The organism is Serratia sp. NA_112.1 (genome assembly GCF_052691715.1).
Window position 1 is genome coordinate 280965 of sequence record NZ_JBQZFO010000003.1, and the last position, 114043, is coordinate 395007.

Here is a 114043-nt window from a genome sequence, read left to right on the forward strand (position 1 = left end):
AGACAGTCTTTGGTGAGCGTCAGGCTAATTGTTACGGTACTGGGTTTATTGGTGCCATCCCACCAAATACACAACCCAATTAGACCCAGGCCGCAAATATGGTAGTTCCATACCAGATTGACGGTATCGGTATAGGTGCCGGAACGGACGTTGGCCCCGGCGGTGGTCTTGATATACAGCGGAAAGTTGACGTTTGGGGAGATAAGGATCAGCGTCAGCAGGTTCAACGAACTGTAATCGATGGTTTGCCCGACGCTATAGGGATATTGGTAATTCGCATCGGGGTAAATCAGGTAGGGAATGGTATCGCCGGAACCGTCGGTATTTGCCAGCGCCATATTGTGTGTGGTGGAGTTTATTTTTACCGTCACGGTATTTTGCGTCAGCAATGACAGGCCAAGACCGCTGCAGTTGAGTCCGGCAGTGCCCTGTGCGCTGAGCGAGCCATTATAAACCGCAAAAGTACTGCTGCCTGGCAAGGTGACGCTGCCGTTGGTGGTAACGCAGTCGGCCAGCGCTTGTTGGCCGATGAGCAGCAGCGCCAGTAATAACGCTTTGGATCCACTAATCATATTTTTCTCCATCATGAATTACTGGCAGACAATGGGGCCGATGCTTTGGATCCCCTGGGTTTTGGTCAGGCCAAATTGCGCCTGGCAGGGGGCGCTGCCGTCGGCCGGAATGACGCTCAGACGGTTTTGCCGTTGCACCGGGTCCACATAGACCATGCCATCCCAGCCGACATAGCTTTGCTGCTTGCTACCGATAACTGCGACTTCGCTGCCGTTGGCCAGCGGTTTCCCCTGCGCATCCACCAATTTGACGTCGGCGGCGGAGATCTGCTGGACGGGAAAATCGACCAGGAAACCGCTGTGATCGCGAATTGCCACGGTTTTTTCCACGCTGGGAACCGCCACGTCTGCCGGCAGATTGAGCGGATCGATTTGGAATTTGGCGTGGTAATAGGAGGTGACGGTCGGCACCAGCAGATAGCCTTTGGCGTTGGTCACGCCGATTAACTGATTTTCATAGCGCACCGGAATGTCCGGGTAGCCGTCGGTAGAGATCAGAGCAAAGGCATCGTTGATGGTGTTGGTGGCGTACAGATCGCCTTGCATCGCCACCAGCGAACCACTCACTTCGCCCCAACGGGTGTAATCATCGTTGTTGCCATACATCCCGCCGCGGGCTTCGAGCAGGTGGGTGCGCCAGGTGATATCGGCCTGGGTATAGCTTTCGCTGCTTTGCCCGTCGGCATAGGCCAGGTTCCAGCCCAAACCGCCGTCGGTCGGTGCGGCGCGGCTGTAGCTGACGCGCTGGCTCCAGCGGTTTTCATTGTCACGTGAGGCGCTGACGCTGGCGGTACCCCAACTGTCAAAAGGGATAGACAGTTGCAGTTGGGCGCTGTAGCCGCTGCTGCCGATTTCACGGTTTACTGACGCATACAGGCTGGTATTGCGCCACAGTGAAATGCTGTAAGAGAAGTTAACCAGTCGAGTGCGCAGGCCAATGGCATCGCGTACATCGAAATAGCCGGCACCGATGCTACCAAATCGGTTCAGACCAATACTGCCGGTCAGTTGATCGGTACGGCGGCTCAGGCGATAGTCGCTTTTATACACCGAAATATCGCCAAAGCCCGCACTGCGCAGAATGCGCTGGGCATTCAGGCTGTAATAGCGATTGCTGTAGGTGTAACCGATGCTGCTCTGATCGCCATGGTTGGTGCTGTATTGATAGACCGGCTGCGTGTCGGGTTGAGGGATGGGTTGACCCGTCAGCGGATCGTAGTCGTTGCGTTGTTGCGAAGGTTGATAATCGTTAAAAGCATTGTCGCCGGCCTGACTGTAGCTGTAAGAAGCATTGAATACGCCCCACTGGCCAACACGAATATTGGCACCTGCGCCGCCTACTGCCAACTCTGCGGCTCCTTCGGCTCGGCCTTCCAGGGTTAACCAGTCAGTGACACCGTAACGCCCACTGCCACTGGCCACCCACTGCCCATAATCGGCTGAATTAATACCATAGTTTCGCCGTAATGCCCCACTGGAAAGGCTGAAATCGCTCATGCCGGCCTGCAACAGATTACTGGCAACATAAAACGGCACCACGGTGCTGACCTGGCGGCCCAACGCGTCGGTAGTCACCACCGTGGCCTGTCCGGCGCCGTTAATGTAGGGCACGGTATTGAGTGTGAAAGGGCCGGGGTTAACGCTGGTGCTGCTGTTTTTATAGCTGTTGATATACAGATCGACGCTGCTGGGCAGCGCCGCCTGGCCGGAAAACTGCGGTAGCGGATAGGTGATAAGATCCGGGCGCGAGGCAAAGTTACGTGCCAACTGGACGCCACCGATGCGCACCGAGCTGCCCCAGGTCAGGGCGCCGGTGGCGAGATCGCCGGCGGTATAGCTGAGCAGGCGTTCATCATCGTTATAGCGCCACTGGCTGTCGTAGCGGATATAGCGGTTGCCCGGGTCACTGTTGTTGGCACCGTTGTTAAAGCTGCCGCGGAAAATACCGGTGTTGGACACCACCCCAAAGCCGTCGAACAGCCGCTGCTCACTCCAGGCAGAAAGATAGCCTGGCTGGCCGTTGGCGCTGCTTTGGCTGGCATAAATATCATAATTGAACAGCAGACCGAGGCTGCTTTGTGCCGGCAGACGATCCAGCGGGTTTTGAGCGTTGAATTTCTGATTGGGTAACCAGTCGTTGGGGACGTTGATCATCAACTGCTGGGTGTCGCCGCTGTAGGTGACGTCAACTTTTTCCAATTGGTCGACCGCAATTTCTTTCGCCTGTTTATCCACCACCGGCAGGCCGGCATCGAGCAATTGCTGCGGCGTAAGGTAATAGTGGCCGCCTCGGTAGTTGACCGGTACCACTTTTCCGGTCTGGCGACCATTAACCACCGGCTCCAGATACAAGGTGGTATCCGGCATGCTGATGGCGCTAGGTGGGGGCGGTAAATCATCGGCGCAGGCGTACGGTGACCACGGCGTGGCCACTGCGCAGAGTACGGCGAAGGCTAACGGTTTGAGCCCGAACCCGTTACGCCTGGGTGACGGTATCCTGGTTTGCACCTGACACTCAGTAAGCAGGCAGGGCTATTGGCTGTTTATTGTCGTTGACCGTGGCTCGCAGTTGACCGCTGCTGAAGCTGCCAGAGGCCGGTACGGCAAAACGCATCTGCGAACCGGGCAACACGTAACCCATCAGGCCGACATTGAGAGTTTTCCCCTGCATCGATACTTTGGATATGCGCGCGTGTACCGTGCCTTGGTTACGTACCTCCAGCCAGCGCTGGCTGCTTTGCTGCAACAGCCGATAGCTGAGTTGCGGTTGGCTGGCGGTGGCATAATCGCGCGGCTTCTCTGAATCCTGCTTGGTCCAGACACCCTTGCCGCTGACAAACAGCGGTACCGAATAGCGCATCTGGAATTTCAATCCCATTTGTGCGCCATCTGGTGCGGATGGGTTACCTGGATCTTTCACCGGGACTTCATCAATCAGAATACGGTAGGCATGTTCCTGGCCGGCAGGCGGCGGGGTTTGCTTAACCAGCCGAATCAATTGGCGTTTGCCTGGGGCAATAGAGGCAACGGGCGGGCTGGCGATCACTTCGCTCTGGTTGCTGTAATCATCTTTGCCGGCGGTTTGTTTCCAGCCGAGTACGCGAACTTGCATGTAGACGGGTTTAGTGTCGCGGTTTTCCAGCCACAGCGCCGTTGCGGGCTGTTGATCTTCAATTACCGGGTCAATGGGCCAAATCAGAATCGAGGCGGCGGCAAGCGCCTGTTGTTGGCCTACAATCAGCAGCGCTGCCGTCAATGGCAGTCGGAAGGGTATACGCATGGCTAAATCCTTATTTTAAAATGCTAATAAGTGACCGTCAGTAAGACCGTATCGCTGTAAGTGCCACTGCTGGGCAGGGTACTGGTCGAGAACAAACGGGCATAAACTTTTATTTCCTGGGTGCTACCGGTCGCAGCAACAATCTCAGAGCTGCCGCCGTTGGTACCATCACCCCAAATGGTGGAATAGTTACTGTCCTGATAGAGTTGATACATCAGGGTTTCTGGGGTCAGGGTGTTTTTTAATTTGCGTCCGGCTGAGATGGAGCCGGTAACGTTGTTGCCGATACCAAGCGCCAGCGTGACGCTCAGACCAGGATTACAGCGAAATAGCACGGAACCGGCCCCGTAGCTGGAAACAATGCTGATGTTGCTGGCTAACGAAGAGACCTGACCAAAACTGAGGTTGCCGAAAGTGGTGACGTCGCTGCTGCTGTTACCCAGGATGCAGCCTTTAACCACCGTCGCATTGACGGTCATTGCCTGGGTCTTTTGCTGATCGTTGACGCCGGTGTCGCCCATGACTGGCGGCGTTATCATCCAGAGCAGCAAACCAGCGCTTAAAATACGCATAGCCATTACCAATTGATGGTGACCTGCACGGTATCGGTGTAGCTGCCGATCGGCGGAGTGGATTGCACCGGGATCATGCCGTACACCGGTAACCAGTTATCCTGACCGTTGGCGGTTTGCGACACCCCGGTCAGGTTATCCCAGATGATGCTGTGCGAACTGTTGGTATACAGGTTGTAGTTCACTTGCTGGCCAGCGGCACTTTTCAGATAGCGGGCAGCGGTGTTGCCGCTTTGGCCACCGTTAAGCAGGACATTGTAGCTGGTGCCGTTATTGCATTTGACGCGAATGGCCCCGGCGTTTTGCTGGCCAGCCACGCTGACACTGGTCGTGAGGAAATAGACCGTACCGAAGTCCAGTGAGCCAAAGCTGACATTGCCGCCCGAACTGCTGCCGGCTTCGCATGCCTTCAACAAGGTGGCGCTGACGCCAATAGTGGCGGTTTTGCTATCGGCATTTACCGCCAGGCTTAACGCCAGCAATCCACAGCCCAAAACAACCTGCCGCACTGTTACCAAGTTACCGTCATGGTCACCGTATCGTTGTAGGTATCAGGGTCGGGCGTGGTGGCCGCTGCCGGGACACGTCCGTAGACAATCAATGGAACCGCTGCGCCGGTGCCAGTGCCGGTCAGGGCGTTGGCACCGCTGGCCCAGGCGGTAGAGCGGGCCTGATCCTGGTAGAGGTTGTACTTGATCAAGGCACCCGCCGTACTGGCCATTTGGCGCTGGTTACCGGCACCTACATGCAAACCGTCGTTTAATGCCACGGTGTAGGCGGTACCTGTGGTACAGGTCAGTGACAGGGTACCTGCACCGCCGGAACCGGTTGCGCTGGCGTCGATAATGTTGGACAGGGAAGAATAGGTACCGAAGCTAATGGCGCCAAAGTCGTTGGCGCTCCCCGCACTGTTCCCGCCACCGACCACGCAACCGGCGCCGATGGTTAAGGTTACCCCGAGGTTACCCTGAATAGTGCCCGCTGCGTTGGCTGCGCCACTTGCGCACAGCAAGGTGGCTGCCGAGGTCAATGCCATCAGTATTTTTTTCATGTCTTTTTCCTTGCCGTGTTAAAGATGAGCCCCAAAAGACGCCATCCAGAAAAGGATAAACGCATTAATTTATTTACAGTTTAATTAATAGAATAAGAATTCGGAATTGTCTTGGTGAAAGGCTGAAAAATTTCTTTATTTTGAAAGGTGTCGTTATCTTCTCAATGGAAATGACGAGAATACCCTGAGGGGAAAATGATTAGAATAATAATATTCTCCTGTCGGAATATTATTAGCGGTATTAACTGGCCGGGATGTTCCGGCCAGTGACAGGAGATTACTGATGGAAATCCAACGCGCCGTCACGAACCAATTCGCGCGGCAGGTTGTTTTTGATCCGGTTACCGATGCGTTTGGCGATGCCCAGCGGTTGTTGCTGGTAAGTGACAATACATTCATCGGTTTGCGGTGGCGGCTCCGGGTACAAATCCCGGCCGTGGAACCACTCTTGCGCCAGCGTGGCATCCAGTTCAAAACGCTGTTTGCCATCGGCGACTGCCAGTGCGATAACCGCCTCGTGCTGCCAGCGGTAGCCTTTGGTGAAACGCTCGGCCAGTTTCAGCCCGATACGGGAGAAGCGAATTTTATTAGCCAGCGCTTCCAGTTCGGCAGGGAACAGCCAGATTTCTTTATCACGAGCCCACAGACGGCTGGTTTCATCCCAGGCCAGGCCGGAAGCCGCTGCGGCCTGAGTTATCTCAGCCGAGTCCTTGCCGGATAGCGGGGTGAACGGGAATTTGCCCAGCTTATAGTTCGGTTTCGCCAGTGGGGTGACGGAATGGTGCTTGCGCAAGCGTGCCACGAAGAAGCCTTCGCTGTCGTAGATTTGCGGGAACACGTGCAAAAAGCCTTCGGCCGTTAACGCCTGTTTAGCGCCGGGGAACAGGTCACCCAGCGGTTCAATGCTGACCGCATCGCCGTAGGTTGCCAGCAGTTCGTTGACGATTTGCTGGTTTTCCTGTGCATTGAGCGTGCAGGTGGAGTAGACCAATACGCCGCCTGGAGCCAGAGCATGGAAGGCACTGTCGATCAGTTCACGCTGGGTGTCGGCGATGGCGGTAACGCTTGTCGGCGACCAGTTGCTCATGGCGTCCGGATCTTTACGTACCACGCCTTCACCGGAGCAGGGGGCATCGAGCAAAATGGCGTCGAAGCTTTCCGGCAACGCCGCACCGAATACCCGGCCGTCAAAGTGGGTCAGGGCCACATTCTTCACGCCGCAGCGGCTGATGTTGGCGTGCAACACCTTGACCCGACTGGCGGAGTATTCATTGGCGACAATCCCTCCCCGGTTGTTCATCAATGCCGCAATCTGGGTGGTTTTGGAACCCGGTGCTGCGGCAACGTCCAGCACCCGGCGTGGCGCGTCGCCGCCGGCGAACAGCGCACTGACCGGCAGCATTGAACTGGCTTCCTGAATATAAAACAGGCCGCTCAGGTGTTCCGCCGCGCTGCCCAGCCGCAGCTCTTCGTCCTTGCGTTCGATCCAAAAGCCTTCCGCACACCAGGGAATGGGCTCCAGCTGCCAGTCATAGTCCTGCACCAGCGTTTGAAAATCGGCAACGCTGATCTTCAGGGTATTAACCCGCAGGCTGCGGCGCAGTGGGCGTTGGCAGGCGGCAATGAAATCGTCCATCGACAGATTGGCGGGCATGATGGCGCGCGTCGCTTCGAGAAAGGCGGGCGGTAAAAAAACGCAGGTAGGTTTGGCCACGGGGTGAGCTCTCTGGCAGCAATCAAAATAAGGGCGAGAGTTTACCACAAAGCTGGAAACAGTAGGGGCCAAGCATTGCGGGCCCCTCAGATTGCTGACATAGACCTTTACGGTTAAAAGCTTTGACCGGGGGGGAATAAAACAAAGGATGATGTCTTCTGATTTTTCCCAAACATCCGAAAACCACGTTTTTCGGGTGTTTGTCATCAACAGCAGGGGCCCGGCATTGCCGGGCCCCTTAGAGAGTGAGGAATTTACTCTTTAGGGATGGCGGTACCCCATTCACGCCAGTCTTTGGGCTCTTCCGCATTCAGCATAAAGTGCTTGTGTGGCGTCGCTTTCGGTGCCAACGGAATACTCGGTGGAGTGGCAAAAGCAATGCCACCGCGAATAAACTGCTGGAAGGTTCCGCTCTTGATTACCCCACCGGTCAGACCGAACTGCAGGTTGTAGCCGGAGGCCAGCCAGAACACGCTGTTGTTACGCACCAGATATTGGTACTTCTTGCTGATGCGCAGCGCGACGTGGATACGATCGGACATGGCACCCAGATAGAAGCCTGTCACGATGCCCACTTCGACTCCACGGAACAGAACCGGAGTCCCAATTTGCAACGAGCCGGTTTCGGCTGCGTCGAGGATCACGCTCAGGCCGTCCTGGTAGCGCGAGTCGGTAATCGTAGCCTCTTGCAGTTCAAAGCTGCGCAGCTCGCGCCCACGGCCTGGCTCCACGTTAATGTAGGGCTGCAACAGGGTGTCGAGATTGCTGACCCCAGCGGCAGAAATCTCCGGCGATACTATGGAGAACCGGCTGCCAAAACGGGCGAAGGTCTGCACGTATTCTGGATACAGCACTGCCTTGACCAGGACTTCATTACGCTCTGGTGCCAATTTTAGCGAATCTACCTGGCCGATATCGATGCCGAGGTAACGCAGTGGCATGCCTGGCGACAGCTTGCTGGCGTCATAGGTCTTCAGGATAATCTGGCTGCCCACAGCGCGGGCGGCGGTTTCTGTGGCGTACAGCAGGCGTTTGGCACCTTTGCTCAGCGTAACGCCTTGCAGATTATCGAAACTGATAGCCCCTTTCAGCGCACGGTTGAGTGGTGAAGCCTGCACGGTCAGACCGCTACCGTTCAGTTGTACCTTGGCACCGCCTTCGGCCCAGAAGATGCTTTCACTGGTCAGCAGCTTGCGGTATTCCGGGCTGATATAAACATCAACTTCAAATTCGTTGGCCTTTGGACGCACGTTAACAATCTCGCCCACCTGGAATTTACGGTACAGCACTACCGATCCGGCCTGTACGTCCGGCAGGCTGACGGCGGTCAGCGTCAGGGTTGGCGCAGGGCTGTTGCCGATGATACCGGCCTCGGCCTTTTCACTATTGCCATACAGCGGATACTGCCCGACAGGCTCGCCCTTGCTGCCGGGGATGATACGCACGCCGCCGTCCAGCCATTCTTGTGCGCTGGCCCCCAGCACTTCCATGCCGTCCAGGCCCAGTTTGACGTCGACGCGGCTGTTGACCACGAACTTGCTGTCTTTGTGCAGCAGGCGGCGATATTGGGCGTCGACGGCAGCCGTAAATACCACGCCGTTGTCCGTCAGGGCGCGACTCATCACCTGACCGACCTTAACGCCATGCACCACCAGTGGTTGGCCAACGTCGATTCCGTAGCTTTGCGGTGCGTTCAGCGTTACGGTCAGCACGCCCGGTTGTTGCAGCAGGGTTTCACTGCTGTCCAGCACGTTGAAATGCTGTTGCGGTTCGCCCTCGCCCGGTACCAGTTCCAGCGTATTGCCGGTCAGCAACTGGCTGAATTTGGCGTCGTTAAGGCTCAGGCGTGGGCTGCGCATTACAATCCTCGTGCCGCTGCGCATTAAATCCACCACCGACGGGTCGATGGTCAGTTCACCGGTGACCTTACTGTCCTGTTGCAGGGTCAGCTTGGTCAGGGTACCCACCTGTAATCCCTGATAAATCAGCGGTGTGCGGTTTTCACTCAGGTTATTGCCGCTCGGCAGGTCCAGAGTAATGTTCACGCCGCGCTGGCTGTGTGCAAGATCCGGATACAGGGTATAGCTTTGGTCAGCCTTGGCCTGCTGGCCGTCAGGCGGTGAGTCAAAGGCAATGGCGCCGTTGACCAGAGCGGCCAGGCTTTCCATCTGCACCGAGGCACCCCCCAGGCTGAAATCACCCTTGAAGCCCGAGACGTTCCAAAAACGGCTGCTGCCCTTCACCAGATTGGCAAAGCGGCGGTCAATCAGTACGTCGATAGTGACGCCTTTATTGCCTTCGGCGATGGTGTAGTCATACACCTTGCCAACGGGGATCTTGCGGTAATACACCAGCGAACCGGTGTTGAGCGAGCCGAGATCGTCAGCGTGCAGATGAATCATCAGTTCACCGGTGTTCAGCCGATACTTGGGTTGGGTATCGAGTGCGGTGAAGTGGGTCTTCGGCTGCCCGCTGCCCGGCATCATGCCGATATAGTTGCCGCCCACCAGCGCATCCAGGCCAGACACGCCTGCCAGCGAGGCCTTGGGCGTGACCAGCCAAAACTGGGTGCCGTCGCGCAGGGAGTCTTCCAGGTCGCTCTTGATGCTGACTTCGACCACAATGCTGCGTAGGTCTTTGCTCAGGCTGATGCTCTGTACGGTGCCCACTTCCACCCCTTGATAACGTACCGGGGTACGCCCGGCGACAATGCCCGCCGCGGACTGGAAATCAATGGTCACCGTGGTACCGCGTTCCTGGAGATTGTTATAAACCAGCCACCCCGCGATCAGCAGGGCGATAAACGGCAGTAACCAGAATGGCGAAATACGGCGCTTGTTTTTGACCCGCGCTTCAGTCGGTGTATTCGGCGTTTCCTGTTGCATGTGCATCCCAAATCAATCGGCTATCCAGCCACTCTACGGCAAGAATAGTTAAAATAACCGCAGACCCAAAATAAAAGGCTGCCGGCCCCATAGTAAAAGATAACAATTGGTCGCGATTCACCAGCGACATCATTAACGAAATAACAAACAGATCGAGCATTGACCAACGGCCGATCCAGGTGACCAGGCGCAGCAGGCGAATACGCGTTCTTAGGCTGTGCGAGGTCTTGAAATGAATACTCAGCAGCAAGGTGATCAGCACAATGACCTTGGTAAAGGGCACCAGTACGCTGGCAATGAACACGATGGCGGCGATCGGCACATTGCCGGAAGTTGCCAACGAAACCACTCCGGAGAAGATGGTGTCTTCCATTCGTGCGCCATTGGCATAAATGATGGAGATCGGCATCAGGTTGGCGGGGATCAGTAAAATCATCGCCGCAATCAGTGCCGCCCAGGTTTTTTGCAGACTATAGGGCTGCCGGTGACACATCGGAATATGGCAGCGCGGACAACGCCCACGTTGGTTTGGATAGCCGGTGAAATGGCAGGACAGACAGATATGCAGTGCCGTTGGCAGGCCTTTCGGTTGTTCCTGCGGATAATAGCGTTCCCATAGCTGCTCCAGGTTGACGTGGATCAGCGTCAGGATGCTGAGCAGGGTGAGCACTAGGTAAGCGATCAGCGCACTGCCGGCCTGGATATCGGCATATTCTTTCACTTTGATGGTCGCCACCGCCATGCCGATCAGGTAAATATCGAGCATCACCCACTCTTTCAAGCGATCGAGCATTAGCAGCACCGGGCGCAGGTTCATGCCCAGTGCGTGGCCGAAACGCAGATACAGCAGCGACAACGCCAGCGTCAGTGGGGCGCCAATAGTGCAAAACGCTACCATGCTAGCGGTGAGAGGATCCCCCTGGTGGCTCATCTGCCAGATGCCTTCGAGCAGGCTGGCGTCAATGCGCACCCCCAGCAGGCGGATGCTGATCAGCGGCTGGCTGAAAGCGAAGGGCATCAACAGCAGCATAGTGACCGCAATGGCGGTCAGCCGGGTCATCGACCAGTCACGGCCACTGACCACCTTGGCATCGCAGCGCGGGCAGTAGGCCGCCTGTTTGTTGCTTAGTGGCGGTAACACAAACAGCAGGTCGCATTCGCAACAGCGCTGATGGCGTGCTTTGGATAGCGGGCCGGTGATCGCGTGTATTTTCATCATGACAAAAAACTGCCCCAGAGCTCGCCGTATCAGTTAGCGTAGCTGAAAAATAAATCTGTCCGTGCCTTATAGGGCCAAGCACCGGGCGGCAAAACAGGGTTTCTGAGCGGCAAACATACCTTGCCCGGTAGGGTTTTGTGAAGCAACAGATGATTAACCTTGTGGCTATACGCATTTAATGCTTATTTTATAGGGCTTAAGACTTGGGCTAGTGGCCTTCTTCACTGTATTAATGGTTAACACATGACAAAAGAACAATTCTACGCGGAATTAAAACGTGATTTGGGCGCTCTGCTCGACGGGGAAACCCACTTTATCGCCGCGTTGTCCAACGCCAGTGCGCTGATCAACGAGCGCCTTGACGACGTTAACTGGGTCGGCTTTTACCTGATGGACAGCGCTCAACTGGTGCTGGGGCCATTCCAGGGGAAAATAGCCTGTGTGCGTATTCCGGTTGGCAAAGGTGTGTGTGGCAGCGCAGTGGCGGAAAATCGCGTGCAGCGCGTTGGCGATGTTCATGAATTCCCTGGTCATATCGCCTGTGACGCAGCCAGTAATGCAGAAATTGTGCTGCCGCTCAACGTTTGCGGTCAGATTATCGGCGTTCTCGATATCGACAGCACAGTTTATCAACGTTTCGACGAACAGGACGAAAGGGGCCTGGAATCAGTGGTGGCGGGGCTTTGCGCGCAGTTGGAACAGTGTGATAGTGCGAAATATGTCACTGTAACGGCAAGTTGATCTACGGTTAACGTGGCATTTACCGATGGCGTCATTATAATGACGCCTGTTCATGCCTGCGCTGGTTGGCAAACCCGTTGTAATCAGGAAATTTCATGGAAAATCAACCTAAGTTGAACTCTAGTAAAGAAGTCATTGCTTTTCTTGCCGAGCGTTTTCCGCTCTGCTTTAGCGCCGAGGGCGAAGCTCGCCCGTTGAAAATCGGTATTTTTCAGGATCTGGTCGAGCGTGTTCAGGGGGAAGAAAACCTAAGCAAAACGCAATTGCGTTCTGCACTGCGCCTGTACACCTCAAGCTGGCGTTACCTGTATGGCGTCAAAGTTGGCGCTCAGCGCGTTGATTTGGACGGCAACCCGTGCGGTGAGCTGGAACAGCAGCATGTCGATCATGCCCGTCAACAGCTTGAAGAAGCAAAAGCGCGAGTTCAGGCACAGCGTACCGAGCAAAACGCCAAAAAACGTGAAGCTGCCGGTGAATCAGCCGCTGCGGAACCTCGTCGTCCACGTCCAGCTGGTAAAAAACCTGCTGCGCGTCGCGAAGGCGGAGCCGCTCCGGAGAACCGCAAGCCGCGCCCACAAACTCGCCCACAGCCCGCTCGCCAACCTCGTGTAGTCAAAGAGGAAAGCCAGCAGCGTCGTGTGCCAGTCACGGATATCTCTAAACTGCAAATTGGCCAGGAAATCAAAGTCAGAGCAGGCCAGAGTGCGATGGATGCAACCGTGCTTGAAATCGCCAAAGATGGCGTACGTGTGCAGCTCTCTTCCGGTCTGGCGATGATTGTGCGCGCAGAACACTTGCAGTTCTGATACGGAGGCCAACCAAGGCATGAACAAATTTGTCAGATTAACAGCAGTCGCGGGTCTGTTGTGGGCGGGTGTCAGTTACGGAGCGGAACCAGCCAACATCCGCATCGATCAACTGCCTCAGCTGCAGCAGGAGCCGCAACATGCAACGGTGAGTGAGCGCGTAACTTCGCGCTTCACTCGCTCTCATTACCGTCAGTTTACCCTCGACGCTGACTTTTCAGGCAAGATCTTCGATCGTTACCTGAATATGCTGGACTACAGCCATAACGTGTTGCTGGCCTCCGACGTGGCGCAATTCGCCAGCAAGCGTAATCAACTGGGCGAAGAACTGAAAAGCGGTAAGCTGGATACGCCATACGCGCTGTACAATCTGGCGCAGAAACGCCGTTTTGAGCGTTACACCTATGCATTGTCGCTGCTGGAAAAGCCAATGAGCTTCACCGGCAACGACACTATTGATCTCGACCGCAGCAAAGCGCCGTGGCCGAAAGACAAGGCCGAACTGGACAGCCTGTGGAATGCGAAAGTCAAATATGACGAGCTGAACCTCAAACTGACCGGCAAGACCGACAAGGAAATTCGTGAAACGCTGGCCAAGCGCTATCAGTTTGCCATCAAGCGCCTGACGCAAAGCAACAGCGAAGACGTTTTCCAACTGGCGATGAATGCCTTTGCGCATGAAATCGACCCGCATACCAACTATCTCTCCCCACGTAATACCGAACAGTTCAACACCGAGATGAGCCTGTCCCTTGAAGGTATCGGTGCGGTGTTGCAGATGGATGACGATTACACCCTGATCAACTCTATGGTACCGGGTGGCCCGGCGGCGAAGAGCAAGGCGATCACCGTGGGTGACCGTATTGTCGGCGTTGGCCAGTCGGGCAAACCTATGGTCGATGTGATCGGCTGGCGTCTGGACGACGTGGTTTCCCTGATTAAAGGGCCGAAGGGCAGCAAGGTACGCCTGGAGATCCTGCCGGCCGGCAAGGGTACCAAAACCCGAGTGGTCACCTTGACCCGTGAGCGTATCCGTCTGGAAGACCGCGCGGTGAAAATGACCATCAAGACCGTCGGTAAAGAGAAAGTCGCGGTGATGGATATCCCGGGCTTTTACGTGGGCCTGACCGATGATGTGAAAGTTCAGTTGCAGAAGATGGCCAAGCAGAACGTCAAGAGCCTGATCATCGACCTGCGCACCAACGGCGGCGGCGCACTGACCGAAGCGGTATCGCTGTCCGGTCTGTTCATTCCGAGCGGCCCGGTAGTCCAGGTGCGTGACAATAACGGTAAAGTGCGTGAAGACGCGGACACCGACGGCGTGACCTATTATAAGGGGCCGCTGGTGGTACTGGTTGACCGTTTCAGCGCCTCGGCTTCCGAGATCTTTGCCGCGGCAATGCAGGATTACGGTCGCGCGCTGATTGTCGGTGAACCGACCTTCGGTAAAGGTACCGTGCAACAGTATCGCTCGCTGAACCGCATTTACGATCAGATGCTGCGTCCGGAATGGCCGGCATTAGGTTCGGTGCAATACACCATTCAGAAGTTCTACCGCGTTAACGGCGGCAGTACCCAACGTAAGGGTGTTACCCCGGATATCCTGATGCCAAGCGGCGTCGATCCGGCGGAAACCGGTGAAGCGTTTGAAGATAACGCCATGCCGTGGGACAGCATCAATGCGGCGACCTACACCAAAACCGGTGATATGAAGCCGTTTGAGCCTGAACTGCTGAAGGATCATGAGCAGCGTATCGCCAAGGATCCTGAGTTCCAGTACATCGCGCAGGATATCGCTCATTACAAGGCGCTGAAGGACAAACGTAACATCGTCTCACTCAACCTGGCTCAGCGCGAGAAAGAGAACCACGATGATGACGCTACCCGTCTGCAACGTGTTAATGATCGCCTGCAGCGTGCCGGTAAAAAGCCGCTGAAGGCCCTGGAAGACTTGCCGAAGGATTACCAGGAACCTGACCCATATCTGGACGAAACAGTGCATATCGCACTGGATCTGGCGCACCTTGATCAGGCGCAGCCGGCGGCAGCGAAATAACGCAGCCGAGTACCAGTAAATGAAAAGCGCACCTTCGGGTGCGTTTTTTTCGATAAACATATGGATTTTGTTTTATTTTTATTTTGTATGTCCATGATTTACCCATACTCACTGTTTCGTGCCTCAAAGTAATGGGGTTATGAATTTCTACGACGCGCTCTTTGGCATAATGTCCGTCACAGTAAACGCATTTTAACTAGAGAAGATGCTGCTACGCTGATGCTTGTCTATCAATTGATTTCTTCTGACGAACTTGCCATCAACTAGCGTAGTTGTCTTATCTTTTATTCTCCGAAGCCGCAAGTTGATATGCCCTTCGGTATAACGGGTCTTTTTCATGGCTGATGTGCCTCTCTGTGAGATGAAAGAAAGACCGGATACTTCAGTTTAGACTGGCACGGTTTTCAGGGCGGAGATCAAACCGACAGATAACCTTTTTATTGAATCATTTAATGGTCGCCTGCGGGATGAATGTCTCAATATTTATTGGTTTCTTTCGCGGGAAGATTCGCAGGAAAAAGCTCGACAGTTGGCGAAGCGAATACAACCATGGAAGGTCTAATTTATCGCTAAACAACATGACTCCGGCAGGATTTATCAGGATCCTGAATAAAGACGAAGATCTCTAGTTTTGGCTTGCTCTGAATTTGGACCAAGGTCACTCTCTGGTTGGATTTTTTTTTCTGATTCTGTGTTATGGTAGCGTCGGCTTAACAATGGAATTTTACCTAAGAAAAATTCAACTTATGCGGATGTGATATATGGACGTAAAGCATATTGCAAGAGGTATTGCTGATGGTATCTCCTCAATACCACATGGAATGTATCTCGGTGTAGTGAAGACATGGGAAGGGAGCGGATTGTCAGGTGACAAACTGAAATACAGAAACTAGGTTGAAACGGAAAGATTCCTTCGTTTGATTAAGTCACTCGGTAGTAATGAAGAACCTCTAAGAAAACTTATTACAATCGTGATGACTGATTTTTATAAGAAACTTTCCGATGAAGGACGAAGCAGCGTTAATAATAAATTGCTATATGGCGGGGGGCGTTTGGTCGGACGTACTGGTGGCCAATTCACTGTTGCCTATATGGCCGGTAACATGATTTTGCGAAAGGCAACGTCAACGCTGGTTTACAAAAATTTCGTTCGTTTCGGTGCTTCAGTAGCACTCAATATGGTTATGCTCCAGGGACTGATTGAAGAGGCTGGACGAGCGTCAAGAAGAATGAAATCAAAATATCCAATGTTATATTACAAGGTTGAAAGCCAACGCTTAGATATGGTCTATTTTTTAGTTGAAAATTATTTAGAGCCGTATATCAAATATATTAATAGCACCCCAGCGCAATGCAAGAGAATTGACAATGAGCTCAATAAAATCGTCATTGGAAAAAATTGGTAAGATTTTAGGTAAGGGGGTATTGCATGCTATGTCGGCAATCATTACGGGTGTGGCATCCATCCTAGCCTTCTTGTGCCTCATTATCCCAGATAGCGGATGGATGAAAGTTGCAGGTTTTGTAGCTTCTCTGGTATTGGGGTATTTACTGACACTCGGACTGGCCTATATACGAGGTGAGCGCTGAGTTAAGCAAAAGACCCGCATCACAAACTAATGCATCCACCGCAAATTGTGTTTCGTGAAGTGACGCCTCTTCCCGTTTCTGTATGAATACCTATCATATAGGAAAACCTGTGACGGGGTTTTAATTGTCGGTGTGGTTAATTGATAGATGCTGGGATAAATAAATGCATGTATTTCAATAAACTAGTAACCATTTAACGACATCTTTATATGCGTTTTTTGTTAAGGCCGCTGAAAGCGCATCGAGGCGTCAAACATCTTGTGAGACATTGATGAGCGAGCTAACTCCCCCGATGCGCGTTACTGTTTTTTCTTTTCTCGCAGCCGTTCTGGCTGATGACGGCGCTGATTTGGTGTGCCCACATCGGCTTTGACCGCACCTTGGGCTACGGATTGAAATATACCCAAGGTTTTGCCTATACCCACCTTGGGCGTTTGAACAACAAACACCGCTGATTTGCCGCAGAAAAACCACCGCATTACGCAACAATCGTTTACAATTTGAAAAGCCATGCTGGAACGCCGATTTTGTAAAGTTTCGTATTTTTAGTAGGTTAATGGCGTGCAACTCTTGAAACTGTGACGAATGCCCATACCATCTAGGGTAACCGAGGCAGCATTTTGTTAACATTTATGAGGAAGTAAACATTTTATGATGCGTATAGCTCTGTTCCTGCTCACCAACCTGGCGGTGATGTTGGTTTTCGGGCTGGTGCTCAGCCTGACAGGAATCCAATCCAGTAGCGTTCAGGGCCTGATGATCATGGCCGGTCTGTTTGGTTTCGGCGGCTCGTTTGTCTCACTGCTGATGTCCAAATGGATGGCGTTGCGCTCCGTCGGCGGGGAAGTGATTGAACAACCGCGTAACGAGACCGAAAACTGGCTGCTGGAAACGGTACGGCGTCAGTCGCAGCAGGCAGGCATTGCCATGCCGCAGGTGGCTATTTATCACGCACCAGACATCAACGCCTTCGCCACCGGTGCGCGCCGTAATGCGTCACTGGTTGCCGTCAGCACCGGCCTGCTGCAAAGCATGAGCCGTGATGAAGCAGAAGCGGTTATTGCCCACGAAATCAGCCACGTTGCCAATGGCGATATGGTCACCATGACGCTGATTCAGGGTATCGTGAACACCTTCGTGATCTTCATCTCTCGTCTGATCGCACAGGCCGCCGCCGGCTTCCTGGGCAACCGTGACGGCGAAGGGGAAGGCAACGGCAACCCGATGATCTATTTCGGCGTGTCGATGGTTCTGGAGCTGGTATTCGGCATCCTGGCCAGCATTATCACCATGTGGTTCTCACGTCATCGTGAGTTCTATGCCGACGCAGGCTCCGCCAAACTGGTGGGCCGCGAGAAGATGATCGCCGCACTGCAACGGCTTAAAACCAGCTATGAGCCACAGGAAGCGGGCAATATGATGGCGTTCTGCATCAACGGCAAGTCCAAGTCGTTCAGCGAACTGTTCATGTCGCACCCGCCGCTCGATAAACGTATCGAAGCACTGCGTTCAGGTCAGTATCTGAAGTAACTTTCAGAAAGTAAAAAACCCCGGCTCGCCGGGGTTTCAGACTGATGACAAACCTCATTCCAGCCCAGATCGAGTAGAGGCCGATAAATAAAAATCAGGAAAATCAATTTATTGATTTTCGGCTGCTCACCACAAAGCAGGAAAAACCACGCTTTTTCCTGCTTTGTCAGCAACTTAAAACCCCGGCTCGCCGGGGTTTTTTTATGTTCGTTATTTGGCTTGCTGACTGCTTGGCTCCGCTTGTGAGCGCGGCTGGGTAATGCGCAGGCTGCTGACCGCCGCCGCCAATGTGGCAAAAGTTCCGGCCAGGATCAACGAGGCATGAGTGCCGGAGGTGGGGAACAGGTTGAACATTAACGCCACCAGCGCGGCTCCCGAGGTCTGTCCCAACAGCCGGGCGGTGCCCAGCATGCCGCTGGCACCCCCACTGCGGTTGCGTGGGGCGGCGGAAATAATGGTGTGGTTATTCGGTGACTGAAACAACCCAAAACCGGCACCGCATAGCACCATGCGCCAGATGATATCCAGGTCTGAAGGGTTTTGCGGCAGCAGCGCCAACAAGAACAAACCCAGAGCAAACACCGCGAGACCGATACAGCCTAACAACCCAGCATGAATGCGCTCAACCAGACGTCCTGCAAGCGGTGCCATGACGATAATCGCCAAAGGCCAGGGTGTCAGCAGCAACCCGGTGGCGACCTCGTCGCGGCCCAGCGTGCTTTGCAGGAAGAACGGCAACGAGACCATCGCCAGCATCTGGGCGGCGAAGGAACAAATCGAAGTACCCATCGACAGCGCGAAAATCGGAATGCGCAGCAAGTCCACCGGGAGCAGTGGGAATTGCTGACGCAGCTGGCGGCGAACAAAGAAGAAGCCAATCACCAGCAGCGCGGCGATTTCGCTGAATATCAGCGCCAGGCTTTGGCCCTGGGCAAAGCCGCTGATGGCGGTGATCAGCAACCCGAAGGTCAGGGCGTTCATCACCGCACTGGCCGGATCAAAACGCTGATTCGTGCTTTTTTGGCTGTTGCCGGGCAGGTACTTCATCCCCAGCAACAACGCGACGATACCAATCGGCAGGTTAATCGCGAACAGCCATTGCCAGGAGGCCAGCGACAGGATAGCCGCCGCTACCGTCGGCCCGGCTGCTGAGGAAAAGGCGACAATCAGTGAATTGATACCCATACCGCGGCCGAGAAACCGCTGTGGATAGATAATGCGTATTAACGCGGTGTTGACACTCATGATAGCGGCGGCGCCAAAGCCTTGCAGCACACGAGCAATGGTCAGCGTCGTCAGCGAGTCGGACAGGGCGCAGAACAGCGAGGTAATGCTGAATACCAACAGACCGGCCTGATAGATGCGACGATAACCGATCAGGTCACCGAGCGAGGCCAGCGACAGTAGCGAAATGGTGATCGCCAACTGGTAGGCGTTAACCACCCAGATGGAGCTGGCCGGGCTGGCATTCAGATCGCGCGCGATGGTCGGCAGTGCCACGTTGGCAATCGCGCCATCGAGCACCGAGACGGTGATGCCCAGGGCAATGGCGAGAATAGCCCCATAGCGTTGTGGGACGGGCAGGCCGTCAGTACAAGAACGCATGTTGATCTCGAAGGTATTAATTCGGGGGAGTATTACCATGCTAATCATATTAGTCTGCGATTGCATCCACAGATTCCCGCTCAATTGTAATAACCGATGAGAGTTGAGCGCTCAATTCTTTCCTTCTCAGGCATTTATCCCCAGGGCAGATTGCGTGCTTTCCACGGTACCGCATATACTGAAACTCGTGTTCAAATTTCTTAAAACAGAAAATGCCGGGTAGGATATTGATATTGACTATGGTTAACGCAGACTCAGATAAACAACCGGATGCGGTTTCATCCGTGCTGAAGGTATTTGGTATCTTGCAGGCGCTGGGCGAAGAACGTGAGATTGGCATAACCGAGCTTTCCCAGCGGGTGATGATGTCCAAGAGCACCGTCTACCGTTTTCTGCAGACCATGAAGTCATTGGGCTATGTTTCGCAGGAGGGGGAGTCGGAAAAATACGCGCTCACGCTCAAGCTGTTTGAACTGGGAGCCAAGTCGCTACAAAGTGTCGATCTGATCCGCAGCGCCGATATCCAGATGCGCGAACTGTCGAACCACACCCGTGAAGCTATTCACCTCGGGGCGCTGGATGAGGACAGTATTGTCTATATCCATAAAATCGACGCCATGTATAACCTGCGTATGTATTCACGTATTGGTCGTCGCAACCCGCTGCACAGCACGGCGATCGGTAAAGTGCTGTTGGCCTGGCGTGACCGGGCTGAAGTGGCGCAAATCCTGTCAAAAATTGAGTTTACCTGCAGCACCCCGAACACCCTGACCGATGCCGCGGCCTTGATGTCACAGCTGGATCAGGTGCGTGAGCAGGGGGTGGGTGAAGACATCGAAGAACAGGAAGAAGGGTTGCGCTGCATTGCGGTGCCGGTGTTTGACCGTTTTGGTGTAGTCACCGCCGGCTTGAGCATCTCGTTCCCGTCCATTCGTTACTCGGAAGAGGCCAAAGCCGATTACGTCAAACGGCTGCATATCGCCGCCCGCAACATTTCCGAGCAAATGGGCTACCACGACTACCCATTCTAATTCCGCCGGTTGCCATCAAGGCGTCCCATTCACTGGCAACGCTTTTTTTATTTTAGATTTAGCGGTTTTCAGACGTAAAAAAACCGGGACCTGCTTCAGCCCCGGTTTTTTAATTTCGATGAAATTTACTGGTGAGCCAGTTCCACTTCGTCTTCGCTGTCCATAATGGACTTGTCAGTCTGTTTCATCAGTTGGCTGGTGACGGTACCGGCGGTCATGGAACCGCTAACGTTCAGCGCGGTACGGCCCATGTCGATCAGTGGTTCAACCGAAATCAGTAGAGCGACCAGCGTGACCGGCAGGCCCAGTGCAGGCAGCACAATCAGCGCGGCGAAGGTTGCGCCGCCACCCACACCGGCAACACCGGCGGAGCTGATGGTGACGATACCCACCAGCGTGGCGATCCACAGCGGATCAAGCGGGTTGATACCGACGGTAGGGGCAACCATCACCGCCAGCATGGCCGGGTAGAGACCGGCACAACCGTTCTGGCCGATAGTCGCGCCGAACGACGCCGAGAAACTGGCAATCGATTCAGGTATACCCAGGCGACGGGTTTGTGCTTCCACATTCAGCGGAATGCTGGCGGCGCTGGAGCGGCTGGTGAAGGCAAAGGTGATCACCGGCCAGACTTTGCGGAAAAACTTTGCCGGGTTAACGCCGGTGAAGGCCAGCAGCACCGCATGCACGCCAAACATGATGGTCAGACCGAGGTAAGAGGCCACCACGAAGCTGCCGAGTTTGACGATGTCGTGGATGTTGGAACCGGCCACCACTTTGGTCATTAACGCCAGGACGCCGTACGGGGTCAGTTTCATGACCAGACGCACCAGCTTCATGACCCAGGCTTGCAGGGTGTCGATAGCGACCAGTACGCGTTGGCCTTTCTCTTTATCGTCTTTCAGCAACTGCAGCGAAGCCACACCCAGGAAGGCGGCGAAGATCACCACGCTAATGATCGAGGTTGGGCTGGCACCGGTCAGATCGGCAAACGGATTTTTCGGCACGAACGACAGCACCAGTTGCGGTACGGTCAGGTCGGCTACTTTACCGACGTAGTTGCTCTGAATAGCCGCCATGCGCGCGCTTTCCTGCGTGCCCTGCACCAGGCCTTCTGCGGTCAAACCGAACAGGTTGGTGACCAGCACGCCCACCAGTGCGGCGATCAGCGTGGTGAACAGCAGGGTGCCAATCGTCAGGAAGCTGATTTTTCCCAATGAAGAGGCGTTATGCAGCTTGGCGACCGCGCTCAAAATTGAGGCGAACACCAATGGCATAACAATCATTTGTAGCAGTTGCACATAGCCGTTGCCGACAATGTTGAACCAACTGATGGATTCTTTCAGTACCGGGTTATCGGAACCGTAAACCAGTTGCAGTGCCAGACCGAACACCACGCCCATTACCAGGCCGACCAATACCTTTTTCGCCAGGCTCCATTGCTTATGGCGGGTTTGCGCCAACAGCAAAAGGAGGGCGACAAAAATCACCACGTTAATAACCAGCGGAAGATTCATCCCCAATGTCTCCAATTATTTTTTCTTATATAAAAATGGCTATGCACCAAGGCGTAGCGATACTAAATATCGTAACAGTTTGCGTAACGGCTCACTTATATCCAAATGGAATTTGATATAACTTTGTGGGTGAATTTGTTTGATTAATAATCTTTTCGGATATTAAATGGCCGTTTTTTTGTGATCACAGTCTGATATTTTTTATTTGTTCGAAATAGGACTGCACAGGAATGGTGCAACCGCCTTGCCAGTAGACAGCGAAAGCGACCAGACACAGGCACAGAGCGCGCTCGAGTTGGTTGCCTTTCTGAGAATTTAGCAGCGGCAGGCGAAAACGCCAGCGGCAAGGCCAAAGCAAGGGCACGCCGGCGGGGGTGAGCATATCTGCCAACAGGTGACTGAAGTAACCGATAATCATCGCATGCAGCACATCCGGCGGGATCGGCCAACTGCGTGGGACGTCAAGCTGGAACAGTGCCATGCCACCGGCGATCGCCAGCAGGCTATGAGTAAAACCGCGATGGCCGAAGGCACGAGAGATTGGAATGGCGATCCAGCGCAGACGCTGGCCTAACACCGATTTTGGGTGATCGATATCGGGCAGCAACGAAGTCAGCAGAGCAGCGGGGATAATATGCCACCAGTCGCCGGTAGCAAGCGATGGTGTCACCTCGGCCTTTTTGGCGAAAATCGCGCAAGCGACAGAGAAAATAAGATGTCCTTCCGCGGTCATACTGCCGTTCCAGCTGATAAACTGTTAATTTATCCAGTATATGGGAAAATTTCCAGTAGTGGAAGCAGTTACCCTGTAACCAATTGTTTATTTTATGACACAATGCGCTATTTTGAAATTAAGCGCTGATGGGGCTTGAAGGGGATAGTCATGGCACCGGGATCAGACCGATGCCGCGAAAATTACGCTAGGTGATCCGGTGTCAGCTGTTCCAGCGTTTCGAGCTTATGGTCGGCCAATGCCCAGCGCGGATCGTCGCGATATTCGTGCGCCGGGATAACAATCGAACGCATTCTGGCGGCCTTGGTGGCAATCATGCCGTTGAATGAGTCTTCCAGAGTGATGCAGCGCAGTGGATCACTGCCGAGGCGCTCGGCGGCGATCAGATACACTTCGGGGTGCGGCTTGCTATATGGCAGATACTCGGCGGAAACCAATTGGTCAAAGTAGCCTTCAAGGCCAAACATCTGCAGCACCTGCTGTTGCATGTGCAACGGCGAAGCGGAAGCCAGGCCGATATTCAGATCCAGACTGCGGCACAGTTCCAGCGCCTGCTGCACGCCTGGCAACAGCGGTTGTTTTTCACGTACCAGTTCTATGGCGCGTTCGATGATCCGCGCTGAAACTTCCTCTTGCGAAACCCCTTGCCACGGCATGGCTTGGTACCACATTTTCACCACCAGATCGATGCGCAGACCCAGGGTATCCGGTAGCTTGTGGCGGTCGGACAAATCCAGCCCCAGTGCGCCAAAGATATCCAGTTCCGCCTGTAGCCACAGGGGTTCTGAATCGATCAATAAACCATCCATATCAAAAATAGCGGTTTCAATGCGTTGCGAATAGGTCATTAACGGTTAACTCCTTGCCGGCGCCGATGAATGTGGCAAACACTTTATCATCGCTGACGGCGAGACTAAAACTTTTGCCTACCGGGCTGACCCCGGCCAAAGCGCAGGATACGCCACACTTCCCGCAGCTTTAACCACCAGCGCTGATGTTGGCGCTCGGTGACCTGCTGTAGCATGCGCGCATAGTCCAGCACCAATCCTGGCGTCCAGGTCATGCTTTCGCCACGGCTGCGCAGCACCGCCAGCATCCACAGGTTGGGATCGAGCACCAGCAACAGAAAACGTCGCCACAGATGCTTATCGCCCAGTACGCCTTCCAGCGCGCTGTCGAGTGCCCGAATCACTGTGGTGGAACAGTTGCGACGGGTCAGATTGTAGGTGGTGTCCTGCCGATAGCGTTGCCAAAAAGCGCGCAGCGCCGTCGGGTTATAGCGATGAAACTGGATTTTTTTATCCGGTGGGCACCAGGCCGCCACCTCTTGCTGCAGGCTCGGCAGAAAACGCCCGTCGACGTTGTTTTGCTCGCCGGAATGTAGCAACTGGCGGAAATCCTGTGCGGAGTGGCTGATATTGTTAAGCGGATAGTGGCTAATATACAGATCCGGATCGAGTGCCACGGCAGCATGCCCGGTGGAGATGTTACCGTCGCCGTCTACTGCGGCTATGTAGCGGTCGACGATGTAACGTCGGCGAGCGTCTTTTGCCGAACCTATTGGCGTCCAGACGTACAGGTTGAGTGGGCTGGAGTCATGCGCCCATTGTAGTCCCGACTGATCCTGATTTTGATTCAGAGAAAAGCTTTCCAGCCGGCGTGCAATGCGCAGCAGCGCCCAACCGGAAAGCAGGATCATTACGCCGAGGCAAAAGGGCACCGTCATGCGGTGTGGTGCCGGCCAGCCGAAAAAGATCATCAATGAAAGCAGAATTTCACCGCTGCCAGCGAGCGCTACCGGCTTCCAGCGGCTGTGCTGGATCACCGTGGAGGAGGCGATACGTACCGCGCCGTCAAGTAACAGCGCACTGCCAAATACCAACGTGGCGACAATGTTACCGTCTGCAGGTACGTCAAAAATCGTAAAGGCCATAAAGATAAAGCCCAGGCCTTTCAGCAGCACCGGTCGGCTGGCGGAAGAACCTATCACCAACGCGGCGGAAATCGCCACCAGCCCCTCCAGCGCCAATATGACTGCCAAGGCATCTAACGCCAGCACCGAACGACCATCCTGCAGAATGTCGAACAGCATCAGCATGCCCACGCAGATCCACAACCAGCCGAACAGCATCAGCAGGCGGCGCTGCCCGTGCAGCGCCTGTGTGCCCAACAATAAGATAATCAGCCGGATCATGGTGGCCCCTGTCTAAACGGATTGATTTAACTATATAACTATTTAATGGTAACGCGCGGATGTCGTTAAGCTGTTGATTTCGGATAATCCCGGCTACGCTTGTAGCACAATAACGGTGAAGAAAACGGTGGGCGAGTTTCAGTAACTACAGGTAGACTTAGTCAATTACGGTTACGTCGCTTACAAGGGGAACACATGACGTATCAACAGGCTGGGCGCATCGCCATTATCAAACGTATTCTTGGCTGGGTGGTTTTTATCCCGGCGTTGCTTTCAACGCTGATCTCAATGTTGATGTTTGTTTATCAGCACAGCGAAAAGACTAAAGGCATCAATGCGGTAATGCTGGATTTTGTCCACGTGATGGTCGATATGGTGCGCTTCAATACGCCGTTCCTGAATATCTTCTGGTATAACTCGCCGGTCCCGGACGTCGAAAAAAGCCTGTTCAGTGGCGCTAATTTCATGTTTATCGTGATTTATATTCTGATTTTTGTCGGGCTGGCGCTGCAGGCTTCAGGTGCGCGCATGTCACGCCAGGTGAAATTTATTCGCGAGGGCCTGGAAGACCAGATGATCCTCGAGCAGGCCAAGGGCGGCGAGGGGCACACCCGTGCGCAGTTGGAAGAACGTATTACCCTGCCGCACCACACCATTTTTCTGCAATACTTCCCGCTGTACATTTTACCGGTGGTGATTGCGGTGATCGCCTGGTTTGTTATCAAGCTGCTCGGCCAACTGGCCAGCGTGGCTTAAGGTGAGATAAAGTTGAGGCGCTGGGTTCAGCGCCTTGATTTTTATCGCGGCTAGGAATGCAGCAGTGTTTCCACCGCACGCTGGGCCTTGACCAGATGCTGGCCACCAAACAGATTGCTGCGGTTGAGCAGGTAATACAGCTGATACAACGGCTGACGTTCGATAAATCCATTCTCCAAAGGCCAGATGCTTTGGTAACCGTCATAAATCTGCGGCGGCAGCTCCGGATACAGTGGCAGCATCGCCAAATCGCACTCTCTGTCGCCCCAATAGCAGGCTGGATCAAACAGCAAGGGGCCGTTGGCAGTTAAAGCGCAGTTGGCAGGCCATAAATCGCCATGCAACAGTGAAGGCTGCGGCTGATGGTGCTGCAGGCGGAGATACACCGCGTCAACAATCTCATCAATATCCCCGAAGGTCATGCCTTTCTCTGCCGCCATTTGCAACTGCCAGCCAATACGCTGCTCGGCAAAAAACTCTGACCAGCGGCGCTGCCAGGCATTGGGTTGCGGAGTGGTAGACAAATCGTTGTCGAAGTCGAGACCGAACTGCGGCTGTTCGCTCCATTTGTGCAGATGAGCCAGTTGTTGGCCAAGACAGTAGGCGCCGTGGGCATCAAAGGGTTTCAGGGGTTGATACTCCAGCAGCAGGAAACTGTAGTCGCGATCGCTGCCGACGCCGTATACCTGCGGGACCCGCACCGTTTTACTGCGTGCAAGTAACTCCAACTGGTCGGCCTCGGCGGTAAAGATGGGCAACAGTTCCCGGGCATCGCATTTGACAAACACCAGGTGGTCACCGTAACTCACACACCATGCCGGGTGAATATCGCCCCCTGGCAGTTCGGTTTTTGCGCGGATTTCTGCGCTGCCAAGATGTTCACTTAACAGACGGCTAACGGCTTGCCACATGGTACACCCCCTCTGTGTTGCCTGCGAATTCATTAGGTTAGCGTCTTTAGCCTGAAGAAAACACGACCTGGCGCACAGCTGGCACCAACAACAGGCGATTTTCTCGCCACTCGCGTTTGCTCAAAGTATATACGCTATTGATTAATTTAAGTACGGCGCATGTTGCAACTTGCCGGCGTGAGAGCGATGTTTATCAGGCTGATTGCACATGTCGCGACAGTAGAATCTTAAGATGGCCTTTACTATCAATGAGATGAGAAATTAATGGAGCAAAACCAGCAGTGGCAGAGCGGTGAATACCGGATTAACAGTGATAAGAGTGAATTAAATATCGCCTTTATCCACGCTTTTTTGACCACCTCGACCTGGGCGAGTGGCATTTCGCTGGCGACGGTGCAGTTGTCCATCGACAACAGCCTGTGTTTTGGTTTGTATCATCAGCAACAACAGATTGGCTTTGCCCGTCTGGTTACGGATTACGCCACTTTCGGTTAGCTGTGCGATGTGTTTGTCTCTCCGGATTATCAGGGGCAGGGGTTAGCGCGTTGGTTGATGGATTGCACGTTGAAACACCCTGTGCTGCAACGGCTGCGACGAATTATGCTGGTCAGGTACTGCGCCGTGGCTGTACCAGAAAGCGGGTTATGAAGCGGTGAATCGTGAGGATTTTGTCTGGCAGATTGTCCGGCCGGATATTTACCAGCAGGAGTAACATCAGGCGGCGGTGCGATTGGGCACCGCCGCCTGTTTCAAGGTTTGACGTTGATTAAGCTTTCTTCGTGACGTTGTAACGGTCTGAACTTGCTGTAGAGCAGAGCGACCACAAACAGAATCGCCTGAACGATCACAATGCAGGGGCCGGTGGCCCCGTCAATGTGAAAACTGATCAAGGTGCCGAGCACGCAGGAGAACACCGAAACTACCGTGGCGACCATCAACATGCGATCGAAGCTGCGGCACAGCATAAAGGCAATAATCCCAGGTGCGATTAACATCGCAATCACCAGAATCACCCCCACCGCCTGCAGCGAAGCGACAATGGTCAGCGCCAGCAGGCACAGTAACCCGTAGTGCAACAGCTTCACCGGCAGGCCAATCACCCTGGCATGGTTGGGATCGAAACAGTAAAGCATCAGATCCTTGCGTTTGAGCAACACCACCAACAGGGTAATACCGGCCATCAGCAGCGTCTGTTTCAGTTCGACATCGGTAATACCCAGCATGTTGCCGAACAGAATGTGGCTCAGATGCTGATCGGTATCGACGCGTGAAAACAACACCAGCCCAAAGGCGAACATGCCAGAGAACACGATGCCCATCACCGTATCCTCTTTCACCCGGCTGTTTTCTTTCAGGTAACCGGTGGCGACTGCGCAGAAAATACCGGAGAAAAACGCACCGATCACCACCGGGATGCCGAGCACAAATGCCAGCACGATGCCGGGCAGCACCGCATGCGAAATGGCATCGCCCATCAGTGACCAGCCCTTGAGCACCAGATAACAGGACAGCACCGCACAGACTACGCCGGTGACGATAGCGGCCAGGATCGCCCGCTGCATAAACGGATAGGCGAACGGCTCGCTGAGCAGTTGATACAAGGTTTCCATCAGTGGCCTCCGGTCTGTTCACGCGCTACGCGGTGTTTGGATGCCAGCAGGCCGTGCTTGGGGGCAAAGAAAAAGGCGGCCAGGAACACCAGCGTCTGCAGGGTCACGATCACCCCACCGGTCGCGCCGTCGAGGAAGAAGCTCAGGTAAGCCCCGAAGCCGCTGGTCAATGCGCCGATCACGATGGCGATGATCACCAGCCGACTGAAACGGTCGGTCAGCAGATAGGCAGTGGCGCCTGGCGTGATGACCATGGCTATCACCAAAATCGCGCCGACGGTTTGTAATGCCGCCACGGTGCAGGCGCTGAGCAGGGTGAAGAACAGGATCTTCAGCCGCAGCGGCGACAGGCCAATCGACACCGCGTGGTTTTCGTCAAAGAACACCGCCAGCAGATCTTTCCACACCAGACACAGGATCAGCAGCGATACGCCGATGATAATCTCGACCTGCAACACGTCTTCATCGGCAATTCCGAGAATATTGCCGAAGATAATCGACTGCACATTTACCGAGGTGGGGTTGAGCGAAACGATCAGCAGGCCGACGGCGAAGAAGGTGGAAAAGATAAAGCCGATAATCGCGTCTTCACGCAGGCGAGTGATGTGGCGCACCAGCGTCATGGCCAGTGCGGCCAGCATGCCGGTAAAGAAGGCACCTGCGGCGTAGGGCAGGCCCAGCGCATAGGCACCCGCGACACCAGGCACCACCGAGTGCGACAGGGCATCACCCATCAGCGACCAGCCTTTCAGCATCAGGTAGGCCGACAGGAACGCGCAGGCGGCACCGACGATGGCGCTGACCCAGATGGCTTTGACCATATAGTTGTAACTGAAGGGTTGCAGCAGAAGTTCCAGCATCAGGGTTGTTTCTCCTTTGGCTGGCTTTGCGCCGGCGGGTCACTTTTGCTATGGCCGTAGAACACCGCCGGGCGCTCGTCATCGGTCAGCACCGTCAGGGTGCGCGGATCGTTGTCGTCGTGCAGGTCCGGGCCGGACAGGTTGATATGCCGCAGTACGCCGCCAAATGCCTGTTCCAGGTTGTTCTGGGTAAAGGTGGTTTCAGTCGGCCCTGCGGCCAGCACCGTACGATTAATCAGGATCACCCGATCGCAAAACTCCGGCACGCTTCCCAGGTTATGGGTGGAAACCAGGATTAGGTGGCCTTCATCGCGCAACGCGCGCAGCAGATCAATAATGGCATTCTCGGTTTTGACGTCGACGCCGGTAAAGGGCTCGTCCAGTAGCAGAACCGTCCCTTGTTGAGCCAGCGCCCGCGCCAGAAAGACGCGTTTTTTTTGCCCGCCGGAAAGTTCGCCGATCTGGCGGGTGCGCAGTTCGCTCAGGCCAACGCGCTCCAGCGCCTTATCGACCCGCAATCTGTCCTCCTTTGAAGGGATGCGCAGGAAGTTCATCTTGCCATAGCGGCCCATCATCACCACGTCTTCTACCAATACCGGGAAATTCCAGTCAACCTCTTCGGTTTGCGGGACGTAGGCAATCACGTTTTTCTTCAGCGCCTGCGCGACTGGTTGCTCGTTGAGTTGTACGCGGCCGCTGGTGGGCCGGACCAGCCCCATAATACTTTTGAACAGGGTCGATTTACCGCTGCCGTTGACGCCAACCAGCGCGCAAATGGCGCCGCCACTCAGGGTGAAACTGGCGTTGTGGATCGCGGTATGGCCGTTGTTGTAGGTCACGGTAACGTCGTCCACGCTCAATTCAGGGCGGACAAAAACCTCGGTGGTCATTGATCAAATCCTTTGGCAATGGTTTGTACGGTGGCATTGAGCAGGTCGATATAAGTCGGCACCGGGCCACCCTGAGCAGACAGTGAATCGACATAGAGTACGCCGCCGTATTTTGCGCCTGTCTCTTTGGCGACCTGTTTGGCAGGTTTGTCGGAAATGGTACTTTCGCTAAATACCACCGGGATGTGGTTGGCGCGCACGGCGTCAATCACCCGGCGAACCTGCTGCGGCGAGCCTTGCTCATCGGCGTTGATTGGCCACAGATACACTTCTTTCAACTGATAGTCTTTCGCCAAATAGCTGAAGGCACCTTCACTGGTCACTAACCAACGCTGAGCTGCAGGGATGCGTGCCAGGCGTTCGCGCAGCGGTGCGTCCAACGCGGCAATTTTGGCGGCATAGGTTTTGGCATTGCGGTTATAGGTTTCGGCATTGCCCGGGTCGTGTTGTACCAGTGCCTTACGGATGTTTTCGATATACACCAGTGCGTTGCTGGCGGACATCCAGGCGTGCGGATTCGGGTTACCGTTATAGGGTCCTTCACGGATCGGCAGTGGGGTGATGCCTTCGGTGACTACCGCGGCAGGCACCTGTTTGATGTTCTCAAAAAAACGCTGGAACCAGCGTTCCAGATTCATACCGTTCCACAGGATCAGGTCGGCGTGCTGCGCCTTAACAATATCGCGCGGTGTTGGCTGATAATCATGGATTTCCGCGCCCGGTTTGGTGATTGACTCCACCACGGCGGCATCACCGGCCACATTCTGGGCGATATCCTGAATGATGGTAAAGGTGGTTACCACCCGCAGTTTTTTCTCTGCCAATGCGGCCTGGCTGGCGAGGCTGGCAGTCAATAACAGGCACAGCAGGGCGATAGGGCGGGAAAAGCCACTGGGTTTAGTCATGAATAGGCGGGGAAAAGCGCGTTGTTTCATAAACATGGTGACATCTCCTGTCTCAAATGAAAATGATTATCAATATCAATTGAGGCAAAGTCAAGCATCACCTGCCGGCTGATTGCCGGTTATTTACTCAATTGGAAAAATAATACCGCCCAGTGAGTTATAGCATTTTATGTATCAGTATGTAACCGCTTAATATAGCCATCGTAGGTGACAATATCGACATCAGGGACCTTACCCAACGCCACCTGCCCAAGTTTCTGTGCTAGTAGCTGCACATCCTGTTGATCCAGTGGGGTTATCAACGCAAAACTGTTGCTGCCCAGCTCATGCGGAATGCCATTTTCGTCTGCCACCGACGTGACAAATCCATGAAGGGTTAATTGTCCTGTCAGCTTGGCCAAATCAGCTAATCCTTCTTCCTGATAGCGAAAAGTCACCACAAAACACGTTGTTGCAGATTGACTCATAAATCACCTCTTGGTATACGAGTAGCTTGAGATTAGACCAAAAAAAGCGTACAGGCGTCCTTACAAGTTGTATATGCTACGCAACTCATTGAAAGGAGTGAGGGATTCTGTGAAAACAAAAATAGGTTGCCTGACGGCAATTTTGCTTTTGTCGGGTTGTGCCAAAGACCCGCAAACAGCAACCAATATTTCAGGCAGTGGCACATTACGTGGCGGTTGGTTAAAGACCCCTCCACAGGCTCCGGTTAACCGAACAGGGACACCGATAGCCTATAACGATTACATTCGTCAGGCCGCTAACAGCTATGGCGTTGACGAAACGCTGATTAAAGCGATTATTCAGGTGGAATCCGGGTTTAACCCGAATGCAGTCAGTACCTCGAACGCCGTGGGATTAATGCAGCTGAAACCTTCAACCGCCGGGCGTGACGCCTATCGTCTGAAAGGAAGAAGCGGGCAGCCAAGCTCGCGTGAGTTGAAGGATCCGGCGGTTAATATTGATCTGGGAACGGCCTATATCAATATTCTTCAAAGCCAGCAGCTAGCCGGGATCAACGATCCACAGACGTTACGTTACGCCACCATTGTGTCTTATGTGAATGGGGCGGGTGCCATGTTGCGGACCTTCTCATCAGACAAGCGCGTCGCGGTAAATCGTATCAATCAGATGAGCCCGGATGAGTTTTATCAGCATATCCAGAAAAAGCATCCGGCCCCGCAGGCGCCGCGCTATTTATGGAAGGTGACCACCGCCTACCAGGCAATGTCGCCCTAGTTCAAATTTCTTTGCTAAACCGGCCTCTTACTGGGGCCGGATTTTTTATTGGCGCGCGGTAAAATCGCGATGCACTTCTCATTTTTCGTTATTTCCCATCCTGTTACCTGAAAAACCGCACGAATAGTTAATTTTACATTAACCAGCAAATCTTTACGTTCATTCAATAAGTTACCGGTAACATTTTGGCGTTTGGCCACATTGTGGCCTTCAATAAATATACAAATAAGTAACAATTTATGTTTGAAACCCGCATCGACCGCAAGGTTGAGGTTAAATAGTTGTGATTATCTTTGGATGGAATGTGATATGTCGGACGATAAAACTAACAATTCACGGCGCGATTTCTTGCTGAAATCGATGACTTTAATCCCCGCAGCGGTGATTGGCGGCAGTGGCGTTAGTGCGCTGACAGCCTCAATACCGGCGGTCGCGGCAACAGACACCCCAAAAACAAGCGACTATCAGCCTACCTTCTTTACCCCGGAAGAGTGGGCCTTCGTCAAGGCGGCTGTGGCACGTCTGATCCCGGCCGACGATCGTGGTCCTGGGGCGCTGGAAGCTGGCGTGCCGGAATTTATCGATCGTCAGATGAATACCCCGTACGCGACCGGATCCATCTGGTATATGCAGGGGCCGTTTAACCCGGATGTTCCGAAGGAAATGGGTTATCAACTGCCGCTGGTGCCGAAACAGATCTACAACCTGGGTATCGCTGATGCCGATGCCTACAGCAAGAAAACCGCCGGTAAAGTTTTTGCCGACCTGGACGCCGCACAGCAGGACGCGTTGTTGCAGAAATTTGAGTCCGGCGACGCTGAGTTTTCGCAGTTGCCTGCCAAACTGTTCTTCTCCTACTTGTTGCAAAACACCCGCGAAGGTTTCTTTAGCGATCCAATCCATGGTGGCAATAAAGACATGGTCGGTTGGAAGCTGATTAATTTTCCTGGCGCGCGCGCCGACTTTATGGACTGGGTTGAACGAGGGGAACGTTATCCCTTACCCCCGGTATCAATTCGTGGGGAGAGAGGGTAACAATGGCAACGGTAATGAAAAAAGTAGACGCGGTGATCGTCGGCTTCGGTTGGGTGGGCGCCATTATGGCCAAAGAACTCACCGAGGCTGGCCTCAACGTGGTGGCGCTGGAACGCGGCCCGATGCGCGATACCTATCCGGACGGTTCCTACCCGCAGGTGATCGACGAACTGACCTATAACATTCGCCGCAAGCTGTTCCAGGATTTGTCAAAAAGCACCGTGACCATTCGTCACAATACCAGCCAGACGGCAGTGCCTTACCGTCAGTTAGCGGCGTTCCTGCCGGGTACCGGCGTGGGTGGCGCAGGCCTGCACTGGTCTGGCGTACATTTCCGCATCGATCCTATCGAGCTGCGCATGCGTAGCCACTACGAAGAACGTTATGGCAAAAACTTCATCCCGAAAGACATGACCATCCAGGACTTCGGTGTCACCTATGACGAGTTGGAGCCCTTCTTCGACAAAGCGGAGAAAGTGTTCGGCACCTCCGGCACCGCCTGGACCGTCAAGGGCCAAAAAATGGCACCGAAGGGCGGTAACCCCTTCGCGGCTGACCGTTCCGACAACTTCCCGTTGCCGGCGCAGAAGAATACTTTCTCTGCGCAAATGTTCGAGAAAGCGGCGCGAGACGTGGGCTATCACCCTTATAACCTGCCTTCTGCCAACACTTCGGATTCCTACACCAATCCGTATGGCGCGCAGATGGGGCCGTGCAACTTCTGTGGTTTCTGCAGTGGTTACGCCTGTTATATGTATTCCAAGGCTTCACCGAACGTCAATATTTTGCCGGCATTGCGCATGGAGAAACGCTTCGAACTGCGCACCAACGCCAATGTGTTGAAGGTGAACCTGACCGACGATAAATCTCGCGCAACCGGTGTCAATTATATCGACGCGCAAGGCCGTGAAGTCGAACAGCCGGCCGAGCTGGTGATCCTGGGTGCTTTCCAGTTCCACAACGTTCACCTGATGCTGCTGTCCGGTATCGGCAAACCTTACGATCCGGTGACCGGCGAAGGTGTGGTTGGGCGTAACTTCGCTTACCAAAACCTGACCACTATCAAGGCGTTTTTCGACAAGGACGTGTTTACCAACCCGTTCATCGGCGCTGGTGGTAATGGTGTGGGTGTGGACGACTTCAACGCCGACAACTTTGACCATGCCGAAGCAGGCTTCGTTGGCGGTTCGCCGTTCTGGGTCAACCAGGCGGGCACCAAACCGATCTCCGGCTTGCCAACCCCTCCGGGCACCCCGGCCTGGGGCAGTAAGTGGAAAGCGGCGGTGGCCGATGCCTATACCCATCATGTCTCGATGGATGCCCACGGTGCGCACCAGTCGTATCGCAGCAACTATCTGGATCTCGACCCTACCTACAAAAACGTGTTCGGCCAGCCTCTGCTGCGCATGACGTTCGACTGGCAGGAAAACGACATCAAGATGGCGCAATTTATGTACGACAAAATGGCCCCGATCGCCAAGGCCATGAACCCGAAACTGATTTCTGGCAGCCCGAAAAACGCCAACAGTCATTTCGATACCACCAGCTACCAAACCACTCATATGAACGGCGGTGCGGTGATGGGCGAAGATCCGAAGACCAGTGCGGTGAACCGCTATTTGCAAAGCTGGGACGTCCATAACGTGTTCTCGATCGGCGCGTCAGCTTTCCCGCAGGGTCTGGGTTACAACCCGACCGGCACCGTGGCCGCGTTGGCTTACTGGTCTGCACGCGCTATTCGCGAGCAGTATCTGAAAAACCCAGGCCCTTTGGTGCAGGCATAAGGACGGCGACTGATGAAAGCATTTGTTCCCGCACTGGTTCTCAGTGCACTGAGTTTCTCTGTCTGGGCGCAGGACGCCACGGTCAGCAGCGAGTTGATCAAGCGCGGTGAGTATCTGGCGCGTGCCGGTGACTGCGTGGCCTGCCACACCAACGGCAAAAGCGGTAAAGAGTTTGCCGGGGGGCTGGCGATGGAAACGCCGATCGGCACCATTTACTCCACCAATATCTCACCGGACAAGAAAACCGGCATCGGTGATTACAGCTTCGAAGACTTCGACAACGCGGTACGCAAGGGCGTCGCCAAAAACGGCAGCACCCTGTACCCGGCGATGCCGTATCCGTCGTTTGCGCTGGTGAAAGAGGATGACATGCGCGCCATGTATGCCTACTTCATGCACGGCGTACCGGCGGTGGAACAGGCCAACAAGGATTCCGATATCCCCTGGCCGCTGTCAATGCGCTGGCCGCTGAGTATCTGGCGCGGCATGTTTGCGCCATCACCGGCGGACTTTGTGGTGGACACCAAGGCCGATCCGGTGATTGAGCGGGGTCGTTATCTGGTGGAAGGGTTGGGCCACTGCGGTGCCTGCCATACGCCACGCAGCATTACCATGCAGGAAAAAGCGCTGAGCAATAATGACGGTGACAACTACCTGTCCGGCAGCAATGCGCCGATCGACGGTTGGGTGGCATCCAGCCTGCGTGGTGATAACAAGGATGGGCTGGGAACCTGGAGCGAGGCCGAACTGACCGAGTTCCTGAAAACCGGCCGTAACGATAAGTCCATCGTGTTTGGCGGTATGAGCGACGTGGTTGAGCATAGCCTGCAGTATCTCAGCGATGAGGATCTGACGGCAATTTCGCGTTACCTGAAAACGCTGCCGCCGAAAGACGGCAAGCAGCAGGCCACACCGGTAGAAGACAGCGTAGCCAAGGATCTGTGGCGCGGTGACGACAGCAAGCCCGGAGCGGCGTTGTACGTCGATAACTGTGCTGCCTGCCACCGTACCGATGGCGTGGGTTACAAACGTGCTTTCCCGGCGCTGAAGGGCAACCCGGTGGTGCAGACCGAAGATGCGACCTCGTTGATCCACATCGTGCTGACCGGTAACACCACGCCGGCGGTGAAAGGGGCGGTATCCAACATCACCATGCCACCGTTTGGCTGGCGGTTGAACGACCTGCAGGTAGCGGAAGTGGTTAACTTCATTCGCTCAAGCTGGGGTAACAGCGCCAAGCCGGTTAGCGCCTCAGACGTGGCCAGCGTACGTAAAGACCAGAAGGATATGGGCAGCGCCGCCGTACCGGAACATCCGGACGCCAACAAGTAAGTCATCCTCCAGGGCCTCATTCGAGGCCCTTTTTACGGTAGGCTGGGCCTGCCTTCTGACATTAACTCTATGTTTTATCAGCATTACAGATATCTGTAAGCCGTCAAAAACAACTCAAGTGTGGACAGTATGTGGACGCTAAACGGCGACTTTGCCCTGCAATGGGTTGAACGAAATAGCATCGTTCAGGAAGTCCGGCGAAAAGTGTGCATATGTCATTGTCTGAGTGATTTTGGCATGGCCCAAAATGCGTTGCAGAGTCACAATATTCCCTCCGTTCATCATGAAGTGCGTTGCGAACGTGTGACGCAAAACATGCGTCGCTTGTCCTTTCGGTAAATCTGGCTTTATCGTCCTAATCAGCGTGCGGAAAGCGTCATAACTTGCATCTGGGAATAGCTTGCCTGTTTTTCGAGTGAACAGGGCCTCTCTAACATCCTCAGAAACTGGCACAGAACGCCTTTTACCGGTTTTGGTATGTACAAAAGTCACTTTGCCGCCGATGACGTTTTCAACACGTAATTGGCTAGCCTCTCCCCATCGTGCGCCGGTGCTTAAACACAAGACTGCAATTTTGTAGTTATCACCTTCCGCGCTTGCAAGCAGGTGTTCGATCTCGGGTTGTAAAAGAAATCCCATAGACGTCGGGGCTTCCTTGAGTTTGTTTATCCCGCGCAATGGGTGAACGCCGTGGTACAAGCCTGCCTCAATCAGGAAGGTGAACATCCCCGATAGAACAACAAGATTACGGTTAAGCGTAGAAGCCTGGTCACCCTCGCTCAGTCTCAATACCCGATAGTTAGCAAGACGCCTTTTATCTATTTGGAACGCCGCAGGGTAGTCCATACTCCGGTTGATCTTGTTGAGTTTGTAACGATAAGACTGGCCATGGTCTATGGTCTTTCCGTGATACACCCACCAAAGCTCAATTAGCTCAGATAAAGACCGCTTATCTGTTGGCTTTGCTAGCCACCCCTTGTCGTGATAATTCACAAGCGTGTACTTCTCAAAAGCTTGTGCTTCGTGCTTCTTGTCAAATCTCCGGCGGATACGCTTTCCGTTGCGCCCGTTCGGCCTTATGTCCACTTCATATCGACCATCTTCGAGCTTCTTAATCGCCATCGCGAAGCCCTCCGAGGAAGATTTTACTTTCAGGAATACAGCAGGCTGTTACCTGAAAGTTTTGGGATAAATAAGCTAGGTGAATGTTTAACCAGTCTTTTGGTCGGAGTGCTGTGAGGTGATGTCTCCTTGCCCAAAGTGTGCGAGTGCCGGTGCTATTTGCCCGGATTCTGGTGCTATTTGGTTAGTAAAGAACCATAAAGCATATTTTTGAAACCGGTGGTGACTGAAAATTTTCATGGTGATATCAGTCGGAGGGGTAGACCGACCACTTTCATAGTAAGTAAGGGAGCTGTAAGGAACATCTGTAATTTCAGCAAATTGCTTCCTGTTGAGCCGTTCAGACTCTCTGACCAAAGCCAGCTTCTCGCCTATCGCACTTGACATGTTTTCAACATCCTCTAATATCTAGAACAAATAAAACATATTATTCATATCATCTAACCAACTGAGGGCCATTGAGGGCAACTACAGATAATTGGCTAGATCTAGATAAGAGGTTAGCAGATGAGCAAACAAATCGTAAGTTTGACGGACGCATTGCCCTATCAGGAATTTGCCAGAGTCATCGGCAAAAGCCCCGAAGCGGTAAAGGGCATGATTGATAAGAACAAGCTACCTGTTGTAGAAATGCGCACCCCTGAGGTGCCAACGGCGCGCGCTGAATACTGGGTTTATCTCCCCGCATGGAATGAGGGGATGAAATTGGCTTTCGAGAGTCGCCCGAAAGAAATCCGCGACGGTTGGTTGCAGTGGCTTGGACTCGGTGAACCTTCTTCACCAGTTCGTTAAGCGAGGTAATGACTATGCAACAGCCTATCTCTATTGCGCCGCTGCTCTGGAACCATCAGGCGGCACACTCACTTGATACTAGTATCACCCACGGCAAAGGGCGCCAGGGCATTATCATCCGCACCCGTCGCGCTGGCCGCTGGTTTCCTGCAGTCAATTCCATTTTACGCAGGGGGTTCAAATGACAGTTATGACTGTTGCAACCGTCCGTAGTCAGCCCGCCGGGTTGCGTGGTCTTATCGGTAAGCATCTTGCAGCGCCGCGCTGGCGTGACACCTGCAATTTCTATAACGACATGATGGAGCGTGAGCGCCTGACCATCTGTTTTCATGCGCAGCTTAAACAGCGTCACTCTGTGCTGAAACTGGAGGAAATGAGTGAGGGCGACTGCGAGCGCATTGTCTGCGCTATTGGTGAATTACGCAGTGCGTTTGCTAAGTATCGCAAACACGGTATTAGCAAGTCTGGTTATATTGGCCGTTTGACTATTGGCCAACGCCGCACGTTATTTCTTCATGCGGGATTGACCGAGGCCGAATTCAGCCAGCCATACTGGCGCATTGATGATGAATCATGCACGTGGCGAGAGGCGCTATTCAAGGCACTACGTGAATTATTCAACCTATTTGAGCACGCTCCAACAATATTAACGGCAGTTAAGCCAGAAAAGTATTTACATTAATTAATACCTGTTCTTTTTAAAGGCGCTTCATTGCGTCGGGCATTCTATTACCTGGAGGTTTATATGCACATGTATAAAACCGTTGGCCAAGCAATGCAAAACAAGGCCAGCAATGAGTCACGTGAGTGGATGCTGAATGCCGCGCGTAACGAGGCCAAGGTCGACTCGGCGACCAGCTTCTCGTCACACCTGGACCGCATGGCAACCTATGCGACAGTGAACCACCTTTCTAGCGTTGAGATTATCGAACTGCTCCGCGTTGAGTCAGAGAAGTTCAACCACGAGGCGCTTGCGCAAAATCATTCGGGGAAACCATGACGGGGCTCTCTGCTTTATTCGGCCTGCTTGCGTTTCTGGTAGGCCATTTTATTGCGGCTGATTTGAGTGACTCGGAATTTGCACGCAGACCAGAAAGCCAGAATTACGATTGAGGAAATAGCATGAAAATTAGAATCGATAAAGACTGGGTAATAACTAGCGATACATTTCAATTTATCCTTAACCGTAGAAAGACCGTTAAAACCGGTAAAGAAGTAGGCAAAGAGTGGCTTGATGCTATTGGTTATTACCCGACTATCCCGCAACTGGTTTCGGGCCTGATTAATCAGGGTATCCGCGATTCAGACGCAACCACTCTTGCCGAGCTGGCCACCGAGGTTGAGCGCATTGGCCTGCTGTGCCAAGCGGCATTTGGCTCGGAGGTGGGTAAATGAAAAAAGCTATTTTCCTTTTTGACTTGACTGGTTTTATGGCACAGCCGTGGCTAGAGGCTGGTTATGAGTGCTGGTGCTTTGACGGCCAGCCTGAGGATGGAGTAACTCGTGATGGACACCATGTGAAGGTCGGGATGTGGTTCAGTGCACCAGACAAGTTAGGGCAAGCAAAGGTCATTGCTGAAATGGTCGGTGATGGAGTGTCAGTAGTTTTTGGCTTTCCTGAATGCACCGACCTGACCGTTGCCGGTGCGCGACATTTCGAGTCCAAAAGAGCCGAAAACCCATTATTCCAGATTGAGGCGGCAGAGTTGGCCGACTTGGTGCGAATTGTTGGCTTGGTTACTGGCGCTGCCTGGGCATTCGAGAATCCGGTTGGTGTTTTGTCGAGCATGTATCGCAAGCCTGATTTTGCTTTCAACCCCTGCGACTACGCTGGGTATCTTCCAGAAAACGACTCACACCCGCTTTATCCAGATATTTACCCTGCACGTGACCGTTACAACAAAAAGACACATATCTGGTGTGGCGGGGGATTTGTGAAGCCGGAACCGCTCCGTGAGGAGCCGGAATTTAAGGCTAATCCGGGGTGGAAGTTCTGTGATGGAAAGTCCCCTCGGACAAAGAATATTCGCAGTGCAACGCCGAGAGGATTCGCTAGGGCTGTATTCATGGCAAACTACAGTCGGGTTTCCTCCGTTGGTTGAGTTCAAAAATGACCATAGTAGACAATCGGGGGAGGTAAGGGGGCGCACTGTTCCCACTCCGCCGCTAGCCTACCCTGGCAACACCGGCGAGCCCTTCGTCGGTGTTTACCCATGGAACGCGCCAAAACAAGCCATTGGCAAAGAGAAACCGCTTACCCGTGAGCAACATGCTCAGGGGCAAGCTGTTTTACGCAATATCCACTCTCTCCCGCACTTTCTTGGTGCGATTTTCCTCTCGCGTCATACCTATCTGCTGAAAGAGAAAGGGCTGAACGATGCCAATAAATGGCTAATGCTCCAGTTTCAGCGCCGCATCTGGCCGCGTATCGAAATCGTTAACGCTAAAAATGCTATGAATCTCAATGCGTCACCGTGCTTTATGGCGGAGGTTGACAACTATGCACGCCTGCCGGGTATGGATGATAAAGAGCTGCGGCGTTTTGCTGACCGCATTGCTGGGCAGTTAATGCAGAACTATGAGCGTTATTGCGAGGAGTTTATCGAAGCCAATGGTGGCGATAACACCGGGTTAATCAGCGACAGCGTGCAGGCTGATTTTTATGGCCAAGTTGGCAATATGGCCCGCGCGTTTAATGTTACCCCGATGCACTGGCGCAAATATCGCAAGGGTGCGCTTGATGTCCCGTCAGCGATTGCCAGCTTGTCGCGGTTGGTTAACTCCGAATGGTGGGAACGTCAGTTGAAAGCACTGCGCACGCGCTGGCGCGAGGCGTTGCTGATAGCTGCAGGTGAGGTCAACCGTAACAAATACCCATACGCCAGCAAGCAGGCTATCAGGGATGTGCAGGCGCGGCGACTAGCCAATATGGAATACCTGAAAGGGTGCGACTTGGAGAACGTCGAAACCGGTGAGCGCTTCGATCTGATTGATAAGGTCATGGCGAGCATTTCTAACCCTGAAATCCGACGCATGGAGCTGATGAGCACTATTGCGGGGATTGAAAAGTATGCCGCCAGCGAGAGGGATGTCGGCATGTTTATCACTCTTACCACGCCGTCCAAATACCACCCGACGCGCGTCGTCGGTAAGAAAGACAATTCCCAGGTTCAGTTTAACCACAATTGGGATGTAGAGGCATTTTCCCCTAAAGACGGTCAGCGCTACCTTGTCGGCATCTGGAGCAAAATGCGTACTGCGTTTAAAGACCGTGACCTGAATGTTTATGGTATGCGCGTTGTTGAGCCGCATCACGACGGTACGCCGCACTGGCACATGATGCTGTTTTGCGAACGTAAGCAGCGCCAGCAAGTTATCGACATCATGCGCCGGTATGCCATGAAAGAAGATGCCGACGAGCGTGGCGCAGCCAAAAACCGCTTTGACTGCAAGCACCTGAATAAGGGCGGCGCAGCGGGTTACATCGCTAAATACATTGCCAAGAATATCGACGGTTATGCGCTTGACGGTGAGATCGATCACGACACCGGTAAGCCCCTGCGGGATATGGCGGCCGCTGTAACCTCCTGGGCATCTACGTGGCGCATCCCTCAATTTAAATCTATTGGTGTTCCTACCATGGGTGCGTATCGCGAGTGCCGTGCAAGTTGCCTGCGCGGGATTAGCTTGGCTGACACCTTTGACGAGAGGGTCGAGGCGGTTCGGGCTGCTGCCGATGCCGGTGACTTTGCTGCATACATCGCCGGGCAGGGCGGGGCAAACGTGCCGCGTGACGTTCAAACCGTACGTGTAGCACGTAAGGTGGCCGATGAGCCGAATGCCTACGATGAAGAGGTGCAAAAGGTGGTCGGCATCTTCGCACCTCATCTTGGCCATGGCCACGTATTTGAAACCCGTACAACGGAATGGCGTATTGTCCGTAAAGCCGTTGACGTTGAGCCTTTGACTTTAAAAAGCGCCTCTGGCGCGCCTCGGAGTCCTGTCAATAACTGTGGGGAGCTTGGCCGAGAATCAGAGCCAGTTTTGACTGTTACGCCGCCTGAGTACGTCACAGCGGTGATGAATTTGATTGAGAGCGGGGATGTTGGCTGGGATGACCCAGACGTCGCTAAGGTGCTCAAGGACGCCGTAAGGGAGCAATCCCCAAAGGCCTGCGGCCAGCAGCGCATCAGAAACAGCAATAAATCACTAATTGACGCCCCATCAGCCCGCCTGACGTCGGCGGAGCGTGGCCGTATACCTAAAATCCGGCTTGAATTGGCGCGGGATGGTATCACCGCCGAAAATTGGGAACTTAAAGCCCTTACTCGCGGGGCAATGGTAAGTTTAAATGGTAAACAGTTTTCTTACCCACCACTCGATGAATGGTTGGGATTTAGTTAGAAACCGTAAAAGAGCACAAGGTTAATAACACCATGTATAGATTGAGGAACTGTCCAATATGAGTCTTCTTTGTCGGATTTTCCAACTATTACGTCAAAAGTGAATAAAAAATGATTTGATATTCATTAAATGTATAAGTGTTTTGGTTGAGTAAAGGTAATTTATTGTTATGATTCAGGCATTGGTTAGGTATTGAGATATTTCGCCATCAATTGGGTTTAACAACCCGAGGAAAGCTTAGAGCTTTCTACCTATTTTACCCCACGCAGCGCCCTGGATAGTCCATGGTGATATCGGCAAGCAGGTAGCACTGTAGCTTCCGGTGGCATGGCGTATGGGTATTCGAACCCTTTGGCGACCAAGGGTTCGTGGAGCAGGGAGCTAGTGCTGTTCAATCTCATCCTTATGAGGCGAACCCGTGATGTTTCAGTGAACTTTCGTTTACGCGTCATGGGGCATAAGGAAAAAATATCATGCGAAATGATAACGTAACCAACGAACAGCAGGCACAGAGCAAGTCGAACCGGAAGAAGTGGAAGACTTATGTTTGGGAGGCGATTAAATGGGGTATTCGACTGTTTAATTTCATCGCCAGGCTAGTTGAATACTTTGAAGGGGGCGGTGAGTAATGTGTCCTCCCCAGTTTCAATCACAGGTGGTTAAGTCTATGTTACACAAGGCTCTTCGTATTATCAGGCAATATCACGGCGAATCAATCGCAGACCTATCTGTAGCGCTTTGTATTCCAAAAGAAAAAATATCTCAACTTGAAAGTGGGGCTTTGTTGCCACCGGTTGATATCCTTGAGCGTTATTCTTCCCATTTTGACATACCAATTTCTTCTCTAATGTTTTTTTCGGAAACGTTAGGTACTCAGGGGCGCTTATCCAAACGTTTACGTTTGAATTTGGCAGGTAAGGTTCTGGATGTGTTGGCGTGGGTAAATAATCGAAATGAAAAAGCGCATTAAGTTAAAGATAGTAACAAAGAATAAAAGTTATCAAATTATTGACTCGCCACTTTATAAGCTTAAAAGTAAAAAAAAATTAGTCGATTTACTTGGTTTTTCTTTAGCGGAGTTAAATCTTCTTAAAAATGATGAGGAAAACTATTCTGTTTTTGATCAATTATCAAAAAAAGGAAAAACACGTAAAATACAAAAGCCTCTAGAAAAGTTAGATCGTGTTCATACGCGTTTAGCAAGTCTTTTAACTAGAATTTCCACTCCCAATTATTTACACTCCGGTAAAAAACAGCATTCAAATATTACGAATGCAAATGCACATGTTAATTCGTCAAACTTGTTGACAGCTGACGTAAGGTCATTTTTCCCGTCAACGACGAGGACGATGATATTTTCATTTTTCTATTCTGTAATGAAAATGTCCTCTGATGTTGCTGATCTATTGTCATATATTTGTAGTTGTCATGACTCCTTGCCAACAGGGAGTAGAATTAGTATGCCTTTGGCATTTTTTGCTAACTATCGAATGTTTAGTGAAATCGAAAGTCTTTGTAAAGCACTCGATGTTAAAATGACCGTTTACGTTGATGATTTAACTTTTTCAGGGAGTAAAGTGAATCGTCTTTTCGCCTCTACAGTAAAGAAAATAATCTCAAGACATGGTCATGTTATGCATCCTCAAAAAACTAAACTTTATGGGGAGCGTGATCCTAAATTAGTGACTGGTGTTATCGTAATCAGGGATAGGCTTAAAATTAGAAATGAGCAGCATAGATTGATGTCAGTTGAGTTTGAATACTGGAAATTAATAAAAGATATTCAACAAGCAAAAGATACATCATTTGCGAATAAGCTTATAGGAAGAATGCACTCCATGGGGGTGATCGATGAAAGATATAAAGCTAGAGTGCTGACTCTCCGCGCCAATACTCGTGTGTGAGTTCATTGTCTATTTTTCGCTAAAAATAGCATTGCTAACGTGCATGATTTTGCATGTGCGTTCGGTTATGTACTTTGTATCGGCACAGCAGTAATGGCCTGGTTTTATAACTTTCATGCAACTGCATTAAAACCGACCCATGAAGCGGGCTGGCGTGGTGGGGATAGCATTGCGCGGAGAGTGAATTTTTTTTCAAAAAATAATTGTTTTTTCGCGTCGTGGCGGCGTTGGATTTTTGAAATTAATCAGGGGTGGGGTAAGGGATTGCGCGTCGTGAGGGGCGCCTGAGAGCGTTACAGCGTGGTATAGAAAAGCCGCCTAAATTGTCTCTGCTCAGACTGGAGCTGACAGTTACCGCGGATAGAACACAATCTTATCCGACAGTCGGCTTTGAGCGAAGAGCGGACGTCACAAGTTTGCTTGGGTGCATACGTTTAAACAAACGGACAATTTTCTACTAAAAAATGCTAGTAAGCGTAGAAATAACACTGTTTTTAGTTAAACGTTGCGTATTTATATAGATGGGTAGTATTTTTGTAGAAAATCCTCACAAAAGATCAATGTTATGCAAATTTATGATAAAAATGGAATTAAACTAAACGCAGAATGCTCAGTAGATGAAGAGGATGGGGTTTATGGCCTAATCCTTGAGTCTTGGGGGCCAGCACACAGAAACAAAGACTACAATATTGCCCTAGATTGTATAATTGAGCGACTTACTGATTCCTGTGTAGATAATGTCGTTGTGTATCTGGCCTCATCGACAGCCAGAAAACATATTCCGGCCATAGTTGAAAGAAAAATCCATCCCGATGAATACTTCCCTCTAGTTGGTAATAAACCTAGCGATATTCGCCAAAAAATGTGTAGTTATCAGGCTCATTTCAGTAGTATAGGTAAAAAAAATGTTCCTTCGGGGAACAGGACCAAACGAATAATGATAAATGTTCCAGGAGTCAATAGTGGTACATTTTGGGAGCCTATAATATATGGAGAGTCATCAGATCTTTTTCAACCTACAGATGATGGGAGTGTTCTAAATACAAGGGTTAGCAGATTAATAAAAAGAACTTTAAGCGAACCCAAAGGATATAAAGTACCAGGGGCAGTAGAGCGACTTCAAAAGGTCTATGCTCGAGATCCTATGGTGAAAGCTTGGATCTTGCAGCAAAGTAAGGGCATTTGCGAAAATTGTGGTGAAAGTGCACCGTTTTATTTACATGATGGTAGCCCATACTTGGAAGTGCATCACGTGATACCTCTCTCGTTGGCCGGTGCTGATACCACAAGCAACTGTGTTGCACTTTGCCCCAATTGCCATAGGGCTTTTCACTACAGTCAAAATGCCAAAGAACTGATTGAGATGCTTTACATCAATATAAATAGATTGCAGAAGTGAGCAGTACTCTTTTATAACTGGCATGCAGGCGGCCACGCAGTAAGGTCATTATGTCCGCTATGAGCGAATAGCGGACATAATGACGGCTTTAATATATACCTCCTTGTTTGTTGTGCTGCATATGTTTCCAAATTTCTTCGAAAACATGTTTATTTACATAACCCATATAACCAATTGAAAATTTTTCAAATTCTGCTCGAAGAGACTCCTTGCCCTTTAAATAAACGTTGAGTAGATTCCGTGCATGCTTAAGATAATCACGCTTATCTTTTTGACTCATGTCATTCCACTTTTCGCCCATAATTTTAATAGCTTCAGTAATTAAGGCTTCTCTTCTATCCCTTAAAGATTTTCCTCTATGATTTCTTTGCATGGCTTCATGAAAGGCTCGATGAAACATATAATCAGAATTGTACGTGTAAAACTTTGATGAATCCAAAAGGTTAGCGGAAAGTGTCAAATCTCCTGTTGAGAATAAACTTTCATAGAATGTAAGTGCTGCTGTCTCAATGTCTCCAGCAGGAATTGTGTTTAAGGGTGCTATGCAAAAATAAACCGGTGTAAATTTTTTAATTGTGTGATTATTGTAAATAAAGTTGTACCCATGACAACTTCCAATGAATGTGATAAGTTGATTGCCCATTGAATTGTTTATTATTCTGAAATCATCTGCAAGCTCACTCCAGGAAATGGTACTTTTATCTGGCAGTTCCATTGACAGTGGATTACCATGAGCTTCAATATGAATGATCGGTTGAAATCCAATGTTTAATTCAGGGTTAAATAAATCCTTTATGTCTTGAAGTGTATCGCGAAATGATTTCGCACTTTGAGTCTTAATGAGGGAAATACCACTTCCAAATCCTTTGTCGCTTAGGTTTTCATGTAGGCGTTTAGCTGTTTGGTATTCATTTTCGGACAGGCAGTCGAGAATGATAAGCTTGTTAAAATTTATTTTTTTAAGAAATGTAGTATGCTGCATTTTCTTATTAGTCCTATTGATGCTTATGTAAGCTTTACACTAAATACCTGCAAAATATTTTCGATGCAGGTTAGTAATCTTTCATCGTTGGAATCTTAACACTTTTTGACAATTATTTAATTTAAATTTACAACGTCCGCTTCTGGCACAGAGCTGCCTGTCAGATTGGATTTGGCTCTGTGCCGTAGTAGCCTTAGCCGTGTCAAGTCGCGACTAATACACCTAAATTGGCGGCTGTAGGGTTACTCGTCGTCGTTGTCGAGGCTGTATTTTTTAAACCGGATGACCTCAATACCAAGCCAGTCATTAACCTCCTTGATGCGCTCCTGTAGCGGCGTCAGCTCGTTGCGCACAAAGACCTTGGCCGCTTTCTCTACGTCGCCAGTTGAGCCGACGTTTTCCGGCTTGCCCCCCATCAGTTGATAGGGGATACGGTGAGCGTCCATCAGGTCAGCCGCGCTGACTTTCTTGATGTTAAAGAAATCGTCTTTGGTGGCCACTTCACTGAGCGGTACGATTTTAATCCCGTCGGGTTTTCCGTTCGGCGCATAGAAAAACAGGTTCTTGAAATTCCCCAATCCCTTTGAGTGACTCATCGCCTCGCGCAGCGCATCGACGTCGGTGGTGCTCTGGGCTGCATCGGTCACATACATGATATAACCCGCGTGCGCGCCGTTCTGGTAATACTTGCGGCGGAACAGCGTGGCGGACTCGTTCAACCATGCCGAGTTAAGTGCGCTCAGGTATTCCGGCATCCCATAAAGCTCCTGGTTAATATCCGGCTCCAGCAGGTGAAAAACACTATCTGGGGCAAAGCTGTGCGGCTCGGTAAAGGATTGCACAAACCAATAAACACCACGCTCCACGCCGCGCCGGGTGTATTTGGCCGGGGAGGTGGCAAGCTTAATCAATTTGCCGCTGACGCTAAAACGCTGCTCTAAAAAAGCGTTCCCAAATACCAGATGGTCAAGCGCAAAGCGGCTAAAATCCTGCTGAGATAGCAGCGGGTGCGGGATGTAGGTGCTGGCCAAGATGTTGCGCTTCACGTAAATCGGAGAGCTGTGATGTACGGCGGCGCGAAAGGTTTTCGCCAGCCCGGAAAAACTGATTGGCGGCTCTATCCATTTGCCGTTACCGACGCACTCGGTGTAATCCAAAATGTCACGGCGATCCAATACCGCTGACGGCTCGCCAAAGGTGAACGCCTGCGTAGCCTGTGCTGGCTGCGCGGTGGTTGTGGTGGCCTTTTTGTTGCGGCGGTTGCGCTTACTCATCGGTTGAACTCCAGGATAGATTTAGACGGCTGACCATTGGCGGCGGTGAGCGGTTCGTTTAACAGGGCGTGCATGGTTGCCCACGCTACGTCAGCGTGGCTGGCTTCTTCACTGCGACTGGCGTCATAAGTGGCGCTGCGCCCGCTGGCTGTCATGGTTTTGCGGATGGCCATAAACGATTTTGTGATGTCGGTGTGGGCGATGTCGTATTCCAGACGTCCACTGCCAATCGTGTCTTTGGCTTTCAGTACCATGGCGGTCTTTACTTCGGGGCTGTAGCGAATTTCCCGCGCTGCCGGGTAGAAGGCGCGCACAAGCTGAAATACACCCTGTCCGATGCCGGTGGCGTCAATGCCGATATAGTCGACGCAGTATTTTTGGGTTAGTGCTTTGATGGCGTCGGCCTGGGCGGCAAAGTCCATGCCTTTCCACTGGTGGTGCTCCAGGATGCGGAATTTACCGCCCGCGACCATTGGCGGAGCCAGTACCACACACCCGGCGCTGTCGCCAGTGTGCGCAGGGTCATAGCCGACCCATACCGGGCGGTCACCGAAGGGGCGCGCCGCATAGGGGTTAACGTCCGTCCACTCTTCCAGGCTGTCCACCATGCAGCACTGCAACTCTTCGAACGGGAACACCGAGGCTTTATCGTCCACGAATTCGCACATAAACAGGTTGCGGAAATCATCGGCGCTGTTTTCCTGTTTCAGCATGTCCAGGTCGAAGAGGTTGCAGCCCCCGGCAAGTGCATCCTCAATGGTGACAATCTGCCGCCATTGGCCATCACCGCAACGCTTGCCCGCAGCGAGCGCGCTGTGACTGATATCGATCTCCACGCGTTCACTGGCATTTTTACGGCCTTTGTTGAACAGTTCGCCTGACCAGAATTGAAACGCGCCATGCCCCAGAGTGGAGGGGGTGGAGAAGTAGGTTGACCGCAGGTGTTTTTGTGAGGCCATGCCGGAGGCCACTTTGCGCAGCTTTTGGAAGTTCGGGATCCAAAATATTTCGTCGACCAGTAGGTCGCCGTTATGGCTCTGTGCGGTGTTGGAGTTAGTGCCAAGGAAAATCAGCTTTGCACCGTTATTACCCAGGATAATCGGATCACCGGCCAGCTCAACATCAACCAGGTGAGCAAACTGAATAATGTATTCACGGAACACATACGCCTGGGTTTTACTGGCCGAAAGGAATACCTGATTGTGACCGGTTTTCAGCGCGTGCAGTAGCGACTCGCGGGCAAAATAAAACGTCGCGCCAATCTGACGCGATTTCAGGATGTTGCGGATACGGTGCGCCAGCCCGGCTTTGTGCCAGCCGAGCTGATACTCGAATGAATCATCAAAAAATACCTGCTCCAGCTTGGCAATCGCCTCCTCGCTGAAATAGTTCTTTTTCGGCTTCTTACGCTCGCTTTTGTTGCGGTTGGCCACGTTGGGATTGAGGTCGACCTCGTTGCCGGTGGTCATGTAGCGATTAACCCGAGCTAACCGCTCAATCTGGCGGCCTAACAGGTCAATCTCTTTGTAGTCACTGCCTTCCTTCTTGCCTTTCAAAATAAGCTGAATAATCCGCGCTTCCAGGCTGGTTTCCACGCGGGAAATCGGCGCAATCGCGTCCCATTTTTCGCGCTGCTTCCAGCTCTGCACGGTGGGTGCCTTTTGGTTGAGCATTTCGGCAATCTGCTTGACGGAAAACCCTTGCCAGTAGAGCAGTGAGGCTTGTCGGCGTGGGTCGAGCAGGAGTGTGGTGTCGGTCTGAATGTGCATGCGGTGCCCTCTTGGTGGTGACGAGGGCAAGGCTACGCAACCGGCACCGGCGGCGCGCTAAGGTGCTGTTGTGTCAGGGGTAGTCCGTCGGCCATCGCTGGTCGCGTGGGTGTTTGACCGGGAAACTAGCCCCCGACATAACACTCCCAATCAGGACAAATGACCATGGCAAAAAAAGTATCAAAGTGGTTTCGCGTTGGCGTCGAGGGTGACACCTGCGATGGCCGTGTGATTGACGGCAATGATATCCAGCAAATGGGCGAGAGCTTTGACCCGCGTGTCTATGGCTGCCGCATCAATTTGGAACACATCAAAGGGCTATTCCCCAACGGCGATTTCAAGCGCCTGGGCGATGTGATCGCGCTGAAAGCCGAGAAAATCGCTGACGATTCCATCCTTAACGGCAAATGGGCGCTGTTCGCAAAGTTGACCCCTACCGACGACTTGGCTGCCATGGTGAAAGCGGGCCAGAAGGTTTACACCTCCATGGAGATCCGCCCGAACTTTGCCAATACCGGCAAGTGCTATCTCGTTGGCCTCGCGGTGACCGATGACCCGGCCAGCCTGGGCACGGAATACCTTGAATTCTGCTCTCGCGCTAAAACCAATCCCCTCGCGGGCCGCAAGTCCGAGCCAGGTGATTTGTTCTCAGTGGCCACGTTGGCCGAACTGGAGTTCGAAGAGGTGCCCGATACCTTGCTATCCAGTCTGAGCGAAAAGGTAAAAGCCATGTTCAGCCGCAAGCAGGAGAGCGATGACGCGCGTTTCAGCGATGTGCATGAGGCCGTCACGGCGGTGGTGGAGCAGGTACAGGCCAGCGGCGAAAGCACCGCGCAACGTTTTACCGAGCTGGAGCAGGAAATCGCCGGGCTGAAAAACGCAGCAAAAGAGAGCCAGCAGCAGTTTGCCGAGCTGAAAACCACGCTCGACAACACCGAGAGTTTTAGCCAGTCGCGCCGCCCGGCGGCCACTGGCGGCGAGGGTGAGGAGAGCCTGCTGACCAACTGCTAATCGTCTGGCCGGGGCGCTGTGCGCCCCCTGTTATCACCTTGTTTATTGACTAGGAAACCCTAATGAAAAAAGAGACCCGCTTTAAATTTAACGCCTATTTGCTGCAAGTGGCCAAGCTCAACGGCATCGACGTCGGTGACATCTCCAACAAGTTCAGCGTGGAGCCGTCGGTCACGCAAACCTTGATGAATACCGTGCAGGAGACCTCCGATTTCCTGACCCGCATCAACATGGTGCCGGTGGATGAGCTGAAAGGGGAGAAAGTGGGCGTAGGTGTCAATGGCTCCATTGCCAGCACCACCGATACCGACGGTGGCAAAGAGCGTCAGACCGCTGATTTCACCGCGCTGGAGTCAAAGGGGTACGAGTGTCAGCAAATGAACTTTGACTTCCACCTGCGCTATAAACAGCTTGACCTCTGGGCGCGCTATCAGGATTTCCAGTTGCGCATTCGCAACGCCATCGTGAAGCGTCAGGCGTTGGATTTCATCATGGCCGGGTTCAACGGCGTTAAGCGCGCGCCCACCTCTGACCGTATCAAATACCCCTTGCTGCAAGATATCGCCGTCGGCTGGCTGCAAAAGTACCGCGATGAAGCGCCAACCCGTGTGATGAACAACGTCACCGACGAGGAGGGGAAGGTGATTTCCAATGTCATCCGCATCGGTAAAGGGGGTGACTACGCCAACCTGGATGCGCTGGTGATGGACGCCACCAACAACCTGATTGCACCGTGGCATCAAGAGTCACCTGACTTGGTGGTCATCTGTGGCCGCAAGTTGCTGGCGGACAAGTATTTCCCGATTGTGAATCAGGAGCAGGCGAACACCGAGGCGATGGCCGCCGACGTGATTGTCAGCCAAAAGCGCATCGGTAACTTGCCAGCCGTGCGCGTGCCGTTCTTCCCGGCTAACGCCATCATGGTCACCAGCCTGGAAAACCTCTCTATCTACTTTATGGATGAGAGCCACCGCCGTCACATGGAAGAAAACGCCAAGCGTGACCGCGTGGAAAACTACGAGTCGATGAACATCGATTATGTGGTTGAGGATTACGCCTTCGGTTGCCTGATTGAAAATATCGAGTTGCTGGCTCAGAAAACCGAAACCAACCCGGATACGGTTAAAGCGTTGGCGGGGGAGTTGGTGAAGGAAATGACGGTGATCACACAGCCCGTAGCAACCGGCGAACAACCCGCAGACGATAAGGCGTAAACCATGACGAGTCCCGCACAGCGTCACATGATGCGGGTCTCGGCCATGGAGGCTGCGCAGCGGGTGGATGATCCGCTGCGCCATGCCAACGCCTACGAGCAAATGCTCGTTAAGCTGGCCGCAGACCGCGCAAAGTTAAAACAAATCTACTCCGTCGAGAGGAAAGCCGAGCACAAGCGGGCCATGCTGCCTGCTTATGCACCGTGGGTGGCTGGCGTGCTGGCCGAAGGGCGTGGCGCACAAGATGACATCCTGATGACCGTCATGCAGTGGCGGCTCGACGCCGACGATATTCCCGGCGCGCTGGTGATTGCGCCCTATGCGCTGCAACACCGGCTTGCTACCCCGAACAACAAGCGCCCGGCCCCGTATTTGCTGGTTGAAGATGTTGCGCTGTCCGCCGAGCGCTGCCGCAAGGCGGGGACGCCGGTGGCCATCAGCGACCTGCTGGCCACGCTGGAGCTGGTCGGCGATGCGGACATGCCCGAAGAAGTGCGCGCCAAGCTGCACAAGGTTATCGGCCTGATGTTGAGTGAGGCGGGTGATTTTGCGCAGGCGCTGGAACACCTCAACATCGCCATGCGAAAGGACAAGGCCGCCGGGGTGAAAAAAGAGATCCAACGTTGCGAGAGTGCGCTCAAGCCCAAACCGACCCCCGCCGCCAAAAGAACAACCGCGCGCCCGCGTAAGACTGCCGCCACCCCAGCAAAACGCGGGCGGCCACCGAAGGCGAAAAAAGTCGCCGGTTAACAGAATGCGCCCCGCGCTGGGCGGCACGATGGCCGCGACTGCCTCCGGGCTTATCAACGCCATCGTCCACCGCCCCCTATTTTGAGGTCGTCATGACAACAGTGATTATGCATAACCCCGTTGCGCCGTTTGATGTGCCGACGGCCATTATCCCGCCCCCGGATGTGTCGGAGTCGGTGATTAAAAACACCTTCTTTTTCCCCGACGTCGACCCGAAGCGTGTGCGTGAGCTGATGCGCCTGGAGCATACCGTCACGCCGCAGCGCCTGCGCCGCGCGATCCAAAGTGGTATCGCCGAGACTAATGCCGAGTTGTATCTGTACCGCGAGCAGCAGATGGCCGCCGGGTTTATGTGCCTGACGGACGTGCCCGCCGAGCATATCGACGGGGAGAGCGAGAAGTGTTTTCACTACCTGAGCGCGGTATGCGCCATGGCCACCGCTGTCCTGTATGAGCGTTACCGCACCGTTGATGCCAGTGCCAAGGGCGATAAAAAGGCCGATGACGTTGAGGCGTCGATTGACGAGCATTGGCGGGATATGCGCTGGGCTGTGGCTCGGTTACAGGGTAAGCCGCGCTGTATCGTCGGGCAGCTCTGATGGAGGTCATTGCACGGCAGGGTGACACCCTTGACGCGCTGTGTCACCGGCATTATGGCCGCACCGAGGGCGTGGTCGAGGCGGTGCTGTTGGCCAATCCGGGGCTGGCCGAGGTGGGTGTCATTCTGCCCCACGGCACCGCCGTCACGCTGCCGGTGATGGCCACCGCCCCGGCAACCGAAACCGTTCAGCTATGGGATTAAGCATGGAGAAAATCACCTCATTCTTTGCCTATGCCGTGGCCGTGATGTTGGCCTGGGTAGGCAAGTATTCCGCGCAGGATATCGCGCTGATTGTTGGTGCCACGGTGGGTGTGGGCACCTTTGCGATCAACTGGTATTACCGCCGCAAGAGCTATCTGTTGCTCAAGCGTGCCGGTGTTCAAAAGGAGGTTATCGATGTCCTCAATCGTTAAGCGTTGCAGCGTGGCGGCGGTGTTGCTGTTGGCTGTGCTGCTGCCTGACTTTAGCCAGTTGCGTACCTCCCTGGTCGGGCTGGAGTTGATTGCCAACCTGGAAGGGTGCCGCCTGAGTCCGTACCAGTGCAGCGCCGGGGTGTGGACGAGCGGTATTGGCCACACCGCCGGGGTCAAGCCGGGGCAGGCCATCAGTGAGCACGATGCCGCTGTCAATCTGGTGGCGGATGTTATGCAGGTTGAGCGCAGGCTGGCGCAATGTATGCCGGTGCCCATGCCGCAGCCGGTTTATGACGCGGTGGTCAGCTTTGCTTTTAACGTCGGTACGGGAGCCGCGTGCAAGTCCACGCTGGCGCATTTTATCAATCAGCAGCAATGGCCGCAGGCGTGCAATCAGCTCCCGCGTTGGGTGTATGTCAATGGTGTGAAGTCTGCCGGGCTGGCCAACCGGCGCGCCAGTGAGCGCGCGCTGTGCATGACGGGGGCGCAATGAAAACGCTGATTACCTTGCTGGTGCTGGCCGTCGTGGTGGTGTGGTGGATAGGGCGGGAAAACCGCGAACTAGCCCGTTCACTGTCCGACGCAACCCAAACCATCGGCAAGCAAAAAAAAGCGCTGCAAGCCTCGCAGAAAGCGCTCACAGAACTGGAGGCCCGCGTCCGCAGCAACGAGCGGGTGCAGGTGCTTTTGCGTGAGCAGCGTGACACCGCCGAGGCATTGGCCAGCCGCCGCAATCAAACCATCACAAGGCTCATCAATGAAAATGAAGCTCTGCGCCGCTGGTATGTTGCTCCTCTGCCTGATGATGTTATCAGGCTGCACCGCCGCCCCGGATTTGCCACCCCCGACGATTATCTACGCTGGCTGTCCGAGGGTCAGCAGTTGCCCGATACCGGAAAGCCAACCGACCACCAACGGGGAATTAAGTGAGGATGTCCGCCAGCTTGAGCGCGCACTGGTGAGTTGCGCGCAGCAGGTCGAAGCCGTGAAACACTGCCAGGAGGAAATAGATGCTCAAGCCGAAAAGCCTGCGCAAAGCGCTGAATGACGCGGTGCCGGTACTGAAAGCCAACCCGGAAATGCTGCGCATCTTTATCGACAGCGGGTCGATTGGGGCCACGCTGGCGACCTCGTTGTCGTTCGAAAACCGCTACACCCTCAACGTGGTGGTAACGGATTTCACCGGCGACCTGGATTTGCTGTTGGTGCCGGTGGGGGCATGGCTACGGGAAAACCAGCCCGACATCATGACCACTGACGAGGGCAAAAAACAGGGCTTTACCTACATCGCCGACATCAACAATAACGACAGTGTTGACGTGAGTATCGGTCTGCGCCTGACTGAGCGCACGATTGTCAAAGAGGTTGATCGGGCGCTGCATGTTTCGCACGCCCCAGAACCGCCGCCACCGGTGCCGGTGGTGCGCCCGATGCAGCTCTATATCCACGGCGAACTAGTGAGCGAATGGGATGAGTGAGCTTAAACCCTTTGATGACAAGCTGGCGGCGCTGATTGCCAGCCTGTCACCGGCCAGCCGCCGCAAGATGGCCGCCGAGATTGCCAAGCAGCTCCGCGCCAGTCAGCAGCAGCGCATCAAGCGCCAGCAGGCACCCAATGGCACCCCGTATGCCCGCCGCCGCCAACCGGTGCGGGGTAAAAAAGGCCGGGTTAAGCGGGCCATGTTTGCCAAGTTGCGCACCAATCGCTACATGAAAGCCAAGGGCAGTAATGACGACGCGGTGGTCGATTTTGTCGGGCGGGTACAACGTATCGCGAGAGTGCATCAGGAGGGGTTGCGAGACAGGCCAAACCGACATAGCAAAGAGGTGCAGTATGACACACGGCTTTTACTCGGTTTTAATGAGACAGACCGCCAGATTGTTGAAGACGTTATTGTAGTGAGGATGAGCAAAGCGTAAGTGCGCTGGAGTATGTGTGTTGCTGCGATAAAAAGCTGAAGCTTAAGTGGTTCAGCTTTTCCATTTTAATAGGTATTAGACTGTATCTATCAATTCAAGTCTGTTCTGATAGACTTCAAGTCTGCATCAGAAAAAACACCTTGAAGTGAGCATAATAGAAACGTCGTGCCGCTGTCAGTTTTTTCTACAATAAAAAGCTTTTCGGCAATTGTCTTACCGGGGACTGTTCCCGAACTTGCATTGTTGTTCATCGACCACTGAGAGTTAGTGACGTCTTTTATCATTGGATTGTATATGTATAAGTCACCGTTTTTTACTAAAGGGACTTGTTTTTCGACCTTTTTTACTACCACGTCAAGCGGCTCGCTTGTTTCAAACCCCCAATAGTAATATTCGCCCAATCCCTCGCTGTATTTGTTCATATTTGTGTATTTGCTTATGTATTTGTTAAGGGGTAGGTTGTTGTCGTGAAGTTTATTGGTGTCAATTGAAATGTTTTCTTTATTTTTGACGTTCTGCTCGACAGCGTTAAGGATTAAGTCATTTATCTCTTTATTATTTTGCATTTCTTTGAAGAATGATGAATCACATGCCGATAAGTTTTGAATAACTGAGCCTGCAATAGAGGGGAAACTAACAAAAAATGCCAGAGTCAATATTCCCGTATTCATTTTTTTACTAAACATAATGTGTCCTTTTTAAGTATCGTATGGAAAGTGGGATTTTCCACGACCTGAGTGTATTGCTGTGAATGAATTTACTTTAATTTAGTCATTAGTTCCATGTCTCTGTGCAAAAATCACTCCTGTTGGGGATTTGGTATTCGATGTTGTCTGGCGGGTCATCCTACGCGCTCAAATTGCCGCTAGATCTCTCTAACGGCATCCTTTCCTTATGCAAACACTCGAAACCCTCTCAGAACTGGCGCGCGCAGTGCGCAATCTCATCCGCATTGGTGTCGTTGCTGATGTCGATACCGATGAGGGGCGCTGCCGCGTCCAAACCGGCGGCAATACGACCGACTGGCTGAACTGGCTAACCTGTCGCGCCGGGCGCTCGCGTACCTGGTGGGCACCGTCCATTGGTGAGCAGGTGCTGGTGTTGGCCCTGGGTGGCGAGTTGGATACCGCCTTTGTGCTGCCGGGAATTTATTCCGATGACTTCCCGCCGCCGTCAGTCTCCGCTGATGCGTTCCACGTTAGCTTTCCTGATGGTGCGGTCATTGAGTACGAGCCGGAAACTGGCGCGCTGACCGTTACTGGCATAAAAACGGCGGACGTGACCGCCTCCGAGTCGGTCACCGTCACGGTGCCGGTGGTGACGGTCAATGCCAGCGAGAAAATCACCCTAAACACACCGGAGGTGGTCTGCACCAACAAGCTGACCACCGGCACGCTGGAAGTGCAGAAAGGCGGTGAGATGAAAGGGAATATCAGCCATTCCGGCGGCACCTTCACATCCAATAACGTGCAGATAGATAACCACGGTCACGGTGGCGTGCAGCGCGGCGGTGGCTGGACGGAGGGCACCAAATGACGGCGCGCTACAGCGGCATGAGCCGCGACACCGGCACCGAGCTGACCGACATTGACCACATTCGCCAAAGCGTGCGTGACATTCTCATCACGCCGATTGGATCGCGCGTGATGCGCCGTGAATACGGCTCTTTACTATCAGCCCTGATTGACCAGCCGCAAAACGAAGCGGTCAAGTTGCAGGTGATGGCCGCCTGCTACGCGGCAATCCTGAAATGGGAGCCGCGCATCAGCCTGACGGCCATCACGTTTGAGAGCTATTTCAATGGCCAAATGGTTGTTGATATCACCGGCGTGCGCCGCGACGCCAGCGGCACGTTTTCCTTAACCGTCCCCCTGAGCTGATAACTATGCCAACCATCGATTTAAGCCAGCTCCCCGCACCGGATGTTGTGGAGGAGTTGGAGTATGAAACCCTGCTAGCCGAGCGCAAAGCAATGCTGATTTCCCTGTATCCGGCAGACCAGCAGGAGGCTATCGCACGCACCCTGGCGCTGGAGTCCGAGCCTATCGTCAAGCTACTGCAGGAAAACGCCTATCGCGAGCTGATGCTTCGCCAGCGGGTGAATGAGGCGGCACGTGCGGTGATGGTGGCCTTTGCCACCGGCAGTGACCTCGACCAGCTTGGCGCGAATGTTGACACCCCTAGATTGGTGATTACACCTGCTGATGACACCACGCTCCCCCCGACACCGGCGGTCATGGAATCCGATAGCGAGTATCGGGTGCGTATCCCGCAGGCATTTGAAGGTATTAGCGTTGCGGGGCCATCCGGTGCCTATGAGTACCATGGCCGCGCTGCCGATGGTCGGGTGGCTGACGTGAAAGCAATCAGCCCAAGTCCGGCCTGCGTGACTATCTCGGTGTTGTCGCGGGAGGGTAACGGCGCGGCCAGTGCTGACTTGCTGGCCGTGGTCACTCGCGCCTTGAATGACGAGAACGTTCGTCCGGTGGGTGACCGCGTGACCGTGCAATCCGCGAATATTGTCAAATACACCATTGAGGCGGTGCTCTATCTCTATCCAGGCCCGGAGGCGGCCCCCATACAGGCCGCAGCCGAGGCCAAGCTCAAACGCTACATCACCGCACAGCACCGGCTAGGGCGTGATATTCGTCTGTCAGCCATCTATGCCGCACTGCACGCGGAAGGGGTGCAGCGTGTGGAGCTGAAAAAGCCGTTGGCCGATATCGTGCTGAACAATACCCAGGCGTCGTTTTGCGAGCAACACCGCATCATTGTCGGGGGTTCTGATGAGTAGCCGCCTGTTACCGGTTGGCTCCTCGCCGCTGGAGGTGGCCGCCGAAAGGGCCTGCGCCGAACTGGCGCGCGTGCCGATGCCGTTGCGTGACCTGTGGAACCCGGCAACCTGTCCGCTCAATCTGCTGCCTTATCTGGCCTGGGCGTTCTCGGTTGACCGATGGGATGAGAGTTGGTCGGAGGCCGCCAAGCGTAACGTGGTGACCTCGGCGTTTTACCTGCACCGCCACAAGGGCACCATGGGTGCCGTTCGCCGGGTCGTGGAGCCTCTCGGCTATCTCATCAAAGTCTACGAGTGGTGGCAAAACAATGACCCGCCCGGCACATTCCGGCTGGATATCGGCGTGCTGGAGACCGGCATCACCGAGGAAATGTATCGAGAGATGGAGCGGGTGATTGCTGATGCCAAGCCGGTCAGTCGCCACCTTATCGGCCTCAATATCGTGCAGGACGTTAACGGCCCTGTTTACACCGGCGTCGGCATTTACGATGGCGACACGATTACCGTTTACCCCGGATAACAAGCGAGAAATCATGAGCAAATATAAAGCCATTCTGACCACCGCCGGGGCGGCAAAGATTGCGGCCGCCAGCGCAGGCGGCAAACCGTTGAAGATTGACCGTCTGGCCGTCGGGGACGGTAACGGCAAGCTACCCACGCCTAGCCCGGCACAAACCAAACTTATTAATGAGCGTTACCGCGCAGCACTTAACTCGCTGACCGTTGATAAGGCCGCACCAGACCGGTTGATTGCCGAGTTAATTATTCCGGCTAGTGTGGGCGGCTTCTGGCTACGTGAAATGGGCCTCTATGACGCAGATGGCGTGCTGATTGCGGTCAGCAATGTGGCCGAGTCCTATAAGCCAAAGCTGGAAGAGGGCAGCGGGCGCACGCAGACCTTGCGCATGGTGCTGATTGTCAGCCACACCGAGGCTATCACGCTGATTGTTAACGGTGATATGGTGACTGCCACGCGCGACTTTGTGGCAGCGGCGATTGATGACCATGCCAAATCCCGCAACCACCCCGATGCCACCACGGCGGCCAAGGGTTTTGTGCAACTGAGCAGCGCCACCAACAGCGCCAGCGAGACCCTGGCGGCCACGCCGAAAGCGGTCAAGGCGGTAAATGATGCGACGGTGAAGCTGGGGAAAAACCTCGCCGACCTACCCGATAAAGCTACTGCCCGCGCCAATTTAGAATTGGGGTCAGCGGCGATAAAACAAGCGGGCAAGGATGCGGGTCAGGTGATGATTAACGGTGATTTTGGTGTTGGGGGAGCGACGCCAATCTTGTCGTCAACCAATACACTGACGCTTATCAAGGCACAAAAAACCGGTAAATACGCGGTTAATGCTGACTCGGCGGATATGCCATCAGCAGTGCTAGCTTATGAACTGGATTGGTCATTTACCTCCAGTAGCAGCGGAGGGCATGGTTCATTAATCGCCAAGCCGTTGATTAATAGAGGGCACTCAAGCGACAAAGTTTATCGAAATACTTTGCGCGCCGGGGTGTGGCAGGGATGGGTAATGCTCTATGACTCCGTAAATAAGCCCACAGCGGCTGATGTTGGCGCGCTTACTGATTCGCAAGCATTGCAGAAATACGCACTGCGTTCCATCAAGGTAAACGGCAAGCCGCTGAGTGCCGATGTCAATCTGCTGGCTGGGGATGTCAATGCCTGGAACAAAAGCGAGGCGGATGGCCGTTACCTGATGCTATCGGGAGGGACGGTAAAAAAGCTGACAGTCAAAACCGGCTCCACCGGCACGGAAAACATCGCGATGCTGATTGATGGTGTAGAGCATACGCCCTTTGTGTTGAAACGTAGCACTGCCACCGCCAATTTATCCATAGGCTTTCAGCTCGGCGGCGGTGCGCCGCTGTATCGGCTGGGTATTAATGACAAAAATAATCTCTGTTGGGGCACTGAAGCAAATCAGGCTGCCAATGCCACAATTTATCACACTAAAAATAAGCCCACTGCCGCAGATGTAGGGGCGTTGACTGACGCCCAGGCGTTACAAAAATATGCACTGCGCTCCATCAAGGTTAACGGCAAGCCCTTATCGGCTGATGTGAATTTAGTGGCGGCGGACATTAACGCCTGGAATAAGACCGAATCGGACTCCCGCTATTTGATGAAGAGTGGCGGCCAGTTAACGGGGGTGCTGAAAACCAGCTCGGAAATCCAATCCACGTCCTCAGATAACTACCGATTAATTGGTGGCGATTATGGGACGTACTGGCGTAATGATGGCAACAGTCTGTATTTGCTGATGACTAATGCCAAAAACCAGTACGGGGCATACAACGGACTGCGCCCGTTGGCAGTCAACGTAAAAAATGGTGATGTGGTTTTAGGCCATAACGCTAGTGTTATCGGCAACCTTAAGGTTGGACAAGCCACACACTCTGCTGACGGCAATATTTTGGGTAGCCGCTGGGGTAATAAATGGTTATGGGATGCAGTGATTGAGCAGGTCAATGGCCGTGTTGACTGGAACTCATTTAATAATCGCACTCATGTGGCCGGTGATCGCAATGCGTGGTGGTACAAGGACGAATTGACCGGGTTCATTATCCAGGGCGGTGTGGTTAATCGTGTTGATTATGCTAACTGGGTTGGGTTCCCTCGTGGCTATGCGCGGCAGTGCTTCGGTGTGCAACTGACGCTTATCAGCTCCACCGGAACTTGGTTCGGTGATAGTCGGGTCAATATTCAGGCGCGAGATATGGATAACAACGGGTTTAACGCAATGATGGATGGCCAAGAGCAGGTGGTGTTCTGGCAGTCGGTGGGGGTTTAAGGATGAGTTACGGATATAGCGCAACGACGAATACGTTTTATGTGATTGAGGAAAAGGATGATTTTCAGGCTAACGGAACGTGGCCGGATGATGTAATGCCGATCACCGATGAAGAATGGAACACCTACCGCGTACAGGGGCAAAGAGGGAAAGTCCGTGGGGCGAATGCGCAGGGGCGACCGTGTTGGATTGATGCCCCACAGTTAACACCCGTGCAGCAAGTAGAGATTGCGTCCTGGGAAAAGGCCGCGCGGTTGGAGATGGCCGGTAAGGCGATTGCCCCTCTTCAGGATGCGGATGATTTAGGGGTAGCGACGCCAGAGGAAAGGGCGCTTTTACTGGCCTGGAAGCGTTACCGAGTGCTGATTAACAGAGTGGATACTGAAAGCGCGCCAGATATTGACTGGCCAACGATCCCGGATGCCTGATAGAAAAACAGCCCGCAAATTTTGCGGGCTGTTCTCTGTGGCGCGGTCTTTCCCTGATGTTGCCGCGTCGAGGTCAACCCTAACCCGTTAGCCCAAAACCTGTCTAATCGATTAGATAGATCAATGCAGTCATATTGATCGGCGAAAACGATCGTCATGAAGTAATCCCCCACCTAATCCCTGCGCGCCGTTGTTTGGTGGGCCTTCCAACGCCGATGACGTGCGCGCGACCCCGCGTGGCTGCAAGCTGTCCACACCAAACAACCACGGAGTAAACTCAATGAGTGACTACCATCACGGCGTGCGAGTCATTGAAGTCAACGATGGCACCCGCGTGATTTCAACTGTTTCCACTGCTATTGTCGGCATGGTGTGTACCGCCAGCGATGCTGATGCGGCCATGTTCCCGCTCAATGTCCCGGTATTGATCACCGATGTGCAAGCGGCGGTAGGCAAGGCCGGTAAAAAAGGCACGCTGGCCGCTGCGTTGCAGGCCATCGCTGACCAGTGCAAGCCGGTCACGGTGGTGGTGCGCGTGGCCGAAGGTAAAGACGCTGCCGAGACCACGACCAATATTATCGGCGGCGCAAATGCGACCGGCCAATATACCGGCATCAAGGCGCTGCTGACGGCGCAGGCGGTCACCGGTGTTAAGCCGCGCATCCTTGGCGTGCCAGGATTAGATACGAAAGACGTGGCCGCCGCACTGGCAACGGTCTGCCAATCCTTGCGCGCCTTTGGCTACATCAGCGCCTGGGGCTGCAAAACCCTCCCTGACGCCCTCAAATACCGCGACAACTTTGGCCAGCGTGAGTTGATGCTGATTTGGCCGGATTTCCTTGCCTGGGATACCACTACCAATGCCAGCAATACAGCCTACGCCACGGCGCGCGCCCTGGGTCTGCGTGCCAAAATCGACCAGGAACAGGGCTGGCATAAAACCCTGTCCAACGTCGGCGTTAACGGCGTGACCGGCATTAGCGCCTCGGTGTTCTGGGATTTGCAGGCACCCGGCACCGATGCCGACCTGCTCAACAAGGCAGGGGTTACCACCCTTATCCGTAAAGATGGTTTTCGTTTCTGGGGTAACCGCACCTGTTCTGATGATCCGCTTTTCCTGTTTGAAAACTACACCCGCACCGCGCAAGTGCTGGCCGACACCATGGCCGAAGCGCATATGTGGGTGGTGGATAAGCCGGTCACGGCCACGCTTATCCGCGACATCATTGACGGCATCAAGGCCAAATTTCGCGAGCTGAAAAGCAATGGTTACGTCATTGACGCGGATTGCTGGTATGACGAAAGCGCCAACGATAAGGAGTCACTGAAAGGCGGGAAACTGTTTATTGATTATGACTATACGCCAGTGCCGCCGCTGGAAGACCTGACCCTGCGCCAGCGCATCACCGATAAATATCTGGCCAATCTTGCCGCCGCCGTCAACAGCTAAGAGGACGTTTAATAATGGCACTCCCGCGCAAACTGAAATACCTCAACCTGTTTAATGACGGCCTGAGCTACATGGGCCTTGTCAGTTCGGTGACCTTGCCGAAGCTGACCCGCAAGCTGGAGAACTATCGCGGCGGTGGCATGAACGGCAGCGCCCCGGTGGATTTTGGCCTGGACGATGAGGCGCTGAACGTGGAATGGGCCATCGGCGGTTTGCCTGATGACGCCTTGTGGGGGCAGTACGCTGCCGCCAGTGCGGCCACCGTGCCGCTGCGTTTTTGTGGTTCTTACCAGCGTGATGACACCGGCGACGTGGTGGCTGTCGAGATTGTGCTGCGTGGTCGCCATAAAGAAATGGATTTTGGCGAGCAGAAACAGGGTGAGGATACCGAGACCAAAATCACCACCCAATGCACCTATTACAAACTGACGATTGATGGCAAAGAGCGCATCGAAATCGACACCATCAACATGATTGAGCGCGTGAACGGTGTCGACATGCTGGAGCGTCACCGCCGCAATATCGGCCTGTCGTAATTTACCGGCGGTCAGCGTGGCTGGCCGCACCTTTCCCCCTATTAATTAAGCGAGAAACTCCCAATGAAAAAAGCAGATAAAGCAGCAGAAAGCTCGAACGTGGTCACTCTGGATACACCTGTAAAGCGCGGCGATACCGAGATTGCGTCTGTAACGCTGATTAAGCCAAACGCAGGCACCTTGCGTGGTGTGAGTCTGGCGGCGGTGGCGGGGTCGGATGTCGATGCGCTTATCAAAGTCTTGCCGCGCATGACTTACCCGTCACTGACCGAAAGCGAGGTCGCTTTGCTGGAGTGGACTGACCTTGTGGCGCTGGCGGGTCAGGTCGTTGGTTTTTTGTCGCCGAATGCGGAACGCTAACGTTTCCCACCGGGATGTCGGTTGATGACCTGATGGCGGATATCGCGGTGATTTTCCACTGGCCGCCGTCAGAGCTTTATCCGATGAGCCTGATTGAGGTTATCAACTGGCGCGATAAAGCGCTCCAACGAAGCGGACACGCGAATGAGTAACAACGTTAGATTGCAGGTGCTACTCAAAGCCGTTGACCAAGCCAGTCGTCCATTCAAGCACATCCAGACAGCGAGCAGGTCGCTGTCTGCGAACATTCGCACCACGCAGCAAGACCTCAAGAAACTGAATGCCCAAGCGCGGCGCGTTGAGGTTTTTCGCGAGTCGAGTGCGCAGCTTGCGGTCACGGGCCGAGCACTGCAAAAAGCCAAGCAGGACGCCGCCGCGCTGGCGGTGGCAATGAGAAGTACGGTCAACCCCACCAACGCACAAGTAAAAGCGTTGGAGGCGGCCAAGCGTGCGGCCTCCGAGTTGCAGCTCAAGCATAACGGGCTGCGCCAGTCAGTGCATCGCCAGCGCCAGGAGTTGACGCAAGCGGGGATTAATACTCGCACGCTGGCCAATGACGAGCGCAAGCTCAGAGCCTCCATCAGCGACACCACCAACCAACTCAATCGGCAGCGCGAGGCGTTGGTGCGCGTCAGCCAGCAGCAGGCTCGGTTAAGCAATGTCCAGCGGCGTTATCAGGCCGGTAAGCAACTGGCGGGCAATGTGGCCGGTATGGGGGCTGCCGGGGTAGGGATTGCGACGACGGGCCTGTATGCGGCAGGCCGATTTATTGCGCCCGGCGTGGGTTTTGATAAGCAGATGTCGGCTACACAATCCATTCTTGGCGTGGATAAAAGTGACGAGAAGCTCGTCAAAATCCGGCAGCAGGCGCGTGATATTGGCGGGTCGACAGCGTTCTCGCCGATGGACGTTGCGCGTACACAGACGACGCTGGCCAAGTCGGGGTATAACGCCGATGCCGTGCTGGCGGCTACCGGTTCAACGGTAAATCTCAGTCTGGCCGCCGATGTGGATATCGCGCAGGCGGCTGACATCATCACCAATATGCAATCAGCGTTTAACCTGCCGATGTCGGACATTGAGCGCGTTGCTGATGTGATGACCAAGGGGTTCACGTCGTCCAACACCAACCTTGTCGAGCTGGGTGAGGCGATGAAATACGCCGCGCCAATCGCCGAGGCCGCCGGGGCCAGCATTGAAGATGCTACCGCCATGCTGGGTATTTTGGCGGACAACGGCATCAAAGCCTCCATGGCGGGGACGGGCACCAGTGCCATCTTTAGTCGCTTACAAGCTCCGCGTGGGCAATCACCGGCGGCGCTGGGTGAGTTGGGTGTCAAAACGCGGGACGGCAAAGGCAACATGCTGCCCGTTGAAAAAATCCTTAAATCCATTCACGCCTCATTCAAGAAAAACAAACTTGGTACAGCGCAGCAGGCGGAATACCTGAAAGTTATTTTCGGTGAGGAGGCCATGAAGGGTGCCGTTAAGCTCGTTGCCGCCGCCGGTAACGGAAAACTGGCGGAGAAGCGCGCAGCAATCCAGGAGTCGAAGGGGACAACGGACAGGGTGGCGAAAGTCCAGACCGACAACCTTGACGGGGATTTAAAAAACCTTCAGTCGGCCTGGGAAGATGTACAGATTGAGGTGTTTGAAAAGCAGGACTCGGCACTAAGGCAACTGACACGCTCGGCGACTGAGTGGCTAACAACCGTTGGCAAATGGACAAAGGCAAACCCGGAGCTGACGAAAAAAATCTTTATGGTCACCACGGCCATCCTGGGTGTCATTGGTGTGCTGGGCGGGATTGGGTTGGTCGCGTGGCCGGTGATTGCCGGGATTAACGGTATCGTTGCAGCGGCGGGGCTGATGGGCACAATCCTCAGCGCCGCCGGTGGGGCCATCATGGCTGTGTTGGGGGCGCTGACGTGGCCGATTGTGGCCATAGGGGCTGCGTTTGTGGCCGGTGCGTTGCTTATCCGCAAATATTGGGAACCCCTCAGCGCCTTTTTCAGCGGGGTGGTTGTCGGCATTTCTGAGGCGTTCGCCCCGATTGCTGCGCTGTTTACTCCGCTTAAGCCGATGTTTGATGCCCTCGGCGGCTGGCTAAAGCAGGCGTGGCAATGGTTCACTGACCTGCTCAAGCCGGTGAAGTCCAGCCAGGAGAGTCTTGATAGTTGCAAGAATGCCGGTGTTGAGTTTGGCCGTAGGCTGGCCGATGCGCTGATGCTGCCGCTCAAGGCGTTCAACAAGCTGCGAGAGGGGATTAAGTGGGTGCTGGAAAAGCTCGGCGTTATTAACAGCGAGTCCAGTGATATTGACAAGAAGGCGCAGAAAGCCAACGACTACGCCGCCGGGGCTGGTAGAGGTGGTTACTACCCTGTGGGCGGTGCGATGCCAGGGACGTATGTGCCGGTCAGCGCTGGGGGCGGGAAATCCTACACGGACAACAGCGTCAATAACTTCCACGTGGCCAGCAGCCACCCAGGCGGCATGACCGAAGCGCAAACCAAGCGGATGTTGTTGCAAGTGGTTGAGGAGCGCGAGCGCAAAGCCCGCGCGGCGCAGCGTTCAACATTGGCCAGCGACTAAAGAGGGGGATGTCACCATGATGTTAATCCTGGGGTTGTTTGTGTTTCGACTTCAAACGCTGCCCTACCAAACCATGCAACGCAACGTCGATTATCGCTGGCCATCCAATAGCCGGATTGGCTTGCGCCCGGCGTTGCAGTTTCTCGGCGTCGGTGAGGAGAAAATTACGTTATCCGGGGTGCTGATGCCGGAGATCACCGGCGGTAAGGTCTCGTTGCAGCTCCTAGACGCGATGGCTGCCGAGGGGCGGGCGTGGCCGATGCTGGAGGGCACCGGCACCATTTACGGAATGTTTGTGGTCAACAGCGTCAGCGAGACCCGTAGCGAGTTCTTTTCTGACGGCAGCGCCCGACGCATTGAGTTCTCGCTCACGCTAACCCGTGTGGACGAGTCTCTGACGGCGCTTTATGGGGATTTGCGTGCGCAGGCTGAGGGCTTGCTCGGTCAAGCTCAGGGGCTGGCAGATAAAGCGGGCGCAGCAATGGGAGGGTTGTTGTCATGATGCCCGGTTTAACGCTGGATGCGGGGGCAAAAGTGGCCCCGGCCTTTATGCTCACGATGCAGGGAAAAGACATCACACAGAACATCAGCCCGCGCCTGTTGTCACTTGCCTTGGTTGATAACCGCGGCTTTGAGGCTGACCAGCTTGATATCGAACTGGATGATGCTGACGGGCAAGTCATGATGCCGGTGCGTGGTGCGGTGCTCTCGCTGCTGCTGGGCTGGCAGGGGCAGCCGTTGGTCAACAAGGGCACTTTCACCGTGGATGAGGTGGAACACCGAGGCGCGCCCGACACGTTGACCATTCGCGCCCGTAGCGCGGACTTTCGTGGCACGCTCAATTCACGCCGGGAGGAGTCTTATCACGACACCACCCTCGGCGCGGTACTGGAGAAGATTGCCGCCCGCAATAAGCTGACGGCCAGTGTTGCCGAGGGGCTGGCCGGTATTGCCATCCCACACATTGACCAGTCACAGGAGTCTGATGCCAAATTCCTGACCCGCCTTGCCACGCGCAACGGGGCGGAGGTGTCGGTCAAGGCGGGTAAATTGCTGTTTCTCAACGGCGGCAGCGGTGTAACGGCAAGTGGCAAACCCATCCCGCAGGTGACCATCGAGCGCCGCGACGGTGACCAACATCAGTTTGCGATTGCTGACCGGGGAGCCTATACCGGCGTCACGGCCAAATGGCTACACACCAAAGACCCGAAAGCAGCGCAAAAGAAAAAGGTCAAACTCAAGCGCAAGCCCAAGGTGAAGCACTTGCGCGCCTTGCAACACCTCAAAGCCACCCAACACACGGCGAGTAAGAAGGCATCGGCAAAGCCAAAGGAAGAACGCGAGGGGGAGTATATGGCGGGCGAGGCTGACAACGTGTTTGCACTGACCACCATTTACGCCACCAAGACGCAGGCCATGCGGGCGGCTAAGGCCAAGTGGGACAAACTGCAACGCGGTGTGGCTGAGTTCTCGCTCAATCTCGCCATGGGGCGTGCGGACTTATACCCAGAAACGCCGGTGGCGGTAAAAGGCTTTAAGCGCGTCATAGACGAACAGGCGTGGATCATCACCAAGGTAACCCACCACTGGGTGATGGTGGCTATACGACGGCGCTAGAGCTTGAGGTGAGGCTTTCTGATGTTGAGTACGAAGAAGAAAAACAAAGTGATGATTAATTATTAATGTGTTGTTTTATAAAGAAAATATACTAAAATGTCTTTATCGAAACTGACCGGTAAAGGTGATAAATATGTTCCATTGCAACTTATGCGGTACTGCTGCACATGCTCGTTCTAGTCGTTACCTGAGCGAGAATACCAAGGAGCGTTATCATCAGTGTCAGAACGTCAATTGCGGACATACGTTTGTCACCATGGAGACCGTTGAGCGGTCAATAATGTCGCCCGGCAGGGTGAACCCGGTGCTGCCACACCCTAATCACTACGGTCAGCAAAGTATGTTGATGTAAGCAAATCGCCCCGGAAATCCGGGGCTTTTTTCGAAGTGTGGTCAATGCGTGGACACGCTATGAAATAAATCCTTTTATTTCAAAATGATAACTGCATATTGCTGGGCCTCATTCGAGGCCCTAGTTTTTTGTGCTCCGCAGCCGATTTTTACAGCGATGATTGTTCGCGAAATAGCCACTCAACCTGTGAAAGATAGACCTGGACAAGGTTTTTAATTATCCTTTGCCGTCCTTTTACTAGGCATAAGAATGAAATTCCGAGTTAATTAACTGATTACTATTAAAAAATTCGCGGAGAAGGATATCCCGTTAGGCGCAACCGTTGTCGCTGCAGATTAAGGTAAGCTTTCCTATGAGTACGATTTCTCCCGATTCCGGCACGCTGGCTCCCGCCCAGCCGGGCAAATGGAACAAGACGGACACCGTCTGGATGTTTGGCCTCTACGCCACTGCGGTGGGGGCAGGTACGTTGTTTCTGCCGATCAACGCTGGCTTAAACGGTCCACTGGTGCTGTTGCTGATGGCCGTGTTTGCCTTCCCACTGACTTATTTACCGCATCGCGCACTGAGCCGCTTTGTGCTTTCCGGCTCTAGCCGTAACGGCAATATTCATGATGTGGTGGTCGAGCACTTTGGCGTGCTGGCCGGTAAAATCATCATGGTGCTGTACCTGATGGCGTTCTTCCCGATAGTGCTGGTGTACAGCATTTCGATCACCAACGCGCTGGACAGCTTCCTGACTCATCAGTTTCACCTAACGTCGCCACCCCGTATCTGGCTGAGCCTGGCGGTGGTAGTGGTGCTGAATCTGGTGCTGCTGCGCGGTAAAGACGGCATCGTATCGGCGATGGGCATACTGGTATTTCCATTACTGGTATTTTTGATGGGGATTTCGCTGTACCTGATGCCGACCTGGCAAACCGCCAACTTTGTCAGTGGCCTGGCGAACACTCAGTTCAGTAGCCCAGATTTGTGGCATTCGCTGTGGCTGGCGGTGCCGGTCATGGTGTTTTCATTCAGCCATGCGCCGATTATTTCGTCCTTTGCCTCGACCCAAAAGAGCCTGTATGGCGAACTGGCTGAACGCCGTTGCGCGCGGATCATGCGCTACAGCTACGTGCTGATCTGCGTCACCGTGTTGTTCTTTGTCTTCAGCTGCGTGCTGAGTCTGTCCCACGAGGATATGCAGCAGGCGAAAGATCAAAACATTACCGTGCTGACCACGCTGGCGAACAAATTCTCCAACCCGTTGATCGCCTATTTGGGGCCGATGATGGCGATGCTGGCGATGGCCAAGTCCTATCTGGGTACCTCACTGGGGGTGACCGAAGGGGCGACCAGTCTGATTGACGGCCTGACGCGCGCAGTCGGAAAACCGCTAAGCTCGCGTATTACGCACCGTATTTCTGCCGTGTTGCTGTTCCTGTTGACCTGGGCGGCGACGGTTTGGAACCCGAGTGCGTTGCACATTATTGAAACCATCAGCGGACCGCTGATCGCGGCGATCCTGTTTATTTTGCCGATGTATGCGGTGCGTACGGTACCCGCTATGCGTCGTTACCGCGCGCTGAGCAATGTATTTGTGCTGGTGATGGGGCTGATTGCGCTGTCGGCGCTGATTTACGGCCTGATTTAACCTGACTGGTGCGCCGGTTCCGGTGCACCACCTTGTTGCGGTTCACATCTCTTTTCAATTAATCGAAAACTCGCCCGGCGTTCTCTTTGATAATGTGAGCAATTCTCATTATTATTTCTGGATTAACTTCTCACGCTAAGGAGTGTTACGTGTACCGTCGAATGACCCTGCTGGCTTTCGCCTGCGCCTTTTCTACTCAGGTGATGGCGACCACTTATCCGCTCACCCTGACCGATACCGCCGGTCAAACCCTGACGATTAAACAAGAGCCGAAACGCATTGTGGTGCAGGATGGGCGCGATATTCTGACGCTGGCCTTGCTGGACCGTGCCGATCCCTTTACCCGGCTGGTGGCGTGGAACAACCTGCTGAAGAAGAGCGATGGTGAAACCTGGAAAATTCTGCAAAGCAAGTGGCCAGAAGCCAAGAACATTATCGATATGGGGTTTAGCGACAAGGGAGAGATTAACCTGGAAAGCGTTATCGCCAAACACCCTGATCTGATGGTGGCGCAGCTACGCTCGAAACCTTCTCTGAGCCAGACTGGCGTACTCGACAAGCTGCAAGCGCTGAATATTCCGGTGTTGTTTATCGATACCATGCTGAAACCGATGGAGAACACCCCGAAAAGCATTACCTTGCTGGGGGAAACTCTAAACCGTGAAAGTGAAGCGAAACAGTACACGGACTTTTATCAGCAGCACTATCAGAGCATCCTCGATAAAACCAAAAAGGTAGATCCAAAGCCGCTGGTGTTTATTGAGGCCAAAGCCGGCCTGAACGGGCTGGAGTCTTGCTGTTTCACCCATGCTCATGTCGGATGGGGTGGAATGATTGAGGCGGTAGGCGCACGCAATGTGGGTTCGGAACTGTTACCGGGCGCGACGGGCGACGTATCGCTTGAGAAAGTGATCAGCATGAAGCCAGATGCGTATATTATCTCCGGTTCCCAGTGGGCCAGTAAAACCAACGCCGCGGTACCTTTTGGCTATGGTGTGACGCAACCGCAGGTGGATGCTGCGTTCAACGCAATGAAACAGCGCCCAGGCTTTGCCCAGCTTTCGGCGGTAAAAGAGGGCCGCTTCTATGGCATTTATCACAATTTCTATAACCACCCGTACAATATCGTTGGGCTGGAGTATTTGGCGAAGTTTATCTATCCGAACCAGTTCCAGGATTTGGATCCGGCGAAAACCTACAGCGAGATCCTCAGTCGTTTTACTGAAGTGCCGGAAGGTCAGGGTATTTTAGGCGCGCAGGCACCTGCAGGTAAGTAAGTGAAACGGGCGCGGTTTGCGCCCGTTAGGTTGCTGACAAAGCAGGGAAAAGCGTGGTTTTTCCTGCTTTGTGGTGAGCAGCCGAAAATCAATAAATTGATTTTCCTGATTTTTATTTATCGGCCTCTACTCGCTCTGGGCAGGAATGAGGTTTGTCATCAGTCTGACGGGCGCTTAGCGCCCGTATTTATGGCTCAGGCAACGGCTGGGGTATAGGTGGCGATGAGCTCCAAAATGCCGTTGATAATAAATTGCACGCCCATACACACCAGCAGGAAACCCATCAGGCGTGAGATCGCCTCAATGCCACTTTGCCCAACCAGTCGCATGATAGCGCCAGAGCTGCGCAGGCAAGCCCATAAAATCAGGGCCACCGTCAGAAAGATGGCCACTGGCGCGACTAGCAGCACCCAGTGCGCAAATCCCAGAGTGTTCTCTTTGACGCTCGATGCGGAACTGATAATCATCGCAATGGTTCCCGGACCGGCGGTGCTGGGCATCGCCAATGGCACAAAGGCGATATTGGCCGAGGTTTTTTTGCGCAGCTCATTGCTTTTGCTTTCAACCTCTGGAGTCTCATCCGTACTTTGCTGCGGGAACAACATGCGAAAGCCAATAAACGCCACAATCAGCCCACCGGCGATCCGCAAGCCGGGAATAGAGATACCGAAGGTGTTCATGACCAACTGGCCGGCATAGAACGCTACCGTCATGATAAAGAACACATAGACCGAGGCCATCAGCGATTGCTGGTTGCGCTCTTCGCGCGTCATATTGCCCGAAAGCCCGAGCAACAGTGCGACTGTGCTGAGTGGGTTGGCCAGCGGCAGTAGTAGCACCAAACCCAGTCAATGGCCTGGAATAACTACGGAATACTCGTCATGGGGCAGACTTCCTGTTTTCAGTAAATGTTGCGACGCAGTTTAAAAGTCCTACCCTAACTTGCCGCGTGTTCAGCGGCAACAATAGGGAAGCGACCTCTAAATATAGAGGAATCGCGTTTGCAGCTCATTATCCCTGAGTGCTGGAGGGGGTTAGCTCAGGAAGCGCGTCAGTGTCGGCGTCATCGTCATTCACACAAGCACTGGTTATCTCCTGCGCATCTTCACACTCGATGGGCGGTTCGTTAACCGCAATGGCTCTCGGGTGGCGGTCTGCCCCCAGGTGTAATACCGCAAAAATAGCCACCAGCATGATGCAAACGCCAACGAGTAACTTCAATAATCGGTTCATGATGCGGGATGCTGTCTCAACTCTGCCTGTCATAGGGTGTTTTGTTGGTTGTTTTTGTTTTTTATGGCCATTTCACCGCGAGTTGGTCCCGAGTTGGTCCCGAGTTGGTTCTATTTCGCATTAATTGCCACGATCCCCAGCTACAGACTAATACTATAGGCGTGCTTTAAATAATAACGAGAGTGACTATGAGACATGATCTGCAAATTTTACTGGGGAAAGTATGCCATTTTCTGCTTTGCAGCCTGCTACTGGCTGGCTTGGTGGGCCTGATTTTTATCGACGTGCATTGGTTGCATAATTTTGTTTATGAAACCTCGCTAACTGAAATAGCTCAGGAGTTGATTCTTGCCGCCATAGCATCCTGTTTTTTCATTGCGGCATGCAGGGATGCTGTTTATCGGCCAGCGTGGATGCTGATCGGTGGTTTCTTTCTGTGCATGCTGATTCGAGAGATGGATTTTGCCTTTGATATGCTTTTGCATGGATCCTGGTTCTGGTTTGCTCTGGCGGTTGCACTGATTTGTTTGGGGTATGCGTCTCGTCATATTGCAGCCACATTGCAGGGGCTGGTGCATTTTGTGACGCATCCGAGCTACGGCATGATGTGTGCTGGCCTGCTGTGTATCTTGGTGTTTTCACGGCTGTTCGGCATAAGTTCACTGTGGCAGACATTGATGCTCGATGGTTACAACCGGGTGGTGAAGAATATGGTAGAAGAGGGCTGTGAAGTCCTGGGGTATTCCCTGTGCCTGATTGCCACCCTGAGTTACCTGAAAGGCTATTTATCGCCGCGAACTGCAGCAATTCGCTGACTGGATCTGAATTGCAGTTTATTTATCCGAAACAATTTTAGTGATAGTATCCACTTAGCCAAATATGGCTGTGAAGGTATGCTTTCCATTCTGTGTACCCGGTTAGGTATCAATCTGGCAATTGTGGGCGAGATCTGAAACCTAACTGACTAAAACCCAACCCAATTTTCGTACTGCAAGTGATCTGTCGTGTGGGTCACCACTGTAGATAAGGAATTATTAATGCCTGTTATTACTCTTCCTGACGGCAGTCAGCGTCATTTTGCAAACCCTGTTTCCCCCCTGGATGTTGCCCTTGATATCGGTCCTGGCCTGGCGAAAGCCTGTATTGCCGGTCGTGTGAACGGTGAACTGGTTGATGCCGGCGATCTGATCGAATCAGACGCGCAGTTGGCTATCATCACCATCAAGGATGCCGAAGGCCTGGAAATCATGCGCCACTCCTGCGCGCACCTGTTGGGTCATGCCATCAAGCAGCTGTGGCCAGACACCAAAATGGCGATCGGCCCAGTGATCGACAACGGTTTCTATTATGACGTTGATATCGACCGTACCCTGACGCAGGAAGACCTGGATCTGCTGGAAAAGCGGATGCATGAGTTGGCCGACAAAGATTATGACGTCATCAAGAAGAAGGTTAGCTGGCAAGAAGCCCGTGACACCTTTGCCGCGCGTGGTGAAAACTACAAAGTGGCGATTCTGGATGAGAACATCAGCCATGACGACCGTCCTGGCCTGTATCACCACGAAGAATATGTCGACATGTGCCGCGGTCCGCACGTGCCGAACATGCGTTTCTGCCATCACTTTAAACTGCAGAAAACGTCTGGCGCCTACTGGCGTGGCGACAGCAAAAATAAAATGCTGCAGCGTATCTACGGCACCGCATGGGCAGACAAGAAACAGCTGAATGCCTATCTGCAGCGTCTGGAAGAAGCCGCTAAACGTGACCACCGCAAGATCGGCAAGCAGCTTGACCTGTACCATATGCAGGAAGAAGCGCCGGGTATGGTGTTCTGGCACAACGATGGCTGGACAATTTTCCGCGAGCTGGAAGCCTTTGTGCGCATGAAGCTCAAGGAGTACCAGTATCAGGAAGTGAAAGGGCCATTTATGATGGACCGTGTGCTGTGGGAAAAAACCGGCCACTGGGAAAACTATAAAGACGCCATGTTCACCACCTCGTCGGAAAACCGCGAGTATTGCATCAAGCCGATGAACTGCCCGGGTCACGTGCAGATCTTCAACCAGGGCCTGAAATCCTACCGTGATTTGCCGCTGCGTATGGGGGAGTTCGGCAGTTGCCATCGTAACGAGCCTTCGGGTTCTCTGCATGGCCTGATGCGCGTACGCGGGTTCACCCAGGATGACGCCCATATCTTCTGTACTGAAGAGCAGGTGCGTGCCGAGGTGAACGAATGCATCAGAATGGTCTATGATGTGTACGGTACTTTTGGCTTCGAGAAGATTGCGGTAAAACTTTCTACCCGTCCTGAGAAGCGCATTGGTACTGACGATATGTGGACCCGTGCGGAAGAGGATCTGGCCGCTGCGCTGACTGAAAACGGGATTCCGTTTGAATATCAGCCGGGTGAGGGTGCCTTCTACGGACCTAAAATTGAATTTACTCTGCATGATTGTTTGGATCGTGCATGGCAATGTGGTACCGTGCAGCTCGATTTCTTCTTACCGGGCCGTTTAGGCGCATCGTATGTTGGCGAAAACAACGATCGCGTGGTCCCGGTAATGATTCACCGTGCTATTTTGGGCTCCATGGAGCGTTTCATCGGTATCCTTACCGAAGAATACGCAGGGTTCTACCCAACCTGGATTGCTCCGGTACAGGTGGTGGTGATGAATATCACCGACAGCCAGTCTGATTATGTCCAGCAATTGACCAAAAAATTGCAGGACGCAGGTATTCGCGTTAAAGCAGACTTGAGAAATGAGAAGATTGGCTTTAAAATTCGCGAACATACTTTACGACGGGTTCCTTACATGTTGGTGTGCGGTGATAAAGAGGTCGAATCAGGCAAAGTTGCCGTTCGTACCCGCCGTGGCAAAGACCTGGGAAGCCTGGACGTAAATGAAGTCGTAGACAAGCTGCTAAAAGAGATTCGCAGCCGTAGTCTTCATCAACTGGAGGAATAAAGTATTAAAGGCGGAAAACGAGTTCAACCGGCGCGTCCTAATCGCATTAACAGAGAAATTCGCGCGCAAGAAGTTCGCCTAACCGGCGTCGATGGCGAGCAGATTGGTATTGTCAGTCTGAATGAAGCTCTTGAAAAAGCTGAGGAAGCGGGCGTTGATTTAGTAGAAATCAGCCCAAATGCCGAACCGCCAGTTTGTCGAATCATGGATTACGGCAAATTCCTCTACGAGAAGAGCAAGTCGACAAAAGAACAGAAGAAGAAGCAAAAAGTTATTCAGGTCAAGGAAATCAAATTCCGTCCTGGTACCGATGATGGCGACTATCAGGTAAAACTACGCAACCTGATTCGCTTTCTTGAAGATGGCGATAAAGCCAAAATCACCCTGCGTTTCCGTGGGCGTGAGATGGCGCACCAACAGATCGGTATGGAAGTGCTTAACCGCGTCCGTAAAGACCTGTGTGAAGATTCTGATTTGGCCATTGTCGAATCCTTCCCTACGAGGATCGAAGGCCGTCAGATGATCATGGTGCTCGCACCGAAGAAGAGGCAGTAAGGCCTCCAAGTAATAAAACTCACGCAGCGCTTGCGTGGTGTGGGTTTTATTCGCCTAACTGATTCGTTGTTTAACAATGCGAAGTGGATTTAATTAAAATGCCAAAGATTAAAACTGTACGTGGTGCAGCCAAGCGCTTCAAAAAAACCGGCAGCGGTGGTTTTAAGCGCAAGCACGCTAACCTGCGTCATATTCTGACCAAAAAAGCAACCAAGCGTAAACGTCACCTGCGTCCGAAAGGCATGGTGTCTAAAAACGATCTGGTCCTGGTTACCGCGTGCCTGCCGTACGCATAAGCCATTTTTTTTGAATCTAGAATAAGACTTTAGGAGAGAGCATATGGCTCGCGTAAAACGTGGTGTAATTGCACGCGCACGTCACAAGAAAATTTTAAAACAAGCGAAAGGTTACTACGGTGCCCGTTCGCGCGTTTACCGTGTTGCCTTCCAGGCAGTAATCAAAGCAGGTCAGTATGCTTACCGTGACCGTCGTCAACGTAAGCGTCAGTTCCGTCAGCTGTGGATTGCACGTATCAACGCAGCTGCTCGTGTGAACGGTCTGTCTTACAGCAAATTCATTAACGGCTTGAAAAAAGCTTCTATTGAAATTGACCGTAAGATTCTGGCTGACATCGCAGTCTTCGACAAAGTGGCCTTTGGCGCACTGGTCGAGAAAGCGAAAGCAGCACTGGCGTAAGTCAGTTATTAAAGAGGGAGCTTGCTCCCTCTTTAATCTTTGTTTTTCAGCTACAAATACTGACTTTTATTGACCAGCGCCATATCTCTGGTGGACAATCACCGACAAGGTAACGCAATCATGAATTCTGTTATTTTTCGTTTCTTTTTTTACTTTAGCGCCTGATTTCAGGAGGCTTTGCGCGTAAGAGAAGAAACGAAAAGTAGCGCCTAAGCCTCCCCTGTGGAGGCTTTTTTGTTTTCAGTCATACCCTTTGCCTTTCAAACTACAGCGGTGTTGGCCGCGTGTGTTCATCCCGGTCACTTAGTTATCTAAGCTCCCGGGGACTCACTCACTTGCCGCCTGCTGTAGCTTGAAATTCTGTGGGTATGAGTCAGGCCAGATAACATAAATTATCAGTCATTACTTAGGGCCATACCGGCCAGAGGAAGAGGAAAGCAATGCCACATCTCGCAGAGCTGGTTGCCAATGCCAAGGCAGCCGTAGAAGATGCCCAGGATGTTGCCGCGTTAGATTTGGTACGCGTCGAATATTTAGGCAAGAAAGGCCATTTTACCTTACAGATGCAATCGCTGCGTGACGTGCCGGCAGAAGATCGCCCGGCGGCCGGAGCGGTGATCAACCAGGCAAAGCAGGCGGTGCAGGAAGCGCTGAACGCGCGTAAGAATGCGCTGGAATCTGCTGCGTTGAATGAGCGTCTGGCGGCAGAAACCATCGACGTTTCCCTGCCGGGCCGCCGTATGGAAAACGGTGGGCTGCATCCAGTGACCCGTACCATCGACCGTATCGAAGCCTTCTTCGGCGAACTGGGCTTCTCTGTAGAGACCGGGCCTGAGATTGAAGATGACTATCATAACTTCGATGCGCTGAATATTCCGGGTCACCACCCGGCGCGTGCCGATCACGATACCTTCTGGTTCGATGCTACGCGTTTACTGCGTACCCAAACTTCGGGCGTGCAGATCCGCACCATGAAGGAACAACAGCCGCCAATCCGCATTATTGCGCCGGGTCGTGTTTACCGTAATGACTACGATCAGACGCACACCCCGATGTTCCATCAGATGGAAGGCCTGATTGTCGATAAGGACATCAGCTTCACCAACCTGAAGGGCACGCTGCATGATTTCCTGAATAACTTCTTTGAAGAAGATTTGCAGGTTCGTTTCCGTCCTTCTTACTTCCCGTTTACTGAACCTTCCGCTGAAGTGGATGTGATGGGCAAAAACGGCAAATGGCTGGAAGTTCTGGGCTGTGGCATGGTTCACCCGAACGTGCTGCGCAACGTGGGTATCGATCCGGAAGTTTACTCCGGCTTCGCTTTCGGTATGGGTATGGAGCGTCTGACGATGCTGCGTTACGGCGTTACCGACCTGCGTGCGTTCTTCGAAAACGATCTGCGCTTCCTCAAACAGTTTAAGTAAGGCGGGAATATTACATGAAATTCAGTGAACTCTGGTTGCGTGAGTGGGTAAACCCGGCCATCAGCAGCGAAGCATTATCCGATCAAATTACCATGGCCGGCCTGGAAGTGGACGGCGTGGAGCCGGTAGCCGGTGCCTTTAATGGCGTAGTTGTGGGTCATGTCGTTGAGTGCGGTCAGCACCCAAACGCGGACAAACTGCGCGTGACCAAGATTAACGTGGGCGGCGACCGCTTGCTGGATATTGTCTGTGGTGCACCAAACTGCCGCACAGGTCTGAAGGTAGCGGTTGCTACCGTGGGCGCGGTGCTGCCAGGCGATTTCAAAATCAAAGCTGCCAAACTGCGCGGTGAGCCTTCGGAAGGGATGCTGTGCTCGTTCTCCGAACTGGGTATTACTGACGATCACGACGGTATCATTGAGTTGCCGGAAGATGCGCCGATTGGCACCGATATCCGTGAATATCTGAAACTGGATGACAACGCGATCGAAATCAGCGTAACGCCGAACCGTGCCGACTGCCTGGGCATTATTGGCGTAGCGCGCGATGTGGGGGTATTGAACCAGGTTGCACTGACCGAACCGGACATGAGCCCGGTTGTTGCCACCATTAATGATACGCTGCCGATCCGCGTAGATGCGCCACAGGCATGTCCGCGTTACCTTGGCCGCGTCGTGAAAGGTATCGACGTCAAGGCCGCGAGTCCGTTGTGGATGCGCGAGAAGCTGCGTCGTTGCGGCATTCGTTCTATTGATGCGGTGGTGGACGTTACCAACTACGTGCTGTTGGAACTGGGGCAGCCAATGCATGCCTTCGACCTGAACCGCATCGAAGGCGGTATCGTGGTGCGTATGGCGAGCAAAGGGGAACCTCTGACGTTGCTGGACGGTACCGAAGCCAAACTGAATGCCGATACCTTAGTGATTGCCGATCACCAGAAAGCCTTGGCGATGGGCGGCATCTTCGGTGGTGAACACTCAGGGGTGAATGAGTCCACCCAGGACGTGCTGCTGGAATGTGCGTTCTTCAATCCGCTGGCCATTACCGGCCGCGCACGCCGTCAGGGTCTGCACACTGATGCTTCTCATCGTTACGAGCGCGGTGTTGATCCTGCGCTGCAGTACAAAGCGATGGAGCGTGCGACTCGTTTGCTGATTGATATCTGTGGCGGTCAGGCCGGTCCGGTTATTGATGTAACCACCGAAAGTGAGTTGCCGAAGCGCGCTACCATTACTTTGCGTCGTGAAAAACTAAATCGCCTGATTGGTCATGTGGTGCCAAGTGAGCAGGTCAGTGACATCTTGCGTCGTTTGGGTTGCCAGGTGACTGAGCAGGGCGATAATTGGCTGGCGGTCGCGCCGAGCTGGCGTTTCGATATGGAAATCGAAGAAGACCTGGTGGAAGAAGTGGCGCGTGTTTACGGCTACAACAACATTCCTGACGTGCCGGTCCGCGCTGACCTGATCATGACCAAGCACCGCGAAGCAGATCTGACGCTGAAGCGCGTGAAGACCATGCTGGTCGATCACGGTTACCAGGAAGCGATCACCTACAGCTTCGTTGATCCTAAAGTACAGGCCTTGCTGCACCCAGGCGAAGAAGTGCTGATCCTGCCAAGCCCAATCTCGGTAGAGATGTCCGCCATGCGTCTGTCGCTGTGGACCGGCTTGCTGTCCGCGGTGGTTTATAACCAGAATCGTCAGCAGACGCGTCTGCGTCTGTTTGAAAGCGGCCTGCGCTTTGTCCCTGATACTGCGGCAAATCTGGGTATCCGTCAGGATGTCATGCTAGCAGGGGTGATTGCGGGCCATACGCATGAAGAACATTGGGATCTGGCGCGTAAGCCGGTCGACTTCTATGATTTAAAAGGCGATCTGGAGTCTGTGCTTGAGCTGACCGGTAAATTATCCGAAATTCAGTTCAAGGCGGAGGCTAATCCGGCCTTGCACCCAGGGCAAAGCGCAGCGATTTATTTCCAGGGTGAACGTGTAGGTTTCATCGGTGTGGTTCATCCGGAACTTGAACGTAAACTGGATCTTAACGGCCGCACAGTGGTGTTTGAACTGGAGTGGGACAAGGTCGCAAGCCGCGCCGTGCCTCAGGCGCGGGAGATTTCTCGCTTCCCGGCAAACCGTCGTGATATCGCCGTTGTGGTGGCTGAAAACGTCCCCGCAGAAGATATTTTGGCAGAGTGTAAGAAAGTTGGCGCAAATCAGGTAGTTGGCGTAAACTTGTTTGATGTGTACCGTGGCAAGGGCGTGGCAGAGGGTTATAAGAGCCTGGCTATCAGTCTGGTATTGCAGGATACCGCTCGTACACTGGAAGAAGAGGAGATAGCCGTTACCGTTGCAAAATGTGTAGAGGCTCTAAAACAGCGATTCCAAGCATCCTTGAGGGATTGAACCTATGGCGCTTACTAAAGCTGAAATGTCAGAACACCTGTTTGAAAAGCTTGGGCTTAGCAAACGGGATGCCAAAGACCTGGTAGAACTGTTTTTCGAAGAGGTTCGTCGTGCTCTTGAGAACGGTGAGCAGGTTAAACTGTCAGGTTTTGGCAATTTTGATTTGCGTGACAAGAACCAACGTCCGGGGCGTAACCCGAAGACCGGCGAAGATATTCCGATTACGGCGCGTCGCGTGGTCACTTTCCGTCCAGGGCAAAAGCTGAAAAGTCGGGTAGAGAACGCAAGCCCGAAAGAGTAAGTTGCGTGAAACCAAAAAAGGCCGCTTTTGCGGCCTTTTTCTTTTTAGAGGGTAATTTCGGTTTATTCTTAGGCCATAAATAATAAATACGACCCCCTAATAAAATTGATGTCCAATCTTCACATTAAAATAATTTATTACTTGCGGATTATTCTTGTATTTATTTAATATTCTGATGGGTGAAAGATAAACCAGGGGCCGAAGCCCCTGAAGATTAATAATGATTGTAGTAGTGACCCGGTCCGCTACCACCGTGAGGCCCGAAGCAACAGGCGCTAAGCGCCGTACTCAGTACTGCAACGGTCAATGGCCGCCCAATGCGTTTAATCATAATATTGTCTCTCTGGTGGGTGTTGGCTTTATTATAAATAGCGTCGGATATTTGGTGTGTCAGTTATTCGTTAAAGGTTGTTAGCGGCTTTTTTATTCAAAAAATAGAATGTATGGAATGTGTAAGGGTGATGAAAACGATCCGAAAATAGGCATTGGTGAGATAGGCGTAAAATAAGCACGCTGATATAACCCACTCAGCAAGAAAATAAATTCTGAGCATAAAATGAAAAAAAACCTGTTGCTGGTGTGTTTACCGCTGTTGCTGCCGGTGGCTGCGCAGGCGGATGTCTCTATCGATATCAACGTGCTGGGGGGGGCGGTGCATCTGGGGGAGCAGGACCATCGCGGCTACTATTGGGATGGTTATGACTGGCGTTCGCCGCAATGGTGGCATGAGCACCAGGGGCGTGGCATGGGGGAACGCAACAATCGGGGTATGTATTGGGATGGCGGCCGCTGGCAATCCTCGCCGCCGCGTGGCTACGAGCATCGTGGCCCTGATCGGGGGGGTAACCTGTTCCACGGTGAACGTGATAATCGTAACGACGGCAACCACCATGACAATGGTAACCATCATGACAACGGCGGTCGTGACAATGGCCGTGGTAAGGACAATGACCAGGGTAAACCTTACCCGCAAAACGATAACGCCCCTCATCGCTAATTGATTTAACGGCGGCTGATTTTGCCATCACCTACGGGTGATTGGCAGGATTAGCTGCTGTTTTCCTATGATTCACCTGATGCAATGCTTTCCCTTCGGGCGCTAACCCCCTAATATTTGACCCAGACGTCAATTATTCGGCCGCCTTGGCGGCCAGCAGGGAATCGCCACGCCTATGTCAGCCAGCCAGACCTTTACCTTATTGCTGCACAAACAACGCCATCGCGATAAACGCCAACTGTTGCTGCTTACGCTGGGTGTTGCCGTGGCCTTTGTTTTCAGCCTCAGCGCGGGCGACGTTTGGCTTTGGCCCTCACAGTGGGCGGGTGAAGCCGCGCAGCTGTTTGTCTGGCAATTACGCCTGCCGCGTGCGCTGGCCGTGATGTTGGTGGGGGCCAGCCTGGCGGTGGCTGGAGCGGTAATGCAGTCGCTGTTTGAAAATCCACTGGCCGAGCCGGGTTTGCTGGGCGTCGCCAACGGGTCGGGGGTGGCTTTGGTGCTAACGGTGCTGCTGGGTAACGGCCTGCTACCGGTAGCCTTTATGAGCTTGAGCGCCATTGCCGGCGCGCTGCTCATGACCTTTCTGTTGCTGAGCTTTGCCCGTCGAAAACGTCTGACCAATGCGCGGCTGCTGTTGGTGGGGGTCGCCTTGGGCATAGTGTGTAGCGCGGTAATGACCTGGGCGGTGTATTTTAGTTCCAGCCTGGATCTGCGCCAACTGATGTATTGGATGATGGGTGGTTTTGGCGGTGTCGACTGGCGGCAAAAATGGCTGGTGCTGGCATTATTACCGGTGCTGCTTTGGCTTTGTTGCCAGGGAAAGGCGCTAAACTTTATGGCGCTGGGCGAGGTACAGGCGCGTCAGCTCGGGCTTTCCCTGCATCTATGGCGTAATCTACTCGTGCTGGCTATTGGCTGGCTGGTGGGCGTCAGTGTGGCTTTGGCCGGGGTGATTGGTTTCGTCGGACTGGTCATTCCGCACATGCTGCGTCTCAGTGGCTTGACCAATCAGCGATATTTATTGCCGGGCTGCGCACTGGCTGGTGCCGGTGTGTTGCTTGCGGCCGATGTGGTGGCGCGTATTACGCTGCTGTCAGCTGAATTACCCATCGGCGTGGTAACCGCCACCCTAGGGGCACCGCTATTTATCTGGTTACTGACCCGGGTAAAAGGCTTAAGGTAGTTTCTCTGTTCACCTGTAAGTAAAACAAGAGGATAAGCTCCATGACTCAAGCGATTTATGACATTCCGTTGAACACTATCGAAAATCAATCCACCACGCTGGGCAAATATAAAGGCAGCGTGTTGCTGGTGGTTAATGTGGCTTCGGAATGCGGCCTGACCAAGCAATATGCCGGGCTGGAAGCCCTGTACGAAACCTACCGTGACCAGGGGTTTGAGGTATTGGGCTTCCCATCCAACGAGTTCCTCGGGCAGGAGCCTGGCAGCAACGAAGAGATCCTGGCGTTTTGCCGTGGCACCTTTGGCGTTGAGTTCCCGATGTTTGCCAAGCTTGAAGTGAACAGCGAAAACCGCCATCCGCTGTACCAGGCACTGATTGCCGCCGAACCGCAAGCCGCGGCACCGCAGGGCAGTGAATTCCTGGAGCGCATGAGCAGTAAAGGCCGGGCACCGAAGCAAACCGGTGACATTCTGTGGAATTTCGAGAAATTCCTGATCGGACGTGATGGCAAGGTGATCCAACGTTTTTCCCCGGACATGACACCGGAAGATCCTGCGTTGGTGGCCGCCGTCAAACAGGCGTTGGCCAAGTAATATTATAAAGAAGGAGCGATAATTCATAATGCTGCAACTCAGTCAGGTTGGGGTAGAAGGGCGTCTGGCCCCATTTTCAGCACAGGTCGATGCTGGGTTGCAGTTTCACCTTATTGGTCCGAACGGTGCCGGCAAAAGCACACTGCTGGCTTGCCTGGCGGGCATACTGCCCGGCACGGGCGAGATCCGGCTGGCAGACCAGCCGCTGGCGGGTTATCAGGGCCATGAACTGGCTCTGCGCCGTGCTTATTTAAGCCAACAGCAGCCGCCAGTGGCGCTGATGCCGGTATTCCAGTATCTGGAACTGCACCGGCCTGCAGGTAGCTCGGAACAGGCACTCGAGAGCACCATTCTTTATCTGTGCCAGCGTTTAAAACTGGTGGACAAGCTGTCGCGCATGCTGACTCAGTTGTCCGGCGGTGAATGGCAGCGAGTGCGCTTGGCTGCAGTACTGCTACAGGTATGGCCGACGGTCAATCCTCATAGCCAACTGTTGCTGCTGGATGAACCGACCAATAGCCTGGACGTGGCGCAGAAGGTGGCGCTGGATCGGCTACTGCGGGAGTTTTGTCAGAGTGGACGTAGTGCGTTGGTTTGTGCGCACGACCTTAATCATACCTTGCAGCAGGCCGATCGGGTCTGGTTGCTGCATGCCGGGCGTCTTGTCGCACAGGGAACCACGCGGGAAGTGATGGAGCCGGTATTTCTTTCACAGATTTATGACGTGGATTTTCATCTGCAGGCGGTGGGCGACCAGCGCTGGATTATGACCAAAACGGCATAATGGAGTAGTGCATCGAAAATGCACCATAAACGAAAATTAAACGGACCTGATATAAATAGCCGGGTAAGCACCGGCTTTATTTCCCACCATTCCTCAAAATCCTCCTGTTAATCTTGAAAACCGTCGCTGACGTGCTACGATGATTAAGTTCAAACAGAATAATTAAATAATTACATATAACTATAACTAATTGATTATCAAATTAATTTAATTTAGTGATACCCCCCGCAGATCAGATGGTTAGCTGATAATAAATCGCATCTTAAGGTTTAGTTAAGCTTGCGGCCGTACATTGTCAGTTAATCCACCAGGAATGATTCTCTCTGGCGTTTAATATTCGTTAAATAAAAGAGGTCTAAAGTGTCATTAAAGCAATTTGATACGTTTGGGGCTAACTATGGATCAATTTTTACCTTTCTCACGCCCGGCGATTGGCGATGAAGAAATCGCGGCGGTAGAAAAGGTATTGCGCTCAGGCTGGATCACCACCGGGCCGCAAAATCAGCAGTTGGAAAGTGAGTTCTGTGCCACCTTCGGCTGTAAACACGCCATCGCCGTCTGTTCCGCTACTGCGGGCATGCATATCACCCTGATGGCGTTGAACATTGGCCCGGGTGACGAAGTTATCACCCCCTCCCAGACCTGGGTTTCTACCCTCAACATGATTGAATTACTCGGCGCGACGCCGGTGATGATTGACGTTGACCGCGATACGCTGATGGTCAGCGCCAGTGATGTTGAAGCCGCCATTACGACGAAAACCAAAGCCATTGTTCCGGTGCACTACGCCGGCGCACCGCTGCAGATGGATGCATTGCGTGAGGTGGCCAAGCACCACAATCTCCCTCTGATTGAAGACGCTGCTCATGCGGTGGGTGCCCGTTACAACGGTGAATGGGTGGGGGCTCGCGGCACGGCAATATTCTCATTCCATGCGATTAAAAACCTGACCTGTGCTGAAGGCGGTCTGATCACCACCGACGACGACGAATTGGCAGATCGCCTGCGCTGTCTGAAATTCCACGGCTTGGCCGTTGATGCTTTTGATCGCCAGCAACTGGGACGCAAGCCGCAGGCCGAAGTGGTCGAGCCTGGTTACAAATATAATCTTTCCGATATCCACGCGGCTATCGCCGTGGTGCAGTTGGCCCGCTTGCCGCAGCTTAATGCTCGCCGCAAGGCACTGGCGCAGCGTTACCTCACGGCTCTGGAAGGTTCGCCTTTCCTACCGTTGGGATTACCTGATTATCCGCACGACCATGCCTGGCATTTGTTTATGGTGCGCGTTGACGCTGAACGCTGCGGTATCGATCGCGATCAGTTGATGGAACGCCTGAAAGAAGTGGGTATCGGTACTGGCCTGCATTTCCGTGCCGCCCATACCCAGAAGTTTTATCGTGATCGCTATCCGCAGCTTTCCTTGCCCAATACCGAATGGAACTCGGCACGTCTATGCACCTTGCCGCTATTCCCTGATATGACCGACGCCGATGTTGATCGCGTGGTTAAAGCCTTGTCTTCTGTTGTGGAGTCGTTACGTGTCTCGCGTTGAACTGATAAAAAAAGTTTCGGTGGTGATCCCGGTATATAACGAGCAGGAAAGTTTGCCTGCCTTGCTCGAACGTACCACCGCCGCCTGTAAACAACTGACCCAACCTTATGAAATTATCCTGGTCGATGACGGCAGCAGCGACAATTCTGCCGATATGCTGACCGCCGCGGCCGAACAGCCGGGCAGCTGTGTGATTGCCGTGTTGCTCAACCGTAACTATGGGCAGCATTCGGCGATCATGGCCGGTTTCAATCAGGTAAGCGGCGATCTGGTGATTACGCTGGATGCCGATTTGCAAAACCCGCCGGAAGAGATCCCGCGTCTGGTAAAAGTGGCGGAAGAAGGTTACGACGTAGTGGGCACTGTGCGTGCCAACCGTCAGGATTCCTGGTTCCGCAAAAGCGCTTCCCGCATCATCAATATGATGATCCAACGTGCCACCGGTAAAACGATGGGTGATTATGGCTGCATGCTACGCGCCTATCGCCGCCATATTATCGAGGCGATGTTGAACTGCCACGAACGCAGTACCTTTATCCCCATTCTGGCGAATACCTTTGCCCGCCGCACCACTGAAATTGATGTGCTGCATGCGGAACGCGAGTTTGGCGACTCCAAATACAGCCTGATGAAGCTGATCAACCTGATGTATGACCTGATCACCTGCCTGACCACGACACCGCTGCGTTTGCTCAGCGTAGTGGGCAGTGTGGTGGCGCTGTCCGGTTTTGTGCTGGCGGTACTGTTGATCGCCCTGCGTTTGATTATGGGACCTGAATGGTCGGGCGGCGGGGTGTTCACCCTGTTTGCCGTGCTGTTTACCTTTATCGGCGCCCAATTTGTCGGCATGGGCCTGTTGGGAGAGTACATCGGTCGCATCTATACCGACGTTCGTGCTCGTCCCCGTTATTTTGTTCAGAAAGTGGTCGGTGAACAGCCGAACCACAATACTCAGGAAGAAGAATAATGAAAGCTATCGTATTTGCTTACCATGATATTGGCTGCGCTGGTCTGAAAGCGCTGACTGACGCGGGCTATGAGGTTCAGGCGGTATTCACTCATACCGACGATCCTGGTGAGAACAACTTTTTCTCCTCCGTTGCCCGTGCGGGGGCCGAATTGGAGTTGCCGGTTTATGCGCCGGAAGACGTTAACCACCCGTTGTGGATCGAACGTATCCGTGAGATGCAGCCTGACATTATTTTCTCATTCTATTACCGCAATATGTTGAGCGAAGAACTGCTGTCACTGGCGCCAAAAGGCGGCTTCAATCTGCATGGCTCACTGCTGCCGCATTACCGTGGTCGTGCACCGGTAAACTGGGCGCTGGTAAATGGTGAAACCGAAACCGGTGCCACGCTGCACAAAATGGTTAAGCGTCCGGATGCCGGTGATATTGTTGGCCAGCACAAAGTGGCGATTGCCGCTGACGATACCGCGCTGAGCCTGCACAAAAAAGTGCTGGAAGCGGCACAGGCGCTGCTGAAAGAACAACTGCCGAAGCTGAAAAACGGCACTGCCTCATTCACCAAGCAAAACGAAGCCGAAGCCAGTTATTTTGGTCGTCGCACTGCGGCAGATGGTGAAATTCTGTGGCATAAGTCCGCTCAGGAAATCAACAACCTGGTTCGCGCCGTGACCGAACCTTACCCTGGTGCTTTCAGCTACCTTGGCCAGCGTAAACTGATTGTTTGGCGTGCCCGTGTGCTGGATACCCAGCACGTCAAGCAACCGGGTACCGTGCTCAGTACCTCTCCGCTGATCATTGCCTGCGGTGAAGGCGCGCTGGAAATTGTGGCCGGCCAAAACGATGTCGGTTTGTACGTGCAAGGCAGCCGTTTGGCGCAGGAAATGGGTATCGTCACCGACGTGCGCCTGGCCGCCAAGCCAAACGCAGTGATGAAACGCAGAACCCGCGTGCTGATCCTTGGCGTGAACGGTTTTATCGGTAACCACCTGACCGAACGCCTGCTGCGCGATGACCGCTACGATATCTACGGTCTGGATATCGGTTCTGATGCCATCAGCCGTTTCCTGGATAACCCGCGTTTCCATTTTGTGGAAGGGGATATCAGCATCCACTCCGAGTGGATCGAGTACCACATCAAAAAATGTGACGTGATCCTGCCGCTGGTGGCGATTGCCACACCGATTGAATACACCCGCAACCCACTGCGCGTATTCGAGCTGGATTTCGAAGAAAACTTGAAAATTGTCCGCGACTGCGTGAAATACAACAAGCGCATTATCTTCCCGTCCACCTCCGAGGTGTACGGCATGTGTGACGACAAGGAATTCGACGAAGACCACTCACGCCTGATTGTCGGCCCGATCAACAAACAGCGCTGGATTTACTCGGTATCCAAGCAGTTGCTGGATCGAGTGATCTGGGCCTACGGTGCCAAAGAAGGCTTGAAGTTCACGCTGTTCCGTCCGTTTAACTGGATGGGCCCACGCCTGGATAACCTGGATGCCGCACGTATCGGTTCTTCCCGTGCCATTACCCAGTTGATCCTCAACCTGGTGGAAGGTTCGCCAATTAAATTGATGGACGGCGGGGCGCAAAAACGTTGCTTCACCGACATCAATGACGGTATCGAAGCGCTGTTCCGCATTATCGAAAACCGTGATGGCCTGTGCGATGGCCAGATCGTTAACATCGGTAACCCGACCAACGAAGCCAGCATTCGCGAATTGGCAGAAATGCTGCTCGAAAGCTTCAATAACCATCCGCTGCGCGAGCGTTTCCCGCCGTTTGCCGGCTTCAAGGATGTTGAAAGCAGCAGCTATTACGGTAAAGGCTATCAGGACGTTGAGCACCGCACGCCGAGCATCAAGAATGCTCGCCGCTTGCTGGATTGGCAGCCAACCATCGCCATGCAGCAAACCGTCGCTGATACGTTGGATTACTTCCTGCGTACGACCGTTCAGGAAGGTGATGGTGCATGAAGAAAGTCGGTCTGCGAGTTGACGTAGATACCTTCAGCGGCACCCGGGAAGGGGTGCCGCAGTTGCTGGAGCTGTTCGACAAGTACAATATTCAGGCCAGTTTCTTCTTCAGCGTTGGACCGGACAATATGGGGCGCCATTTGTGGCGCCTTTTACGTCCGAAATTCCTGTGGAAAATGCTGCGCTCCAATGCCGCATCACTGTACGGCTGGGATATTTTGCTGGCAGGCACGGCCTGGCCGGGGCGTAATATTGCCCGTGCCCTGGGGCCGTTGATGAAACTGACTGCCCAGGCTGGGCATGAAGTGGGGCTGCACGCCTGGGATCACCAGGGTTGGCAGGCCAAAGTTGGCCGATGGTCAGAAGCGCAACTGATGCAGCAGGTTCAGCTCGGTGTAGATGCGTTGGCCAACAGTACCGGTCAGCCTGTCAAATGTTCGGCGGTTGCCGGTTGGCGTGCCGATACGCGGGTGCTGGAAGTGAAGCAGCGCTTTGGTTTTCACTACAACAGCGATTGCCGTGGCACCCATCCTTTCCGTCCGGTGTTAAGCGATGGTCGGTTGGGAACCGTACAGATCCCGGTCACGTTGCCCACCTTTGATGAGGTGATTGGCAGTGAAGTCAGTATGAGCGACTTCAACGATTATATTCTGCTGGCGATTGAAAACGATTGTGGTGTGCCGGTGTATACCATTCATACCGAAGTGGAGGGCATGTCACAGGCCGCAATGTTTGAGCAGTTACTGCAGCGGGCGCAACGGCAGGGCATAGAATTCTGTCCGTTAAGCGCACTGTTGCCTCAAGATTTGGCGTCATTGCCATTGGGCCGCGTCGAGCGTGCTTCTTTCCCTGGCCGCGAAGGTTGGCTGGGTTGTCAAACCGATGTGAAGGACGATTCATGAAGGCGCTAAAAGGATCATGGGCCATTTTGTTGGCCATTTTTTTTTCTTTGGTTTACCTGATTCCGCTCAACGGTCGCCTGCTATGGCAACCGGATGAAACCCGCTACGCCGAGATTAGCCGCGAAATGCTGCAACGCGGCGACTGGGTAGTGCCAAATTTGCTTGGTCTGCGTTATTTTGAAAAGCCGGTGGCCGGCTACTGGTTCAATAACATCAGCCAATGGTTGTTTGGCGATACCAACTTTGCGGTACGTTTCGGTTCGGTATTCAGTACCGGTATAACGGCGTTGCTGGTATTTGCACTGGCGATGTTGATGTGGCGCAATGCGCGCCGCGCCAGCCTGGCGACGTTGATTTTCCTGTCGATGGTTCTGGTGTTCAGTATCGGCACCTACAGCGTGTTAGACCCAATGATTTCCTTGTGGCTGGCCGCCGCGATGGTCAGTTATTATCTGACGCTGAAAGCGACCACGGCCAAAGGCAAGCTGGGCACCTACGTGCTGTTGGGGCTGGCCTGCGGTATGGGCTTTATGACCAAGGGCTTCCTGGCACTGGCGGTGCCGGTGATCGCGGTGATCCCGATTGTCATTCAACAACGGCGAATTAAAGATCTGCTGATCTATGGCCCAGTGGCTATCGTGGTGGCAGTACTGTTGAGCTTGCCTTGGGCACTGGCCATCGCACAGCGTGAGCCGGATTTCTGGAACTACTTCTTCTGGGTGGAGCATATTCAACGTTTCGCCGAGGACAACGCGCAACATAAAGCCCCGTTCTGGTATTACATCCCGATTTTGATGGCGGCGGTGTTGCCCTGGTTGGCGCTGCTGCCGGGATCCTTGCTCAAAGGCTGGCGGGAACGCGTTCTGCGCCCGGAACTGTTCTTCCTGCTTAGCTGGGTCATGATGCCGTTGATCTTCTTCAGCATCGCCAAGGGCAAGCTGCCGACCTATATTCTGCCGTGCATGGCCCCCCTGGCATTGCTGATGGCGGCCTATGCCGAAGATTGCGTGGCGGCATTGCGCAGCAAGGTATTCAAGGTTAACGCCGTATTAAACGGATTGTTTGGCTTAATTGGCATCTTGGCGCTGGTGGTTCTGGGCTCCGGACTGTTACCCAAAGTGCATTTGTTTACCGCACAGGAGTGGCCGAAGATTGTTATCGGCATTATCGCCTTTGCCGGTTGGTTATTGTTTGCCGTAGTATCGGTGCGTAACAATGCGCAACGTTGGAGCTGGGCAGCGGCTTGTCCATTACTGCTGTGCCTGTTGATTGGTTACGCCATTCCGCAACAGGTGACCGACTCCAAGCTGCCGCAAAACTTTATCCGGGTGAATATGGCTGAATTAGGCCATAGCCGCTACGTGCTGACCGACAGCGTTGGCGTGGCGGCAGGTTTGGCCTGGGAGTTGAAGCGCAGCGATGTATTGATGTTTAACCAGAAGGGAGAGGTTTCTTATGGTTTGGAATATCCGGATGCGCGCAGTCATTTCATCAGCGACAGTGATTTCCCGCAGTGGTTGGCGCAGGCGCGCAAGCAGGGGGATGTCTCACTGGTGTTGCAGTTATCGCGTGGAGAAAGCGTTGATCAGCAAAACCTGCCTAAGCCAGATAAGGTCGAGGTGATGAACCGCCTGGCGTTGTTCTGGTACCAACAGCAGCCATGATAGTCGGCTATTTGTTGGTGGTCGTGGTCAGTCTGCTCACCTGTGGTGGGCAGCTGTGCCAGAAACAGGCCGCTCTGAGCTGGCAGTTACCCCCCGACGTCAGACGGGGGGTAACGCTGCGCTGGTTGGCGCTGGCCGTTTTGTTGCTGGGGCTGGGCATGGCGGTGTGGCTTAACGTATTGCAACGTTTGCCGCTTAGCCTGGCCTATCCGGCGCTCAGCCTGAATTTTGTACTGGTAACGCTGGCCGCCCGCTGGCTGTTTAATGAGCCCACTACCGCACGCCATTGGTACGGAGTGGCTTCAATCATGCTGGGGATCCTGCTGATGAGTATCAATCCATGAGAGGCTATGCCTGGGGCGCGGCCAGCGTGCTGCTAGTCACGCTGGCACAGTTGCTGATGAAGTGGGGCATGGCCCAGATCCCACTGATGTCATTTGCCGACGTCACACTGAACCTGTTTATTCAGTACTGGTTGCCGTTACTGACGGTCAGCGGCGGCATTTTCGGCTATGCACTATCAATGCTGTGCTGGTTCTTCGCGTTGCACCATTTGCCACTTAACCGTGCTTATCCTCTGTTGAGTGTAAGCTACGCGCTGGTCTATCTGGCAGCGGTGCTTCTGCCCTGGTTTAATGAGTCCGCCACGCTGATGAAAACCTTGGGCACGCTGTTTATCCTTTTTGGCGTGTGGCTGATTAACAGTCAGACCAAGGTAAAAACGCCCCAGTAGAGCAAAAGCGGTGTCAATTCGATTATCTCCTTCACCAGGCTTGCCTTTTTCCCCCACTGGGGGATAAATTAGCCCCAAATAGCGCTTTCCTTAGCTAGTGTCGGCTTTGCCTCGCAGGCGGTAGGCTTTGCGGGGGCATGAAGCGGCAATCTGTTCAATGAAGGGATATTATGCGGATGCGTATTTGGTTTTTATTAGCCAGTTTAATTCTTGCCGGTTGTAGCAGCCATGCACCGCCGCCGAGCGGTAAATTGGCCGATTCGATTGTGGTTGTCGCTCAGTTAAACGAACAGCTGCGTCAATGGTACGGCGCTCCTTATCGCTATGGCGGGTTAGACCGCGGTGGCGTCGACTGCTCTGGGTTTGTTTATCGCACCTTCAGCGATCGTTTCGATATGCAATTACCACGCTCTACTGAAGAGCAAACCTCGCTGGGAACCAAAGTCTCGCGCGATGAGCTGATGCCAGGTGATCTGGTGTTTTTCAAAACCGGTGGTGGTGAGAATGGTTTGCACGTTGGTATTTATGACACCAACGATCAGTTTATCCATGCCTCGACCAGCCGCGGCGTGATACGTTCCTCGCTGAACAACGTATACTGGAAGAAGGTTTACTGGCAGGCGCGGCGCATTTAGTTCTAACCTCTTGATTTGGTGTATCATGGCGGTATCATATCCTTAACGGTGACTGCCATGAGTAACTTACGCCTGCTGATTTCCGATTCCTACGATCCCTGGTTCAATCTGGCCGTGGAAGAGTGCATCTTCCGTGAAATGACGACGCAGAAAATTCTGTTCTTGTGGCGCAATGCCGAAACCGTGGTCATTGGTCAGTCACAAAACCCCTGGAAAGAGTGCAACACCCGCCGCATGGAGCAGGACGGTATTCGTCTGGCACGCCGCAGCAGCGGCGGTGGTGCGGTATTCCACGATTTGGGCAATAGCTGTTTTACCTTTATGGCGGGAAAACCCGGTTACGATAAAACCGTCTCTACCGGCATTATTCTGCAGGCTCTGGCTCAGTTGGGCATTACGGCCAGCGCATCGGGACGCAATGATCTGGTGATTGAGACCGCAGAGGGCGTGCGTAAAATCTCCGGCTCGGCCTACCGGGAAACTCAGGATCGCGGGTTCCACCATGGCACCCTGTTGCTGAACGCGGATCTCAATCGCCTGGCCGATTACCTTAATCCGGACCCTAAAAAGCTGCAGGCCAAGGGCATCACCTCGGTACGTTCTCGCGTTGCCAATCTGGCGGAGTTTAAGGCCGATATCAGCCACCAGCAGGTATGCGAGGCTATAACTCAGGCGTTCTTTGACTATTGTGGTGAGACTGCGAAAGCAGAAATCATTTCTCCCGATGTTTACCCCGACTTGCCGGATTTTGCCGCTCAGTTTGCCAAACAAAGCAGCTGGGAATGGAATTTCGGCAAGGCGCCTGCGTTCAGTCACCTGCTCAATGAGCGGTTTTTCTGGGGTGGGGTAGATATCTTCTTTGACGTGGAAAAAGGCGCCATTTGCCGGGCGCAGATTTTTACCGACAGCCTCAACCCGGCACCGTTGCAACGGTTGGCCGAGATGCTGGTGGGCTGCACCTATCGCAGTGAGGCGTTGGCTGATTGTTGCGATGCTTTGATTGTGCAGTACCCAGAACAGGCCGCAGAATTAACCGAACTGCGTCAATGGTTGCTTGAAACGATCAAATAACGTGCGGATCCTGAATGCTCCGGGATGAGGCAACTCATCCCTTTTTTATGTCACAAGTTTGCCTCTCTTCCATGTCGCAATCCTTTTTTCAAAAAAAATGCAGCAAAAACATTAAGATAGCATATTTACCCGAAAATCAAGGTGGGCATTTTTTTGCCGATTCAATGCAAGGAATAACGCCAGGAATTGATGCGTTATTAAACTTAATCAGTTAAGCTCACTGCGTTGTACATAGGCCAGAGATACGGGTTTGATATTTAAAGTAGAGTAGGAATTTCTTTAATTAAAACAATGTCGATAAGTCAAATTTTCAGAATTACCCTATCCCATAAGCTAAATATTTCTCAAATTCATGCCGTGGGCGACGGTTGTAGCCTTAAGAAAAATTGATTTTATATCCGCGTTGCGTTCGCCCAATATAGCTTTAATCTATCAATTAAATGATAAATCATGACTGACTGCATTGATATTTCCGATTAATCTCAGAGGGATTGATCGATAAAATATATTGATATACGATGAGAGCTTCGCCATTCAGCCTATGGCATTGAAATGAAAATCCAACTCGAAGCTGACTTTATTAGTAGCTATGTTTTTCAACCTGTTTACTCAATGGAGGGCAGGCTGTTGGCGGTGGAAATCCTGAGCCGCTTTGATAGTCTGGACGGTGATTTGGCGATGCCGGCTGACATTGGGATTAATTTATTGTCCACCGATCAAAGGATTGAGTTATTTAATGAACAATTGAGTTTGGCGGAGCAGAATGCCGCCTGGTTTTTTGAAAATGAGGTATTGTTGACGCTTAATGTCGAAGAAACCCTGGCCGATTTGATTCTTGCTGACGGTCAATTGTGCGAACGGATCAGACAATGGTCATTTATCGCCTTTGAAATCAGCGAGGGTTTTCCGAATCTTTCGGCGGGGAAAAACAATGAAAAAATTCGTCGGCTTAGTGAGAAATTCTCACTGTGGTTGGACGACTTTGGTTCTGGTCAGGCAACGCTAACCGCATTGTATGATGGTCTATTCGACTACGTGAAAATCGATAAGCGTTTTTACTGGCAGTTGTTTACCCACCAGGGTTATGACGTGGTGATTGACTCGCTATTAAAGAATATCAATCTGCTGTGCAAGGGAGTCATCGTAGAGGGAATTGAGAGGAAGGAATATTTTAATAAGCTCAGACACGCCGGCATTTTTGGCCTGCAAGGTTTTTTATGGCCCAGCGTTGGTGTGGATAATTTGGCGGCGTTACGGGTAACACCCGATGAGTTCAAAAACAATAATTGAGAGTACTGCACACACACAATGGTTCCAATAATGGACGGGATGAGGTGGTTGCTATCCCGGTACTGTTATTCATTATCAATCTCTCGCTGATAAAGTATTTTATTCATCAGCGCAAAAAGTTTTTTAAGCCGTATCGGCATACATAAAAGCCAATCCACTCGCATCTGTCCTGGTATCAGGCAGATGCGTTCTCCCTGCATTTCTTCCGTGTTAATCCCTTCGTTCAGGCTCTACACTAGGTGGAACGGAGGGCCTATGCCGCAGTTTGAAAATGCTTACCAACAACAATTAGCCGGTTTTTATACCGAATTGAACCCCACGCCGTTAAAGGGCACTCGCCTGCTGTATCACAGCGAGCCACTGGCGCGTGAGTTGGGACTGGACGAGAGTTGGTTTACCCAGGATAAAACCCCGATTTGGGCGGGAGAAACGCTGCTGCCGGGTATGCGACCGCTGGCACAGGTGTACAGCGGCCATCAGTTCGGCATCTGGGCCGGGCAGTTGGGTGATGGCCGCGGCATTCTGCTGGGTGAACAACGGCTGGCGGATGGCCGCAGCATGGACTGGCATCTGAAAGGGGCCGGTATGACGCCGTATTCACGTATGGGCGATGGCCGTGCTGTGCTGCGCTCGGTGATCCGTGAGTTCCTGGCATCCGAGGCATTGCATCATCTGGGCATTCCAACCACGCGTGCATTGACCATAGTGACTAGCGAGCAGCCCGTCTATCGCGAACAGGCCGAGCGTGGGGCGATGCTGTTACGCATAGCGGAAAGCCACGTGCGCTTCGGTCATTTCGAACATTTTTATTACCGTAAGCAGCCGGAGCAGGTGCAGCAGTTGGCTGATTTTGTGATTGCCCGCCACTGGCCGCAGTTTAAAGATCAGAGCGATGGCTATCTGCTGTGGTTTACCGATGTGGTCGAACGCACCGCCCGGCTCATCGCCCATTGGCAGACTGTCGGTTTTGCTCACGGCGTGATGAACACCGATAACATGTCGATTCTGGGCATCACCATCGATTATGGGCCGTACGGCTTCCTTGACGATTATAAGCCCGACTATATCTGTAACCATTCCGATCATCAGGGGCGTTATGCCTATGATAACCAGCCGGCGGTGGCGCTGTGGAACCTTCACCGCCTGGCGCAAACCCTGTCCGGGCTGATGAGCACCGAGCAGCTGCAAAATGCGCTGGCGGCCTATGAACCAGCCCTGATGCGTGCCTATGGGGAACAGATGAGGGCCAAGCTCGGCTTCTTCACCCAGTCGCAGCAGGATAACGATTTGCTGACCGGATTACTGAGTCTGATGGCGCAAGAGGGGCGGGACTATAGCCGGACATTCCGCTTGCTAAGCCAGACGGAGCAGCAGCAGGCGCAGTCGCCACTGCGAGATGAATTTATCGATCGCGCCGCATTCGATGGCTGGTATCAGCAATACCGCCAGCGTTTGCAGCAGGAACAGGTGAGTGACGCGCAGCGCCAGCAGGCAATGAAGGCGGTGAATCCGAAGCTAATCCTGCGCAACTATTTGGCGCAACAGGCGATTGAAAGTGCTGAACAGGATGATGTCAGTAAGCTGGCGCGGCTGCATCAGGCTTTACTGGCACCGTTTGCGGATAACCCAGAGTATGACGATCTCGCCGCGTTGCCGCCGGATTGGGGCAAACATCTGGAGATTTCTTGCTCTAGCTGATTGATGAAGAAAGATGACGGGCGCGGCAACAGCGCGCCCGGTAAAAAAACTACTGACGCAAATACACCTGTGGCAGCGCCACTTCCGGGTGATGAACCACACCCAGATCCGCCTGATACCAACGGGTGAGAATATCTGCCTGCAACACTTCCTGCGGCGTGCCGGTCGCGACCAATTGCCCCTGATGCATCAATAAAATGCGATCCGCATACAATGCCGCGAGATTGAGATCGTGCAATACACAGCATGCCGCAATCGGTTGTTGCCGCGTCAGGGTACGCAGCAGCCTGAGCGTATGTTGCTGGTGGTAGAGATCCAGTGCCGAGGTCGGTTCGTCCAGAAACAGCCAGGCCGGCGTTGGCTGCGGTTGCCAAAGCTGCGCCAGCACGCGGGCGAGTTGCACTCGTTGCTGTTCGCCGCCGGAGAGCTGGCGATAATCGCGCTGGGCCAATTCGAGACAGTCGGTTTGCGCCATCACCTGTTGTACCGCCCGTCGCGCGTCGCGTTTGCCGTGGGGTGCGCGGCCCATACTGACCACTTCTTCTACAGTAAAGGGGAAGGCCAGATCGCTATGTTGACGCATGACCGCGCGCACTTTAGCCAACTGCTGCGGTTGCCACTGTTCCAGCGGTCGACCGAGCAACTGGCATTCGCCACAGCCTGGGGTCAGATAACCGGTTAACAGGCGCAGTAACGTTGACTTACCGGCGCCGTTCGGCCCAATAATCGCCACCATCTCGCCGCTATTGATGCTGAGCGAGACATCGTTGATCAGCCGCCGCGAACCCAGACTGTAACGTAGCTGCTGCGCCGTCAGGCTTGCTGTGTTATCCACCCACGCGCTCCCGCTGGCGCATGACCAGCCATAAGAAATAAGGCCCGCCGATCAGGCTGGTCATTAAACCGACCGGCATTTCTGCCGGAGCCACCAGCGTGCGCGCCAGCGTATCGCTGACCAACAGCAGGCTGGCTCCCCCCAGTGCAGAACAGGGCAGCAGCCAACGGTGGTCGCCACCGAGGCGCATGCGCACCAAATGCGGCACCACCAGGCCGATAAAGCCGATCACGCCACTCATCGCTACCGCTGCACCTATCAGCAATGCGCTTAACAGCAGCAGCTGTAGCTTGGCACGCTGAACATTCACACCGAGGTAATGAGCCTCTTCATCTCCCAGTTGCAGCAGATTCAGGCGGCGCGCCTGCAAGAGCGTTAGCAGGGTGGTTGGCAGGATCAGCGAGGCGGAAACGGCCAACGTTGGCCATTGCGACTGGCTCAGGCTGCCCATCATCCACAGTGAAAACTGGCGCAGTTGCTGGTCGCTACTGAGGTAAGACAACACGCCAATTGCCGCCATACACAGGGCGTTGATGGCGATACCTGCCAGCAGCAGGCGCGACAGGCTGCCGTGGCCGCTGCGGCTGATGCCGTAAATCAACAGCGATACCAGCATGCTGCCGAGAAATGCCGCCAGCATGTGACCATACAGGGCAATTACCGGCGGCAGGGCCAGCGGCATAACGATAATCAGCGCAACAAACAGCGCGCCGCCGCTACTGATACCCAACAGGCTGGGATCGGCCAAGGGGTTACGGAACAACCCCTGCATTACGGCACCGGATACCGCCAGCGCGCAGCCTATCACTACCGCCAGCAGTACGCGTGGCAAACGGATATTCAGCCAGATATGCCAGGACGTGTCGCTGAAAGGCTGTTGCCACAGGGTGCGGAATGACAGCGTCAGCGCGCCCATATTGGCAGCGCCCAAAGCCAACACTGCCAACAGTACCAGCAGGCTGGTCATCGCCAGACGGGGAGAGGTACGACAGCGCATTACTTTTGCTCCGCCGCATGACGCAGCTTGGCCAGAGCGGCGGGAGTTTCCAGCCCAAAGCCCAGCAGCGCCATATCGTCAACTACCAATATGCGATGTTGTTTACCTGCCGGGGTGAGAGCCATGCCCGGCAATTTCCACAGCTGTTGTTCGCCGCCGAGCGTTTTTATGCCGTCAGTGGTGACCAGCAGCAAATCCGGTGCGCTGGCGATCACGCCTTCCTGTGACAGCGGCCGATAGCGACTGAATCCCTGCATGGCATTCTTCAGACCCGCAGCGGTGATGACCGCGTCGGCGGCAGTGTGTTGCCCGGCGGCCATTGGCGTAATACCGCCGTGGCTCATGACGAACAACACCCTGACCGGCAACGCATCGGTTTTCACTGCCGCCAATTGCTGCTGGTAACGGGTGCTCAGCTGCTTGCCCTGATCGGTGCGCTGAAGCGCACTGGCGATCACAGCGATTTTTTCCGGCACGCTTTGCAAGGTGGTATCGCCGGGAATGCGCACGACTTTAACGCCACTTTCTTCCAGCTGTTTGAGCACCAACGCAGGTTCGGCCAATTCGGTGGTCAGTACCAGCGAGGGTTTCAGCGCCAAAATACCTTCGGCATTGAGCTGGCGCATGTAACCGACATCCGGCAGTTTTTTAACCGCTTCCGGCTGCAGGCTGGTGCTGTCTCGCGCTATCACTTCATCGCCCGCGCCCAGGGCGAAGGCAATTTCGGTGACGTCACCGCCTATCGAGACAATACGTTCTGCCGCCACAGCGGTGAACGGCAACGCTAGCGTAATGCACAGCGCCAGACGACAGGTCAATGAAGATTTCATGCGGCAATGTCCTTGGGTTCAAGCGCGGCAACCTGCTCACGCCACTGAGTTTGCTCCGGCTGGCCTTCGGTACGCTGGCCGTAAAGTTGAGCAATCTGGGTACCGTCGGCGGCAAACAGTTCCAGACTGGTGACGAAGCCGTCTTTAGTGGGCTTGCGGGTGATCCAGCTTTCGGCGATCGCATCTTCGATCAGGTGCAGGGTGAAGTGGCGATTAAACACGTTAATCCAGCCTTCCTGCGGCATCAGGCGTTCAATCTGACCGGTGAAGATCTGCACGCAGCCGCGGTTGCCGACAAAAATCATGATTTCGTTCTGCAGGCCCATCGCGGCGTTAAGCAATTGGCTCAGGGCACCGTTATCAACCCGATAGGCCAAATCGTTACCGACGGCGCTGAAGGCTTGCTGGCGGGTCAGTTTGTTGCGGCTCAACAACTGGAAGAACTGGTGAACGTCGGTCATTTCGCGCCATTCCCGATCAATTTTGTCGGCATCTGGTGAGGTGTTACCGACCGTGGCGTCTGCCGGTTGCAGTTCCAGCTTCGGGTTTTCCGCATTCAGGTGGCGTTCAACCAGTGCCATCCAGGCAGGGAGATCGGTTTCATCGGTGGTGTAAACCTTATGCAGTGCGTCGCCCTGATGATCGAAGAACTGAATGCTGTGTCGTACGCCGCGCTTGTTGGTTTCGCTCAGGGCGAAAGCGCTGGCCCACTGGTTGAGGAACAGGCGCAGATCCAGCTCGCGCGGATTGAGGATCAGCCCGGCGTGGCCGTTCAGGTGCTGGTTGCGATAACGGCCCATTTGCTCGTGCACCGCGTAGCTGTTGCGGGTAATGGATTTGGTGACGCCAACCTGCTCGAGTTCGCTCAGCAAGGTACGGGCATCGGCCTGCAGACGACAGGTGTCCTGACCGACGCGGGCGTGGGTCAGTTCTGCTTCACTGACGCCAAGAATTTCAGCCAGGTCACGCGCATATTTGCCTGGATTATCAATTTTTGCCTGCTGGTAGCGTGCATATAGGGTATTGCTCATTGCGGGTTCTCCTGTGTGAGAGTCAGGCGGCGGGCAATCTTCATGCCCGCCGGATTCAAAAGGTTACCACTGATAGCTGACCAGCAGTTTGGCATTGCGCCCGTCCTGCGGAATGCCTTGTGGCGAGTAGTATTCTTTATCAAAGGCATTGCCCAGCACCACCGTGGTGGTCACGCCCTGCAGGCGATCGCGGCCTTTATAGCTCAGGTAGAAATCGTTGACGCCATAGCCGCTTTGCTCCGCCGTGCCGGTTGCCACGTGGGTGGATCTTTCGGCGAAGGTCGTTACCCAACCGGTCGACAGGCCGCTTTCACCCAAAGGGACGTCAAGCGAACTGGTAACCGTATCCGGGTTGATGTCGCTTAGCCATTCGCCGCTGTTGCCGTTCAACTCACCGCTGCGTGACTTATCTTTACCGCGCGTACGGTTGTAGGCCAGATCCCAATTAAACCACGGGGTTTGATAGCTCAGCGATGTATCCCAACCCCAGATTTTAGCGCGTGAGATATTTTGCGAGGCAGTCTGAGTCCGGGTGACGTACAGGCTGATGTAGTCTTTGGCATCGGTGTCGAAGTAGCTGGCTTTGAACTGCAGGTTATCGCCAGCCATCAGTAAATCGTCGAAGCGCAGGCCGAAACCGTACTCCGCGGTGCTGGTGGTTTCAGGTCTCAGATTTGGGTTGGGCACCCAATAGTTGCCGGGAAAGTGTCTGGAGTCATTGTACATTTCGCCCATGGTAGGTGCGCGGAAAGCTTGGGAATAAGAACCGAACAACATCAACCAATCGGTAGGTGAATAGGTCAGTGCGCCGCGGGATGACCACTTATCCGCATTAACATCATCATGGCCCTGGCTGCTGCCTTTGTAATTGTCGTAACGCGTTCCTGCCAGAAGGGTGACGGGGATATCACGCAACGTAATTTCATCCTGCAACCAGCCCGAGGCGAAGTCGATTTTAGCCTGTGGGAAGCTGGTAGTGGCGCCGCCTGGCGCTTGTTTTTGTTGATAGCTTTCTGAACCGTAGGTCAGCAGGTGCGAAGCGAAACTGTCGGCAAACAGGCGGGTGCGGTTTTCCAGTTTGACGCCGTGGGTGGTTTGCTTACGGAATTCATCCGTGGAGCCGGCATCGTGAGCGTTAATTTTGACTTCTGAGGTATACACCTTAACGTCGGCGTCCAGCCATTGCTGATTTAGCGGTTTAAGCTTATAGCTCAACGCCGCATCGCGCTGGATAGTCGAGCGTTGGGTCATAGGATTGCTGCGGGAAAAATTGGGTTCCTGCGGGTTTTTTGGCTCACGGGCGCTGTTATTGTAATAGCGCAGATCGCCGCTCAGTGACTGAGCATCATCGATTTTCCAGGTTCCCTTGGCCAGCACATTGCTGATGGTTTCATCGTTGGGGGCATCAAAGCCGTTGCCCTGGCGTAGATCGCCGACGTCACGGGTACCGAACGACAACAGGCCGTCGAGATTGTCTGTCTTGCCATAGGCGCTGGCGCCCATACCCAGGCTATGATCGCCGCTGCCGGCGGTGCCGTAGACCCGGTAGCCAGTATCATGACCCGGCAACAGCAGATCGGCGGCATCCACGGTTTCATAGGCGATCACCCCTCCCAAAGCCCCGCTGCCATACAGCATGGCGGCGGGGCCTTTAACCACCTCAATGCGTTTTACCAACGCCGGATCAAGGAAGGTGGCACCAATGTGCCCGGTGTCTGTGCCCTGGCGGATGCCATCGACCAGCGTCAATACGCCATTTTTACCGTAGCCGCGCATAGAAACATCCTGACCGTTGCTACGGCCGGTACCATTGATGGTAAGCCCCGGTACGCGGCGTAGCATATCGGCGGCGCTGGTGGCGGTCTGGCTTTCAGGCGAATTACCCTCGATCACCGTAACCATCATCGGTGCTTCAAAGCTGCTGCGTGCGTTGCCGGTGGCGGCGACGGTCAGGGTTTCGTCGCTGGCGTTGTCCTTTTTTACCTGCGGGGTCGTGGAAGAAGAAGCAGGGGTTTCGCTGGTCTGTGCAAAAGTCACCGTCGGCAGAGTACAGGCAATCGCCAGACTCAATGCGGATAAACGCAGCCGGGTGGAATAGATCAGAGGCATGTCGCAACTCTCCGTATGTTTTAAACATATCAATAGATTTGCTGGCTGCCTGGATCAAAAAGGATCGGGGTGGCTGGCGTTAAGGGATGGGAATTATTTGGTCAGGATCAGTTTCCCGGCTTTGGTCTGTCGTAACTGATAGCGCTGGCCCTGATGGATGATGATCGCCACGCCATCGGCATCGAGCAGTTGTGCACTGTCGTAGCAAGGCGGCGTCGTCAGGCCGCTTTCAGCGGTGTGAACAGCCTGGGCAGGCAGGTTGGGGTGGTGGTTATCCATCGTCATATGTTTATGAAACAGACCATTAAATGGTAATTAATATTAAAGCGAGAATCATTATCATGTGAGTGAAAGGTTACATCAAGGAAAATTTTCTTACCAATGGAAGCTTTTTACAGAAAGGGGATGTGGGATGGGCTGAGATGGCTCAGCCCGTAAAATTCAGGGTTATTTCAGCAGGGTTTCAATGCGCTCAAACAGACGTTCGGGTTTGGTGATCGGTGCGTAGCGTTTTACCCGCTGGCCGTCGGCGGTCAGCAGGAACTTGGTGAAGTTCCATTTAATGCGTTGAGTGCCCAGAACGCCCGGTGCCAGGCGTTTTAATTCGTTGAACAACGGATGTGCGCCTGGGCCATTAACTTCAACTTTGCTGAACAGCGGGAAGCTGACGCCATAGTTCAGCGTGCAAAAGTTGGCAATCTCCAACGGATCGCCGGGTTCCTGTGCGCCGAACTGATTGCAGGGAAAGCCCAGTACCATCAGGCCTCGTTCGCGGTAGAACTGCCACAGGTTTTCCAGCCCGTGGTATTGAGGAGTAAATCCGCATTTGCTGGCGGTGTTGACCACCAGATAAGCCCGGGCAGGGAAGTCGCCCAGGGTTTTGTGCTCCCCTTGCAGGGTGACACAGGGGATGGATAACAGTGAGTGGATCATGCTGGAACTCCATATCCTTTCCATGGGGAACTGAGAGAATTGCTACCAGTATAGATGAGTGAGTGGTGGGCGGAAAAGCCGGGGCGGGGCCCCGGCGATGGGATCAGAAACGGGTGTCTACCGCATCGGCCAGCATGGCCAGCAGCTGTTCGCTGTCGGACCAGCTCAGGCAAGGGTCGGTGATCGATTGGCCATAGGTCAGCGGTTGACCGGCAACGATTTTCTGGGTGCCTTCCACCAGGAAGCTTTCTGCCATTACGCCGGCGACGGCGACAGAACCGGCGCGGATCTGCTGGCAGACGTTTTCGGCCACTTCCAACTGGCGGCGATGCAATTTCTGGCAGTTGCCGTGGCTAAAATCGATCACCAGTTGTTCGGGCAGATCGAATTCGCGCAGGCTGTCGCAGGCGGCGACCACATCGGTAGCATGGTAGTTCGGTGTTTTGCCACCACGCATGATGATATGGCCATAAGGATTGCCGCTGGTCTGATAGATAGTCATCTGGCCATGCTTGTCCGGCGACAGGAACATATGCCCGGCGCGGGCTGCACGAATAGCGTCAATCGCGATACGGGTATTGCCGTCAGTGCCGTTTTTAAAGCCTACCGGGCAGGACAGTGCCGAGGCCATTTCACGGTGGATCTGGCTTTCGGTGGTCCGTGCGCCAATCGCGCCCCAACTGATCAAATCAGCAATGTATTGGCCAACCACCATGTCCAGGAACTCGGTGGCGGTGGGCAGGCCGAGCTGGTTAACTTCCAGCAGCAGTCTGCGCGCCATCTCGATCCCGCGATTGACCTGGAAGGTGCCATCCAGTGACGGATCGGAGATCAGGCCTTTCCAGCCCACCACGGTGCGCGGTTTTTCAAAATAGGTGCGCATCACGATTTCGAGGCGGTCCTGGTAACGGATGCGCAACGCATTCAATCGGCCGGCATAATCGATGGCGGCGTCAAGATCGTGAATAGAGCAAGGGCCGATAACCACCAACAGGCGACGGTCTTCACCGGTCAGGATTTTTTCAATTCGCTGCCGCGAGGCCGTTACACTGTCCGCGATTTCCGCCGAGATTGGCAACTTCTCCGCCAGCTCTTGCGGTGTGACGAGGCTATCGATGCGCGCGGTCCGCAGTTCATCTGTTTTGTGCATGATTTTCTCTAAAGACTTTTCTTCTCTGCGGCAGGAGTGCCGGGAAGTGATGGCGATCACAATAACGTAAAAACCGATGAATTCAACCGGAGAAACTGTGTTCTGTTGATCAGAACCGCTAAAAAAAGCACAAAAAACATGGCCTGTGGGGAATTAATCAACAGATGGCAGGGGCTTCCCCACCATCTTGTCAGGATCAGAACATCCGGCGACTCATTCCCAGAATATCCAGGATTTTGGTCGAGATCTCTTCCACCGAATAATTGGTGGTGTTCAGATAACGGATCTGGTTTTTACGGAACAGCGCTTCGACTTCTGCAAGCTCCATCCGGCACTGGCGAATGGAAGCATAACGGCTGTTTTCGCGCCGTTCTTCACGGATGGCGGCTAACCGCTCCGGATCGATCGTCAGGCCGAAAAGCTTGTGCTGAAACGGCTTCAGCGCGGTGGGGAGGTGCAAGTTGTCCATATCGTCGGCGGTAAACGGATAGTTGGCCGCACGGATACCGAACTGCATCGCCAGATACAGGCTGGTGGGTGTTTTGCCGCAGCGCGAAACGCCGAGTAAAATCACCTGTGCTTGATCGAGGTTACGCAATGAAATGCCGTCATCATGGGCTAACGTGTAGTCAATAGCCGCGATACGGGCGTCATATTTACCGAGATTGCTGGCGGTCAACCCGTGGGTGCGGTTCGGCACCGGGGTAGGTTCTACTTCCAGTTCCCCCTGTAACGGGCCAACCAGCGCCTGCACGATGTCCTGGCAGAAACCTTCGCTCTGGGTAATGACCTTGCGTACTTCCGGCGAAATGATCGAGTAAAACACTAACGGCCGCACGCCGGTATCACGATAGATATCATTAATCTGCTGGCAAACCCCACGGGCCCGGGCTTCGGTTTCCACAAAGGGCAGCGTAAAGGTGGTGGCCTTCACCGGAAATTGCGACAACACCGCGTGGCCCAAAACCTCCGCGGTGATCGCCGTACCGTCCGAAATATAAAAAACGCTTCTTTCCACCTTGGGCTCCTTACCTGAAATAGTGACGTCACTATCACGTCTATTAGTCTTTATCATGGGCTGCAGAGGATCCAACGGTAAAGAGGCAGGCAAAAAAATTGTGATAGTGTGGGCAGAGTCGACGAATAAAAAGGTCGGTCGGGGAATAAACGATGGCGATAAAAATACGGGGCTAAAACACTATTTTAAATTTTATGAAAAAAGGAGGTTTATTTCCAATGAGGAATTATTGGTCTGGATGGCGCTATTTTCATCAAAGACTGCGTAAATAACAGGGGTTTTAAAACTGAAGTTTAAAAAATACTTAATTTGTTGAGATTTAAGCTATTAGTGCGACAGGGAACGATTCCAGGCCGGTTTTGCGTTTCAGGAAGTTTTCCTAAAATCCACTTTCTTCACCGGGTTGATCGATTCACCTTTCCATTTCCTATGGATCATTGTGCTAGTCTGACTCGGCACCGTTTTAGCGGCGCTGAGAAAGCAAGCGAATTAAATCCGTCTATACCCTACTGATAGCAATAAGGATTGTCTCGATGTCCAACAATGGCCCAGACTTGCGTAATGTGCTTTGGTACAACCAGCTCGGCATGCACGACGTTGACCGTGTCGGCGGCAAAAATGCCTCCCTCGGTGAAATGATCACCAATCTTTCCGATTTGGGCGTGGCCGTGCCAAACGGTTTTGCCACCACCGCGCAGGCGTTTAACGATTTCCTCGAGCAAAGCGGTGTTAACCAGCGCATCTATCAGTTACTGGATCAAACTGACGTTGACGATATTGCTCAATTGACCAAGGCGGGCGCACAAATCCGTCAATGGATTATCGACACGCCATTCCATGCGGAATTCGAGCGTGAAATTAACCTGGCTTACCAGCAACTGGCCGACGGCGAGCCGGAAGCGTCATTTGCCGTGCGTTCCTCCGCCACAGCAGAAGACATGCCGGATGCCTCCTTTGCCGGCCAGCAGGAAACCTTCCTCAACGTGCAGGGTATCAACGCCGTGATGGTGGCGATTAAGCATGTTTATGCCTCCCTGTTTAACGACCGCGCCATTTCCTACCGGGTACATCAGGGCTATGACCATCGCGGCGTGGCCTTGTCGGCCGGCGTACAGCGCATGGTGCGTTCTGACCTGGCGTCTTCCGGCGTCATGTTCACCATCGATACCGAATCCGGTTTTGATCAGGTGGTGTTTATCACCTCCGCCTTCGGTCTGGGCGAAATGGTGGTGCAGGGCGCCGTCAACCCGGACGAGTTCTATGTGCACAAACCGACGCTGCTGAGAGGCAACCCGGCTATCGTGCGCCGTAATCTCGGCTCGAAGAAAATCCGTATGGTGTATGCGCCATCGCAGGATCACGGCAAGCAGGTCCAAATTGAAGACGTTCCAGAGCAGCAACGCAATCGTTTCTCTCTGACCGACGAAGAAGTTCAGGGGCTGGCCCATCAGGCACTCCTGATCGAAAAACACTACGGCCGCCCGATGGACATCGAGTGGGCTAAAGACGGCCATACTGGCAAATTGCTGATCGTGCAGGCCCGTCCGGAAACCGTACGCTCTAACGAGCAAACGATGGAGCGTTATCAGCTTAACGCGACCAGCCCGGTGCTGGTGGAAGGGCGTGCTATCGGCCACCGCATTGGCGCAGGTCCGGTGAAGGTCATCCATAACATCAGCGAGATGGATCGTATTGAGCCAGGCGACGTGCTGGTAACTGACATGACCGATCCGGACTGGGAACCGATCATGAAGAAAGCCGCCGCCATCGTCACCAACCGTGGCGGCCGTACCTGCCATGCGGCGATCATCGCGCGTGAACTGGGCATTCCGGCGGTGGTTGGCTGTGGTAACGCGACCGATTTGCTGAAAGAAGGTCAACAGGTCACCGTTTCTTGTGCAGAAGGTGATACCGGCTTCGTCTACAGCGATATCCTCGATTTTAACGTGCAGAGTTCCGAAGTGACCGAACTGCCGGATCTGCCGCTGAAGATCATGATGAACGTCGGCAACCCTGACCGTGCCTTTGACTTCGCGCGTTTGCCGAATGAAGGTGTGGGCCTGGCCCGTTTGGAATTTATCATCAACCGTATGATTGGCGTGCATCCGAAGGCGTTGCTGGAGTTTGATCAGCAGACTCCGGAGCTGCAAGCGGAAATCAGGACGCTGATGCAGGGCTACGACCATCCGGTCGAGTTCTATGTCGGCCGTTTGACGGAAGGGATCGCAACGCTGGGCGCCGCGTTCTGGCCGAAGCGAGTGATCGTGCGCCTGTCCGACTTCAAATCCAATGAGTATGCCAACCTGGTCGGCGGCGAGAAGTATGAGCCGCATGAAGAGAACCCAATGTTGGGCTTCCGCGGTGCCGGTCGTTACGTGTCCGACAATTTCCGTGACTGTTTCGCGATGGAATGTGAGGCGGTAAAACGCGTGCGTAACGAAATGGGCCTGACCAACGTTGAGATCATGGTGCCGTTTGTTCGCACGGTGGAACAGGCGGAGGCGGTGGTGGCCGAATTGGCACGCCAGGGTCTCAAGCGCGGTGAGAACGGCCTGAAAGTGATCATGATGTGCGAGATCCCATCAAATGCGCTGTTGGCAGATCAGTTCCTGCAGCACTTTGATGGCTTCTCCATTGGCTCCAACGACATGACTCAGTTAACCCTGGGGCTGGATCGTGACTCGGGCGTGGTGTCTGAGCTGTTTGACGAGCGTAACGAAGCGGTGAAAATTCTGCTGTCGATGGCGATTCAGGCGGCCAAGCGTCAGGGCAAATACGTCGGTATTTGCGGCCAGGGCCCGTCCGACCATGAAGACTTTGCCGAATGGTTGATGGATCAGGGTATCGACAGTCTGTCGCTCAACCCGGATACCGTGGTGCAAACCTGGGTTAATTTGTCGAAGAGAACATAATTTTCGCAATAGGGAATAATGTTCAAGGCTAAAGCCGTAACTCAGGTTACGGCTTTATTATTTCTGAATGTAAATAAAAAGGCGCAGTGAATAAAGGCGGTCAAAAAAAGAATAAAAAAAAGCCCATCATAAAAGACGGGCAAAGACTACACACAGCAATTCACATGTATGGCATTACATTGTTTGGAAATCTTGCTTTAAATCAGGTATTTGAAGCAATAGATGGCAATAATACTAGATATTTAAGCGTCATTAGTCATTAAGAATCGTCTTAATCAACCTGTGTATTAGAATTTATTTTTGGTGGCGGATCTTTTTTATCTTGGCACTAAAAAGATGCATTTATTCTGTATGTTTAAATAATGGTCATTAGATCAGAAAACGGCGGTGAATTTTATTATTGCGGATGATGTATTCTGGAAGCCAGCGAGGGGGAAAGAGGATTTCTGCCCGGTGACCCGGGCAGAAACGGGATTACATCTGTTCCAGGTCTTTGGCAACGTCTTCCAGGTCGACAGTCGGTTCTGGCGCTTCATTCATCCAGGCAGTGAGTAAACGGTAAGATACCGCCAACACCACTGGACCGATAAACAGGCCAATCATGCCGAAAGCCAGTAAGCCGCCGATAACGCCGGAAAGGATCAGGATCATCGGCAGGTCGGCGCCCATGCGGATCAGCACTGGCCGCAGCACGTTATCCAGCGTAGCGACCACGCAGCTCCATACCAACAGCACGGTGCCCCAGGTGGTATCGCCACTCCAGTACAACCAGATGATTGCCGGTACCAGCACCAGTAACGGCCCCAACTGCGCCACGCAGCAGATAAAGATCAGCACCGTCAGCAGGGTAGCGGCAGGTATGCCGGTCACCGCCAGGCCAATACCACCCAGTACCGACTGCACCAGCGCCGTCACCACCACGCCCAGCGCCACCGCACGGATCGCCTGACCACCCAGCACCACGGCAGCGTCGCCTCTTTCGGCCCCCAGACGCGTTGCAAAGTGGCGAATGCCCAGAGCCACTTGCTCGCCGCGTGCATACAGCAACACGCTAAACAGTAGCATCAATGTGCAATGCAATAGCAGGCGGCCAATATGCGCGGCCTGTGCCACGAACCAGGTGGCGGTCTGGCCGAAGTAAGGCTGCACCTTTGCCATCAGCGCACTGCCTCCGGCGTTCACCAGGGTGTGATAACTGTGATAGACCTTATCGCCGATCATCGGGATTGATTGCAGCCAGGCCAGATCGGGAATATGCAGTTTGCCCGGCGTGCTGGCCCAGGCCACGATAGGCGCGCTGTTGTCCACCACGCTGCTGACCAGCAGAGAAATTGGCAGGATAAACAGCAGGATCAGCAGTATCGTCATCACTAGCACCGCCAGTGAACGTCGTCCCCAAAGTATTTTTTGCAGTTTAATCAGCAGTGGCCAGGTGGCGATGACCACCATGCCGGCCCAGGCAAAACCGAGAATAAAAGGTTGAATGACCCAAAAACAGGCGACGATCATTATGGCGATAAACAGCACGCCAAAAATAATCCGTGGCAAATCATAGCGGGATTGTGGGAGTGTCATGAATGGGTTCTCATTCTGGTCAGTATACCCGTCGCCTTTCAAGTCGCAGCACTGTTAGCCGCAACTTGAAATTCATAGGGGAAAAAAATTAAGCATGGTGCATCTTCGCCACTTTTCACAATGTGACGCACCCTTTTTTGGTGCGTCGTCTGGCGACCTAATAATCTGCATGCCTTCACTAAACGAGTATGTTAGTTTTTATCTCTAATAAAAAACAGGGTGGGTCTGAATAAAGGCCTGATTCAGCGTGCATAATGACGCATAAAAATTAGACAGACAGGGTCAAAAAGCGAATGATCCCACAGATTTCTCAGGCGCCCGGCCTCGTTCAACGGGTGCTCGATTTTTTGGAAGCGTTGAAGCAAAACGGGTATAACGGCGATATCGCTACCAGCTATGCCGATCGGTTGACGATGGCGACCGATAACAGTATCTATCAGTTGCTGCCTGACGCGGTAGTGTTTCCCCGTTCCACTGCGGATGTGGCACTTATTGCACGTCTGGCGGCCGAAGAGCGCTTCACTGCGCTGACCTTCAGCCCACGCGGTGGTGGGACAGGGACCAACGGGCAGTCGCTCAACAGCGGTATTGTGGTGGATATGTCGCGCCACATGAACCGCATTCTTGAAATCAACGTCGAGCAGGGCTGGGTCAAGGTTGAGGCCGGGGTTATCAAGGATCAGCTCAACCAGTATCTGCGGCCGTTCGGTTATTTTTTCTCACCGGAGCTTTCCACCAGTAACCGCGCTACGCTCGGCGGTATGATTAACACTGACGCCTCTGGTCAGGGATCGCTGGTCTACGGAAAAACTTCCGACCATGTATTGGGCTTGCGGGCGGTGCTGCTGGGTGGGGATATGATTGACACCCGCGCCATGCCGACGCCATTGGCGGAAACGATTGCCAACGAAGACACGGTTGAAGGGCGCATCTATAACCGGGTGCTCAACAGCTGTCGCGATCAGCGGGCGTTGATTCTGGAAAAATTTCCCAAGCTTAACCGTTTTCTGACCGGCTACGATCTGCGCCATGTGTTCAGCGATGACCTGAAAACCTTCGATCTGACACGTATTCTGACCGGTGCCGAAGGGACGCTGGCGTTTATCACCGAAGCGCGGCTGGATATTACGCTGCTGCCGAAGGTGCGCCGGTTGGTGAATGTTAAATACGACTCCTTTGATTCCGCACTGCGCAACGCGCCTTTTATGGTGGAAGCCAAAGCGCTGTCGGTCGAGACTATCGACTCCAAGGTGTTAAACCTGGCACGCGAAGATATTGTCTGGCATTCGGTCAATGAACTGATCACCAACGTGCCGGATAAAGAGATGCTGGGCCTGAACATCGTTGAGTTTGCTGGCGATGACAAGGCTCTGATCGACCAGCAGATGGAGGATTTGTGCCTGCGGCTGGACGAGCTAATCGCCGAACGACAGGGCGGAGTGATTGGCTATCAAATCTGTGGCGATCTGGACGGCATTGAGCGAATTTACAACATGCGCAAAAAGGCGGTCGGGCTATTGGGCAATGCCAAAGGGCGTGCCAAGCCGATCCCGTTTGCCGAGGACACTTGTGTGCCACCGCAGCATCTGGCCGACTACATCGTTGAATTCCGTCAGTTGCTCGATAGTCATAATCTCAGCTACGGCATGTTTGGCCATGTGGATGCCGGTGTATTGCATGTGCGTCCGGCTCTCGACATGTGCGACCCGCAGCAGGAAGTGCTGATGAAGCAACTGTCCGACCAGGTGGTGGCGTTGACCGCCAAGTATGGCGGGTTGCTGTGGGGGGAGCACGGCAAAGGGTTCCGCGCCGAATACAGCCCGGCGTTCTTTGGCGACGAGCTTTACCTGGAGCTGCGCCGTATCAAGGCCGCTTTCGACCCGGACAACCGACTCAACCCCGGCAAAATCTGTTCGCCGTTGGGCGTCGATGCGCCGATGATGAAAGTGGACGCCGCCAAACGAGGAACCCTCGATCGACGCATTCCGGTCGAGGTTCGCACCTCGTTCCGTGGTGCCATGGAGTGTAATGGCAACGGTTTGTGTTTCAATTTTGACGTCCGCAGCCCGATGTGTCCGTCAATGAAGATCACCGGCAGCCGCATTCACTCGCCAAAAGGGCGGGCGGCGCTGGTGCGTGAATGGCTGCGTCTGCTGTCCGAACAGGGCGTCGATCCACTGGCACTGGAAAAGCAACTGCCGCAGCAGCGTGTCAGCTTCAGGACCTTGATCGAGAAAACCCGCAACAGTTGGTATGCCGGCAAAGGGGAATACGATTTTTCGCACGAGGTGAAAGAGGCGATGTCCGGCTGTCTGGCCTGTAAGGCCTGCTCCACTCAGTGCCCGATCAAAATTGACGTACCTGGTTTCCGTTCACGTTTCCTGCAGCTTTATCACACCCGTTATCTGCGACCGGCGCGTGACTATATGGTCGCCGGGGTAGAAAGTTACACCCCACTGATGGCGAAAGCGCCAAAAGTGTTCAACTTCTTCTTCAGGCAACCTTGGGTGCGTGAACTGAGCCGCAACAGTATCGGCATGGTTGATTTACCGCTGCTTTCCAGCCCGACGCTGCGCCAACAGCTTTCCGGCCACGGTGCGTTCACCATGACGCTGGAACAGCTGGAAGCGCTGAACCTGCAACAACGCGAACAGCACGTTTTGATCGTGCAGGATCCGTTTACCAGTTATTACGATGCCAAAGTGGTGGCGGACTTTGTACGGCTAGTGGAAAAGTTGGGTTATCGGCCGGTACTGTTGCCGTTCTCACCCAACGGCAAGGCGCAGCATATCAAAGGTTTCCTGACGCGTTTTGCCCGCACTGCGCGCAAGACCGCCGATTTTCTCAACCGGGTGGCAAAGCTCGGCATGCCGCTGGTGGGGGTCGATCCGGCGTTGGTGCTGTGTTACCGCGACGAATATAACGAGATCCTCGGGGAAACTCGCGGCGACTTCCAGGTGCAATTGGTGCACGAATGGCTGCAACGGTTGCTGGCCGAGCGTGCCGAGCAGCCGGCGACCGGTGAAGCCTGGTATCTGTTCGGTCACTGTACCGAGACCACGGCATTGCCGACCAGCGGCCAACATTGGGCGTCGATCTTTGCACGCTTTGGTGCCAGGCTGGAAAATGTCAGCGTTGGCTGTTGTGGTATGGCGGGTACCTACGGGCATGAAGTCAATAACTTGCAGAATTCA

112 protein-coding genes, 1 other RNA gene, 4 pseudogenes and 1 other annotated feature (2 of these 118 only partly in view) are annotated in these 114043 nt (G+C 53.6%); of the genes and pseudogenes, 77 read left to right on the plus strand and 40 right to left on the minus strand.

Features of this window, described 5'->3' with window-relative positions; all coding sequences use genetic code 11:
- Together ACUTQ5_RS09135 and ACUTQ5_RS09140 are read right to left on the minus strand one after the other, a co-directional pair.
- Window positions 1–572, minus strand: the 5' portion of a protein-coding gene (locus ACUTQ5_RS09135) for a Csu type fimbrial protein (protein ID WP_445650990.1). It extends 358 nt beyond the left edge of the window; the window shows 572 of its 930 coding nt (coding positions 1–572); it begins with the start codon at window positions 570–572; the stop codon falls past the left edge of the window.
- 18 nt (window positions 573–590) lie between these two features.
- Window positions 591–2939 carry a fimbria/pilus outer membrane usher protein gene (locus tag ACUTQ5_RS09140; RefSeq protein ID WP_445650991.1) on the minus strand — a complete coding sequence of 783 codons (2349 nt, stop codon included), beginning with the start codon at window positions 2937–2939 and terminating at the stop codon, window positions 591–593.
- On the opposite strand from ACUTQ5_RS09140, the gene ACUTQ5_RS09145 reads away from it, so the two are divergent.
- A complete protein-coding gene (locus ACUTQ5_RS09145; RefSeq protein ID WP_167796638.1) occupies window positions 2938–3084 on the plus strand; it encodes a hypothetical protein in 147 nt (48 codons plus the stop codon). The genes ACUTQ5_RS09140 and ACUTQ5_RS09145 overlap by 2 nt on opposite strands.
- A gap of 3 nt (window positions 3085–3087) precedes the next feature.
- On the opposite strand, the gene ACUTQ5_RS09150 is transcribed toward ACUTQ5_RS09145, so the two are convergent.
- The 7 genes from ACUTQ5_RS09150 to yebS all read right to left on the minus strand — a co-directional run bounded on the left by ACUTQ5_RS09150 (window position 3088) and on the right by yebS (window position 11290).
- Window positions 3088–3852, minus strand: a complete 765-nt coding sequence (locus tag ACUTQ5_RS09150; RefSeq protein WP_445650992.1) for a fimbrial biogenesis chaperone — start codon at window positions 3850–3852, stop codon at window positions 3088–3090.
- 23 nt (window positions 3853–3875) lie between these two features.
- Complete coding sequence (locus tag ACUTQ5_RS09155; RefSeq protein WP_445650993.1) at window positions 3876–4424, minus strand: Csu type fimbrial protein; 549 nt, start codon at window positions 4422–4424, stop codon at window positions 3876–3878.
- 5 nt (window positions 4425–4429) lie between these two features.
- Window positions 4430–4933, minus strand: a complete 504-nt coding sequence (locus tag ACUTQ5_RS09160; RefSeq protein WP_026142341.1) for a Csu type fimbrial protein — start codon at window positions 4931–4933, stop codon at window positions 4430–4432.
- 2 nt (window positions 4934–4935) lie between these two features.
- Window positions 4936–5475, minus strand: coding sequence for a Csu type fimbrial protein (locus tag ACUTQ5_RS09165; RefSeq protein WP_445650994.1), 540 nt, complete (start codon window positions 5473–5475; stop codon window positions 4936–4938).
- Between the two features lie 277 nt (window positions 5476–5752).
- Window positions 5753–7189: a 16S rRNA (cytosine(1407)-C(5))-methyltransferase RsmF gene (rsmF, locus tag ACUTQ5_RS09170; RefSeq protein WP_445650995.1), complete on the minus strand. Its 1437-nt coding sequence runs from the start codon at window positions 7187–7189 to the stop codon at window positions 5753–5755.
- 254 nt (window positions 7190–7443) lie between these two features.
- Window positions 7444–10074 carry an MlaD family protein gene (locus ACUTQ5_RS09175; RefSeq protein WP_445650996.1) on the minus strand — a complete coding sequence of 877 codons (2631 nt, stop codon included), beginning with the start codon at window positions 10072–10074 and terminating at the stop codon, window positions 7444–7446.
- The gene (gene yebS, locus ACUTQ5_RS09180; RefSeq protein WP_445651149.1) at window positions 10043–11290 is read right to left on the minus strand and encodes a membrane integrity lipid transport subunit YebS; all 1248 of its coding nucleotides are present in this window, start codon (window positions 11288–11290) and stop codon (window positions 10043–10045) included. Before yebS ends, ACUTQ5_RS09175 begins: the two co-directional genes overlap by 32 nt.
- A 246-nt stretch (window positions 11291–11536) precedes the next feature.
- Between yebS and ACUTQ5_RS09185 the strand changes: the two genes are divergently transcribed.
- The 7 genes and pseudogenes from ACUTQ5_RS09185 to htpX all read left to right on the plus strand — a co-directional run bounded on the left by ACUTQ5_RS09185 (window position 11537) and on the right by htpX (window position 18016).
- Window positions 11537–12034, plus strand: a complete 498-nt coding sequence (locus ACUTQ5_RS09185) for a GAF domain-containing protein (RefSeq protein ID WP_445650997.1) — start codon at window positions 11537–11539, stop codon at window positions 12032–12034.
- A gap of 95 nt (window positions 12035–12129) precedes the next feature.
- Window positions 12130–12840, plus strand: coding sequence for an RNA chaperone ProQ (gene proQ / locus ACUTQ5_RS09190; protein WP_445650998.1), 711 nt, complete (start codon window positions 12130–12132; stop codon window positions 12838–12840).
- Between the two features lie 19 nt (window positions 12841–12859).
- A complete protein-coding gene (prc, locus tag ACUTQ5_RS09195) occupies window positions 12860–14896 on the plus strand; it encodes a carboxy terminal-processing peptidase (RefSeq protein WP_445650999.1) in 2037 nt (678 codons plus the stop codon).
- A 418-nt stretch (window positions 14897–15314) separates the two neighbouring features.
- A pseudogene (locus ACUTQ5_RS09200) lies at window positions 15315–15525 on the plus strand (integrase core domain-containing protein); the annotation flags it as partial.
- 288 nt (window positions 15526–15813) lie between these two features.
- Window positions 15814–16302: a hypothetical protein gene (locus tag ACUTQ5_RS09205; protein ID WP_445651000.1), complete on the plus strand. Its 489-nt coding sequence runs from the start codon at window positions 15814–15816 to the stop codon at window positions 16300–16302.
- 519 nt (window positions 16303–16821) lie between these two features.
- Window positions 16822–16941, plus strand: coding sequence for a DUF4260 family protein (locus ACUTQ5_RS09210; protein WP_445651001.1), 120 nt, complete (start codon window positions 16822–16824; stop codon window positions 16939–16941).
- Between the two features lie 196 nt (window positions 16942–17137).
- Window positions 17138–18016, plus strand: a complete 879-nt coding sequence (htpX, locus tag ACUTQ5_RS09215) for a protease HtpX (RefSeq protein WP_012144856.1) — start codon at window positions 17138–17140, stop codon at window positions 18014–18016.
- 210 nt (window positions 18017–18226) lie between these two features.
- On the opposite strand, the gene ACUTQ5_RS09220 is transcribed toward htpX, so the two are convergent.
- Window positions 18227–19621, minus strand: a complete 1395-nt coding sequence (locus ACUTQ5_RS09220; protein WP_445651002.1) for an MFS transporter — start codon at window positions 19619–19621, stop codon at window positions 18227–18229.
- Window positions 19622–19860: 239 nt separating this feature from the next.
- Here ACUTQ5_RS09220 and kdgR point away from each other — a divergent pair, with 239 nt between their 5' ends.
- A complete protein-coding gene (kdgR, locus tag ACUTQ5_RS09225; protein ID WP_445651150.1) occupies window positions 19861–20652 on the plus strand; it encodes a DNA-binding transcriptional regulator KdgR in 792 nt (263 codons plus the stop codon).
- A 125-nt stretch (window positions 20653–20777) separates the two neighbouring features.
- Here the strand turns inward: kdgR and ACUTQ5_RS09230 are convergent, their stop codons facing one another.
- The 4 genes from ACUTQ5_RS09230 to ACUTQ5_RS09245 all read right to left on the minus strand — a co-directional run bounded on the left by ACUTQ5_RS09230 (window position 20778) and on the right by ACUTQ5_RS09245 (window position 25096).
- Window positions 20778–22169 (minus strand): L-cystine transporter, encoded by a 1392-nt coding sequence (locus tag ACUTQ5_RS09230; RefSeq protein WP_445651003.1) that lies wholly within the window; start codon window positions 22167–22169, stop codon window positions 20778–20780.
- A 184-nt stretch (window positions 22170–22353) separates the two neighbouring features.
- Entirely contained in the window at window positions 22354–22902 is a 549-nt protein-coding gene (locus tag ACUTQ5_RS09235; RefSeq protein WP_445651004.1) for a metal-dependent hydrolase, read from the minus strand.
- Window positions 22903–23084: 182 nt separating this feature from the next.
- Window positions 23085–23750, minus strand: a complete 666-nt coding sequence (hxpB, locus tag ACUTQ5_RS09240; protein WP_445651005.1) for a hexitol phosphatase HxpB — start codon at window positions 23748–23750, stop codon at window positions 23085–23087.
- A gap of 65 nt (window positions 23751–23815) precedes the next feature.
- The gene (locus tag ACUTQ5_RS09245) at window positions 23816–25096 is read right to left on the minus strand and encodes an HdeD family acid-resistance protein (protein ID WP_445651006.1); all 1281 of its coding nucleotides are present in this window, start codon (window positions 25094–25096) and stop codon (window positions 23816–23818) included.
- A 195-nt stretch (window positions 25097–25291) separates the two neighbouring features.
- On the opposite strand from ACUTQ5_RS09245, the gene ACUTQ5_RS09250 reads away from it, so the two are divergent.
- Window positions 25292–25852 carry a YniB family protein gene (locus tag ACUTQ5_RS09250; RefSeq protein ID WP_445651007.1) on the plus strand — a complete coding sequence of 187 codons (561 nt, stop codon included), beginning with the start codon at window positions 25292–25294 and terminating at the stop codon, window positions 25850–25852.
- Window positions 25853–25902: 50 nt separating this feature from the next.
- On the opposite strand, the gene ACUTQ5_RS09255 is transcribed toward ACUTQ5_RS09250, so the two are convergent.
- On the minus strand, window positions 25903–26763 hold the full coding sequence (locus tag ACUTQ5_RS09255; protein ID WP_445651008.1) for a fructosamine kinase family protein: 861 nt from the start codon (window positions 26761–26763) through the stop codon (window positions 25903–25905).
- 264 nt (window positions 26764–27027) lie between these two features.
- Between ACUTQ5_RS09255 and ACUTQ5_RS09260 the strand changes: the two are divergent.
- Window positions 27028–27475: pseudogene (locus tag ACUTQ5_RS09260) on the plus strand (GNAT family N-acetyltransferase).
- A 37-nt stretch (window positions 27476–27512) separates the two neighbouring features.
- On the opposite strand, the gene ACUTQ5_RS09265 reads toward ACUTQ5_RS09260, so the two are convergent.
- The 5 genes from ACUTQ5_RS09265 to ghoS all read right to left on the minus strand — a co-directional run bounded on the left by ACUTQ5_RS09265 (window position 27513) and on the right by ghoS (window position 31495).
- A complete protein-coding gene (locus ACUTQ5_RS09265) occupies window positions 27513–28373 on the minus strand; it encodes a metal ABC transporter permease (protein ID WP_445651009.1) in 861 nt (286 codons plus the stop codon).
- Window positions 28373–29233 (minus strand): iron/manganese ABC transporter permease subunit YfeC, encoded by an 861-nt coding sequence (gene yfeC / locus ACUTQ5_RS09270; RefSeq protein ID WP_445651010.1) that lies wholly within the window; start codon window positions 29231–29233, stop codon window positions 28373–28375. The genes ACUTQ5_RS09265 and yfeC overlap by 1 nt, the downstream gene beginning before the upstream one ends.
- Window positions 29233–30123 carry a manganese/iron ABC transporter ATP-binding protein gene (locus tag ACUTQ5_RS09275; RefSeq protein WP_445651011.1) on the minus strand — a complete coding sequence of 297 codons (891 nt, stop codon included), beginning with the start codon at window positions 30121–30123 and terminating at the stop codon, window positions 29233–29235. Before ACUTQ5_RS09275 ends, yfeC begins: the two co-directional genes overlap by 1 nt.
- Window positions 30120–31064 (minus strand): metal ABC transporter substrate-binding protein, encoded by a 945-nt coding sequence (locus tag ACUTQ5_RS09280; RefSeq protein ID WP_445651012.1) that lies wholly within the window; start codon window positions 31062–31064, stop codon window positions 30120–30122. The genes ACUTQ5_RS09275 and ACUTQ5_RS09280 overlap by 4 nt, the downstream gene beginning before the upstream one ends.
- Window positions 31065–31195: 131 nt before the next feature.
- The gene (gene ghoS, locus ACUTQ5_RS09285) at window positions 31196–31495 is read right to left on the minus strand and encodes a type V toxin-antitoxin system endoribonuclease antitoxin GhoS (RefSeq protein ID WP_445651013.1); all 300 of its coding nucleotides are present in this window, start codon (window positions 31493–31495) and stop codon (window positions 31196–31198) included.
- Window positions 31496–31604: 109 nt separating this feature from the next.
- Here ghoS and ACUTQ5_RS09290 point away from each other — a divergent pair, with 109 nt between their 5' ends.
- The gene (locus ACUTQ5_RS09290) at window positions 31605–32270 is read left to right on the plus strand and encodes a transglycosylase SLT domain-containing protein (protein WP_445651014.1); all 666 of its coding nucleotides are present in this window, start codon (window positions 31605–31607) and stop codon (window positions 32268–32270) included.
- Window positions 32271–32284: 14 nt separating this feature from the next.
- Here ACUTQ5_RS09290 and ACUTQ5_RS09295 read toward each other — a convergent pair whose 3' ends face one another.
- Window positions 32285–32470 (minus strand): hypothetical protein, encoded by a 186-nt coding sequence (locus ACUTQ5_RS09295; protein WP_445651015.1) that lies wholly within the window; start codon window positions 32468–32470, stop codon window positions 32285–32287.
- Between the two features lie 109 nt (window positions 32471–32579).
- Here ACUTQ5_RS09295 and ACUTQ5_RS09300 point away from each other — a divergent pair, with 109 nt between their 5' ends.
- The 3 genes from ACUTQ5_RS09300 to ACUTQ5_RS09310 are packed head-to-tail and all read left to right on the plus strand — an operon-like array spanning window position 32580 to window position 36421.
- Window positions 32580–33305, plus strand: a complete 726-nt coding sequence (locus ACUTQ5_RS09300) for a gluconate 2-dehydrogenase subunit 3 family protein (RefSeq protein WP_445651016.1) — start codon at window positions 32580–32582, stop codon at window positions 33303–33305.
- A gap of 2 nt (window positions 33306–33307) precedes the next feature.
- A complete protein-coding gene (locus tag ACUTQ5_RS09305; protein WP_445651017.1) occupies window positions 33308–35089 on the plus strand; it encodes a GMC family oxidoreductase in 1782 nt (593 codons plus the stop codon).
- Between the two features lie 12 nt (window positions 35090–35101).
- Entirely contained in the window at window positions 35102–36421 is a 1320-nt protein-coding gene (locus ACUTQ5_RS09310; RefSeq protein ID WP_445651018.1) for a c-type cytochrome, read from the plus strand.
- A 138-nt stretch (window positions 36422–36559) separates the two neighbouring features.
- On the opposite strand, the gene ACUTQ5_RS09315 is transcribed toward ACUTQ5_RS09310, so the two are convergent.
- Together ACUTQ5_RS09315 and ACUTQ5_RS09320 are read right to left on the minus strand one after the other, a co-directional pair.
- Window positions 36560–37543 carry a phage integrase gene (locus ACUTQ5_RS09315; RefSeq protein ID WP_421081853.1) on the minus strand — a complete coding sequence of 328 codons (984 nt, stop codon included), beginning with the start codon at window positions 37541–37543 and terminating at the stop codon, window positions 36560–36562.
- An 87-nt stretch (window positions 37544–37630) separates the two neighbouring features.
- Window positions 37631–37930 carry a helix-turn-helix domain-containing protein gene (locus ACUTQ5_RS09320; protein WP_071680429.1) on the minus strand — a complete coding sequence of 100 codons (300 nt, stop codon included), beginning with the start codon at window positions 37928–37930 and terminating at the stop codon, window positions 37631–37633.
- Window positions 37931–38050: 120 nt separating this feature from the next.
- On the opposite strand from ACUTQ5_RS09320, the gene ACUTQ5_RS09325 reads away from it, so the two are divergent.
- The 9 genes from ACUTQ5_RS09325 (at window position 38051) to ACUTQ5_RS09365 (ending at window position 46042) form a co-directional block, all read left to right on the plus strand.
- Entirely contained in the window at window positions 38051–38335 is a 285-nt protein-coding gene (locus ACUTQ5_RS09325) for a Cox family DNA-binding protein (protein WP_071680428.1), read from the plus strand.
- 181 nt (window positions 38336–38516) lie between these two features.
- Complete coding sequence (locus ACUTQ5_RS09330) at window positions 38517–39017, plus strand: hypothetical protein (RefSeq protein ID WP_039995117.1); 501 nt, start codon at window positions 38517–38519, stop codon at window positions 39015–39017.
- A gap of 69 nt (window positions 39018–39086) precedes the next feature.
- The gene (locus ACUTQ5_RS09335) at window positions 39087–39335 is read left to right on the plus strand and encodes a DUF2732 family protein (protein ID WP_445651151.1); all 249 of its coding nucleotides are present in this window, start codon (window positions 39087–39089) and stop codon (window positions 39333–39335) included.
- A gap of 122 nt (window positions 39336–39457) precedes the next feature.
- A complete protein-coding gene (locus ACUTQ5_RS09340) occupies window positions 39458–39730 on the plus strand; it encodes a DUF5405 family protein (protein ID WP_445651019.1) in 273 nt (90 codons plus the stop codon).
- Window positions 39727–40437, plus strand: coding sequence for a Dcm methylase (locus ACUTQ5_RS09345; protein WP_445651020.1), 711 nt, complete (start codon window positions 39727–39729; stop codon window positions 40435–40437). The genes ACUTQ5_RS09340 and ACUTQ5_RS09345 overlap by 4 nt, the downstream gene beginning before the upstream one ends.
- Window positions 40430–42739 carry a replication endonuclease gene (locus ACUTQ5_RS09350; RefSeq protein WP_445651021.1) on the plus strand — a complete coding sequence of 770 codons (2310 nt, stop codon included), beginning with the start codon at window positions 40430–40432 and terminating at the stop codon, window positions 42737–42739. Before ACUTQ5_RS09345 ends, ACUTQ5_RS09350 begins: the two co-directional genes overlap by 8 nt.
- Before the next feature lie 667 nt (window positions 42740–43406).
- Complete coding sequence (locus tag ACUTQ5_RS09355; protein ID WP_445651022.1) at window positions 43407–43709, plus strand: helix-turn-helix domain-containing protein; 303 nt, start codon at window positions 43407–43409, stop codon at window positions 43707–43709.
- Window positions 43693–44643: a reverse transcriptase family protein gene (locus tag ACUTQ5_RS09360; RefSeq protein ID WP_445651023.1), complete on the plus strand. Its 951-nt coding sequence runs from the start codon at window positions 43693–43695 to the stop codon at window positions 44641–44643. The genes ACUTQ5_RS09355 and ACUTQ5_RS09360 overlap by 17 nt, the downstream gene beginning before the upstream one ends.
- 565 nt (window positions 44644–45208) lie before the next feature.
- Window positions 45209–46042, plus strand: coding sequence for an HNH endonuclease (locus ACUTQ5_RS09365; protein ID WP_445651024.1), 834 nt, complete (start codon window positions 45209–45211; stop codon window positions 46040–46042).
- Window positions 46043–46130: 88 nt separating this feature from the next.
- Here the strand turns inward: ACUTQ5_RS09365 and ACUTQ5_RS09370 are convergent, their stop codons facing one another.
- From ACUTQ5_RS09370 to ACUTQ5_RS09380, 3 genes are all read right to left on the minus strand, one after another.
- Window positions 46131–47024, minus strand: a complete 894-nt coding sequence (locus ACUTQ5_RS09370) for a hypothetical protein (protein WP_445651025.1) — start codon at window positions 47022–47024, stop codon at window positions 46131–46133.
- A 242-nt stretch (window positions 47025–47266) separates the two neighbouring features.
- Window positions 47267–48298 (minus strand): phage portal protein, encoded by a 1032-nt coding sequence (locus ACUTQ5_RS09375; RefSeq protein ID WP_445651026.1) that lies wholly within the window; start codon window positions 48296–48298, stop codon window positions 47267–47269.
- Window positions 48295–50067, minus strand: a complete 1773-nt coding sequence (locus ACUTQ5_RS09380) for a terminase ATPase subunit family protein (protein WP_445651027.1) — start codon at window positions 50065–50067, stop codon at window positions 48295–48297. Before ACUTQ5_RS09380 ends, ACUTQ5_RS09375 begins: the two co-directional genes overlap by 4 nt.
- A gap of 165 nt (window positions 50068–50232) precedes the next feature.
- Here ACUTQ5_RS09380 and ACUTQ5_RS09385 point away from each other — a divergent pair, with 165 nt between their 5' ends.
- The 11 genes and pseudogenes from ACUTQ5_RS09385 (at window position 50233) to ACUTQ5_RS09435 (ending at window position 55976) form a co-directional block, all read left to right on the plus strand.
- Entirely contained in the window at window positions 50233–51078 is an 846-nt protein-coding gene (locus ACUTQ5_RS09385) for a GPO family capsid scaffolding protein (RefSeq protein ID WP_445651028.1), read from the plus strand.
- Window positions 51079–51140: 62 nt separating this feature from the next.
- Window positions 51141–52292, plus strand: coding sequence for a phage major capsid protein, P2 family (locus ACUTQ5_RS09390; RefSeq protein ID WP_445651029.1), 1152 nt, complete (start codon window positions 51141–51143; stop codon window positions 52290–52292).
- 3 nt (window positions 52293–52295) lie between these two features.
- Window positions 52296–53042 (plus strand): phage terminase small subunit, encoded by a 747-nt coding sequence (gpM, locus tag ACUTQ5_RS09395; protein WP_445651030.1) that lies wholly within the window; start codon window positions 52296–52298, stop codon window positions 53040–53042.
- A 92-nt stretch (window positions 53043–53134) separates the two neighbouring features.
- Entirely contained in the window at window positions 53135–53641 is a 507-nt protein-coding gene (locus ACUTQ5_RS09400) for a head completion/stabilization protein (protein WP_445651031.1), read from the plus strand.
- The gene (locus ACUTQ5_RS09405) at window positions 53641–53844 is read left to right on the plus strand and encodes a tail protein X (RefSeq protein WP_445651032.1); all 204 of its coding nucleotides are present in this window, start codon (window positions 53641–53643) and stop codon (window positions 53842–53844) included. The genes ACUTQ5_RS09400 and ACUTQ5_RS09405 overlap by 1 nt, the downstream gene beginning before the upstream one ends.
- A 2-nt stretch (window positions 53845–53846) precedes the next feature.
- Window positions 53847–54056 (plus strand): HP1 family phage holin, encoded by a 210-nt coding sequence (locus ACUTQ5_RS09410; protein WP_021178175.1) that lies wholly within the window; start codon window positions 53847–53849, stop codon window positions 54054–54056.
- Window positions 54040–54549: a lysozyme gene (locus ACUTQ5_RS09415; protein ID WP_445651033.1), complete on the plus strand. Its 510-nt coding sequence runs from the start codon at window positions 54040–54042 to the stop codon at window positions 54547–54549. The genes ACUTQ5_RS09410 and ACUTQ5_RS09415 overlap by 17 nt, the downstream gene beginning before the upstream one ends.
- Window positions 54546–54893 (plus strand): annotated as a pseudogene (lysB, locus tag ACUTQ5_RS09420) (Rz-like lysis system protein LysB); the annotation flags it as partial. The gene ACUTQ5_RS09415 and the pseudogene lysB, both read left to right, overlap by 4 nt.
- The gene (gene lysC, locus ACUTQ5_RS09425) at window positions 54814–55104 is read left to right on the plus strand and encodes an Rz1-like lysis system protein LysC (protein ID WP_445651034.1); all 291 of its coding nucleotides are present in this window, start codon (window positions 54814–54816) and stop codon (window positions 55102–55104) included. The pseudogene lysB and the gene lysC, both read left to right, overlap by 80 nt.
- Window positions 55067–55534 (plus strand): phage tail protein, encoded by a 468-nt coding sequence (locus ACUTQ5_RS09430; protein WP_445651035.1) that lies wholly within the window; start codon window positions 55067–55069, stop codon window positions 55532–55534. The genes lysC and ACUTQ5_RS09430 overlap by 38 nt, the downstream gene beginning before the upstream one ends.
- The gene (locus ACUTQ5_RS09435; RefSeq protein ID WP_445651036.1) at window positions 55527–55976 is read left to right on the plus strand and encodes a phage virion morphogenesis protein; all 450 of its coding nucleotides are present in this window, start codon (window positions 55527–55529) and stop codon (window positions 55974–55976) included. Before ACUTQ5_RS09430 ends, ACUTQ5_RS09435 begins: the two co-directional genes overlap by 8 nt.
- Window positions 55977–56065: 89 nt before the next feature.
- Here ACUTQ5_RS09435 and ACUTQ5_RS09440 read toward each other — a convergent pair whose 3' ends face one another.
- Window positions 56066–56662, minus strand: a complete 597-nt coding sequence (locus ACUTQ5_RS09440) for a hypothetical protein (RefSeq protein ID WP_445651037.1) — start codon at window positions 56660–56662, stop codon at window positions 56066–56068.
- 208 nt (window positions 56663–56870) lie between these two features.
- Here ACUTQ5_RS09440 and ACUTQ5_RS09445 point away from each other — a divergent pair, with 208 nt between their 5' ends.
- The 16 genes and pseudogenes from ACUTQ5_RS09445 to ACUTQ5_RS09520 all read left to right on the plus strand — a co-directional run bounded on the left by ACUTQ5_RS09445 (window position 56871) and on the right by ACUTQ5_RS09520 (window position 71831).
- Complete coding sequence (locus tag ACUTQ5_RS09445; protein WP_445651038.1) at window positions 56871–57512, plus strand: phage baseplate assembly protein V; 642 nt, start codon at window positions 56871–56873, stop codon at window positions 57510–57512.
- Window positions 57509–57856 (plus strand): GPW/gp25 family protein, encoded by a 348-nt coding sequence (locus ACUTQ5_RS09450; protein WP_445651039.1) that lies wholly within the window; start codon window positions 57509–57511, stop codon window positions 57854–57856. The genes ACUTQ5_RS09445 and ACUTQ5_RS09450 overlap by 4 nt, the downstream gene beginning before the upstream one ends.
- Before the next feature lie 5 nt (window positions 57857–57861).
- Window positions 57862–58770 carry a baseplate assembly protein gene (locus ACUTQ5_RS09455; protein WP_445651040.1) on the plus strand — a complete coding sequence of 303 codons (909 nt, stop codon included), beginning with the start codon at window positions 57862–57864 and terminating at the stop codon, window positions 58768–58770.
- On the plus strand, window positions 58763–59290 hold the full coding sequence (locus ACUTQ5_RS09460; RefSeq protein ID WP_445651041.1) for a phage tail protein I: 528 nt from the start codon (window positions 58763–58765) through the stop codon (window positions 59288–59290). The genes ACUTQ5_RS09455 and ACUTQ5_RS09460 overlap by 8 nt, the downstream gene beginning before the upstream one ends.
- Complete coding sequence (locus ACUTQ5_RS09465) at window positions 59172–61583, plus strand: phage tail-collar fiber domain-containing protein (RefSeq protein ID WP_445651152.1); 2412 nt, start codon at window positions 59172–59174, stop codon at window positions 61581–61583. Before ACUTQ5_RS09460 ends, ACUTQ5_RS09465 begins: the two co-directional genes overlap by 119 nt.
- A gap of 2 nt (window positions 61584–61585) precedes the next feature.
- A complete protein-coding gene (locus tag ACUTQ5_RS09470) occupies window positions 61586–62011 on the plus strand; it encodes a tail fiber assembly protein (RefSeq protein WP_445651042.1) in 426 nt (141 codons plus the stop codon).
- A 280-nt stretch (window positions 62012–62291) separates the two neighbouring features.
- Entirely contained in the window at window positions 62292–63461 is a 1170-nt protein-coding gene (locus ACUTQ5_RS09475) for a phage tail sheath protein (protein ID WP_445651043.1), read from the plus strand.
- 14 nt (window positions 63462–63475) lie between these two features.
- Window positions 63476–63997: a phage major tail tube protein gene (locus ACUTQ5_RS09480; RefSeq protein WP_161712048.1), complete on the plus strand. Its 522-nt coding sequence runs from the start codon at window positions 63476–63478 to the stop codon at window positions 63995–63997.
- Window positions 63998–64060: 63 nt separating this feature from the next.
- On the plus strand, window positions 64061–64357 hold the full coding sequence (locus ACUTQ5_RS09485; RefSeq protein ID WP_445651044.1) for a phage tail assembly protein: 297 nt from the start codon (window positions 64061–64063) through the stop codon (window positions 64355–64357).
- A gap of 14 nt (window positions 64358–64371) precedes the next feature.
- The gene (locus ACUTQ5_RS09490) at window positions 64372–64509 is read left to right on the plus strand and encodes a GpE family phage tail protein (RefSeq protein WP_161712050.1); all 138 of its coding nucleotides are present in this window, start codon (window positions 64372–64374) and stop codon (window positions 64507–64509) included.
- Window positions 64502–66949 (plus strand): phage tail tape measure protein, encoded by a 2448-nt coding sequence (locus ACUTQ5_RS09495; RefSeq protein ID WP_445651045.1) that lies wholly within the window; start codon window positions 64502–64504, stop codon window positions 66947–66949. Before ACUTQ5_RS09490 ends, ACUTQ5_RS09495 begins: the two co-directional genes overlap by 8 nt.
- Before the next feature lie 16 nt (window positions 66950–66965).
- A complete protein-coding gene (locus tag ACUTQ5_RS09500) occupies window positions 66966–67451 on the plus strand; it encodes a phage tail protein (RefSeq protein WP_166732801.1) in 486 nt (161 codons plus the stop codon).
- Window positions 67448–68625 (plus strand): annotated as a pseudogene (locus ACUTQ5_RS09505) (phage late control D family protein). Before ACUTQ5_RS09500 ends, ACUTQ5_RS09505 begins: the two are co-directional and overlap by 4 nt.
- Before the next feature lie 74 nt (window positions 68626–68699).
- Window positions 68700–68918, plus strand: coding sequence for a DNA-binding transcriptional regulator (locus tag ACUTQ5_RS09510; RefSeq protein WP_071683683.1), 219 nt, complete (start codon window positions 68700–68702; stop codon window positions 68916–68918).
- Window positions 68919–69270: 352 nt separating this feature from the next.
- Window positions 69271–70554, plus strand: a complete 1284-nt coding sequence (locus ACUTQ5_RS09515) for an HAAAP family serine/threonine permease (RefSeq protein ID WP_445651046.1) — start codon at window positions 69271–69273, stop codon at window positions 70552–70554.
- A gap of 149 nt (window positions 70555–70703) precedes the next feature.
- On the plus strand, window positions 70704–71831 hold the full coding sequence (locus ACUTQ5_RS09520) for an ABC transporter substrate-binding protein (RefSeq protein WP_445651047.1): 1128 nt from the start codon (window positions 70704–70706) through the stop codon (window positions 71829–71831).
- A 194-nt stretch (window positions 71832–72025) separates the two neighbouring features.
- On the opposite strand, the gene ACUTQ5_RS09525 is transcribed toward ACUTQ5_RS09520, so the two are convergent.
- Complete coding sequence (locus tag ACUTQ5_RS09525) at window positions 72026–72679, minus strand: MarC family NAAT transporter (protein WP_445651153.1); 654 nt, start codon at window positions 72677–72679, stop codon at window positions 72026–72028.
- A 163-nt stretch (window positions 72680–72842) separates the two neighbouring features.
- Window positions 72843–73052: a hypothetical protein gene (locus tag ACUTQ5_RS09530; protein ID WP_445651048.1), complete on the minus strand. Its 210-nt coding sequence runs from the start codon at window positions 73050–73052 to the stop codon at window positions 72843–72845.
- A gap of 200 nt (window positions 73053–73252) precedes the next feature.
- Between ACUTQ5_RS09530 and ACUTQ5_RS09535 the strand changes: the two genes are divergently transcribed.
- The 24 genes from ACUTQ5_RS09535 (at window position 73253) to ACUTQ5_RS09650 (ending at window position 97459) form a co-directional block, all read left to right on the plus strand.
- Entirely contained in the window at window positions 73253–73879 is a 627-nt protein-coding gene (locus tag ACUTQ5_RS09535; protein WP_445651049.1) for a hypothetical protein, read from the plus strand.
- 222 nt (window positions 73880–74101) lie between these two features.
- A complete protein-coding gene (gene thrS / locus ACUTQ5_RS09540; RefSeq protein ID WP_445651050.1) occupies window positions 74102–76030 on the plus strand; it encodes a threonine--tRNA ligase in 1929 nt (642 codons plus the stop codon).
- A gap of 3 nt (window positions 76031–76033) precedes the next feature.
- Entirely contained in the window at window positions 76034–76585 is a 552-nt protein-coding gene (gene infC / locus ACUTQ5_RS09545; RefSeq protein ID WP_013812633.1) for a translation initiation factor IF-3, read from the plus strand.
- A gap of 98 nt (window positions 76586–76683) precedes the next feature.
- Window positions 76684–76881: a 50S ribosomal protein L35 gene (gene rpmI, locus ACUTQ5_RS09550; RefSeq protein WP_004931418.1), complete on the plus strand. Its 198-nt coding sequence runs from the start codon at window positions 76684–76686 to the stop codon at window positions 76879–76881.
- A 43-nt stretch (window positions 76882–76924) separates the two neighbouring features.
- The gene (rplT, locus tag ACUTQ5_RS09555; RefSeq protein WP_004943595.1) at window positions 76925–77281 is read left to right on the plus strand and encodes a 50S ribosomal protein L20; all 357 of its coding nucleotides are present in this window, start codon (window positions 76925–76927) and stop codon (window positions 77279–77281) included.
- Window positions 77282–77397: 116 nt separating this feature from the next.
- Window positions 77398–77520 (plus strand) — a sequence feature (Phe leader region).
- On the plus strand, window positions 77402–77446 hold the full coding sequence (pheM, locus tag ACUTQ5_RS09560; protein ID WP_197724622.1) for a pheST operon leader peptide PheM: 45 nt from the start codon (window positions 77402–77404) through the stop codon (window positions 77444–77446). (Overlaps the previous feature by 45 nt.)
- Window positions 77521–77721: 201 nt before the next feature.
- Entirely contained in the window at window positions 77722–78705 is a 984-nt protein-coding gene (gene pheS / locus ACUTQ5_RS09565; protein WP_012144881.1) for a phenylalanine--tRNA ligase subunit alpha, read from the plus strand.
- A gap of 14 nt (window positions 78706–78719) precedes the next feature.
- Window positions 78720–81107: a phenylalanine--tRNA ligase subunit beta gene (gene pheT, locus ACUTQ5_RS09570; protein WP_445651051.1), complete on the plus strand. Its 2388-nt coding sequence runs from the start codon at window positions 78720–78722 to the stop codon at window positions 81105–81107.
- A 4-nt stretch (window positions 81108–81111) separates the two neighbouring features.
- The gene (gene ihfA / locus ACUTQ5_RS09575; RefSeq protein WP_004943604.1) at window positions 81112–81408 is read left to right on the plus strand and encodes an integration host factor subunit alpha; all 297 of its coding nucleotides are present in this window, start codon (window positions 81112–81114) and stop codon (window positions 81406–81408) included.
- 556 nt (window positions 81409–81964) lie between these two features.
- Entirely contained in the window at window positions 81965–82405 is a 441-nt protein-coding gene (locus tag ACUTQ5_RS09580; protein ID WP_445651052.1) for a DUF2502 domain-containing protein, read from the plus strand.
- Window positions 82406–82580: 175 nt separating this feature from the next.
- Window positions 82581–83588, plus strand: coding sequence for a vitamin B12 ABC transporter permease BtuC (gene btuC, locus ACUTQ5_RS09585; protein WP_445651053.1), 1008 nt, complete (start codon window positions 82581–82583; stop codon window positions 83586–83588).
- Between the two features lie 41 nt (window positions 83589–83629).
- Window positions 83630–84181 carry a glutathione peroxidase gene (locus ACUTQ5_RS09590; protein ID WP_445651054.1) on the plus strand — a complete coding sequence of 184 codons (552 nt, stop codon included), beginning with the start codon at window positions 83630–83632 and terminating at the stop codon, window positions 84179–84181.
- 28 nt (window positions 84182–84209) lie between these two features.
- Window positions 84210–84965 carry a vitamin B12 ABC transporter ATP-binding protein BtuD gene (btuD, locus tag ACUTQ5_RS09595; RefSeq protein WP_445651055.1) on the plus strand — a complete coding sequence of 252 codons (756 nt, stop codon included), beginning with the start codon at window positions 84210–84212 and terminating at the stop codon, window positions 84963–84965.
- A gap of 397 nt (window positions 84966–85362) precedes the next feature.
- Window positions 85363–86517, plus strand: coding sequence for a UDP-4-amino-4-deoxy-L-arabinose aminotransferase (gene arnB / locus ACUTQ5_RS09600; protein WP_445651056.1), 1155 nt, complete (start codon window positions 85363–85365; stop codon window positions 86515–86517).
- The gene (gene arnC / locus ACUTQ5_RS09605) at window positions 86504–87484 is read left to right on the plus strand and encodes an undecaprenyl-phosphate 4-deoxy-4-formamido-L-arabinose transferase (protein ID WP_445651057.1); all 981 of its coding nucleotides are present in this window, start codon (window positions 86504–86506) and stop codon (window positions 87482–87484) included. The genes arnB and arnC overlap by 14 nt, the downstream gene beginning before the upstream one ends.
- Window positions 87484–89466 (plus strand): bifunctional UDP-4-amino-4-deoxy-L-arabinose formyltransferase/UDP-glucuronic acid oxidase ArnA, encoded by a 1983-nt coding sequence (arnA, locus tag ACUTQ5_RS09610; protein ID WP_445651058.1) that lies wholly within the window; start codon window positions 87484–87486, stop codon window positions 89464–89466. The genes arnC and arnA overlap by 1 nt, the downstream gene beginning before the upstream one ends.
- Window positions 89463–90368: a 4-deoxy-4-formamido-L-arabinose-phosphoundecaprenol deformylase gene (gene arnD, locus ACUTQ5_RS09615; protein WP_445651059.1), complete on the plus strand. Its 906-nt coding sequence runs from the start codon at window positions 89463–89465 to the stop codon at window positions 90366–90368. The genes arnA and arnD overlap by 4 nt, the downstream gene beginning before the upstream one ends.
- Complete coding sequence (gene arnT, locus ACUTQ5_RS09620; protein ID WP_445651060.1) at window positions 90365–92032, plus strand: lipid IV(A) 4-amino-4-deoxy-L-arabinosyltransferase; 1668 nt, start codon at window positions 90365–90367, stop codon at window positions 92030–92032. Before arnD ends, arnT begins: the two co-directional genes overlap by 4 nt.
- Window positions 92029–92376, plus strand: coding sequence for a 4-amino-4-deoxy-L-arabinose-phosphoundecaprenol flippase subunit ArnE (arnE, locus tag ACUTQ5_RS09625; protein WP_445651061.1), 348 nt, complete (start codon window positions 92029–92031; stop codon window positions 92374–92376). The genes arnT and arnE overlap by 4 nt, the downstream gene beginning before the upstream one ends.
- The gene (gene arnF / locus ACUTQ5_RS09630; RefSeq protein ID WP_445651062.1) at window positions 92373–92765 is read left to right on the plus strand and encodes a 4-amino-4-deoxy-L-arabinose-phosphoundecaprenol flippase subunit ArnF; all 393 of its coding nucleotides are present in this window, start codon (window positions 92373–92375) and stop codon (window positions 92763–92765) included. The genes arnE and arnF overlap by 4 nt, the downstream gene beginning before the upstream one ends.
- A gap of 170 nt (window positions 92766–92935) precedes the next feature.
- On the plus strand, window positions 92936–93400 hold the full coding sequence (locus tag ACUTQ5_RS09635; protein ID WP_012144893.1) for an NlpC/P60 family protein: 465 nt from the start codon (window positions 92936–92938) through the stop codon (window positions 93398–93400).
- A 57-nt stretch (window positions 93401–93457) separates the two neighbouring features.
- On the plus strand, window positions 93458–94471 hold the full coding sequence (locus ACUTQ5_RS09640; protein ID WP_445651063.1) for a lipoate--protein ligase A: 1014 nt from the start codon (window positions 93458–93460) through the stop codon (window positions 94469–94471).
- A 552-nt stretch (window positions 94472–95023) separates the two neighbouring features.
- Window positions 95024–95761, plus strand: coding sequence for an EAL domain-containing protein (locus ACUTQ5_RS09645; protein WP_445651064.1), 738 nt, complete (start codon window positions 95024–95026; stop codon window positions 95759–95761).
- Window positions 95762–96016: 255 nt separating this feature from the next.
- Entirely contained in the window at window positions 96017–97459 is a 1443-nt protein-coding gene (locus ACUTQ5_RS09650; RefSeq protein ID WP_445651065.1) for a protein adenylyltransferase SelO, read from the plus strand.
- Window positions 97460–97508: 49 nt separating this feature from the next.
- On the opposite strand, the gene ACUTQ5_RS09655 is transcribed toward ACUTQ5_RS09650, so the two are convergent.
- From ACUTQ5_RS09655 to ppsR, 9 genes are all read right to left on the minus strand, one after another.
- Entirely contained in the window at window positions 97509–98294 is a 786-nt protein-coding gene (locus tag ACUTQ5_RS09655) for a heme ABC transporter ATP-binding protein (protein WP_445651066.1), read from the minus strand.
- Window positions 98287–99291, minus strand: coding sequence for a FecCD family ABC transporter permease (locus ACUTQ5_RS09660; RefSeq protein ID WP_445651067.1), 1005 nt, complete (start codon window positions 99289–99291; stop codon window positions 98287–98289). The genes ACUTQ5_RS09655 and ACUTQ5_RS09660 overlap by 8 nt, the downstream gene beginning before the upstream one ends.
- Entirely contained in the window at window positions 99291–100121 is an 831-nt protein-coding gene (locus ACUTQ5_RS09665) for a heme/hemin ABC transporter substrate-binding protein (protein WP_445651068.1), read from the minus strand. The genes ACUTQ5_RS09660 and ACUTQ5_RS09665 overlap by 1 nt, the downstream gene beginning before the upstream one ends.
- Window positions 100118–101152 carry a hemin-degrading factor gene (locus ACUTQ5_RS09670; protein WP_445651069.1) on the minus strand — a complete coding sequence of 345 codons (1035 nt, stop codon included), beginning with the start codon at window positions 101150–101152 and terminating at the stop codon, window positions 100118–100120. Before ACUTQ5_RS09670 ends, ACUTQ5_RS09665 begins: the two co-directional genes overlap by 4 nt.
- Window positions 101153–101215: 63 nt before the next feature.
- Entirely contained in the window at window positions 101216–103261 is a 2046-nt protein-coding gene (locus ACUTQ5_RS09675; protein WP_445651070.1) for a TonB-dependent hemoglobin/transferrin/lactoferrin family receptor, read from the minus strand.
- A gap of 93 nt (window positions 103262–103354) precedes the next feature.
- Complete coding sequence (gene hemP / locus ACUTQ5_RS09680; protein WP_445651071.1) at window positions 103355–103540, minus strand: hemin uptake protein HemP; 186 nt, start codon at window positions 103538–103540, stop codon at window positions 103355–103357.
- A gap of 168 nt (window positions 103541–103708) precedes the next feature.
- Window positions 103709–104194, minus strand: coding sequence for a glutathione peroxidase (locus ACUTQ5_RS09685; RefSeq protein ID WP_445651072.1), 486 nt, complete (start codon window positions 104192–104194; stop codon window positions 103709–103711).
- Between the two features lie 103 nt (window positions 104195–104297).
- Entirely contained in the window at window positions 104298–105344 is a 1047-nt protein-coding gene (locus ACUTQ5_RS09690) for a 3-deoxy-7-phosphoheptulonate synthase (protein WP_445651073.1), read from the minus strand.
- Between the two features lie 196 nt (window positions 105345–105540).
- A complete protein-coding gene (gene ppsR, locus ACUTQ5_RS09695; RefSeq protein ID WP_445651074.1) occupies window positions 105541–106362 on the minus strand; it encodes a posphoenolpyruvate synthetase regulatory kinase/phosphorylase PpsR in 822 nt (273 codons plus the stop codon).
- 533 nt (window positions 106363–106895) lie between these two features.
- On the opposite strand from ppsR, the gene ppsA reads away from it, so the two are divergent.
- On the plus strand, window positions 106896–109274 hold the full coding sequence (gene ppsA / locus ACUTQ5_RS09700; protein ID WP_445651075.1) for a phosphoenolpyruvate synthase: 2379 nt from the start codon (window positions 106896–106898) through the stop codon (window positions 109272–109274).
- 111 nt (window positions 109275–109385) lie between these two features.
- Here the strand turns inward: ppsA and rprA are convergent.
- An RNA gene (gene rprA, locus ACUTQ5_RS09705) (antisense sRNA RprA) lies at window positions 109386–109496 on the minus strand.
- Window positions 109497–109748: 252 nt separating this feature from the next.
- The gene (gene ydiK, locus ACUTQ5_RS09710; protein ID WP_445651076.1) at window positions 109749–110849 is read right to left on the minus strand and encodes an AI-2E family transporter YdiK; all 1101 of its coding nucleotides are present in this window, start codon (window positions 110847–110849) and stop codon (window positions 109749–109751) included.
- A gap of 293 nt (window positions 110850–111142) precedes the next feature.
- Between ydiK and ydiJ the strand changes: the two genes are divergently transcribed.
- Window positions 111143–114043 carry the 5' portion of a D-2-hydroxyglutarate dehydrogenase YdiJ gene (ydiJ, locus tag ACUTQ5_RS09715; RefSeq protein WP_445651077.1) on the plus strand. 156 nt of this gene lie beyond the right edge of the window, so 2901 of the gene's 3057 nt are visible here — the first part of the coding sequence; it begins with the start codon at window positions 111143–111145; its stop codon lies off the right edge, out of view.

Coding starts and splice junctions, on each gene's coding strand:
- rplT (WP_004943595.1), top strand. CDS start 76,925: ATGGCTCGCGTAAAACGTGGTGTAATTGCACGCGCACGTCACAAGAAA.
- ACUTQ5_RS09500 (WP_166732801.1), top strand. CDS start 66,966: ATGATGTTAATCCTGGGGTTGTTTGTGTTTCGACTTCAAACGCTGCCC.
- ACUTQ5_RS09590 (WP_445651054.1), top strand. CDS start 83,630: ATGACTCAAGCGATTTATGACATTCCGTTGAACACTATCGAAAATCAA.
- arnF (WP_445651062.1), top strand. CDS start 92,373: ATGAGAGGCTATGCCTGGGGCGCGGCCAGCGTGCTGCTAGTCACGCTG.
- ACUTQ5_RS09580 (WP_445651052.1), top strand. CDS start 81,965: ATGAAAAAAAACCTGTTGCTGGTGTGTTTACCGCTGTTGCTGCCGGTG.
- ACUTQ5_RS09415 (WP_445651033.1), top strand. CDS start 54,040: ATGTCCTCAATCGTTAAGCGTTGCAGCGTGGCGGCGGTGTTGCTGTTG.
- arnE (WP_445651061.1), top strand. CDS start 92,029: ATGATAGTCGGCTATTTGTTGGTGGTCGTGGTCAGTCTGCTCACCTGT.
- prc (WP_445650999.1), top strand. CDS start 12,860: ATGAACAAATTTGTCAGATTAACAGCAGTCGCGGGTCTGTTGTGGGCG.
- ACUTQ5_RS09330 (WP_039995117.1), top strand. CDS start 38,517: ATGACAGTTATGACTGTTGCAACCGTCCGTAGTCAGCCCGCCGGGTTG.
- ACUTQ5_RS09255 (WP_445651008.1), bottom strand. CDS start 26,763: ATGTGGCAAGCCGTTAGCCGTCTGTTAAGTGAACATCTTGGCAGCGCA.
- ydiK (WP_445651076.1), bottom strand. CDS start 110,849: ATGACACTCCCACAATCCCGCTATGATTTGCCACGGATTATTTTTGGC.
- lysC (WP_445651034.1), top strand. CDS start 54,814: ATGAAAATGAAGCTCTGCGCCGCTGGTATGTTGCTCCTCTGCCTGATG.
- gpM (WP_445651030.1), top strand. CDS start 52,296: ATGACGAGTCCCGCACAGCGTCACATGATGCGGGTCTCGGCCATGGAG.
- ACUTQ5_RS09175 (WP_445650996.1), bottom strand. CDS start 10,074: ATGCAACAGGAAACGCCGAATACACCGACTGAAGCGCGGGTCAAAAAC.
- arnD (WP_445651059.1), top strand. CDS start 89,463: ATGAAGAAAGTCGGTCTGCGAGTTGACGTAGATACCTTCAGCGGCACC.
- rpmI (WP_004931418.1), top strand. CDS start 76,684: ATGCCAAAGATTAAAACTGTACGTGGTGCAGCCAAGCGCTTCAAAAAA.
- ACUTQ5_RS09490 (WP_161712050.1), top strand. CDS start 64,372: ATGTCGGTTGATGACCTGATGGCGGATATCGCGGTGATTTTCCACTGG.
- thrS (WP_445651050.1), top strand. CDS start 74,102: ATGCCTGTTATTACTCTTCCTGACGGCAGTCAGCGTCATTTTGCAAAC.
- ACUTQ5_RS09635 (WP_012144893.1), top strand. CDS start 92,936: ATGCGGATGCGTATTTGGTTTTTATTAGCCAGTTTAATTCTTGCCGGT.
- ACUTQ5_RS09665 (WP_445651068.1), bottom strand. CDS start 100,121: ATGAAATCTTCATTGACCTGTCGTCTGGCGCTGTGCATTACGCTAGCG.
- ACUTQ5_RS09345 (WP_445651020.1), top strand. CDS start 39,727: ATGAAAAAAGCTATTTTCCTTTTTGACTTGACTGGTTTTATGGCACAG.
- kdgR (WP_445651150.1), top strand. CDS start 19,861: ATGGTTAACGCAGACTCAGATAAACAACCGGATGCGGTTTCATCCGTG.
- ACUTQ5_RS09250 (WP_445651007.1), top strand. CDS start 25,292: ATGACGTATCAACAGGCTGGGCGCATCGCCATTATCAAACGTATTCTT.
- ACUTQ5_RS09310 (WP_445651018.1), top strand. CDS start 35,102: ATGAAAGCATTTGTTCCCGCACTGGTTCTCAGTGCACTGAGTTTCTCT.
- ACUTQ5_RS09455 (WP_445651040.1), top strand. CDS start 57,862: ATGCCAACCATCGATTTAAGCCAGCTCCCCGCACCGGATGTTGTGGAG.
- yebS (WP_445651149.1), bottom strand. CDS start 11,290: ATGAAAATACACGCGATCACCGGCCCGCTATCCAAAGCACGCCATCAG.
- pheS (WP_012144881.1), top strand. CDS start 77,722: ATGCCACATCTCGCAGAGCTGGTTGCCAATGCCAAGGCAGCCGTAGAA.
- ACUTQ5_RS09460 (WP_445651041.1), top strand. CDS start 58,763: ATGAGTAGCCGCCTGTTACCGGTTGGCTCCTCGCCGCTGGAGGTGGCC.
- ACUTQ5_RS09480 (WP_161712048.1), top strand. CDS start 63,476: ATGGCACTCCCGCGCAAACTGAAATACCTCAACCTGTTTAATGACGGC.
- ACUTQ5_RS09230 (WP_445651003.1), bottom strand. CDS start 22,169: ATGAATCTTCCGCTGGTTATTAACGTGGTGATTTTTGTCGCCCTCCTT.
- arnB (WP_445651056.1), top strand. CDS start 85,363: ATGGATCAATTTTTACCTTTCTCACGCCCGGCGATTGGCGATGAAGAA.
- hxpB (WP_445651005.1), bottom strand. CDS start 23,750: ATGACCTATTCGCAACGCATTGAAACCGCTATTTTTGATATGGATGGT.
- ihfA (WP_004943604.1), top strand. CDS start 81,112: ATGGCGCTTACTAAAGCTGAAATGTCAGAACACCTGTTTGAAAAGCTT.
- arnT (WP_445651060.1), top strand. CDS start 90,365: ATGAAGGCGCTAAAAGGATCATGGGCCATTTTGTTGGCCATTTTTTTT.
- ACUTQ5_RS09670 (WP_445651069.1), bottom strand. CDS start 101,152: ATGAGCAATACCCTATATGCACGCTACCAGCAGGCAAAAATTGATAAT.
- ACUTQ5_RS09235 (WP_445651004.1), bottom strand. CDS start 22,902: ATGACCGCGGAAGGACATCTTATTTTCTCTGTCGCTTGCGCGATTTTC.
- ACUTQ5_RS09245 (WP_445651006.1), bottom strand. CDS start 25,096: ATGATCCGGCTGATTATCTTATTGTTGGGCACACAGGCGCTGCACGGG.
- ACUTQ5_RS09140 (WP_445650991.1), bottom strand. CDS start 2,939: ATGCCGGATACCACCTTGTATCTGGAGCCGGTGGTTAATGGTCGCCAG.
- ACUTQ5_RS09685 (WP_445651072.1), bottom strand. CDS start 104,194: ATGATCCACTCACTGTTATCCATCCCCTGTGTCACCCTGCAAGGGGAG.
- ACUTQ5_RS09365 (WP_445651024.1), top strand. CDS start 45,209: ATGCAAATTTATGATAAAAATGGAATTAAACTAAACGCAGAATGCTCA.
- ACUTQ5_RS09210 (WP_445651001.1), top strand. CDS start 16,822: ATGACGGCGCTGATTTGGTGTGCCCACATCGGCTTTGACCGCACCTTG.
- ACUTQ5_RS09450 (WP_445651039.1), top strand. CDS start 57,509: ATGACGGCGCGCTACAGCGGCATGAGCCGCGACACCGGCACCGAGCTG.
- ACUTQ5_RS09155 (WP_445650993.1), bottom strand. CDS start 4,424: ATGCGTATTTTAAGCGCTGGTTTGCTGCTCTGGATGATAACGCCGCCA.
- ACUTQ5_RS09645 (WP_445651064.1), top strand. CDS start 95,024: ATGAAAATCCAACTCGAAGCTGACTTTATTAGTAGCTATGTTTTTCAA.
- ACUTQ5_RS09405 (WP_445651032.1), top strand. CDS start 53,641: ATGGAGGTCATTGCACGGCAGGGTGACACCCTTGACGCGCTGTGTCAC.
- ACUTQ5_RS09445 (WP_445651038.1), top strand. CDS start 56,871: ATGCAAACACTCGAAACCCTCTCAGAACTGGCGCGCGCAGTGCGCAAT.
- ACUTQ5_RS09185 (WP_445650997.1), top strand. CDS start 11,537: ATGACAAAAGAACAATTCTACGCGGAATTAAAACGTGATTTGGGCGCT.
- ACUTQ5_RS09430 (WP_445651035.1), top strand. CDS start 55,067: ATGCTCAAGCCGAAAAGCCTGCGCAAAGCGCTGAATGACGCGGTGCCG.
- ACUTQ5_RS09400 (WP_445651031.1), top strand. CDS start 53,135: ATGACAACAGTGATTATGCATAACCCCGTTGCGCCGTTTGATGTGCCG.
- btuC (WP_445651053.1), top strand. CDS start 82,581: ATGTCAGCCAGCCAGACCTTTACCTTATTGCTGCACAAACAACGCCAT.
- ACUTQ5_RS09535 (WP_445651049.1), top strand. CDS start 73,253: ATGAGACATGATCTGCAAATTTTACTGGGGAAAGTATGCCATTTTCTG.
- ACUTQ5_RS09660 (WP_445651067.1), bottom strand. CDS start 99,291: ATGCGCTGTCGTACCTCTCCCCGTCTGGCGATGACCAGCCTGCTGGTA.
- ACUTQ5_RS09465 (WP_445651152.1), top strand. CDS start 59,172: ATGCCAAGCCGGTCAGTCGCCACCTTATCGGCCTCAATATCGTGCAGG.
- ACUTQ5_RS09300 (WP_445651016.1), top strand. CDS start 32,580: ATGTCGGACGATAAAACTAACAATTCACGGCGCGATTTCTTGCTGAAA.
- ACUTQ5_RS09335 (WP_445651151.1), top strand. CDS start 39,087: ATGTATAAAACCGTTGGCCAAGCAATGCAAAACAAGGCCAGCAATGAG.
- ACUTQ5_RS09650 (WP_445651065.1), top strand. CDS start 96,017: ATGCCGCAGTTTGAAAATGCTTACCAACAACAATTAGCCGGTTTTTAT.
- hemP (WP_445651071.1), bottom strand. CDS start 103,540: ATGGATAACCACCACCCCAACCTGCCTGCCCAGGCTGTTCACACCGCT.
- ACUTQ5_RS09165 (WP_445650994.1), bottom strand. CDS start 5,475: ATGAAAAAAATACTGATGGCATTGACCTCGGCAGCCACCTTGCTGTGC.
- ACUTQ5_RS09380 (WP_445651027.1), bottom strand. CDS start 50,067: ATGCACATTCAGACCGACACCACACTCCTGCTCGACCCACGCCGACAA.
- pheT (WP_445651051.1), top strand. CDS start 78,720: ATGAAATTCAGTGAACTCTGGTTGCGTGAGTGGGTAAACCCGGCCATC.
- ACUTQ5_RS09385 (WP_445651028.1), top strand. CDS start 50,233: ATGGCAAAAAAAGTATCAAAGTGGTTTCGCGTTGGCGTCGAGGGTGAC.
- ACUTQ5_RS09475 (WP_445651043.1), top strand. CDS start 62,292: ATGAGTGACTACCATCACGGCGTGCGAGTCATTGAAGTCAACGATGGC.
- ACUTQ5_RS09265 (WP_445651009.1), bottom strand. CDS start 28,373: ATGGAAACCTTGTATCAACTGCTCAGCGAGCCGTTCGCCTATCCGTTT.
- yfeC (WP_445651010.1), bottom strand. CDS start 29,233: ATGCTGGAACTTCTGCTGCAACCCTTCAGTTACAACTATATGGTCAAA.
- ghoS (WP_445651013.1), bottom strand. CDS start 31,495: ATGAGTCAATCTGCAACAACGTGTTTTGTGGTGACTTTTCGCTATCAG.
- proQ (WP_445650998.1), top strand. CDS start 12,130: ATGGAAAATCAACCTAAGTTGAACTCTAGTAAAGAAGTCATTGCTTTT.
- ACUTQ5_RS09485 (WP_445651044.1), top strand. CDS start 64,061: ATGAAAAAAGCAGATAAAGCAGCAGAAAGCTCGAACGTGGTCACTCTG.
- ACUTQ5_RS09315 (WP_421081853.1), bottom strand. CDS start 37,543: ATGGCGATTAAGAAGCTCGAAGATGGTCGATATGAAGTGGACATAAGG.
- ACUTQ5_RS09360 (WP_445651023.1), top strand. CDS start 43,693: ATGAAAAAGCGCATTAAGTTAAAGATAGTAACAAAGAATAAAAGTTAT.
- ACUTQ5_RS09470 (WP_445651042.1), top strand. CDS start 61,586: ATGAGTTACGGATATAGCGCAACGACGAATACGTTTTATGTGATTGAG.
- ACUTQ5_RS09305 (WP_445651017.1), top strand. CDS start 33,308: ATGGCAACGGTAATGAAAAAAGTAGACGCGGTGATCGTCGGCTTCGGT.
- ACUTQ5_RS09410 (WP_021178175.1), top strand. CDS start 53,847: ATGGAGAAAATCACCTCATTCTTTGCCTATGCCGTGGCCGTGATGTTG.
- ACUTQ5_RS09340 (WP_445651019.1), top strand. CDS start 39,458: ATGAAAATTAGAATCGATAAAGACTGGGTAATAACTAGCGATACATTT.
- ACUTQ5_RS09390 (WP_445651029.1), top strand. CDS start 51,141: ATGAAAAAAGAGACCCGCTTTAAATTTAACGCCTATTTGCTGCAAGTG.
- ppsA (WP_445651075.1), top strand. CDS start 106,896: ATGTCCAACAATGGCCCAGACTTGCGTAATGTGCTTTGGTACAACCAG.
- ACUTQ5_RS09515 (WP_445651046.1), top strand. CDS start 69,271: ATGAGTACGATTTCTCCCGATTCCGGCACGCTGGCTCCCGCCCAGCCG.
- ACUTQ5_RS09640 (WP_445651063.1), top strand. CDS start 93,458: ATGAGTAACTTACGCCTGCTGATTTCCGATTCCTACGATCCCTGGTTC.
- ACUTQ5_RS09690 (WP_445651073.1), bottom strand. CDS start 105,344: ATGCACAAAACAGATGAACTGCGGACCGCGCGCATCGATAGCCTCGTC.
- ACUTQ5_RS09280 (WP_445651012.1), bottom strand. CDS start 31,064: ATGTTTATGAAACAACGCGCTTTTCCCCGCCTATTCATGACTAAACCC.
- ACUTQ5_RS09510 (WP_071683683.1), top strand. CDS start 68,700: ATGTTCCATTGCAACTTATGCGGTACTGCTGCACATGCTCGTTCTAGT.
- htpX (WP_012144856.1), top strand. CDS start 17,138: ATGATGCGTATAGCTCTGTTCCTGCTCACCAACCTGGCGGTGATGTTG.
- ACUTQ5_RS09435 (WP_445651036.1), top strand. CDS start 55,527: ATGAGTGAGCTTAAACCCTTTGATGACAAGCTGGCGGCGCTGATTGCC.
- ACUTQ5_RS09220 (WP_445651002.1), bottom strand. CDS start 19,621: ATGCGTTCTTGTACTGACGGCCTGCCCGTCCCACAACGCTATGGGGCT.
- ACUTQ5_RS09275 (WP_445651011.1), bottom strand. CDS start 30,123: ATGACCACCGAGGTTTTTGTCCGCCCTGAATTGAGCGTGGACGACGTT.
- btuD (WP_445651055.1), top strand. CDS start 84,210: ATGCTGCAACTCAGTCAGGTTGGGGTAGAAGGGCGTCTGGCCCCATTT.
- ACUTQ5_RS09495 (WP_445651045.1), top strand. CDS start 64,502: ATGAGTAACAACGTTAGATTGCAGGTGCTACTCAAAGCCGTTGACCAA.
- arnA (WP_445651058.1), top strand. CDS start 87,484: ATGAAAGCTATCGTATTTGCTTACCATGATATTGGCTGCGCTGGTCTG.
- ACUTQ5_RS09440 (WP_445651037.1), bottom strand. CDS start 56,662: ATGTTTAGTAAAAAAATGAATACGGGAATATTGACTCTGGCATTTTTT.
- ACUTQ5_RS09370 (WP_445651025.1), bottom strand. CDS start 47,024: ATGCAGCATACTACATTTCTTAAAAAAATAAATTTTAACAAGCTTATC.
- ACUTQ5_RS09145 (WP_167796638.1), top strand. CDS start 2,938: ATGCTGATGGCGCTAGGTGGGGGCGGTAAATCATCGGCGCAGGCGTAC.
- ACUTQ5_RS09325 (WP_071680428.1), top strand. CDS start 38,051: ATGAGCAAACAAATCGTAAGTTTGACGGACGCATTGCCCTATCAGGAA.
- ACUTQ5_RS09675 (WP_445651070.1), bottom strand. CDS start 103,261: ATGCCTCTGATCTATTCCACCCGGCTGCGTTTATCCGCATTGAGTCTG.
- ACUTQ5_RS09320 (WP_071680429.1), bottom strand. CDS start 37,930: ATGTCAAGTGCGATAGGCGAGAAGCTGGCTTTGGTCAGAGAGTCTGAA.
- ACUTQ5_RS09150 (WP_445650992.1), bottom strand. CDS start 3,852: ATGCGTATACCCTTCCGACTGCCATTGACGGCAGCGCTGCTGATTGTA.
- ACUTQ5_RS09375 (WP_445651026.1), bottom strand. CDS start 48,298: ATGAGTAAGCGCAACCGCCGCAACAAAAAGGCCACCACAACCACCGCG.
- ACUTQ5_RS09355 (WP_445651022.1), top strand. CDS start 43,407: ATGTTACACAAGGCTCTTCGTATTATCAGGCAATATCACGGCGAATCA.